This window comes from Corynebacterium hansenii (genome assembly GCF_030408795.1).
GTDB lineage: Bacteria > Actinomycetota > Actinomycetes > Mycobacteriales > Mycobacteriaceae > Corynebacterium > Corynebacterium hansenii.
This window is the reverse complement of sequence record NZ_CP047211.1, coordinates 1,837,131-1,952,473: the sequence shown is the minus strand read 5'-3', so window position 1 is coordinate 1,952,473 and position 115,343 is coordinate 1,837,131. Positions and strand designations below refer to the sequence as shown.

The 115,343-nt window shown below is 71.2% G+C and carries 97 protein-coding genes (2 of these 97 cut by a window edge); 69 read left to right on the top strand and 28 right to left on the bottom strand.

The genetic code is table 11. The features are described 5' to 3' along the window. Position 1 carries a 1-nt sliver of an anti-sigma factor gene (locus CHAN_RS08455; RefSeq protein WP_290288662.1) on the top strand. Its footprint begins 791 nt before the window's first position, so a 1-nt sliver of its 792-nt coding sequence is all that appears in the window; the start codon falls outside the window, past its left edge; only part of the stop codon is in view: it crosses the left edge, with 1 base visible at position 1. Positions 2-23: 22 nt separating this feature from the next. On the opposite strand, the gene CHAN_RS08450 is transcribed toward CHAN_RS08455, so the two are convergent. After that, positions 24-2,471, bottom strand: coding sequence for a Stk1 family PASTA domain-containing Ser/Thr kinase (locus CHAN_RS08450; protein ID WP_290288660.1), 2,448 nt, complete (start codon positions 2,469-2,471; stop codon positions 24-26). Positions 2,472-2,572: 101 nt separating this feature from the next. On the opposite strand from CHAN_RS08450, the gene CHAN_RS08445 reads away from it, so the two are divergent. Continuing rightward, positions 2,573-2,938, top strand: coding sequence for an Rv2175c family DNA-binding protein (locus tag CHAN_RS08445; protein ID WP_048744580.1), 366 nt, complete (start codon positions 2,573-2,575; stop codon positions 2,936-2,938). A gap of 115 nt (positions 2,939-3,053) precedes the next feature. Here the strand turns inward: CHAN_RS08445 and CHAN_RS08440 are convergent, their stop codons facing one another. The 4 genes from CHAN_RS08440 to CHAN_RS08425 form a co-directional block, all read right to left on the bottom strand. Further along, a complete protein-coding gene (locus tag CHAN_RS08440; RefSeq protein ID WP_290288651.1) occupies positions 3,054-4,184 on the bottom strand; it encodes an alpha/beta hydrolase in 1,131 nt (376 codons plus the stop codon). Positions 4,185-4,323: 139 nt separating this feature from the next. After that, on the bottom strand, positions 4,324-5,943 hold the full coding sequence (locus CHAN_RS08435; RefSeq protein ID WP_290288648.1) for an alpha-(1->6)-mannopyranosyltransferase A: 1,620 nt from the start codon (positions 5,941-5,943) through the stop codon (positions 4,324-4,326). Then, the gene (gene crtI / locus CHAN_RS08430) at positions 5,940-7,619 is read right to left on the bottom strand and encodes a phytoene desaturase family protein (RefSeq protein WP_290288645.1); all 1,680 of its coding nucleotides are present in this window, start codon (positions 7,617-7,619) and stop codon (positions 5,940-5,942) included. Before crtI ends, CHAN_RS08435 begins: the two co-directional genes overlap by 4 nt. A 46-nt stretch (positions 7,620-7,665) precedes the next feature. Next, positions 7,666-8,790 carry a polyprenyl synthetase family protein gene (locus tag CHAN_RS08425; RefSeq protein WP_377748446.1) on the bottom strand — a complete coding sequence of 375 codons (1,125 nt, stop codon included), beginning with the start codon at positions 8,788-8,790 and terminating at the stop codon, positions 7,666-7,668. A gap of 82 nt (positions 8,791-8,872) precedes the next feature. Between CHAN_RS08425 and CHAN_RS08420 the strand changes: the two genes are divergently transcribed. Then, complete coding sequence (locus CHAN_RS08420; RefSeq protein WP_048744577.1) at positions 8,873-9,859, top strand: methylenetetrahydrofolate reductase; 987 nt, start codon at positions 8,873-8,875, stop codon at positions 9,857-9,859. 95 nt (positions 9,860-9,954) lie between these two features. On the opposite strand, the gene CHAN_RS08415 is transcribed toward CHAN_RS08420, so the two are convergent. Together CHAN_RS08415 and CHAN_RS08410 are read right to left on the bottom strand one after the other, a co-directional pair. Beyond that, on the bottom strand, positions 9,955-10,599 hold the full coding sequence (locus CHAN_RS08415) for an LppM family (lipo)protein (RefSeq protein WP_048744575.1): 645 nt from the start codon (positions 10,597-10,599) through the stop codon (positions 9,955-9,957). Beyond that, the gene (locus tag CHAN_RS08410; RefSeq protein ID WP_065421591.1) at positions 10,596-11,243 is read right to left on the bottom strand and encodes a GNAT family N-acetyltransferase; all 648 of its coding nucleotides are present in this window, start codon (positions 11,241-11,243) and stop codon (positions 10,596-10,598) included. Before CHAN_RS08410 ends, CHAN_RS08415 begins: the two co-directional genes overlap by 4 nt. 297 nt (positions 11,244-11,540) lie before the next feature. On the opposite strand from CHAN_RS08410, the gene CHAN_RS08405 reads away from it, so the two are divergent. The 22 genes from CHAN_RS08405 to CHAN_RS08300 all read left to right on the top strand — a co-directional run bounded on the left by CHAN_RS08405 (position 11,541) and on the right by CHAN_RS08300 (position 39,695). Beyond that, complete coding sequence (locus tag CHAN_RS08405) at positions 11,541-11,960, top strand: SAV_6107 family HEPN domain-containing protein (RefSeq protein ID WP_290288632.1); 420 nt, start codon at positions 11,541-11,543, stop codon at positions 11,958-11,960. A 237-nt stretch (positions 11,961-12,197) separates the two neighbouring features. After that, the gene (locus CHAN_RS08400) at positions 12,198-12,614 is read left to right on the top strand and encodes a DUF3040 domain-containing protein (protein WP_048744571.1); all 417 of its coding nucleotides are present in this window, start codon (positions 12,198-12,200) and stop codon (positions 12,612-12,614) included. Between the two features lie 578 nt (positions 12,615-13,192). Continuing rightward, a complete protein-coding gene (gene mraZ, locus CHAN_RS08395) occupies positions 13,193-13,624 on the top strand; it encodes a division/cell wall cluster transcriptional repressor MraZ (RefSeq protein WP_048744569.1) in 432 nt (143 codons plus the stop codon). 190 nt (positions 13,625-13,814) lie between these two features. After that, a complete protein-coding gene (gene rsmH, locus CHAN_RS08390) occupies positions 13,815-14,927 on the top strand; it encodes a 16S rRNA (cytosine(1402)-N(4))-methyltransferase RsmH (RefSeq protein ID WP_377748478.1) in 1,113 nt (370 codons plus the stop codon). Positions 14,928-15,096: 169 nt separating this feature from the next. Further along, complete coding sequence (ftsL, locus tag CHAN_RS08385; protein WP_290288594.1) at positions 15,097-15,846, top strand: cell division protein FtsL; 750 nt, start codon at positions 15,097-15,099, stop codon at positions 15,844-15,846. A gap of 57 nt (positions 15,847-15,903) precedes the next feature. Then, on the top strand, positions 15,904-17,943 hold the full coding sequence (locus CHAN_RS08380) for a peptidoglycan D,D-transpeptidase FtsI family protein (RefSeq protein WP_377748445.1): 2,040 nt from the start codon (positions 15,904-15,906) through the stop codon (positions 17,941-17,943). A 148-nt stretch (positions 17,944-18,091) separates the two neighbouring features. Further along, positions 18,092-19,726: a UDP-N-acetylmuramoyl-L-alanyl-D-glutamate--2,6-diaminopimelate ligase gene (locus tag CHAN_RS08375; protein ID WP_290288591.1), complete on the top strand. Its 1,635-nt coding sequence runs from the start codon at positions 18,092-18,094 to the stop codon at positions 19,724-19,726. Continuing rightward, positions 19,727-21,226, top strand: coding sequence for a UDP-N-acetylmuramoyl-tripeptide--D-alanyl-D-alanine ligase (locus CHAN_RS08370; protein ID WP_290288588.1), 1,500 nt, complete (start codon positions 19,727-19,729; stop codon positions 21,224-21,226). It abuts the gene before it with no gap. Next, positions 21,223-22,329 carry a phospho-N-acetylmuramoyl-pentapeptide-transferase gene (mraY, locus tag CHAN_RS08365; protein WP_290288586.1) on the top strand — a complete coding sequence of 369 codons (1,107 nt, stop codon included), beginning with the start codon at positions 21,223-21,225 and terminating at the stop codon, positions 22,327-22,329. Before CHAN_RS08370 ends, mraY begins: the two co-directional genes overlap by 4 nt. Beyond that, positions 22,326-23,849 carry a UDP-N-acetylmuramoyl-L-alanine--D-glutamate ligase gene (murD, locus tag CHAN_RS08360; protein ID WP_290288584.1) on the top strand — a complete coding sequence of 508 codons (1,524 nt, stop codon included), beginning with the start codon at positions 22,326-22,328 and terminating at the stop codon, positions 23,847-23,849. Before mraY ends, murD begins: the two co-directional genes overlap by 4 nt. Continuing rightward, on the top strand, positions 23,846-25,474 hold the full coding sequence (gene ftsW / locus CHAN_RS08355) for a putative lipid II flippase FtsW (protein ID WP_290288581.1): 1,629 nt from the start codon (positions 23,846-23,848) through the stop codon (positions 25,472-25,474). The genes murD and ftsW overlap by 4 nt, the downstream gene beginning before the upstream one ends. Next, positions 25,471-26,625: a UDP-N-acetylglucosamine--N-acetylmuramyl-(pentapeptide) pyrophosphoryl-undecaprenol N-acetylglucosamine transferase gene (locus CHAN_RS08350; protein ID WP_290288578.1), complete on the top strand. Its 1,155-nt coding sequence runs from the start codon at positions 25,471-25,473 to the stop codon at positions 26,623-26,625. The genes ftsW and CHAN_RS08350 overlap by 4 nt, the downstream gene beginning before the upstream one ends. Before the next feature lie 171 nt (positions 26,626-26,796). Further along, positions 26,797-28,260, top strand: a complete 1,464-nt coding sequence (murC, locus tag CHAN_RS08345; RefSeq protein ID WP_290288576.1) for a UDP-N-acetylmuramate--L-alanine ligase — start codon at positions 26,797-26,799, stop codon at positions 28,258-28,260. Continuing rightward, positions 28,260-28,964: a cell division protein FtsQ/DivIB gene (locus CHAN_RS08340; RefSeq protein WP_290288573.1), complete on the top strand. Its 705-nt coding sequence runs from the start codon at positions 28,260-28,262 to the stop codon at positions 28,962-28,964. The genes murC and CHAN_RS08340 overlap by 1 nt, the downstream gene beginning before the upstream one ends. Before the next feature lie 268 nt (positions 28,965-29,232). Further along, positions 29,233-30,489, top strand: a complete 1,257-nt coding sequence (gene ftsZ / locus CHAN_RS08335; protein ID WP_048744552.1) for a cell division protein FtsZ — start codon at positions 29,233-29,235, stop codon at positions 30,487-30,489. A 10-nt stretch (positions 30,490-30,499) separates the two neighbouring features. After that, positions 30,500-31,240 carry a peptidoglycan editing factor PgeF gene (gene pgeF / locus CHAN_RS08330; protein ID WP_290288567.1) on the top strand — a complete coding sequence of 247 codons (741 nt, stop codon included), beginning with the start codon at positions 30,500-30,502 and terminating at the stop codon, positions 31,238-31,240. Between the two features lie 95 nt (positions 31,241-31,335). Beyond that, positions 31,336-31,887, top strand: a complete 552-nt coding sequence (gene sepF, locus CHAN_RS08325) for a cell division protein SepF (protein WP_065421595.1) — start codon at positions 31,336-31,338, stop codon at positions 31,885-31,887. A gap of 9 nt (positions 31,888-31,896) precedes the next feature. After that, a complete protein-coding gene (locus tag CHAN_RS08320; RefSeq protein WP_048744548.1) occupies positions 31,897-32,187 on the top strand; it encodes a YggT family protein in 291 nt (96 codons plus the stop codon). 446 nt (positions 32,188-32,633) lie between these two features. Continuing rightward, positions 32,634-33,629 carry a DivIVA domain-containing protein gene (locus tag CHAN_RS08315; RefSeq protein WP_048744546.1) on the top strand — a complete coding sequence of 332 codons (996 nt, stop codon included), beginning with the start codon at positions 32,634-32,636 and terminating at the stop codon, positions 33,627-33,629. Positions 33,630-34,018: 389 nt separating this feature from the next. After that, the gene (gene ileS / locus CHAN_RS08310; RefSeq protein WP_290288555.1) at positions 34,019-37,225 is read left to right on the top strand and encodes an isoleucine--tRNA ligase; all 3,207 of its coding nucleotides are present in this window, start codon (positions 34,019-34,021) and stop codon (positions 37,223-37,225) included. 137 nt (positions 37,226-37,362) lie between these two features. After that, positions 37,363-38,208, top strand: a complete 846-nt coding sequence (locus tag CHAN_RS08305) for a DUF8548 family protein (protein WP_290288552.1) — start codon at positions 37,363-37,365, stop codon at positions 38,206-38,208. A 29-nt stretch (positions 38,209-38,237) separates the two neighbouring features. Continuing rightward, a complete protein-coding gene (locus CHAN_RS08300) occupies positions 38,238-39,695 on the top strand; it encodes a DNA polymerase IV (protein WP_290288546.1) in 1,458 nt (485 codons plus the stop codon). 41 nt (positions 39,696-39,736) lie between these two features. Here the strand turns inward: CHAN_RS08300 and CHAN_RS08295 are convergent, their stop codons facing one another. Then, the gene (locus CHAN_RS08295) at positions 39,737-40,681 is read right to left on the bottom strand and encodes an asparaginase (RefSeq protein ID WP_290288543.1); all 945 of its coding nucleotides are present in this window, start codon (positions 40,679-40,681) and stop codon (positions 39,737-39,739) included. Positions 40,682-40,805: 124 nt separating this feature from the next. Here CHAN_RS08295 and CHAN_RS08290 point away from each other — a divergent pair, with 124 nt between their 5' ends. After that, complete coding sequence (locus CHAN_RS08290) at positions 40,806-41,492, top strand: WKL family lipoprotein (RefSeq protein WP_048744539.1); 687 nt, start codon at positions 40,806-40,808, stop codon at positions 41,490-41,492. 235 nt (positions 41,493-41,727) lie between these two features. On the opposite strand, the gene CHAN_RS08285 is transcribed toward CHAN_RS08290, so the two are convergent. Next, a complete protein-coding gene (locus CHAN_RS08285; RefSeq protein WP_290288537.1) occupies positions 41,728-42,630 on the bottom strand; it encodes a hypothetical protein in 903 nt (300 codons plus the stop codon). Between the two features lie 160 nt (positions 42,631-42,790). On the opposite strand from CHAN_RS08285, the gene lspA reads away from it, so the two are divergent. Genes lspA through rarD form a run of 4 tightly spaced genes read left to right on the top strand, consistent with a single transcriptional unit; the run spans position 42,791 to position 45,999 of the window. Then, the gene (gene lspA / locus CHAN_RS08280) at positions 42,791-43,267 is read left to right on the top strand and encodes a signal peptidase II (RefSeq protein WP_377748477.1); all 477 of its coding nucleotides are present in this window, start codon (positions 42,791-42,793) and stop codon (positions 43,265-43,267) included. Continuing rightward, positions 43,260-44,186 carry an RluA family pseudouridine synthase gene (locus CHAN_RS08275; protein ID WP_048744679.1) on the top strand — a complete coding sequence of 309 codons (927 nt, stop codon included), beginning with the start codon at positions 43,260-43,262 and terminating at the stop codon, positions 44,184-44,186. The genes lspA and CHAN_RS08275 overlap by 8 nt, the downstream gene beginning before the upstream one ends. After that, entirely contained in the window at positions 44,183-45,118 is a 936-nt protein-coding gene (locus tag CHAN_RS08270) for a hypothetical protein (RefSeq protein ID WP_290288530.1), read from the top strand. Before CHAN_RS08275 ends, CHAN_RS08270 begins: the two co-directional genes overlap by 4 nt. Further along, positions 45,115-45,999 (top strand): EamA family transporter RarD, encoded by an 885-nt coding sequence (gene rarD, locus CHAN_RS08265; protein ID WP_290288525.1) that lies wholly within the window; start codon positions 45,115-45,117, stop codon positions 45,997-45,999. Before CHAN_RS08270 ends, rarD begins: the two co-directional genes overlap by 4 nt. 24 nt (positions 46,000-46,023) lie before the next feature. On the opposite strand, the gene CHAN_RS08260 is transcribed toward rarD, so the two are convergent. The 3 genes from CHAN_RS08260 to CHAN_RS08250 all read right to left on the bottom strand — a co-directional run bounded on the left by CHAN_RS08260 (position 46,024) and on the right by CHAN_RS08250 (position 48,961). Then, positions 46,024-47,358: a D-arabinono-1,4-lactone oxidase gene (locus CHAN_RS08260; RefSeq protein ID WP_290288522.1), complete on the bottom strand. Its 1,335-nt coding sequence runs from the start codon at positions 47,356-47,358 to the stop codon at positions 46,024-46,026. After that, the gene (locus tag CHAN_RS08255) at positions 47,355-48,563 is read right to left on the bottom strand and encodes an alanine racemase (RefSeq protein ID WP_290288518.1); all 1,209 of its coding nucleotides are present in this window, start codon (positions 48,561-48,563) and stop codon (positions 47,355-47,357) included. The genes CHAN_RS08260 and CHAN_RS08255 overlap by 4 nt, the downstream gene beginning before the upstream one ends. Positions 48,564-48,796: 233 nt before the next feature. Beyond that, positions 48,797-48,961, bottom strand: coding sequence for a hypothetical protein (locus tag CHAN_RS08250; protein WP_193388866.1), 165 nt, complete (start codon positions 48,959-48,961; stop codon positions 48,797-48,799). A gap of 232 nt (positions 48,962-49,193) precedes the next feature. On the opposite strand from CHAN_RS08250, the gene dnaE reads away from it, so the two are divergent. Then, entirely contained in the window at positions 49,194-52,754 is a 3,561-nt protein-coding gene (dnaE, locus tag CHAN_RS08245) for a DNA polymerase III subunit alpha (protein ID WP_048744533.1), read from the top strand. Between the two features lie 305 nt (positions 52,755-53,059). Here the strand turns inward: dnaE and CHAN_RS08240 are convergent, their stop codons facing one another. Next, a complete protein-coding gene (locus tag CHAN_RS08240) occupies positions 53,060-53,737 on the bottom strand; it encodes a hypothetical protein (RefSeq protein ID WP_290288509.1) in 678 nt (225 codons plus the stop codon). A gap of 164 nt (positions 53,738-53,901) precedes the next feature. On the opposite strand from CHAN_RS08240, the gene ilvA reads away from it, so the two are divergent. The 4 genes from ilvA (at position 53,902) to CHAN_RS08220 (ending at position 61,290) form a co-directional block, all read left to right on the top strand. Further along, on the top strand, positions 53,902-55,197 hold the full coding sequence (gene ilvA / locus CHAN_RS08235; protein ID WP_048744529.1) for a threonine ammonia-lyase IlvA: 1,296 nt from the start codon (positions 53,902-53,904) through the stop codon (positions 55,195-55,197). A gap of 227 nt (positions 55,198-55,424) precedes the next feature. After that, positions 55,425-57,029, top strand: coding sequence for an MFS transporter (locus CHAN_RS08230; protein ID WP_290288505.1), 1,605 nt, complete (start codon positions 55,425-55,427; stop codon positions 57,027-57,029). A gap of 59 nt (positions 57,030-57,088) precedes the next feature. Then, the gene (locus tag CHAN_RS08225; protein WP_290288502.1) at positions 57,089-60,817 is read left to right on the top strand and encodes a hypothetical protein; all 3,729 of its coding nucleotides are present in this window, start codon (positions 57,089-57,091) and stop codon (positions 60,815-60,817) included. A gap of 104 nt (positions 60,818-60,921) precedes the next feature. Then, positions 60,922-61,290 carry an SdpI family protein gene (locus tag CHAN_RS08220; RefSeq protein WP_290288499.1) on the top strand — a complete coding sequence of 123 codons (369 nt, stop codon included), beginning with the start codon at positions 60,922-60,924 and terminating at the stop codon, positions 61,288-61,290. A 59-nt stretch (positions 61,291-61,349) separates the two neighbouring features. Here the strand turns inward: CHAN_RS08220 and treZ are convergent, their stop codons facing one another. Next, positions 61,350-63,197: a malto-oligosyltrehalose trehalohydrolase gene (gene treZ / locus CHAN_RS08215; protein WP_290288496.1), complete on the bottom strand. Its 1,848-nt coding sequence runs from the start codon at positions 63,195-63,197 to the stop codon at positions 61,350-61,352. Between the two features lie 78 nt (positions 63,198-63,275). Between treZ and CHAN_RS08210 the strand changes: the two genes are divergently transcribed. The 4 genes from CHAN_RS08210 (at position 63,276) to CHAN_RS08195 (ending at position 65,588) form a co-directional block, all read left to right on the top strand. Continuing rightward, positions 63,276-63,917: an IMPACT family protein gene (locus CHAN_RS08210; RefSeq protein WP_290288494.1), complete on the top strand. Its 642-nt coding sequence runs from the start codon at positions 63,276-63,278 to the stop codon at positions 63,915-63,917. Between the two features lie 86 nt (positions 63,918-64,003). Then, positions 64,004-64,807: a crotonase/enoyl-CoA hydratase family protein gene (locus CHAN_RS08205; RefSeq protein WP_290288491.1), complete on the top strand. Its 804-nt coding sequence runs from the start codon at positions 64,004-64,006 to the stop codon at positions 64,805-64,807. A gap of 19 nt (positions 64,808-64,826) precedes the next feature. Beyond that, positions 64,827-65,063, top strand: coding sequence for a hypothetical protein (locus CHAN_RS08200; RefSeq protein ID WP_048744516.1), 237 nt, complete (start codon positions 64,827-64,829; stop codon positions 65,061-65,063). Positions 65,064-65,204: 141 nt separating this feature from the next. Then, positions 65,205-65,588, top strand: a complete 384-nt coding sequence (locus CHAN_RS08195) for an RNA-binding S4 domain-containing protein (RefSeq protein ID WP_290288487.1) — start codon at positions 65,205-65,207, stop codon at positions 65,586-65,588. Between the two features lie 10 nt (positions 65,589-65,598). On the opposite strand, the gene CHAN_RS08190 is transcribed toward CHAN_RS08195, so the two are convergent. The 4 genes from CHAN_RS08190 to CHAN_RS08175 all read right to left on the bottom strand — a co-directional run bounded on the left by CHAN_RS08190 (position 65,599) and on the right by CHAN_RS08175 (position 71,446). Then, the gene (locus CHAN_RS08190; RefSeq protein WP_048744510.1) at positions 65,599-66,651 is read right to left on the bottom strand and encodes a GTP pyrophosphokinase; all 1,053 of its coding nucleotides are present in this window, start codon (positions 66,649-66,651) and stop codon (positions 65,599-65,601) included. Between the two features lie 7 nt (positions 66,652-66,658). Then, a complete protein-coding gene (treY, locus tag CHAN_RS08185) occupies positions 66,659-69,067 on the bottom strand; it encodes a malto-oligosyltrehalose synthase (RefSeq protein WP_290288483.1) in 2,409 nt (802 codons plus the stop codon). 91 nt (positions 69,068-69,158) lie between these two features. After that, a complete protein-coding gene (locus CHAN_RS08180) occupies positions 69,159-69,791 on the bottom strand; it encodes a hypothetical protein (protein WP_290288480.1) in 633 nt (210 codons plus the stop codon). Positions 69,792-69,907: 116 nt separating this feature from the next. Further along, entirely contained in the window at positions 69,908-71,446 is a 1,539-nt protein-coding gene (locus tag CHAN_RS08175) for a 3'-5' exonuclease (protein WP_290288479.1), read from the bottom strand. A gap of 268 nt (positions 71,447-71,714) precedes the next feature. Between CHAN_RS08175 and CHAN_RS08170 the strand changes: the two genes are divergently transcribed. Next, positions 71,715-71,948 (top strand): HigA family addiction module antitoxin, encoded by a 234-nt coding sequence (locus tag CHAN_RS08170; protein ID WP_290288477.1) that lies wholly within the window; start codon positions 71,715-71,717, stop codon positions 71,946-71,948. 355 nt (positions 71,949-72,303) lie between these two features. Here CHAN_RS08170 and glgX read toward each other — a convergent pair whose 3' ends face one another. Then, entirely contained in the window at positions 72,304-74,445 is a 2,142-nt protein-coding gene (gene glgX / locus CHAN_RS08165) for a glycogen debranching protein GlgX (protein WP_048744503.1), read from the bottom strand. A 158-nt stretch (positions 74,446-74,603) separates the two neighbouring features. Between glgX and CHAN_RS08160 the strand changes: the two genes are divergently transcribed. Beyond that, a complete protein-coding gene (locus tag CHAN_RS08160) occupies positions 74,604-75,323 on the top strand; it encodes a lipocalin family protein (protein WP_290288470.1) in 720 nt (239 codons plus the stop codon). 15 nt (positions 75,324-75,338) lie between these two features. Here the strand turns inward: CHAN_RS08160 and CHAN_RS08155 are convergent, their stop codons facing one another. Beyond that, a complete protein-coding gene (locus tag CHAN_RS08155) occupies positions 75,339-75,920 on the bottom strand; it encodes a TetR family transcriptional regulator (protein WP_290288467.1) in 582 nt (193 codons plus the stop codon). A gap of 168 nt (positions 75,921-76,088) precedes the next feature. Here CHAN_RS08155 and bioB point away from each other — a divergent pair, with 168 nt between their 5' ends. From bioB to CHAN_RS08140, 3 genes are all read left to right on the top strand, one after another. After that, positions 76,089-77,099: a biotin synthase BioB gene (gene bioB, locus CHAN_RS08150; RefSeq protein WP_048744501.1), complete on the top strand. Its 1,011-nt coding sequence runs from the start codon at positions 76,089-76,091 to the stop codon at positions 77,097-77,099. 3 nt (positions 77,100-77,102) lie between these two features. Beyond that, positions 77,103-77,441: a biotin synthase auxiliary protein BsaP gene (gene bsaP, locus CHAN_RS08145; protein ID WP_377748443.1), complete on the top strand. Its 339-nt coding sequence runs from the start codon at positions 77,103-77,105 to the stop codon at positions 77,439-77,441. A 250-nt stretch (positions 77,442-77,691) separates the two neighbouring features. Beyond that, entirely contained in the window at positions 77,692-77,991 is a 300-nt protein-coding gene (locus tag CHAN_RS08140; protein ID WP_048744499.1) for a hypothetical protein, read from the top strand. 30 nt (positions 77,992-78,021) lie between these two features. Here the strand turns inward: CHAN_RS08140 and CHAN_RS08135 are convergent, their stop codons facing one another. Further along, entirely contained in the window at positions 78,022-79,173 is a 1,152-nt protein-coding gene (locus tag CHAN_RS08135; RefSeq protein ID WP_290288457.1) for an 8-amino-7-oxononanoate synthase, read from the bottom strand. A gap of 94 nt (positions 79,174-79,267) precedes the next feature. On the opposite strand from CHAN_RS08135, the gene CHAN_RS08130 reads away from it, so the two are divergent. The 4 genes from CHAN_RS08130 (at position 79,268) to nadC (ending at position 83,673) form a co-directional block, all read left to right on the top strand. Next, positions 79,268-79,960, top strand: coding sequence for a hypothetical protein (locus tag CHAN_RS08130; protein ID WP_290288455.1), 693 nt, complete (start codon positions 79,268-79,270; stop codon positions 79,958-79,960). Positions 79,961-80,000: 40 nt separating this feature from the next. Continuing rightward, positions 80,001-81,089, top strand: a complete 1,089-nt coding sequence (gene nadA, locus CHAN_RS08125; protein WP_377748442.1) for a quinolinate synthase NadA — start codon at positions 80,001-80,003, stop codon at positions 81,087-81,089. 3 nt (positions 81,090-81,092) lie between these two features. Further along, entirely contained in the window at positions 81,093-82,673 is a 1,581-nt protein-coding gene (nadB, locus tag CHAN_RS08120) for an L-aspartate oxidase (RefSeq protein ID WP_290288452.1), read from the top strand. Between the two features lie 157 nt (positions 82,674-82,830). After that, positions 82,831-83,673, top strand: a complete 843-nt coding sequence (nadC, locus tag CHAN_RS08115; RefSeq protein WP_290288448.1) for a carboxylating nicotinate-nucleotide diphosphorylase — start codon at positions 82,831-82,833, stop codon at positions 83,671-83,673. Between the two features lie 21 nt (positions 83,674-83,694). Here nadC and CHAN_RS08110 read toward each other — a convergent pair whose 3' ends face one another. The 3 genes from CHAN_RS08110 to CHAN_RS08100 form a co-directional block, all read right to left on the bottom strand. Next, positions 83,695-84,270 carry a hypothetical protein gene (locus CHAN_RS08110; RefSeq protein ID WP_290288446.1) on the bottom strand — a complete coding sequence of 192 codons (576 nt, stop codon included), beginning with the start codon at positions 84,268-84,270 and terminating at the stop codon, positions 83,695-83,697. Between the two features lie 27 nt (positions 84,271-84,297). Next, positions 84,298-85,884, bottom strand: a complete 1,587-nt coding sequence (locus CHAN_RS08105; protein ID WP_290288443.1) for a hypothetical protein — start codon at positions 85,882-85,884, stop codon at positions 84,298-84,300. A gap of 78 nt (positions 85,885-85,962) precedes the next feature. Continuing rightward, positions 85,963-86,928, bottom strand: coding sequence for a hypothetical protein (locus CHAN_RS08100; RefSeq protein ID WP_290288439.1), 966 nt, complete (start codon positions 86,926-86,928; stop codon positions 85,963-85,965). 196 nt (positions 86,929-87,124) lie between these two features. Here CHAN_RS08100 and hisD point away from each other — a divergent pair, with 196 nt between their 5' ends. The 6 genes from hisD (at position 87,125) to CHAN_RS08070 (ending at position 93,122) form a co-directional block, all read left to right on the top strand. Continuing rightward, positions 87,125-88,453 (top strand): histidinol dehydrogenase, encoded by a 1,329-nt coding sequence (gene hisD, locus CHAN_RS08095; protein WP_290288437.1) that lies wholly within the window; start codon positions 87,125-87,127, stop codon positions 88,451-88,453. 50 nt (positions 88,454-88,503) lie between these two features. Next, entirely contained in the window at positions 88,504-89,688 is a 1,185-nt protein-coding gene (locus CHAN_RS08090; RefSeq protein ID WP_290293428.1) for a histidinol-phosphate transaminase, read from the top strand. Positions 89,689-89,692: 4 nt separating this feature from the next. Next, positions 89,693-90,316 carry an imidazoleglycerol-phosphate dehydratase HisB gene (hisB, locus tag CHAN_RS08085; protein WP_290288434.1) on the top strand — a complete coding sequence of 208 codons (624 nt, stop codon included), beginning with the start codon at positions 89,693-89,695 and terminating at the stop codon, positions 90,314-90,316. Beyond that, the gene (locus CHAN_RS08080; RefSeq protein WP_153251627.1) at positions 90,313-90,486 is read left to right on the top strand and encodes a hypothetical protein; all 174 of its coding nucleotides are present in this window, start codon (positions 90,313-90,315) and stop codon (positions 90,484-90,486) included. Before hisB ends, CHAN_RS08080 begins: the two co-directional genes overlap by 4 nt. A 97-nt stretch (positions 90,487-90,583) precedes the next feature. Further along, the gene (locus CHAN_RS08075; RefSeq protein ID WP_290293426.1) at positions 90,584-91,930 is read left to right on the top strand and encodes an MFS transporter; all 1,347 of its coding nucleotides are present in this window, start codon (positions 90,584-90,586) and stop codon (positions 91,928-91,930) included. 4 nt (positions 91,931-91,934) lie between these two features. Continuing rightward, positions 91,935-93,122, top strand: a complete 1,188-nt coding sequence (locus CHAN_RS08070; protein ID WP_290288422.1) for an MFS transporter — start codon at positions 91,935-91,937, stop codon at positions 93,120-93,122. Between the two features lie 97 nt (positions 93,123-93,219). Here the strand turns inward: CHAN_RS08070 and CHAN_RS08065 are convergent, their stop codons facing one another. Continuing rightward, the gene (locus CHAN_RS08065; RefSeq protein ID WP_048744477.1) at positions 93,220-93,858 is read right to left on the bottom strand and encodes an arsenate-mycothiol transferase ArsC; all 639 of its coding nucleotides are present in this window, start codon (positions 93,856-93,858) and stop codon (positions 93,220-93,222) included. Between the two features lie 297 nt (positions 93,859-94,155). Between CHAN_RS08065 and hisH the strand changes: the two genes are divergently transcribed. The 15 genes from hisH to CHAN_RS07990 all read left to right on the top strand — a co-directional run bounded on the left by hisH (position 94,156) and on the right by CHAN_RS07990 (position 111,848). Beyond that, positions 94,156-94,830, top strand: coding sequence for an imidazole glycerol phosphate synthase subunit HisH (hisH, locus tag CHAN_RS08060; protein ID WP_290288418.1), 675 nt, complete (start codon positions 94,156-94,158; stop codon positions 94,828-94,830). Positions 94,831-94,952: 122 nt separating this feature from the next. Next, positions 94,953-95,687: a bifunctional 1-(5-phosphoribosyl)-5-((5-phosphoribosylamino)methylideneamino)imidazole-4-carboxamide isomerase/phosphoribosylanthranilate isomerase PriA gene (gene priA, locus CHAN_RS08055; protein WP_048744473.1), complete on the top strand. Its 735-nt coding sequence runs from the start codon at positions 94,953-94,955 to the stop codon at positions 95,685-95,687. A gap of 61 nt (positions 95,688-95,748) precedes the next feature. Beyond that, positions 95,749-96,570, top strand: coding sequence for an inositol monophosphatase family protein (locus CHAN_RS08050; protein ID WP_048744470.1), 822 nt, complete (start codon positions 95,749-95,751; stop codon positions 96,568-96,570). Positions 96,571-96,666: 96 nt separating this feature from the next. After that, entirely contained in the window at positions 96,667-97,443 is a 777-nt protein-coding gene (hisF, locus tag CHAN_RS08045) for an imidazole glycerol phosphate synthase subunit HisF (RefSeq protein ID WP_048744468.1), read from the top strand. After that, complete coding sequence (hisI, locus tag CHAN_RS08040; RefSeq protein WP_290288409.1) at positions 97,440-97,844, top strand: phosphoribosyl-AMP cyclohydrolase; 405 nt, start codon at positions 97,440-97,442, stop codon at positions 97,842-97,844. Before hisF ends, hisI begins: the two co-directional genes overlap by 4 nt. An 85-nt stretch (positions 97,845-97,929) precedes the next feature. Then, positions 97,930-99,516 carry an anthranilate synthase component I gene (locus tag CHAN_RS08035; protein ID WP_048744464.1) on the top strand — a complete coding sequence of 529 codons (1,587 nt, stop codon included), beginning with the start codon at positions 97,930-97,932 and terminating at the stop codon, positions 99,514-99,516. Beyond that, positions 99,509-100,324, top strand: coding sequence for a TIGR02234 family membrane protein (locus CHAN_RS08030; RefSeq protein WP_290288406.1), 816 nt, complete (start codon positions 99,509-99,511; stop codon positions 100,322-100,324). The genes CHAN_RS08035 and CHAN_RS08030 overlap by 8 nt, the downstream gene beginning before the upstream one ends. A gap of 62 nt (positions 100,325-100,386) precedes the next feature. Further along, positions 100,387-101,190 (top strand): indole-3-glycerol phosphate synthase TrpC, encoded by an 804-nt coding sequence (gene trpC, locus CHAN_RS08025; RefSeq protein ID WP_048744462.1) that lies wholly within the window; start codon positions 100,387-100,389, stop codon positions 101,188-101,190. A 163-nt stretch (positions 101,191-101,353) separates the two neighbouring features. After that, complete coding sequence (gene trpB / locus CHAN_RS08020; RefSeq protein WP_048744663.1) at positions 101,354-102,739, top strand: tryptophan synthase subunit beta; 1,386 nt, start codon at positions 101,354-101,356, stop codon at positions 102,737-102,739. Further along, positions 102,736-103,530 (top strand): tryptophan synthase subunit alpha, encoded by a 795-nt coding sequence (gene trpA / locus CHAN_RS08015; RefSeq protein WP_290288398.1) that lies wholly within the window; start codon positions 102,736-102,738, stop codon positions 103,528-103,530. Before trpB ends, trpA begins: the two co-directional genes overlap by 4 nt. Beyond that, a complete protein-coding gene (gene lgt / locus CHAN_RS08010; RefSeq protein ID WP_290288394.1) occupies positions 103,527-104,426 on the top strand; it encodes a prolipoprotein diacylglyceryl transferase in 900 nt (299 codons plus the stop codon). Before trpA ends, lgt begins: the two co-directional genes overlap by 4 nt. A gap of 10 nt (positions 104,427-104,436) precedes the next feature. Next, on the top strand, positions 104,437-105,858 hold the full coding sequence (gene pyk / locus CHAN_RS08005) for a pyruvate kinase (RefSeq protein WP_048744662.1): 1,422 nt from the start codon (positions 104,437-104,439) through the stop codon (positions 105,856-105,858). A gap of 115 nt (positions 105,859-105,973) precedes the next feature. Continuing rightward, positions 105,974-108,634, top strand: coding sequence for an alpha-glucan family phosphorylase (gene glgP, locus CHAN_RS08000; protein ID WP_290288387.1), 2,661 nt, complete (start codon positions 105,974-105,976; stop codon positions 108,632-108,634). 186 nt (positions 108,635-108,820) lie between these two features. After that, positions 108,821-110,536: a BCCT family transporter gene (locus CHAN_RS07995; RefSeq protein WP_377748476.1), complete on the top strand. Its 1,716-nt coding sequence runs from the start codon at positions 108,821-108,823 to the stop codon at positions 110,534-110,536. Positions 110,537-110,687: 151 nt separating this feature from the next. Next, entirely contained in the window at positions 110,688-111,848 is a 1,161-nt protein-coding gene (locus CHAN_RS07990) for an alkene reductase (protein WP_290288385.1), read from the top strand. 42 nt (positions 111,849-111,890) lie between these two features. On the opposite strand, the gene CHAN_RS07985 is transcribed toward CHAN_RS07990, so the two are convergent. The 3 genes from CHAN_RS07985 to CHAN_RS07975 form a co-directional block, all read right to left on the bottom strand. Further along, complete coding sequence (locus CHAN_RS07985) at positions 111,891-112,892, bottom strand: TIGR03571 family LLM class oxidoreductase (protein WP_290288381.1); 1,002 nt, start codon at positions 112,890-112,892, stop codon at positions 111,891-111,893. A 27-nt stretch (positions 112,893-112,919) separates the two neighbouring features. Then, positions 112,920-114,206 carry an amidohydrolase gene (locus CHAN_RS07980; protein WP_048744453.1) on the bottom strand — a complete coding sequence of 429 codons (1,287 nt, stop codon included), beginning with the start codon at positions 114,204-114,206 and terminating at the stop codon, positions 112,920-112,922. 185 nt (positions 114,207-114,391) lie between these two features. After that, positions 114,392-115,343: the 3' portion of an HNH endonuclease signature motif containing protein gene (locus CHAN_RS07975; protein ID WP_290288373.1), read on the bottom strand. The gene runs 731 nt beyond the window's last position; 952 of the gene's 1,683 nt are visible here — the last part of the coding sequence; its start codon lies off the right edge, out of view — the gene reads right to left on this strand; the stop codon is at positions 114,392-114,394.

The following is a 115,343-nucleotide window of genomic DNA, read 5'->3' as shown; positions in this document are numbered from 1 at the left end:
ACCGGGAGCCGGCGCGGCGCCCGCTAGAACCCGCGGACGGTGACCACGTCGCCGCGCTTGGCGTCGCTGCCCGAGCGCGGCGACTGGCTGTAGATGCGGTCGTCGTCGGTGGCGTCGCCGCTGATCTTCAGTCGCAGGCCGGCTTCCCGGAGCGTCTTGCGGGCGTCGCCGATCTTCGAGCCGAGGACGTTGGGCACTTCCACGCGGTCGGAGACCACGATGTCCACCGCGGAGTCGGCGGGGTCGACGACGGTGCCGGCCTGCGGCGTCGTGGAGTCGACCTGGCCCGCCCTGCGCGGCGAGGATTCCGACTTGGTGACGTTGCGGACGACCAGCCCGGCCTCGGTGAGTTTTCTGCGGGCTTCGTCCAGCGGCAGCCCCTCGACGTCGGGCACCTCGATGCCGTTGTTCACGGCCAGGGTGACGTCGGAGCCGCGGGCCAGCCCGGTGCCGGGTTCGGGGGTGACCGACAGCACGGATTTCGGGTCGCGGGTCGCGGAGTATTCGTCCGTGACGTCGGAGACCTTCAGGCCGGCGTCCTCGATGACCTTGCGAGCGTCGTCCAGGGAGAGCCCGATGACGTCGGGGACCTTCACCGGGGCCTGCCCCTTCGACCTGTGCACGGTGACGGTCGAGCCGGTGGCGACGGTCTGTCCCGCGGCGGGGTGCGTCATGAGGATGTCGCCCTCGGGCACGGAGTCGGAGTACATCGGCTCGCCGGCTTCCTCGACGAGGGTGCGTTCGGCCAGCAGCGCCGAGTACCGCTTGGGGGAGCGGTCCGCGGGCAGGGCGGGCACGGTGGGGCGGCCCATGCTGACCAGGACGGCCACCGGGGCTCCTTTGACGGCCCGCGCCCCGGCGATGGGCTCGGTGCCGATGACCTGCGACTGGGGTACGGCGTCGTGGTACCGCTGCTGCGAAATCGGCTCGAACCCGGCTTCGCTGACGGCAGCCGACGCCTGCTGCTCGGTCATCCCCGAGATCGACGGCACCTCGCCGTAGCGCCCGGAGCCGAGCCACCATGCGCCCAGGCCCATGCCCAGCGTCGCGATGAGCGCGATGATCAGCCAGATGGCGCAGCCCGTGCGGGTGCGCTGGCGTCCTTCGCGGGCCTTTGCGTGACGACGTCCCGGCGCCCCGCCACGTCGGTCGTGCCCGTGGTCTCCGTCGTCGGGCGCCGCATGGCGCGGTGCGGGGGCGTTGCCGTGGTACGGCGTCTGGCCGGGCATTCCCGTGGGCATGCCCGGGACCGCGCCGGCGGCGGCACCGGATGCCGCGCCGGGCAGCACGGCCGTGCCGTCGGGCCGGCGCGCGAAGTCCTCGTCGCCGTAGGAGTCGTCGTAAGAGTCGCCGTACCGGTCGGCGTAACCGTCGCCGTACCGGTCGGCGTAACCGTCGCCGGAATCCGGCGACGCGAAGGTCCCCGGGGCCGGCAGGGGCGCGGCGGGAACGTCGTGGCGGGTTTCGTTCATCCCGTCGCGGCCATGGGGGCCGAACAGGCCGGGTGCCGGCGGGCCGTCGAAAAGCTCCGTTCCCCGCACGTCCTCCGGATCCGGGGCCGAAAGATCGTCGCGCGTCCGGGAGGCGCGGTGCGCCGCCGAATCGACCGGGGCCGGCACGCGGAACGGGGGCAGCCCCAGCTCGTCGACGATGTCGTCGAGCTCCGCGGCGAACTCCGCCGCCGACGCGAAACGATCCTCCGGGGCGCGGGCGCAGGCGCGGGCGACCAGGTCGTCGAACTCCGGCGGCACGCCGTCGATGGCCTCCGAGGGAGGGGGGACGTCCTTGTTCAGCCGCTGCAGCGCCACCGCCAGCGACGTGTCGCCCGTGAACGGCGTCGACCCCGTCAACAACTCGTAGAGCAGGATGCCCGTGGAATACACGTCCGACGCCGGGGTCATCTCCGCACCGGTGACCTGCTCGGGGGAGAGGTAGCCGACCGTGCCCACGATCACCGAATTGGACGTGACCTTCGAATCCGCCGCGGCGCGAACCAGACCGAAGTCGGCCAGCTTCACCTTGCCGGAATCGGAGATGAGCACGTTCTCCGGCTTGATGTCGCGGTGCACCATCGCCCGGTCGTGCGCCAGCGACAGCGCGCGGAGCACCGGGCCGAGCACCGCCGCCGCCGCGTGCGGGGGCATGGGGCCGCGCTCGCGCAGAAGCTCGCGCAGCGTGCCGCCGTCGACGAGCTCCATGATCAGGAACACGTGCCCGGCGTCGTCGTGGCCCTGGTCGTAGACGTTGACCAGGGATTCGTCCGCCATGCGCGCCACCGCGCGGGCCTCGCGCTCGAAGCGGACGCGGAAGGATTCGTCGTGGACGAAGCGGGGGTCCATCACCTTCGCCGCGACGTCGCGGCCCAACCGCAGGTCCGTCGCGCGATGGACGGAGCTCATGCCTCCGCGCGCGATGAGCGGACCGATGCGGTACCGGCCGTCGAGGATGTCGCCCTCGCTCACTTCAGCCATCAGCCTGTTCTCCCTCCGTTGCCGCCCACCAGTATGACCGACCGCTGGGCAGCGGTGCCAACGCGGTCGGGGGCGGGTGCGGATCGCGGTATGGTGACGGCGTGAGAAAGATCCCCACGTGCCCCGATGTTCTGCCCGCCGACGAAGAAACGCTGGTGGTCCCCGACGTCGCCGACCGCCTCGGCGTGCCGGTGACCCGCGTCCACGCGCTGCTGCAGGAGGGCAAGCTCGTCGCGGTCGATCGCCGCGGCGTGCCGCAGGTGCCGGCGCTGTTCCTCGACGACGACGGCGTGAACAAGTTCGTCTCCGGCGCCCTGGCGGTGCTCTCCGACGGCGGTTACCGGCCCGAGGAGGCGCTGACCTGGCTGTGGGCCGAGGATGACTCCCTGCCCGGCCGGCCCATCGACGGGCTGCACGGGCATCTGGCGCGCGAGGTCATCCGCCGCGCCCAGGCGATGGCGTTTTAACCGCGAGGTACCACCGCCTGAGGGAGCCCGCCGCCTGCGCGTCGCCGTTGCGTCGCCGTCGCGACGACGACGCGGGGCGCCGCCATGACGACGCCCGCGTTGCGCGGGCCCGGCGTCAGAGTCCCTTGCGCTCGGTGAGCTTGAGCTCCGGATCCGACGCGAGGCGGTAGCCGTCGCCCTCGAAGACGGCGGCGGGGTTCGGGGTGCCCGACTGCGAACCATTGCCCGTGACGTACTCGGCGAACGACAGGACCAGGGCGCCGATGGCGTTGTACTTCGGGTCGTCGAGGTAGGAACCGTGCGTGGTTCCGGCGACCACCGTCCACCACGCGGGGCCCGCATGGCGGTCGTAGGACCGCCGAGTCGCGGGCCAGGGGACGAGCGATTCGTGCTCCGCGACGACGAAAAGCGCGGGCACCGACGGAGGCGGCGACGTCGCGCCCCCGTCGGCGGGCCCGCCCATCAGATCGACGAAGCCCGCGGTGCGGAATCCGACGTCGCGGTAGCCGTTGATCGCCCCGTCCAGCAGCGACCCCATGCGCGCCACCGAACCGCCGCCGGCCGAATGGCCCGCGAGGATGGTGCGCGAGAAGTCGATCTTGCCGTGCAGCGGCGACCCCGGGGACAGCGACTGGTCCACGGCGCCCTTGGCGGCCAGCTCCACCTGGTAGCCGAACCAGTTGAGGAAGGAATAGCCCAGCGCCACCACGTACCCGTGGCCGGCGTAGAGCCGCGCCTGCCGGTCGAGCATCCCCGGGTTGGTGGCGATGCCGGGCGACAGCACGATCAGGGGAGCGGATTCCATCGTCCCCTCCGCCAAACCGGCCGGATAGTAGTACTCGACGCCCACGGGGCTGCGGCCGCCGGTCGGCACGACGTCGTAGCACGACGGCAGCTCCTTGACGTCGAACGCGTGGGTCAACAGGGTGTTGTACAGCGAATACACCAGGTCATCGCAGGATTGCACTTCGCGGGTCGCGGCGACTTCGTGGGGTCCGGGCACCGAAAAATCGGCGCGGATCGTGCCCTCGGGAGCCGGCATGACGGGTGACTGGACCTGGCCCAGCCCGATGCCTTCGGGGCCGAGGCCCACGTCGGAGGATCCCGTCGCGGGGGAGGAACCCGTGGCGGAAGGTTGCGCCGCCGCGCCACCGGCGAGCAGAGGCAGGGCCAGCAGCGCCGCCGCGGCGGCCCCCAGGCCGCGCCGGAAACCGGTGCGCGCCGCGGGGGATGGGGAAGGGATCATCGGGCACTCTCTTTCATGTGCGGCCGGCGACGGTCCGCCGCCGGAATGGGCGGGAAAAGACTGGAGCGGCAAAAGCCGGGAGCGGAAAAGCCCGTGGCGGCAAAAGCCCGGCACGGAACGGTCCGGCGCGGAAAAAGCCTCATGAGGGGGCGGACGAGGGGCCGTCGTCAAGCGTGCCCTTCCACCGCACGGGCCGGCGCACGTCGCCGTTGACCAGCCACCGCAACGCGAACCAGGCGGCGACGGTGACCACGAGCATCCAGGGCACGTCGTAGAAGCGGTTGTTGCCGCCGCCGGAGAAGGACATGCACAGGATCAGCGTCGCCACGACGGTGCCCTGCACCAGCCAGCGCGGCGGGCGGAAGGTGCCGATGGGCGTCAGCAGGCTGGCGTAGTACCAGGGCAGCGCCACGGCGTTGAACACCACGGCCACGCCATACGCGGCGAGCATGCCCGCCATGCTGCGGCGCGGATCCTGCCGGAACACGAACCAGCACACGACCAGGCCGACGACCATGATCACCGACGACACCGTGCGCGCCACCGCGACGATCGAGTTGAACACCACGGTGTCGTCGATCCACGCCATGATCGCAGCGATCACGCCCGCCACCGCCGACGGGGCGGCCAGCGGGTTGATCACCTTGGTGTTGCCGCTGATCTCCGTCAGCCATCCCCACGTCGAGCCGGTCGCCCAGGTCACGGCCGTCAACGCGCCGAGCATCAGCGCGGACATGCCGAGCCCGTAGCCCAACAGCGACGGCAGGCGCCGGAACACGTCGCCCCAGCGCGGCAGCTCGCCGCCGCGGGTCACCGCGATCCACACCAGGAACGGCAGGGCGATGACGGCCGTCGCCTTCAGCGAGACCGCCACCCCCACGAGCAACGACGCGACGATCGCGCCGCGCAGCCGCGGCATGGACAGCCCCGCCACCAGCGCCAGCGACACCAGCCCGACCATGATCGACTCGTTGTGCAACCCCGCCACCAGGTGCAGCAGCACCAGCGGATTGAGCACGCCCAGCCACTGCGCCAGTGCCGGATCGCCCCCGAGCTTCAGCGCGATCCGCGGCACCGACCACGCGATGGCCAGGAAGCCGAGGATGCACAGGATGCGGAACAGCACCACGCCGACGGAGATGCCGTCGCCGACGATGCGGGTGATCACCTCGTTGATGCCCAGGTGCAGCGGGCCATACGGCGTGGTGGTGTTGCGCCAGTCGGCGGAGACCTCCAGCAGCATGGGGCCCGGGTTGACCGCGGCGCCCTCCGTGTACGGGTCGAAGCCGTCGCGCATCATCGCGCCCTGCATCAGGTACGAGTAAATGTCGCGCGAGAAGATCGGGGCGGACACCGACAGCGGGACCAGCCACCACAGCAGCGAACGGTTCAGGTCGCGCAACCGGTCCAGCGCGGGGCGGCGGTCCTCCCAGATGAGGCGGCGCCCGGCCAGCAGCCACGCCCCGAGCACGCCGAGAATGCCGACCCAGATGAAGATCTCGAACAGCGCGAAACCGTGGCCGTAGGTGATCCAGCCCAGGCCCAGCGCCTCGACGACGCCGCCGCGGTAGCGGGTCGCCCCCGCGCCGTAGGACCCGAGGGCCAGCAGCAGCGCCGCCGCCAAGCCGAGTTTCGCGGGGTCGGTCCACCAGCGGCCGCGGCGGGTGCCGGCGTCCCCGGGCTTTTCGACGGCCGTGGCGTCCGCCGGGGCGCCGGTTGCGGCGTTGGCCGTGGTGCCGGCCGTGGCGTCGGCGCTCACCGGACCGCACCTCCCGTGAACCGGTCGGCGGCCAGCGCGCCGGAAAGCATGACCGTGGGCACCCCGACGCCGGGCACGGTCGTCGATCCCGCGAGCACGAGGTTGGACGGCAGGCGCGGGGACAGGTTCCGCGGCCGGAACGGGCCGGTCTGGCGGAACAGGTGCGCCAGCCCGAACGGGCTGCCGTCGATCATCCCCTGCTCGGCCCAGGTGGCGGGGGTGTCGAGTGCGCCGAGGACCCACTGCTCCGCGATTCCCGGCAATCCGCGGCGATCCAGCAGCGCGGTGACTTCGGCGAGGTGGGCGGGGCCGACGAGATCCCAGGCGACGTCGGCGGAGACGAGGTTCGGGCAGGGGGCGAGAATGCTGACCGGCTCCCACTCGCGGCCGTCGGAGTCGGCGACGATGCGGTCGGGGGCGGTCACGGCGGGGCGGGTGACCAGCAGCGACGGATCGGACATGAGCGATCCCGCGCGGGGCGAGGAAATCTCGCGGAACGTCTCGTCCCAGGCCTCGCCGAAGGAGATCAGGTGGTGGCGGTCCGGCCAATTGCGCGTGACGTCGACCGGCGCGGCGCCGTGGGCGACCATCGCCGACGGCGAGGTCCTGGTGGGCACCAGCCGCTTCTTCGCGGGCGCGCCGGCGGCGTCGAGCCAGCCTTCCACGATCGGCAGGTCGACGGTGGCCACGATGCCGTCGCAGGGGATCGGGCCGTCGGGGCCGAGCACCGCCGTCACGCCCTTTCCGGCGGCGTCGACGGACAGGCCGGACACGGGCGTCGACAAGCGCAGTTCGCCGCCGGCGCCGACGAACGCGTCGGCCATGATGCCCGCGATCGCGCCCATCCCGGACCCGGTGCGCGACGCCGTCGGGTAGTACACGCCCATCGTCGTGTCCATGTGCGCGATGCAGCCGTACACCGCCCGCGCATCCTTCGGGGCGACGCCGGCGTACAGCGACTGGAAGCTGAACACGCGCGCCAGCAGATCGTCGCCGAGCAGATCCTCGACCCTGCGGCCCAGCGAGCCGAACGCGCCGAGCTGCACCAGGTGGCCCAGGTCCCCGGCCGCACCGGAATCGCCGACCAGATCCAGGGGGGAATCGAAGCTCGCGGCCATGAAGTGCGGGTAGGCGGATCCGAACATCTGCGCCAGCCACTCGCGCATGCGCAGGTAGCCGTCGACGCGCGGGGCCGGGTCGTCGCCGCCGGCCTCCGCGAAACGGGTGATCTCCGCGGCCATGCGGGAAGCGTCGCCGTAGACGTCGATGGAGCGGCCGTCGTGGAACGTCGCGTGGTAGGCGGGGGCCATGCGCCGGACCCGGAAATCCGGGTCGACGTCGTCGACGCGCTTTCCGACGGCCGACAGCGCGGAGTCCACCAACTGGGGCATCGTCCACACCGTGGCGCCCGTGTCGGCCCGGACGGTGACGCCGGCGCCGGGCACGGCGACGTCTTCGGTGGCGCAGCGCCCGCCGACGTGATCGGCGGATTCCACGACCGTGACGCGGTGGCCCGCGCCGGTCAGGTGCAGCGCCGCGGTCAGGCCGGACAGGCCCGCGCCGATGACGACGATGTTCCGGGCCTTCCCGTCGGCTGCGGCGGGGACGCGGCGCCGGGGCACCGGCACCGGCGACAGCGGCAGGAACTTCATGATGGCGGAAGCGGGGTTCTGCAAGGCGGTTCGTCCTCGTCTGTTTTTCGCGGGTGGTCCGGCGGCGCGGTCACCAGGTGCGGGCGGTGGCGCGCCGGCCCATGTCGGCCAGGCGCTCGCGCTGTTCCTCGACGATCGGGGCGGATTCCAGGGACGCCAACCCGAGGCGGGTCAGCCGGTCGATTTCGATTTCGAGCAGTTCGTCGGCGCCGGAGGCGCGGATGAGATCGCGCAGTTCGGCGATGTCGTCGGGGCCCTCCACGCGGCCGAGTTTCTCGTCGAGGTAGTGCGCCCCGTCGGGGTCGGTGGCGCGCAGCCGCTCCAGCGCGGTCGCGACGAGCACGGTGCGCTTGCCTTCGCGCAGGTCGTCGCCGGCGGGCTTGCCGGTGACCTCCGGATCGCCGAAGACGCCGAGCTGGTCGTCGCGCAGCTGGAAGGCGATGCCGATGTCCCGGCCGAACTCGCGGTAGGCCGCGATGACGTCCTCGCCGGCCCCGGCGATGGCCGCGCCGATGTGCAGGGGGCGTTCGATGGTGTAGGCGGCGGTCTTGAATCGGTTGACCTTCTCGGCGACGCCGACGCGCGAGTCCCCGGAGGATTCCGCGGTGATGTCGAGCAGCTGGCCGCCGAGCACCTCGGTGCGCATGTGCCACCAGGGTTCGCGGGCGCGGTTGCGGGCGGCGTCGGACAGCCCCGACCCGTGGAACATGTCGTCGGCCCACGCCAACGCGACGTCGCCCGCGAGAATCGCCACGGAGCGCCCGTAGTGCGCGGAGTCGCCGCGCCAGCCGTTGTCGCGATGCCGGGCCTCGAAGACCTTGTGCACGGTGGGCTTGCCCCGGCGGGTGTCGGAGGCGTCGATGATGTCGTCGTGGATCAGCGCGCAGGCCTGGATGAACTCCAGCGCGCACACGCTGCGGAACACCGCATCCGCGTCTTCGGGGGTGGAGTTCGGGCCGCGGTCACCCCCGGCGCCGAGCCATCCCGCCCAGGCGAAGGCGGGGCGGACGCGCTTGCCGCCCTGCAGGGTGAAATCGGCCAATGCGCCGATGACGTGGGAAAATTCCTCGTCGATGTCCGCGACCATCGCCGACCGCGCGTCGAAGAAGTCCGTCAATGCCCCGGTCACGGCGGCGGGGACGTCCCGGGGGGACATCCCGGGTTCGATCGCCGGGTACTTCGCCGAGTCGGCCATTGCGCCACCTTTCGGGTGTATTCGACTCCAAACGGGGGCCGGGTCGGCGCGCCGTTTCGTCCTGCCAATAAGATAACCGTTCATGTCCGACTTCCCGCCACCCGCGGTGGGCCGCCAGGTTCCGATCCGCCAAGCGCTGACGTTGCCCAGCCCCGGTCCGCTCCCGTTCTCCGTCGAGTTCATGCCGCCCCGGGATGACGCCGCGGAAGAGCGGCTGCTCCGCGCGGCGGAGGCCTTCCATGACCTCGGGGCGTCCTTCGCCTCGGTGACGTACGGCGCGGGCGGGTCGTCGCGCGACCGCACCCTGCGCATCGCCGAGCGCGTGACCCGGGAGCCGTTGACCACGCTGGTGCATCTGACGCTCGTCGGTCACACGGTGCCGGAGTTGCGCGATATCCTGCGCGCCTACCTGGACCGGGGCCTGACCAATCTGCTGGTCCTGCGCGGCGATCCGCCGGGGGATCCGCTGGGCGAGTGGGAGCCGTTGGAGGGCGGCCTGCGGTACGCGTCGGAGCTCATCGAGCTGATCCGCGCCGAAGAGGAGTTCGCCGACTTCGAGATCGGCATCGCCTCCTTCCCCGAGGGGCACTTCCGCGCCCCCGATCTGGAGTCCGACACGCGCCACACGCTGGCGAAGCTCCGGGCGGGCGCGGAGTACTCGATCACCCAGATGTTCTTCGACGTCGACCATTACCTGCGGCTGCGCGATCGCCTGGTCGCCGCGGACCCGGAGCACGGCGCGAAGCCGATCATCCCGGGCCTGATGCCCATCACGTCGATGCGTTCGGTGCGCCGCCAGCTGGAGCTGTCCGGTTCGGTGCTGCCGCCCGCGCTCGACGAGCGTTTGACGCGCGCGGCCGCCGGCGACGAGGTGGCCAACCGCGATGCGATCCGGGAGGTGGGCATCGAGGTGACCACGGAGATGGCGGAGCGCCTCATCTCCGAGGGCGTGCCCGGCATCCACTTCATGACCCTCAACTTCGCCCGCGCCACCCAGGAGGTCCTGCACAACCTCGGCATGGCGCCCGCGTGGGGCACGGGACAGGACATGCTGCGGGGCGGTTTCTAGCACGTGGCTTTGCGACGGCCGGCGCACGCGTGCGGGCCGTCGCCCCTTTTTGCGGCGCCCGCGCGTGTTCGCGGCGGATCGGTATCCGTGGGGGCTCAGTCGAGCATGTCGTGGTCCCGCCGGGCCCACAGGACGACGAGCAGCGCCGCGAGCACTCCCGCGGCGGTGACCAGGCCGGTCCACAGCAGGAGCCGGTCGCGGTCGGTGCTGCCCGCGGGGGACGTGGCCCAGAAGGTGGAGTCGGTGCCGCCCTCGAGGGTCCAGCGCACGGTGTCCCCGCCGTCGACCGTGCCGTTGGTGCCGGTCACGGGGGCGGGGAACGCGATGGCGAGGGTGACCCTGGAGCCGGGGAACCGGGTCAGCGAGGCCTTGCCCGACAGCGACACCTGGTTGCCGCCGACGCGCTCGAGTTCGAGGTCGATGGCGTCGGACGAGGCGGCGTCGAGAAACTCGCGGACCTCGTCGAAGGTCAGGTCGCGGACGCGGTAGGTGCCCGTGTGGTCCTGCCCGGATTCGCCGCGTTCGACGGTGACCTTCCCGCGGAAGGCCTCCGGGACCTCCCAGAGCGAGTCCCGGGCCGACGCGGCCTTCGGCGCGGCCACGTGAACGGTGCCGTTGACCCGGTCGGTGCCCGAGATGGTCATCGCGGCGTCGGCGGTGAAGCAGCCGGTCAGCGCCAGAACGGGCAGGAGCATCGCGGCGAGCGCGATGAATCGGGCGCGGAGACGTGCAACCGTCATCGCGGTGGCTCCTTCCGGGAGGTGCGGTCGGTTTCGGGCCCGTCGGCGTCGTCAAGCGAGTCCGTGCCGCGCAGCGGGATCGGGGCGCCGAGCACCGCGAACGGGCGCGAATCGCCCGCGAAATGGAAATGGCGCAGGACGTCGTCGAACCCCAGGCGGCGGTAGAGGCGCCAGGCGCGGTTGCCCTCGTCGGCGACTTCCGGCGTGGACAGCAGCACGCGGCGTTCGGGGCGGCCGCGCATCAACTCGAGGAGCAGGCGTTCGCCGATGCGGCCGCCCTGGTGGCGGGGATCGACGTGGATTTCGGACAGCTCGACGTAGTCGCCGAGGACGTCGGACACGATGTGAAGGGGCGTGCGGCGCTCGGCCATTCCCGCGCGGACCTGGACGTGCCACCACTGCGTCGACGTGCCGTGCTGGCAGTAGGCGATGCCGGCCAACGGGAAAGAGGTGTCGGCCAGGGCGTCTTCCGGCGCAACGTCCTCGGGATGCGCGACGGCTGCGACGGCCGCCCAACCGGGCTCGTGCCGCGCCAGCGCCCACGCCCGCACCCGCGCGTCGACGATCGACGGGTCGTAGCCCATCGCCCCGACGTAAAGGGAGACGGCCTCGTGGAGCCGGAGCCGGAAAACCGATTCCGGCATGGGGAGGACGCTGTATCGCACCCGTTCAGCTTAACCGGGGCGGGGGCGGGGGAGTCGAACGGCGGCGGCCCGGGTTCGGGCGGCGGCGCGTCGACCGGGGTTGAGCGGCGAAAAGGGCATTGCGTGCGAATGGGCGTTCGAATATGATGGAAGGTGAATCCGGGAAGGTCCCTAGTGTTCGGGTTGTCGCGGAGGCGATGGCGGGCCGGTGGTGCGGAACCCATCGAACGGACGGTTGAAGTTCGGTCGGCGTCGGCGGCGGCGCGGCCGAGGGAACGGAAAGAAAGGAGAAGACGGATGGCACGCATCGGAAACGGGAGGAACGCGGTGGTCGCGCCGGCGGGCCTGTCTTCTCAGGCCGTGACCTTCCTGGGGCGGGCGGCGTCGCTGTTGGCGCAGGCGAAAACGGCGTCTCCCGCCGACAGGCTGGACCTGTCGTATCAGGCCGCGCTGCGGGTGGCGGGCGCCCTGATCGCGGAGAATCCGGGCCGGCGCCGCAAGGCCGACCAGAGCGCGTGGGCCAGGGTGCGCAGGCACGCGCCCGAATACGCCCCATGGGCCGCGAGGTTCGAGGCGCTGTCGCGGCAGTGGGAGGACGTGCGCCTGGGGTTGGCCCGCGGCGTCGACGAGCTGGAGGCCCGCCGGGTGCAGTCTCTGGCGGCGGATTTTCTGGCGGAGGTCGAGGCGGATTTCGGGATGCTCTCCGGAGTGGCCTGATCGTGTGGGATGGTGGTGGTTCACCGAAGGGGGCGTGCGTACACTGGCCGGTACGGGCCACGCTCTTCCGCTTCAGTTTCAGTGCGTGATCGGCCATGCGGACCGCAGGGCCGATTCGGGAACAAAGAGGGCGCTTCGGCCGTTGAACTTTATGAGCGGTCGCTGCGGCCGCCGGCATTCGCCGCAGCGATGATGTCAAGGACGATCGGCCCTACCGCGAGTCAGGGGAGGAAACCCATGGGACTTTCCGAGCAGGAACAGAGGATGCTTGCCGAGATCGAATCGGCGCTGTACGCCGAGGATCCGAAGTTCGGCTCAGCCATGTCCGGAAAGGCGATGGGCCTCGACTCCGGCGGAGCGCCCCGCGGTTTCTCGCCCCGGGTCATCGCCATCATCGGCGTCGGCCTTCTCCTGCTGATCGGCGGCATGGCGCTGGCGACTACGAGCCTGTGGTTCCTGGCCCTGAGCATCGTCGGATTCCTGGCCATGTTCGGCGCCGGCGTGTGGGCGCTGACCGGTTCCTCCGGAAGCTCGAACCTGGTGTCCGTCGGCGCCGACGGTTCCCGCGGCCCCAGGCCGAGGAAGCCCCGTCGCCCGAGCTCTCCGGGCGGCGGCATGGAAGATCGCTTCCGCGGTCGATTCCAGGGGCGCTGACCCGCCGCCTCTCCTTCGAAGCTTCACCGAACCCCGTTCCGGCTTTCGCCGGGGCGGGGTTTTCGCATGCTCGCGCACCCGCCGCCTCGGGCCGCCCCACTCGGCCCCACCGCGATCTCCCACTCGGCCCCACCAGGATCTCCCACTTTGCCCCACCATCGACCCATCGTGGCAATCACAGGGCGCTCCCTTGGTCGTCTGCCTGCGGTCTCTCAGCGGCGCGTCCGCGTGATTTTTGCATTACCCCAGGTTGTGGCACTTGGTCGTTTTCGACGGGTGTGATGTGCGACACGCCCGGAGAATCGGGTACTTGACGCGCATCGTCGTGAAGCGGGCCCGGTGACGGACGGCACGGGCGGGCGCCCCACCTGCGAATATGCAGGTTAAAAGGTTTTGCATGTTGAAAAACGCCAGGAAACTGGGGCAGGGCAGTGTTGCTTGTGGGGCAAAGTGGGGTAGTGTGGGCCGTGATGTTGGAGAGGTCGACCGGCATCGCAGGAAAAAGACGAATACCGATGAGATGACGAGAAGCGGCGCCACCGCGTCGTCCGGACGAGGGGAGAGGAGCCGGAAGCGACATGTTCCTCGGCACCTATACCCCGAAGCTGGACGACAAAGGTCGTCTGACGCTCCCGGCGAAGTTCCGCGAGGAACTGGCCGGCGGGTTGATGGTGACCAAGGGGCAGGACCACTCTCTGGCCGTCTACCCCAAAGACGAGTTCGTCAAGCTCGCGCAGCGTGCGACGAAGGCGTCGCGGACCAACACCCGCGCCCGCGCCTTCATCCGCAACCTGGCGGCGAGCACCGACGAGCAGAGGCCGGACGGGTCGGGCCGCATCACGTTGTCGGCGGATCACCGCAACTACGCGGGCCTCACCAAGGAATGCGTGGTCATCGGATCCATCGATTTCCTGGAGATCTGGGACAAGCAGTCCTGGGAGGCCTACCAGGCGGAGCATGAAGAGGACTTCTCCGACGGCGAAGACGATTCGCTGTTCGGGGTGCTGTAGCCCTCACCGCGACGCCCGGGACGGGAGCGTCCGCAAGGACTCTGTCCGAACCGACCCTGGTGTACTTCCCCGATACCAGGTTCGGGTCGGGCAGGGCCCTGTGCACGCGCCCCGCGGACGAAGCCGAGCGCGGTGAAATCAACCGATTGCGATGAATCCGGAGGGAGTGCCGATGACCGATGTCAACGATGTGACTGGAGTGGTTGACGGTACTGAAGGTGCGCCGGAGAAGCGCCCCGCAGCCGGAGACCGCAAGTCCGGCGAGCACGGCCACGTGCCCGTCCTCCTCGACCGCGTCACCGCGCTCCTCGAACCCGGCATCACCGGCGTCGGTTCCGCCGACGGTTCCGGGGCCGTCGTCGTCGACGGCACCCTCGGGGCCGGCGGCCACGCCGAGCATCTGCTCGAGACCTTCCCCGGGCTCCACCTCATCGGCCTCGACCGCGATGCCGCGGCCCTGGCGTCGGCCCGCGCCCGGCTCGCCCGATTCGGAGACCGGTTCACGGGCGTCCAGACGAGGTTCGACGGCCTGGCCGACGTCATCGGAATCGGCGGCGCCGTCGCCGTCCCGGGCTTCGACCCGGACGACGCCGGGAATCTCGATCCCGAGGCACCGGCCATCGCCCTGGCCCGCGAGGCCGGGCTCGCCGGGGCGCTGTTCGACCTCGGCGTGTCGTCCATGCAGCTCGACCAGGTGGACCGCGGTTTCGCGTACCGCGTCGACGCACCCCTCGACATGCGCATGGATCCGACCACCGGCCCGACCGCGGCGGACGTGCTCAACGGCTACTCCCACGGCGACCTGGCCAGGATCCTGTCGACTTACGGCGACGAGCGTTTCGCGGGCCGCATCGCCACGGCGGTCGTGCGCGAGCGCGAGAAGGAGCCCTTCGCCAATTCGGGGCGCCTCGTGGAGTTGCTTTACGACGCCATCCCGGCGGCCTCGAGGCGAACCGGCGGCCACCCCGCCAAGCGCACGTTCCAGGCGCTGCGCGTGGAGGTCAACCGGGAGCTCGAGGCGCTGGAAAACGTCCTGCCGATGACCTGCGAAGGACTCGCGGTCGGCGGCCGGGCGGTGTTCATGAGCTACCAGAGCCTCGAGGACCGGCTGGTCAAGCGCGACTTCGCGGAGCGCGTGAAGTCGACGACCCCCGCCGGCCTGCCCATGGAACTGCCGGGCCACGAACCCAAGTTCCGGTTGGTCACGCGCGGCGCCGAAAAGGCCGATGCCCGGGAGATCGAGGACAACCCCCGAGCAGCGCCGGTGCGGGTGAGATGCATCGAACGCATCCGGGCGGGATGACCGCAACCGAGCGTCCGAACCCCGCATAACACCGAAGGCGCACCGACCAACGATCGCCGAACCCCAGATCAACAAACCCCAGACCAACAAAACCCCAGACCACCCAACCCCGGACCACCGAACCCAGACCACCGATCCGCCGCTCGCGGCGACGACCAAGGGAGAAGTCATGGCAGCCACCATCACGGACGACGCCCCCGCCCGCCCGATCCGGCGCGGCCGCCTCGAATCGCCCTCGGCCCCCGCACCGACCCGCCGGGGCAGGGGACGCCGGTCGGCGTACCGCGGGCGCACCGGGTCCCGGCAAGTCGTGTCCCTGCGGGGACGGAGGCTGACCAACACCACGGCGGACCGTTCGGCGGTCCGCTTCGCCATCGGATCGATCGTCGTGGTCGTCCTGGGCATCATGCTGGCCATGATCCTGTCCGGCCTGTCCACCTCCCAGTCCTTCCAGCTCAACGAGGCGCGCCAGCAGGAGCAGCGCCTGCGCGACGGCATCTCGGTGCTCGAGCGCGACGTCGAGTTCCAGCGTTCCACCGCGGAAATCGCCCGCCGGGCCGCGGAGATGGGCATGGTCAACGTCGAAAAGCCGGCCATCCTCGTCGTCGGCGAGGACGGCGCCGTCCACGAAGTCCGGCCGGGCGATCCGGCGCACCAGCGGATCATCGACATCAACGGCGCCGCCGTGCGCCCGGACGCCCCGACCTCGAACCCCGCCGAGACCGACCGCGTCCCGGGCATGCAGGCCTCGGCCGTCCAGGAGGCCAATCCGGCCGCGCCGCGGCTGCCCGCCCAGGCGCCGTACGCGCCCAACGCGGCGCGCCCGCCGGCGCCCGCCCCCGCTCCCGCGCCCGCCCCGGCCCCGGCTCCCGCAGAGGGCGCCAATCCCGTGGCGCCCCCGGCCCCGGCTGTAGACTGACGCCCGCATGCGACCGCGGCACGCCGCCGTGGTCCGTCCACCGAGAAGGCACCAGGCATGATCCGTTCCACTGACGACCACGGCGATTCCGGACAGTTCCGGGATCGCCGGGATCGTCGGATCCCCGTCGAGTCGGGGAACCGACCCGCGCCGCGCCGCAACAGGGCGATGGCGCCGTCGGAACGGGTCGACTCCTCCGGGAGCGAGTTCCAGCGACGGCGCAAGATCCTGCAGGTCATTGGTGCAGTCGTCGTCGCGGTGCTCATCGTCCGACTCGGCTGGGTCCAGCTCGTGGCCGGGCCGGATCTCGCGGCGCGGGCCCAGAACCAGCGCACCATCGAGGTCGTCGACGCCGCCCGCCGCGGCACCATCACGGATCGGGAAGGCGCGTCGCTCGCGTTCACCCTCGAGGCGCGCAGCATCACCGCGCATCCCGCGAGCCTGCGCGCGCACCTGGAGAAGGCCCACGAGCTGTGGCCGGACGACTATCCCGAGTACGAGCAGCGTTTGCGCGACATCGCCGATGCGCTGCCGGAGATGATCGGCGTGCCCGACCTGGACGCCAAAAAGTCCCGGGAGAGCCGGCGTCGCCACGCAGCCGAGGAACCGGCAGAGCAGGGCATCCGGGACACCCCCGGCGGGATCAGCTCCAAGGAGATCCTGGACAAGCTCCGCGACGAGAAGAGCACCTACGAGGTGCTGGTGCGCAACGTCGACCCGGACAAGGCCGCCGCGGTCGTCGCGCGGTTCCCGGAGCTCGTCTCCGAGCGCCAGGACATCCGCCAGTACCCCAACGGCGCCGTCGGCGCGAACGTGATCGGCAAGATCGGCATGGACGGCGTCGGCCAGTTCGGCTTCGAAGCTTCCCGCGACGCGACGCTGCAGGGCGTCAACGGCGGCCGCACCGTCGACATCGCCGCCAACGGCATCGCCATCCCGGGCTCCACGCGGGACCAGCATCCGCCGATCGACGGCACCGGCTACCAGCTGACCATCGACGCGGACATGCAGTACTTCGTCCAGCAGCAGGTCCAGCAGGCCAAGAACAACTCCGGGGCGAAGGAAGCGTCGGCGGTGGTCCTCGACGCCAAGTCGGGCGAGATCCTGGCCATGGCGCAGTCCGACACCGCCAACCCCAACCGCGACATCGGCCGCGAGGTGGAGGAGGGCCGCAACATCGGCAACACGCCGGTGTCCACCCCGTTCGAGCCGGGCTCGGTGGCGAAGATCATCACCGCCGCCGGCGCGATCGAGGACGGGGTCACCACCCCGGATGAGGTGCTCACCGTCCCGGGTTCCATTCACATGTCCGGCGTCACCGTCAACGACGCCTGGCAGCACGGCCCGGAGCAGTTCACCACGACGGGCATCTTCGGCAAGTCGTCGAACGTCGGCACGCTGATGCTCGCCGACCGGCTCGGCCCCGACAGGTTCGCCGAGCTGCTGCACGACTTCGGCCTGGGCCAGTCCACCGGCGTGGAACTGCCCGGCGAGTCCGCGGGCCTGGTGCCCCAGCGGCCGCAGTGGTCGGGCGGCACCTTCGCCAACCTGCCCATCGGCCAGGGCATGGCCATGTCGCTGCTGCAGATGACGGGCGTCTACCAGGCCATCGCCAACGACGGCGTGCGCATCCCGCCGCGCATCATCAAGTCGACCACCGCCCCCGACGGCACCGTCGTCCCGGCCGAGCGCCCCGAACCGGTGGAGGTCGTCAGCCCGGAGGCCGCGCGCACCGTCCGCGACATGTTCCAGTCCGTCCTCCAGTCCGACCCGACCGGCCGGCAGTCCGGCACCGCGGCGGGCGAGGGGATCGAGGGCTACCAGCTCACCGGCAAGACCGGCACCGCCCAGAAGGTGGACCCGGCCACCGGCCGGTACTCGAACTCGAAGTACCACATCACCTTCGCCGGCGTGGCGCCCGCCAACGACCCCCGCTTCGTCATCGGCATCATGCTCGACGAGCCGGTCCGCGGCGTCCACGGCCAGGGCGGCCAGTCCGCCGCGCCGCTGTTCGGGGACATCGCCGCGTGGGCGCTCAACCGCTACAACGTGGCTCCCGCCCCACGCGAGGAGGGGACGCTGTTGCTGCAGCCCTGACCGCCGACCACGTCGTCGGCCATGCTCCGGTCGACCACCGGGACGCGGCCGTCGCAAAGCAAGGCACGATCGATTCGCCCCCCGCGCGCACCGCGCACCCGTCGAACACCTCCGACGCCACACAGACACCGAAACACTAGGAGCGCACATGACCGTCACCCTCGGACACCTCGCCGAATTGATCGGCGGCACCGTGCTGCCGCCCGGAGCCGGCGAGGCACCGGACGGCGGCGCCGGCACCCGGATCTCCGGCGTGGAACTCAACGCCGCGGAGACCCCCGAGGGCGGGCTGTTCGCGGCCCTGCCCGGCACCCGCGTCCATGGCGCCTCCTACGCGGATCAGTCGCCCGCGGCGGCGATCCTCACCGACGAGGCGGGCCTGGAGATCCTCAAAGGGGCCGGCGGCCCCGACCGCCCGGTGCTGCTCGTCGACGACGTCCGCGCGGTGCTCGGCGCGGTGTCCGCGGAGATCCACGGCCACCCGTCCGAGAAGCTGACCGTCATCGGCGTCACCGGCACCTCCGGCAAGACCACCACCACCTACCTGCTCGAGGGCGCGCTGCTGGCCTCGGGCAAGCGCACGGGGCTGATCGGCACCACCGGCACCCGCATCAACGGGCGCCCCGTGCCCAGCCACCTGACCACGCCGGAGGCCCCGGCGCTGCAGCGGCTGTTCGCGCAGATGCTTGCCGACGGCGTGACCCACGTGGTCATGGAGGTTTCGTCGCACGCGCTGTCGCTCGGCCGCGTCGACGGGGTCTCGTTCGACGTCACCTGCTTCCTGAACCTGTCGCAGGACCACCTCGACTTCCACGACGGCCTCGAGGACTACTTCGACGCGAAGGCGCGGCTGTTCCGCCCCGAATCGCCGGTGCACGCCCCGCGGGTGGTCGCGTGCGTGGACGACTCCTGGGGCCACCGGATGGCGGAGATCGCCGCCGCGCCCGGGGTCACCGTCGACACCGTCGGCACCCCCCACACGGAGGACGCGGAGACCGCCGACGACGGGTCGCGCATCGCGCCGCGGGCGACGTGGCGCGCCGGAAACGTCACGGTCGCCGACAACGGAGTCCAGCACGTGACCTTGACCGGCCCCGGCGGGGCGGTCGAGCTCGACGTCCCGCTGCCGGGCGCGTTCAACATCGCCAACGCTTCCGTCGCCTGGGCGGCGCTGGCCGCGCTCGGCGTCGACGGCCCCGACGCCGCCGCGGGCATCTCCCGCGTCGCCGTCCCCGGACGCATGGAGCGCATCGACGAGGGCCAGGACTTCCTCGCCGTCGTCGACTACGCACACAAGCCGGCCGCCGTCGGCGAGGTGCTGCGCACGCTGCGCGCCCAGACCGTCGGGAGGGTCATCGCCGTCGTCGGCGCCGGCGGCGACCGAGACTCGTCGAAGCGCCCGCTCATGGGCGCCGAGGCCGCCCGCGTCGCCGACGTCGTCATCGTCACCGACGACAACCCGCGCACCGAGGACCCCGCCGCCATCCGCGAGGCCGTCACCGCCGGTGCCGTGGAAGCCGCCGAGAAGCGCGCCGCGGCCATCGGCATCGACGCAATCCGCGTGGAGAACATCGGCGACCGGGCCGAGGCCATCGACCTGGCCATCCGCCTCGCCGAGGGCGGCGATTCCGTCGTCGTCGCGGGCAAGGGCCACGAGACCGGCCAGGAGATCAACGGCGTCATGCACCACTTCGACGACCGCGAGCAGGTCCGCGAGGCGCTGCTGCGCCGCGCGGGCCGCGAGGGCGACGCCGGCCGAGCCGACGAGGAGGGCGAGAACTAGATGATCGAACGCACTGCGGGCGACATCGCCGACATCGTCGGCGGAGAGCTCCACGACGCGGACCCGGCGGCCCCGGTCGCCGGGCCGGTCGAATTCGATTCCCGGCGCATCGTGCCCGGCTCCGTGTTCCTGGCACTGCCGGGAGCGCGGGCCGACGGGCACGACTTCGCCGAGGGCGCCGCGGCCGCCGGTGCCGCGCTCACCTTGGCCGCCCGGCCCGTCGGCGTCCCGGCGGTCGTGGTGGAGCCGCTGGGCGCCCAGGACTCCAACGCCGACGCGTTCGCGCACGACCCCGACGGGTCCGGCGCGGCCGTGCTGGAGGCCGTGGGCAAGCTCGCCCGCCGCGACGTCGACGAACTCGCCGCCGACGGCCTGGTCGTCGTCGGGGTCACCGGCTCGGCCGGCAAGACCTCGGTCAAGGACATGATGGCCACGATCCTGCGCACCGACGGCGAGACGGTGGCGCCGAAGGGGTCGTTCAACAACGAGATCGGCCACCCGTACACCGTTCTGCGCTGCACGCGGGACACCCGCTACCTGGTCGCGGAGATGAGCGCCCGCGGGGTCGGCCACGTCGCCCACCTCGCGCGCATCGCCCCGCCGCGGATCGGCGCCGTGCTCAACGTGGGCACCGCGCACCTCGGCGAGTTCGGCTCCCGCGAGGCCATCGCGCAGGCGAAGGGCGAGCTGGTCGAGGCGCTGCCGGCGGCCACGGACGGGGGAGTCGCGGTGCTCAACGCCGACGATCCCCTGGTCGCGGGGATGGCGCCGCGCACGCGCGCGAAGGTGGTCACCTTCGGCGTCGATTCGGCCGCCGCCGATTACCGGGCCACCGACGTCACCGTCGACGGCCTCGCCCGCGCGTCGTTCACCCTGCGCTGCCCCGACGGCTCGGCGCATGCGGTGTCGCTGAAGGTCCACGGCGCCCACCAGGTGCCCAACGCGTTGGCCGCCGCGGCCGTCGGCGTGGAGGCCGGTCTGGCCCCCGCCGCCGTCGCCGAGGCGCTCTGCGCCCACGTCGCCGCCTCCGAGCGGCGCATGGAGATGCGGCAGCGCGACGACGGCACGACGGTCATCAACGATTCGTACAACGCCAACCCCGATTCCATGCGCGCCGGCGTCGATGCCCTCGTGCTGGCCGCGGGCGCGCGCGAGGGCGCGGCCTCCTGGGCGGTGCTGGGGCAGATGGGCGAACTCGGTGACTCCGCCGTCGATGAACATGCCGCATTGGCGGGGTATCTCGCCGAAAACGGCGTTGACCGTCTGGTCGCCGTCGGGGAGGGGGCGAATGCGCGTGCCCTCGCGGACGGGGCCGAGTCGATGGGGTTAAATACTCTGCGGGCGTCGGATCCCGACGCGGCCGCGGAAGCGGTTGCGGCGGAGCTCCAACCCGGTGATGTTGTCCTGGTCAAGGCGTCCTACGCCGACGGCCTGTGGCGCGTCGCCGACGCACTGGCGCCGGTGACGCAGCGAAATTCGACCGAGAGGCGAGGTAAGTGACTCAACTCATCTACAGCGGGGCCCTCGCGTTCATCGCGTCGGTCTTCCTGACCCCGGTGCTCATCCGCCGTTTTTCCGCGGAGGGCATTGGCCAGGAGATCCGCGAGGAAGGGCCGAAGAGCCACTTCCGCAAGCGCGGCACCCCGACGATGGGCGGCATCGCCATCATCGTCGGCATCCTCGTCGGCTACTTCGGTTCGCACGCCATCGGTCTCTTCCAGACCGGCTCCGGGCCGTCGGCTTCGGGCCTGCTGGTGCTCTTCCTCACGCTGTCGATGGGCGGCCTCGGTTTCGCGGATGACTTCATCAAGCTGTACAAGGCCCGCAACCTGGGCCTGAACAAGACGGCGAAGCTGGTCGGCCAGCTGGCCGCGGCGCTGATCTTCGGCGTCCTGCTGCTGCAGTTCCCGGATGCGGCGGGCATCACCCCGGGTTCGACGAACCTTTCCTTCGCCCGCGACATCACCACGTGGAACCTCGCCCCGGGCCCGGTGTGGCTGGGCATGATCGTCTTCCTGGTGTTCGTGTTCATCGTCATCGCGGCGTGGACCAACGCGGTCAACCTCACCGACGGCCTCGACGGCCTCGCGGCCGGCACGGTGACGCTGCTGCTGGGCACGTACACGGCCATCACGTTCTGGCAGTTCCGCAATTCCTGCGAGGTCGCCGTCGGCGCCGGCTGCTACGACGTCCGGGACCCGCTGGACGTGGGCATCCTGGCCACCGCCGGTTTGGGCGCGTGCCTGGGCTTCCTGTGGTGGAACGCCGCCCCGGCGAAGATCTTCATGGGCGACACCGGTTCGCTGGCGCTGGGCGGCCTCATCGCGGGCCTGTCCTTCGTCACCAAGACCGAGTTGCTGATGGTCATCATCGGCTTCATCTTCGTGCTGGAGGTCGCGTCGGTGGCCATCCAGATCGCGGCGTTCCAGACGGTGGGCAAGCGCCCGTTCCGCATGGCGCCGATCCACCATCACTTCGAGGCGAAGGGCTGGGCCGAGACGGCCGTGGTCATCCGCTTCTGGCTGTTGGCCGGCATCTTCAACATGCTCGGCTCCGCAATCTTCTATTCCGACTGGCTCGTGCAATCGGGGGTCATGCGATGACGTTCACGGACACGTCCACCGATCTCGTGGCGCTGGTGCGTTCCGGCCCGGTGCTGGTCACCGGGGCGGGCGTGTCCGGGGAGGGCGCGATCAAGATCCTCCGGGACCTCGGCTGCCCCGAGATCCACCTCGTCGACGATTCCGCCGAGCGCGGCCGGCCCCTGGCCGATTCGCACGGGGTCGATTGGTGCACCGCCGATGCGGCGCGGGGACTGCTTTCCGACGCCGCCGCCGTGGTGACCTCCCCGGGGTGGCGCCCGGATACGCCGCTGCTCGTCGACGCCGCGGACGCCGGAGTGCCGGTCGTGGGCGACGTGGCCGTGGCCTTCGCCGGCGATCGCGCCGGCACGTGGGGCGACCCGCGCACGTGGCTGGTGGTCACGGGCACCAACGGCAAGACCACGACCACCGCGATGCTCGCCGCCATGCTCGGCGACCGCGGGGCGGCCGTCGGCAACATCGGCGTGGCGCTGCACGACGCGCTCACCGCCGCCGACCGCGTCGACGTCCTGGCCGCGGAGCTGTCGAGCTTCCAGCTGCATTGGGCGCCGGAGCTGCGCCCCGATGCGGGGGCGCTGCTCAACCTCGCCGAGGACCACATCGACTGGCACGGCTCCTACGACGCCTACGGCGCCGACAAGGCGATCGCCCTGACCGGCGGCGTGGCGGTGTTCGGGGCGGACGACGCAGACGTCGTCAAGCAAGTCGAAGCCCTCGCCGCGGACGGGCGCCTGGCGCCCGCGGCCGTCGGCTTCACCATCGGGGAGCCGGAGCCGGGGCAGATCGGCGTGCGCGACGGCCGGATCATCGACCGCGCGTTCGGCGACCGCAGCACCGACGAGCCCCACGAGGACACCGCGGTCGGGGGAGTGGACGTCGCGCCCATCGAGGGCATTTCGCCCCCGGGGCCGGCAGGCGTGCTCGACGCGCTGGCGGCGACGGCGCTCGCCCGTTCCGTCGGCGTCCGCGCCGCCGACATCGCGGAGGCGCTGGCGGGCTTCACCGTCCGCGCGCACCGGGGGCAGGTCGTGCACTCGGCCGGCGGCGTCGACTGGATCGACGATTCCAAGGCCACCAACCCGCACGCCGCGGACGCCGCGCTGCGCGGCCACGATTCGGTCGTGTGGGTCGCCGGTGGCCAACTCAAGGGCGCCGACGTGTCGGGGCTCGTCGCCGACCACGCGCACCGCATGCGCGCGGCGGTGGTCCTCGGCGTGGACGGGCCCGTCATCGCCGAGGCCCTCGCGTCCGCCGTGCCCGGGCTGCCCGTGACGGTGATCGGGGAGACCGACCCCGCCGCGGCGATGGGCCAGGCGTGCTCCGCGGCCGCGGGCGCGGCCCGCCCCGGCGACGTGGTGCTGCTCGCGCCCGCCGCCGCGAGCCTGGACATGTTCACCGGCATGGCGCAGCGCGGGGACTTCTTCGCCGACGCCGCCCGCGAGGCCACGGCGCCCGGCACGGAGCCGGGCACCGATGAATCGATCGGCCCTTCCGGCCCCCTCGAGGGTGACCCGCGATGACCGGCCCCGCCCGCCCCGCACGGCCCGCGCGGCCGGACCGCCCCGCGCGGCCGGACCGCCCCGCCCGCAAGGAGGGCCGCGGCTCCGAGGCCCGCGCGATGATGCGCGACTGGATGTCCCGGCCCCTGTTCGACTACCACGTCCTGCTCGCGATCACGGCCCTGCTCACCGGCATCGGGCTGGTCATGGTGCTGTCGTCGTCGATGGCGTCGTCCGGCACCGAAGGCAACGTCTGGGGGGTGTTCATCCGCCAGGCGGCGATGGTGGGCGCCGGTCTGGTGATGTTCTGGCTGGTCACCCGCGTCCGCGTGGAGACCATCCGGAAGCTCGCGCCGCTCGGCCTGGTCGTCGCATTCGCGCTGCTGGTGCTGGTGCTGATACCGGGCATCGGCGTCGGCCTCGAGGAGACCGGCGCGCAGTCGTGGATCTACGTCGGCGGCGTGTCGCTGCAGCCGTCGGAGGTCGCGAAGGTGGCGCTGGCGGTGTGGGGCGCGAAGTTCCTGTCGGAGCGGCTGCGCACGGCGACGGCGGTCAAGGACATCTTCGTCCCCTTCGGCGTGGTCTCCGTGCTGGTGCTGGCCCTGGTGTTCTTCCAGCGCGACCTCGGCATGGTCGCGTCGATGGGCTTCGTGGTGCTGGGGCTGCTGTATTTCGCGGGCCTGCCGCGCTTCATCATCGGCGGCATCGTGGGCGTGGGCCTCGCGGTGATGGCCATCGCCACGCTGACCACGGGTTTCCGCTCCGCGCGCATTTCGGTCTACTTCAACACCCTCTTCGGCAGGTTCGAGGAGACCCAGGGTCCGGCGTACCAGTCTTACCAGGGCATCCTTTCGCTTGCCGACGGATCGATGACCGGCGTGGGATTGGGCCAGTCGCGGGCGAAGTGGTTCTACCTTCCCGAGGCCAAGAACGACTTCATCTTCGCCATCATCGGCGAGGAGCTGGGCTTCCTCGGCGCCGGCATCGTGGTGCTGCTCTACGCCGCCCTCGGCTGGATCGGCCTGCGGGTCGCCCAGCGCCAGGCGGACCCGTTCCTGCGCCTGCTGGCCGGCACCATCACCATGGCGACGGTCGTGCAGGCGTTCATCAACATCGGCTACGTCGTCGGCGTGCTGCCGGTGACGGGCCTGCAGCTGCCGCTGATTTCGGCGGGCGGCACGTCGGCGATCGTGACGCTGCTGTCGATGGGCCTGCTGGCCACGTGCGCGCGCCATGAACCGGAATCGGTGTCGGCGATGCAGACGTCGGGGCGCCCGGCGATCGACCGGATCCTCGGCATCCCGGAGCCGCTGCCCTACGATCCGTCGCGCCGCGATGACCGCCCGTCCCGCGGACACCGCGACACCCGCCGATTCGGCCCTCCGGTCACCGGTTCCGACGATGTCGTGGGAGACCGTTTCGAGCGCCGCCAGCGCCGCCGCGACGCGGAGCCCGTCGTCCGGCCCACCCGCACCACCGCCCGGGGCACCGCCGAACCGCGCCCCGGCGCCGGTGGCGGGGGAGGGCGCGCCGGCGGTTCCTCCCGGGGGGTCGCGGAACGGTACCGTGAATCCGAGCGAGGGGATCGCCGACCCCGTGGCCGGGGCACCCGCCGGCCGGGCGGCCCCGACAGGAGGATCAGGTGACCGAAGCGACTCCGCAGGGCCGGCCGTTCGAGTGGCCCGACGGACGCCCGTTGTCCATCGTCGTCGCCGGCGGCGGCACCGCCGGGCACATCGAGCCCGCGTTAGCCGTCGCCGACGCGATCCGCGAGATCGCGCCGGATACGCGCGTGACGGCGCTGGGCACCAACCGCGGCCTGGAGACCACGCTGGTCCCGGCGCGCGGCTACGACCTCCGCCTGATCCCGCCCGTGCCGGTGCCCCGCAAGCCGAGCGGTGACCTGCTCAAGCTTCCCTTCCGCGTGGCCCGCGCCGTGTCGGAGACCCGTGCGGTCCTCGAGGACGTCGCGGCGGACGCGGTGATCGGCTTCGGCGGTTACGTCTCCGCCCCCGCCTACCTGGCGTGCCGGCGCGGCCGCCGCATCCCGTTCCTGGTCCACGAGGCCAACGCGCGCGCGGGCATGGCAAACAAGCTGGGCGTGAAGCTCGGCGGCGAGGGCCTGGCCGCGGTGTCGGGGTCGGGGATGGCGGGCGACGTCGTCGGCATTCCCGTCCGCAAGGCGCTGTCGAGCCTGGACCGGGCGGCGATGCGCGCGGAGGCCCGCGCGTTCTTCGGCCTGCCGGCCGATGGCCCCGTGCTGTTCGTCACCGGCGGTTCGCAGGGCGCGCGCAGCATCAACGAGGCCGCCTCGGGTGCCGCGGACGCCTTCGCCCGGGCGGGCATCGCGGTCCTCCACGCGCACGGCAAGAAGAACACCGTGTCCCTGCCGGAGGGCCGGGGCGCCGACGCCGAGCCCCCGTACGTCGCCGTGCCCTACGTCGACCGCATGGACCTGGCGTACTCGGCGGCCGACATGATCCTGTGCCGCTCGGGCGCGATGAGCGTCGCCGAGATTTCGGCGGTGGGCCTGCCGGCCGTCTACGTCCCCCTGCCGCACGGCAACGGGGAGCAGGCCCTCAACGCCACGGACATCGTCGAGGCCGGCGGCGGCCTGCTGGTCGCCGACGCTTCGCTGACCCCGGCCACGATCCGCGACACCGTGATCCCGTTGCTTTCCGACGCCGGCCGGCTCGCCGAGATGGCGCGCGCCACCGCGGAATCGGGCCATCGCGATGCCGCGGACACGATCGCCCGCAGGGTGCTCTCCGCCGCAATGCGCGGGGCGCGCGGGTAGTTTTCCGGGCATGGGCCGGCCATCCGGTGACGCGGGAGTCGTGCGGGGCCGAACCCGTGCCCGCGACGGCGCCCGCGTGCGCGGTGCGCCACCTGCTTGCCCCGCTTTTCCCGATTGCCCCGACACTGATTTCCAGTCCCGTCCCATCTTCTTCCCCGAGGTGACCAACAGATGAGCGATTCCCCCTCCACCGGATCCGCCCGCGAGCAGGGGACCCTGCCCGCCAGCGTGCACATGATCGGCATCGGCGGCGCCGGAATGTCGGGCGTCGCCCGCCTGCTGCTGGCCCGGGGCGTCTCCGTGTCCGGCTCCGACATGAAGGACTCCCGCGCCGTCGTCGGCCTGCGCGCCATGGGCGCCACGGTGTCCATCGGCCACGATGCGGCGAACCTCGACGCGTCGGGAAGCCTCCCGGACGCCGTCGTGGTGTCCTTCGCCGCCATCCCCGACACCAACCCGGAGCTCGCCCGCGCCCGCGAACTGGGCATCCCGGTGCTCAAGCGCTCCGACGTGCTCGGCATGCTGCTCGAGGGCAACCGGGCGGTGCTCATCGCCGGCACCCACGGCAAGACCTCCACCACCTCCATGAGCGTCGCCGCGCTGCAGGCCGCGGGCCTCGACCCGTCCTTCGCGGTCGGCGGCCTGATGTCGAAGGCCGGCGTCAACGCCCACCAGGGCACCGGCGACGTCTTCGTGGCCGAGGCCGACGAGTCCGATGCCTCGCTGCTGACGTACTCGCCGCAGGTCGCCGTGGTGACGAACATCGAGCCCGACCACCTGGATTTCTTCGGCACCGCCGAGAAGTACTACGCCGTGTTCGACGCGTTCGCCGGCCGCATCGTCGACGGCGGTGCGCTGGTGGTCTGCGCGGAGGACGACAACGCGGCGGCGCTCGGGGAGAGGGCCTCGGCCGCGGGGATCCGCGTGTACGGCTACGGCGGGCCCGAGGCACTGGAAGCCCACCCGGCCCTCGAGCCGGGCGGCATCCTCCACGGCTGGACCGCCCACGGCGGCGGCGCGCGCGTCGAGGCCACGGTGCTCGGCGAGCGCGTGACCTTCGAGCTGCGCCAGCCGGGCCGCCACATGTTGCTCAACGCGCTGGCCGCCCTGGTCGCCGGTTGCCTGGTCGGCGCCGACGCCGCGCGGATGGCCCGCGGCCTCAGCGAGTTCACCGGCGTCCGCCGGCGCTTCGACTACCACGGCCGCATCGACGGCGGCGACTTCGACGGCGCCCGCGTCTACGACGACTACGCCCATCACCCCACCGAGGTGCGCGCCGTGCTGGGCGCGGCCCGCGAACTCGTCGACGAGGCGGGCCGCGGCAACGTGGTCGCCGTGTTCCAGCCGCACCTGTACTCGCGGACCAAGGCCTTCCACGCCGAATTCGCCGAGGCGCTGTCGCTGGCCGACCGAGTGATCGTGCTCGACGTCTTCGGCGCCCGCGAGGAGCCGATGGCCGGCGTCGACGGCGACCTCATCGCCCGGGACGTCACCGCCCCGGCCGTGTTCGAGCCGCACTTCACCAGCGCGCCCGCCCGCGTCCGCGAAGTCGCCGGCCCCGGCGACATCATCCTGACCATCGGCGCCGGCAGCGTCACCATGCTCGCCGACGAGATCCTGGGCGAGCTCGGCTGATGCGGGGCGCGGGAGGCGCCAAGCGCGCCGGGATCATCGCTCTGGTGCTGGTCGGCGTCGCCGCACTCGTCTGGGCGGTCCTGTGGTTCACGCCGGTGGCCACGGTCAAGGAGATCCGCGTGGAAGGCGTCGTCAACGGCGACGCCGCCGCGATTTCCGAGTCCACCGGCATCCCCATCGGGGAGCAGCTCATCCGCGTGGACACGGACGCCGCCGCCCGTGCCGCCGCGGCGCAGCCGTGGGTGGAGAAGGTGACCGTCGGCCGTTCGTGGCCGTCGGCCATCACGGTCCGGGTCGTGGAGCACACCGCGGTGATCCACATACGCGCCACCGACGGCGAGCACCTGTTCAACGCGGAGGGCACGGAATTCCTCACCGCCCCGCCGCCGCCCGGGAGCGTGGAAGTCGTCCGGGTGCCGCGGGTGGACGCCCCCGAGCCGGGCAAGCTCGACCCGGACCCGCGCACCGTGCGGACGGTGCTGGACATTCTCGCGGCACTGCCCGAGGGCGTGCGCGCCGAGGTGGCGCGCATCGACGCGCCCGGCCAGACCGAGGTGGCGCTGATCCTGCACGACGGCAGGGAGATCTTCTTCGGTTCCTCCGACCGGGTGCGGGAGAAGGGTCGCGCTGCGGAGATCGTCATGGGCCGCGAAGGCCAGCGCTGGAACGTGTCCAACCCGGTCGAGCCGACGCTGCGCAACTGACGCTGCGCAACTGACGTTCCGGGACGGGCGGTGCGGACCGGGTGGCGCGCACCCGCCCTTGCGGAATCGGCGCCGCGCAACCGATGCGGCGCCGCTGTGGCCGCGTCGCCGCACGTGGAGCGGGTTCGCGGCCCAACCTAGCCCTCAACCTCTACTTGAGGGTGCCGACACGCCGGGCGCTCGGTGGCGGATCCGCGCCATTCCATGAACGATGATGGGGCGGACAACAAAGCCGGGAACGCAACAAAGGAAGGGCGAGCTGAACCACATGACCTCCCCGAATAACTACCTCGCCGTGATCAAGGTCGTCGGAGTCGGCGGCGGCGGCGTCAACGCCGTCAACCGCATGATCGAGGAGGGTCTGAAGGGCGTCGAGTTCATCGCCGTCAACACGGACTCGCAGGCCCTGATGTTCACCGACGCCGACGTCAAGCTCGACATCGGGCGCGAGGCCACCCGCGGCCTCGGCGCCGGCGCCAATCCCGAGGTCGGCCGCACTTCCGCGGAGGACCACAAGGACGAGATCGAGGAGACGCTCAAGGGCGCCGACATGGTCTTCGTCACCGCCGGCGAGGGCGGCGGCACCGGCACGGGCGCCGCGCCGGTCGTCGCGTCGATCGCCAAGAAGGCCGGCGCGCTGACCGTGGGCGTCGTCACCAAGCCGTTCTCCTTCGAGGGCAAGCGCCGCACCAAGCAGGCGATGGAGGGCATCGAGCAGCTCAAGGAAGCCTGCGACACGCTCATCGTCATCCCGAATGACCGGCTGCTGCAGATCGGCGAAGAGAACATCGGCATGATGGAGGCCTTCCGCGCCGCCGACGAGGTCCTCTTCAACGGGGTCCAGGGCATCACCGACCTGATCACCACCCCGGGCATGATCAACGTGGACTTCGCCGACGTGCGTTCCGTCATGGCTTCGGCCGGTTCCGCGCTGATGGGCATCGGCTCGGCGCGCGGCGAGAACCGCGCGCAGAAGGCCGCGGAGATGGCCATCAACTCCCCGCTGCTGGAGACCACGATGGAGGGCGCGACCGGCGTGCTGCTGTCCTTCGCGGGCGGCTCCGACATCGGGCTGATGGAGGTCAACCAGGCCGCCTCGCTGGTGGAGGAGCAGGCCGACGACGACGCCAACATCATCTTCGGCACCATCATCGACGACAACCTGGGCGACGAGGTCCGCGTGACCGTCATCGCCACCGGCTTCGAGGACCGCGCCCGCAAGGCCACGGTCACCCCGTCGCAGCCGAAGCCCGATGCGGAGGATCCGTCGGCGAGCCTGCCGGGCGGCGACAACCTGGGCGCCGCCGACCGCGACCGCGAGCCGGTCGTGCGCGACGAGGTCCGGGAGGAGCGCCGCGATGCGGGCTTCACCCCGCGCACCCGCGTGTCCGGCGGCCTGTTCACCGACGGTTCCCGCCGCGACGAGGACTACCGCGGGGAGCACCGCCGCGGCGGCCGCCGCGAGGAGCGCCGCGAGGAGCGCGCCCCCAAGGATGACGGCCTCGATCTGCCGGGTTGGGCGTAGGCCCCGGCGCATGAACCCGACCTCCCCGCAGGGGAGCGGTGCCCGTCGCGTGCGGAAGGTGCTCACCACCCGCCGCGGCGGGTTTTCCGCGCCCCCGTACGACTCCTTCAATCTGGGCGATCATGTCGGCGACGACCCCGCGGCCGTAGCCAAGAATCGCCTCCGCCTGGCGGAGGGGATGGGCCTCGACCCGTCCCGCTTCGTGTGGATGGAGCAGATCCACTCCAACACGGTCACCGTCGTCGACGGCCCGCGCGACGAGCCCGTCCCCGCCACGGACGCCATCGTCACCACCGTGCCCGGCCTCGCGTTGGCGGTCCTGGTCGCCGACTGCGTCCCGGTCCTGCTTTCCGACGACGACGCCGGCGTCGTAGCCGCGGTCCACGCCGGGCGCATCGGCGCGCGAAACGGGATCGTGGCGCGGACGGTGGAGACCATGGTCGGGCTCGGCGCGTCCCCCTCATCCATCCATGCGCTGCTGGGCGCCGCCGCGTGCGGCGAATCCTACGAGGTGCCCGAGTCGATGGCGGCGGACGTCGAAAAGCACCTGCCGGGGTCGCGGACCGTCACGGACCGGGGCACCCCGGGCCTCGACGTGCGCGCGGGCCTGATGCGGCAGCTGCATGGCCTGGGCGTGACGAACATCAACGCCGAACCGCGCTGCACGATCTCCGAACCGGACTATTTCTCGTACCGGCGGGAGGGCAAAACCGGTCGTCAGGCGGGCATCGTCGTCCTCCTGGAGGAGTAGGCGGGGCCCGGGCGTGTCGGCCCGGCGGAGAACCTTCATCCGGGTACCTTTGTGATCAGCACCGCACCATCACCCACGACATGCAAAGGATGATCATGTCCAACATCTCCAGGAAGGTTTCCGACTTCTTCGGGCTGACGCCCGCGCGGGACGACGCGGATTTCCGCGACCGTTACGAGCGCGACGCCTACGAGGACGACTACCGCCCGGCCGGCCGCTACGCCGACGACTACGAGGACGACTACCGCGATTCCGGCCGCGGCTACTCGCGCGGCTCCGCCGTGCGCGACTACGACCGCGACGAGCGCGCCGACCGCGACCTGGACCGCGACGACTCCTACGGCCGCCCGCACCTGCGCCCGCTGGACCGCCCCGTCGCGCCGTCCGTGCACCACATCACCCCGAAGACGGAATTCCTGGACAAGTACTCCGAGGCGAAGGTCATCGGCGAGAGCTTCCGCGACGGCGACATCGTCGTCTTCGATCTGGTCGACCTCGAGCCGGCCGAGCGCAAGCGCTACCTGGACTTCGTCGCCGGCCTGGCGTTCGCCCTGCGCGGCCGCATCGAGGCCGACGGCACCCGGTTCACGCTGCTGCCGGAGGGCGTCGAGCTGTCCGATGCCGAGCGTGATCGCCTGTCCGTCTAAGCTCTAGGCGTGCAGACTTTCCTCGGCATCCTCCTCATCCTCGTCCAGCTGTTCACGTACCTTCTGCTGGCGCGGATCGTCATCGAGATGATCCAGTCGTTTTCGCGGGCGTGGCAGCCGGGCCGGGCGTTTTCCATCGTCGGAGAGGTGATCTTCACCATCACCGACCCGCCGGTGAAGGCGCTCCGGAAGGTCATCCCGCCCATGCCCATGGGCGGGGTGCAGCTGGACATGTCGGTGCTCGTGCTCTTTTTCATCCTCATGATCCTCCGCATGGTGCTGCAGGGCCTCGCTTTCTGATGCCCCGCGAACCGGCGGGCCGCCCCACGGCGGCCCGCCGGTTCGTTCTTTTCGTGCGTTTTCGGCGACCGGCGACGGCGGCGGGGGACGTCGCAAAGGGGTCGGGACGGTGAAATTTCGTTGATTCGCCCACATCGGAGGCGGACTTTCGGCTAATCGGGTGAATCCGGCAAAGTCCCAGGTTGAGCGGGAGGTTTAGGGTTTGTGGTGCGTGTGAACGAACCTTACTCCGGTGCATCCTGGGGTTTTCGGGATGCACTGGACGTGTGTTGCAGGTGTGATGTCGGTACTATGGGCCGGGAAGAAACAAGTATCGTCGTTCGAGGATCGCGTTCTTCCGCCCGCAACGGCGGTAGCCCGGTCCCCGACGCGCGGGTTCCCGGCCATCACCGGCGGGGAGCGTCCCGTGACAATACCGGTCCACAAATTTTGAAGGGGAACTCTCCATGCCGCTGACTCCAGCTGATGTGCACAACGTCGCGTTCAGCAAGCCGCCGATTGGCAAGCGCGGCTACAACGAGGACGAGGTCGACCAGTTCCTCGACCTCGTCGAGGACGCGCTGGGCGAGCTCCAGGACGAAAACGCCGACCTGCGTCTGCGCGTCGAGGACCTGGAGCGCGACCTGGAGGACGCCCGTTCCGGCGCCTCCGCTCCCGTGTCCGTCCCCTCCGGCGTCGACGAGGACTCGCTGCGCGCGTCCATCGAGGCCGAGCTCCGGGCCGAGTACGACCGCCGCCTGGACGAGCAGGCCTCCCGCCTGCGCGCCGAGGCCGAGGACCGGGTCCGCGAGGCCGAGGACCGCGCCGCCGCCGCCGAGTCCCGCGCCCAGGCCGGCGGTCAGCAGCAGGGCTTCGCCGGCATGCCGGACGCCGACTCCGCCACCGCCGACACCCACATGCAGGCCGCCCGCGTCCTGGGCCTGGCCCAGGAGATGGCCGACCGCCTCACCGCGGACGCCAAGCGCGAGTCCGACGAGATGCTGTCGCTGGCCCGCAACAACGCGGAGAGCACCGTCGCCGACGCCGACGCCCGCTCGCAGGAGACCCTGACCAAGGCCCGCCGCGAGGCCGACGAGACCCTCACCGACGCCCGCCGCCGTTCCGAGCAGATGATCGCCGACGCCAAGTCGGAGTCCGAGAAGACCCTCACCGACGCCCGCCAGCGCAGCGAGCAGATGATCGCCGACGCCGACGCCCGCTCCACCGCGACCATCACCACCGCCCGCGACAAGGCGGCGGAGCTGCAGGCCGACGCCGAGCGCAAGCACACCGAGATCATGACCACGGTGAAGCAGCAGCAGCAGGCGCTGGAAGCCCGCATCGAGGAGCTGCACATCTTCGAGCGCGAGTACCGCACCCGCCTCAAGACCTTCCTGGAATCCCAGCTGGAGGAGCTCAACTCCCGCGAGACCGCCGCTCCGGCGGACGGCTACAACAACTAGCGGCCGCACCCGGCGGGCCCGCGGCTCAACCGCCGCGCCGCCCGTCGCAAAGCCGGCCGGACCGGGAGCGCCCGCCCCGGCCCCGCACCACGCGGGGCCGGGGACGGGCGCTTCGCCGATGCGCGGCGCCCGGTCTATACTGATCCAGAACATGCGCAGTGATCCGGCAATCACCGGGGAGCGTTCCGGAAGAACGGCGCCCGCCGCCCATGCGGCGGACGCCCAGTAGAACCGGACGGGTCGGGCCCGCACAGCCCGGATGATGAGCGGGCCGCGCGCCTTTCCTTCGGAAGGGACGCGGTCAAGCGGGGTGGTACCGCGCCGACAGGCGTCCCCGTGGCACTTTCCCCGGTTCCGGCCGGGGGCCAGTCGACCCACGGAGGACCCACGTGAACAAGCCCACCCCCGCAGGCGGCGCCTACCCGCGCACCGACCAGTTCGGCGACGTCTCGGGCAGCCCCAGCTTCCCGGCCCTGGAAGATCGAGTCCTCGACTTCTGGGCCGCCGACCAGACTTTCCAGGCGTCGATCGACGAGCGCGACGGCGACGAGGAGTACGTATTCTACGACGGCCCGCCGTTCGCCAACGGCCTGCCGCACTACGGTCACCTGCTGACCGGCTACGTCAAGGACATCGTCCCGCGCTACCAGACCATGCGCGGCAAGCAGGTCAACCGCGTCTTCGGCTGGGACTGCCACGGCCTGCCCGCGGAGCTGGAGGCAGAAAAGCAGCTGGGCATCACCGACAAGGGCCAGATCGAGGACATGGGCTTGGCCAAGTTCAACGAGTACTGCGCCACGTCGGTGCTCGAGTACACCAACGAGTGGCAGGACTACGTCACCCGCCAGGCCCGCTGGGTCGACTTCGACAACGGCTACAAGACCATGGACCCCGGCTTCATGGAGTCCGTCATGTGGGCGTTCAAGGAGCTCTACGACAAGGGGCTGATCTACCAGGGCTTCCGCGTCCTGCCGTACTCGTGGGCCGAGCACACGTCGCTGTCCAACCACGAGACCCGCCTGGACGACTCGTACAAGATGCGCCAGGACCCGACCCTGACGGTCACTTTCCCGGTCACCGGCGCCGTCGCCGGCTCCGCCGCCGAGGCGACGCTGGCGGAGCATCCCGAGCTTTCCGACTCCGCCGCCCTTGCCTGGACGACCACCCCGTGGACCCTGCCGTCGAACCTGGCGCTGGCGGTGCACCCCGAGGTCGAGTACTCGCTGGTCCGCGTGGGGGAGAAGGGCCTGGCGGAGTTCGCCGGGCGCACCTTCCTGCTGGCATCGAACCTGGTCGCGTCGTTCGCCAAGGAGCTGGGCAAGGACCGCGAGGTCGTGGCGACCTACACCGGCGCGCAGCTGGAGGGCCTGACGTACCGGCCGATCTTCGACTTCTTCGCCGATCAGCCCAATGCGTTCCAGGTGCTCGTGGCCGATTACGTCACCACCGAGGACGGCACCGGCATCGTCCACCAGGCCCCCGCCTTTGGCGAGGACGACATGAACACCTGCAGCCGCTACGGCATCGAGCTGGTCATCCCTGTCGACATGGACGGCAAGTTCACGTCCTTGACGCCGCCGTACGAGGGCCAGCTGGTCTTCGATGCCAACAAGGACATCATCCGCGACCTCAAGGGCGCGGGCCGCGTGGTGCGCCACCAGACCATCGAGCACTCCTACCCGCACTCGTGGCGCTCCGGCGAGCCGCTGATCTACATGGCGCTGCCGTCGTGGTTCGTCGCCGTGACCAAGTTCCGCGACCGCATGGTCGAGCTCAACCGCGAGCAGATCGAGTGGATGCCGGAGCACATGCGCGACGGGCAGTTCGGCAAGTGGCTCGAGGGCGCGCGCGACTGGAACATCTCGCGCTCGCGCTACTGGGGCTCGCCCATCCCGGTGTGGGTGTCGGACAACGAGGAGTACCCGCGCGTCGACGTCTACGGCTCCCTGGAGGAGCTGGAGCGCGACTTCGGCGAGCGCCCCAAGTCGCTGCACCGCCCCGACATCGACGAGCTGGTCCGCCCGAACCCGGATGACCCGACCGGCAAGTCGATGATGCGCCGCGTGCCGGAGGTCCTGGACTGCTGGTTCGAGTCCGGCTCCATGCCCTTCGCGCAGAAGCACTACCCGTTCGAGAACAAGGAATGGTTCGACGCCCACTCGCCGGCGGACTTCATCGTCGAGTACTCGGGCCAGACCCGCGGCTGGTTCTACACCCTCCACGTGCTGTCGACGGCGCTGTTCGACCGCCCGGCGTTCAAGAAGGTCGTCGCCCACGGCATCGTGCTGGGCAACGACGGCCTGAAGATGTCCAAGTCCAAGGGCAACTACCCGAACGTCAACGAGGTCTTCAAGCGCGACGGCTCCGACGCCATGCGCTGGTTCCTCATGTCCTCGCCGATCCTGCGCGGCGGCAACCTGGTGGTCACCGAGCAGGGCATCCGCGACGGCGTGCGCCAGGCGCTGCTTCCGATGTGGAACGCGTACTCGTTCCTGCAGCTCTACGCCTCCAAGCCGGCCGAGCACGCGACGGATTCGGACAACGTGCTGGACCGCTACATCCTGGCGAAGCTCGCGGCGACGGTGAAGGCGACGACCGCCAAGCTGGACGACACCGACATCGCCGGCGCCACCGACGAGATCCGCTGGTTCTGCGACGCGCTGACCAACTGGTACGTCCGCCGTTCCCGCGATCGCTTCTGGGCGGGCGACGAGGAGCACCCCGAGGCCTTCAACACCCTGTACACGGTGCTGGAGACCCTCACCCGCCTGGCCGCGCCGATGCTGCCGATGGCGACCGAGGTGATCTGGAAGTCGCTGACCGGCGGCCGTTCGGTGCACCTGGCCCCGTGGCCGTCCGCGGACGAGCTTTCCGACGACGACGCGCTCGTCGCGGCAATGGACGACGTCCGTGCGGTGTGCTCGGCGTCGTCTCGCGTGCGCAAGGCCCACCAGCTGCGCAACCGCCTGCCGCTGCCGAAGCTGACCGTGGCCATCCCGGACGCGGACGCGCTGGAGCCGTTCAAGGACATCATCCGCGACGAGGTCAACGTCGACGACGTGGAGCTGACCGAGGACGTCGCGTCCGTCGGCCGCTTCGAGGTCGCCGTCAACGCCCGCGCCGCGGGCCCGCGCCTGGGCAAGGACGTGCAGAAGGTCATCAAGGCCGTGAAGTCCGGCGACTACGAGGTCGTCGACGGCACGGTCGTCGCCGGCGGCATCGCCCTGGAGGAGGGCGAGTACACCCGCCGACTGGTGGCGGAGAACGCCGAGTCCACCGCCGAGGTCGACGGCGTGGACGGCCTGGTCGTGCTGGACATGACCGTCACCGAGGAGCTGGAGGCCCGCGGTTGGGCCGCCGACCGGATCCGCGGCCTGCAGGACGCCCGCAAGGCATCCGGCCTGGAGATCACCGACCGGATCTCGGTGACCATGGCCGTTCCCGCCGAGCGCGCCGAGTGGGCGGAGCGCCACAGGGACCTCATCGCCGGCGAGGTGCTGGCGACGTCCTTCGAGGTGACCGTCGACGGCGGCGCCCTGGCCCATGATCTGGGCGACGGCTGCACCGCCGACGTCGCCAAGGCTTCAGCGGAGTAGTCCACGGCACCCGATCGATCCACAATCGCCCCACGGCCACCGCCTCCCGCGCAGCATGCGGGAGGCGGTGGCCGTAGCGTTCGGGTCATCGGGCGCCGGACGGGCCGGCCCCGCGGATCATGAGGGGGAATCGGGGGATGGAGGACGCTCCGAAGCTGGAGGAGGTCGAGTACCTGGGCACCGTCGACGCGGTGGCGAGGTTGCTCGGGGAGGAGTTCGGGCCGGGGAAGAACTGGCCCTGGACGTGGGCGCGGCGGGCGGACATCGCCGAATGCGTCATCGACGCGGTGTTTTCGGTCCGCGCCCGCAGCGTCGACGTCGACCGCGTCGTCGATCGGTGGCGGCATTGGCAGGTGGAGGAGGGCATCGCCGCGGTCACGGCGTGGGATCTGGCCGTGGCGCTGCGCAATCTGCCCGGGCTGACCGGGGCGGGGCCGGTCCGCGTCGTGGAGGGCGAACCCGGGGCGCGCCGGCCCGTGTTCCCCCGCAACCGCATCGCGGGCAGGTTGAAGACCATCATCGCGGAGGAGGCCGCCACGGTCCTCGACGACGCCGGCATCGTCGGCCTGGAGAGCTTCCGCCGGCGCCTGCGCATCAGCCCGATCGCGTTGCGCAACGAGTGGTTGGGGGTCCACGGGCTGGGGGAGACCTCGTTCTGCCATCTGCGCCTGCTCGCGGGCTCCGACGTGCTGGACCCGGGGGCGCGCGTGCTGCGTTTCCTGGGTTTGGGCAGGGCGGTGCCGGCGTCGTGGGCCAAGGACGTGATCCTGGGCGTGGCCGATGCCATGGACGTGCCGCCGGTGGCCGTCGAGTACGCGCTGTCGCTGCTGGCCGCGCGGTCGCATGTGCGGCCGAAGAGGAAAGGCGCGGCGGCGGACGGAGAGGCGGCCGGCTCGACTGGTGAGGTGGCTACCGTGGATCGGGTGACCGACGCCGCAGGCGGTGAGGTGGCCGCCGCAGGCGGGGAGGCCGACGCCGCCTGAGCGGTGGCCGCCCCCTATGCTGGGCAGTCATGCATCGCTGGGTCCTGCACATCGACATGGACGCGTTCTACGCGTCCGTCGAACAGTTGACCCGGCCGACGCTGCGGGGCAGGCCGGTCCTGGTCGGGGGCGTTTCCGGCCGCGGGGTGGTCGCGGGGTGCTCCTATGAGGCGCGCGCCCACGGCGCCCATTCGGCCATGCCGATGATGCAGGCCCGCCGACTCATGCCGCCGGGCGCCGTGGTCGTCGGCCCGCGGAAGGGCATCTACGGCCCGGTGTCCCGGCGGGTGTTTTCCGTCATCCGCGAGCGCGTGCCCGTGGTGGAGCAGCTCAGCGTCGACGAGGCGTTCATGGAGCCCGCCGAGCTGGCCGGCGCCGACGCCGCGACGGTGGAGGAGTGGGCCCAGCGGCTGCGCGCCGACATCCGCGCCGAGACGGGTCTGCCCTCGTCCATCGGCGCGGGTCCTGGCAAGCAGTTCGCCAAGATCGGCTCCGGGCTGGCGAAACCCGATGGCGTGTACATCATCGAAAAATCGCGGCAGCATGAATTGCTCGACCCGCTGCCCGTCGGAAAGCTCTGGGGCGTCGGCCCGGTGACCGAAGCCAAGCTGAAGGCGCAGGGCGTGGAAACCATCGCGGATTTCGCCGCGCTGGAACCCCGCGACGTCGAGATCACCCTGGGCCGCACCGTCGGGCCGGCGCTGCAGCTGCTGGCGCGCGGGATCGACGATCGGCCGGTGAAGGAACGGGACATCGCGAAGTCCATCTCGGCCGAGTACACGTACCCGCGCGACCTGGAATCGACGGCGCAGATGCATTCGGCCATCGAGCGCGCCGGGCGGAAATCGCACGGCCGGCTGCTTTCCGACGGCCGCGGCGCGCGCACGATCACCGTCAAGGTCCGGCTCGCCGATCTGAGCCTGCACACGCGGTCCGAGACGTTGCCCTACGCCACCCAGGACGCGGAGACGCTGCTGTCGGTGGCCCACCGGCTGGCGTTCGACCCCGCGTCGATCGGCCCCGTGCGGCTGGTCGGCGTGGGGCTGTCCGGGCTCGACGCGACGATGCAGGAGGTGCTGTTCCCCGAGCTGGATCGCGGCCAGATCGTGGAGGACGCCGTGCCGGGGTTGGCGGACATGCCCGCCGGCCTGGTCGAGCTGACCGGCGACGGCACGTTGCCGACGTTCCGCGCCTCGGATTCGAAGTGGGCGCCGACCTCCGACGTCCACCACCCCGAGTACGGCCACGGGTGGGTGCAGGGGTCGGGCCACGGCGTGGTGTCGGTGCGGTTCGAATCGCGGTCGACGGGGCCGGGGCGCGGCATCAGCCTCGATGAAAACGATCCGGACCTGCGGGAATGCTCGCCGCTGTGCAGCCTCGACTGGGAGGATTGGTTCTCGGAGCACGACGACGCCGCCGAATGGGCGGACCAGCCGCCGAAGTCGGACCCGCCGGGTGCGCCGCGCCCGCCGGGGCCCGACGCCTAGACGGGCCCGAAGCCTGGAACGGAGTCCGGGGGTGCACGCGCCTAGAACAACGTCTGGGGGTGCACGCCGGCGGCGATGGCGGCGGCGAGGATGATGCGCGCCTGCGGGGCGTGGACGCAGCCCGCGCCGACGACGCCGCGCGCCGCCAGGGTCGCGCCGCCCCCGACGCCGCCGTAGGTGCCGTGGACGTCGCCGCGGGGCACGCGGGTGCACATGACGACGGGGATGTCGGCCTCGATCGCCCGGCCGATCGCCGCGGCCATCGCGGTGCCGACGTTGCCGGCGCCCATGCCCTCCACGACCAGACCCCGAGCCCCGGCGTCGATCGCGGCGTCGACGAACGCGCCGTCGGCACCCGCGTGGGCGGGGACGATGTCGACGCGGACGTCGGCCAGCTCCTTCAGGGGCAGGGCGGCCGGGCGCACCGGGTCCTCCGGGGCGTTGGTGGCGAATCCGAGCTCGTCGGTGGTGTGCCACTTCACGGCGCCGCGCACGGGCAGCACCGCGTGGCCGAAGACGATGAGCGCGCCGATGCCGCGGGCCGAGGCGTCCATGGCCACGACCATCGCCTCGAAGAGGTTGTTCGGCCCGTCGGCCTCCGGGTGATCGGCGGGCTTCTGGGCGCCGGTGAACACCACCGGGCGCTGGTCGTCGAGGAAGACGTCCACGGCCATCGCGGTCTCCTCCATCGAGTCGGTGCCGTGGGTGACCACGATCCCGTCGACGCCGGGGTCTGCGAGGATCTCGTGGATGACGGCGTTGAGCTCGTCGACCTCCGCCAGGGTCATGGAGGCGGAGTCGATGTGGGCGATCTCGCGGACCTCGACGTCGACGGAACCGGAGGGGAATCGGTCGGCGATCGGCCGGACGAGGGATTCCCCGTCCAGGGTGGGCAGCAGATGGCCCTGTCGGTCGCTGGTGCAGGCGATCGTTCCGCCGGTGGTCAGGACGACGAGGCGGGCGGGTGCGGCATCGGTGTCGGACATGCGCACCACTCTACGGAGGTGCGGTCGGGTGTAGAATCGCCGGGCGTACCGATCAACCGGCAACCACCGCCAAAGGACCCCGGGGCCGGCTCACCGCCGCAGCCCGGGCCCGATGAGGAGTGAAATGAAGTTCCACCGCAGTCTGACCGCGACCCTGGTCGCGGGCGCCACCGCACTGACGCTTGCGGCGTGCGGCGATGATGGCAAGGGCACCGAAGAGTCCAGCACGACCCCCACGACGTCGGCTTCCGAAGTCGCGGCGTTCCCCACGGCCATGGAGCTCAACGACATCCTGGCCCGCGCGACCGACCCGAACCTGCCCGTCGAGGAGAAGGCGCAGACGGTCGAGAACGGCGAGGAGGCCGCGGAGCTTTTCGACGTGATGACCCGCTCCAAGCAGGAGTCGGGGGCCACCCTCGAGGTCGTCGAGCCGGTTCTGCCGGGCTACACGCCCGATTCCGTGCTGGCCGGCGTCAACTTCATCCTGCCGGAGCAGCCGCCGCAGCTGATCGAGAGCGTGGAGTTCCGCAACGTCGACGGCAAGTGGAAGCTGTCGCGGACGTGGGCGTGTGAGCTGGTGAAGAACGTCGCCCCGGACCAGGTGCCGCCGATGTGCCTGCCGCAGGGCGTCCAGCCCCCGCCGCCGCCGGCCGAGGGTGCTCCGGCCGCGCCGGACGCCCCGCCCGCCGAGCCCGCGCCGCCGGCCCCCGAAGCCCCGCCGGCGCCCCCGGCTCCTCCGGCCCCGCCGGCCGACGCCCCGGCCCCCGAGGCCCCGCCGGCGCCCCCGGCTCCGGAGGGCCAGCCGGGCTGACCGGCTCCGCGGCGCCGTCGGGTTCCGGCCGGAAGGGCTGGACCGCGGGCGTCGCAAAGCAAGGCGGACGCAAAGGAAGGCAGACGCGGAGTCCTGCGCACGCGAAAGCACCGCGAATGGGAGAGGGCCCCGCATCCCCGATGGGATGCGGGGCCCTCCCGCGCGTTCGGCCGGTCTCTGCTTGCGTCGGCTCGTCCGGCCCGGCTTCGTCCCACTCGTGCGGCGCCCGGGACGCCTACTTGCCGAACTGCACGGCGCGGTGCGTCTGCTGGACGATGCGGGTGCCGGAATCGGCGTCCTCGCCGTCGCCGTAGGTCACCGTGGTGACGTAGTCGATGAGGCCGGCCGTCGGCAGCGGCGAATCGAGGTCGATGGTCAGGTTCCCGGACCGCGTCTCCGTGCTGGATTCGACCACGCGCAGGGTCACGCCCTCGCCGGAATCGAGCTCCGTGACGGTGGGGGTCTGGTCGACGACGACGCCGAGCTCGACGCGGTCGCCCTCGCGGGACCGCAGCGTGTAGGTCAGCGTCTGGGTGAGGGAGGAATCGCCGCCGAGGTGGGCGTCGACCTTCCACACCGCGCCCGCCGCGATCGGCTCGGCCGGGAAGACGATGGGCAGGCGCGCCCACTGCAGCAGCGCCGCCTCGGTGCCCGCGCGGGCGGTGTCGGTCGCGTCTTCCGGGGCGCCGACCTCCAGATCCGCCATGCGGCCGGTGGCGTCGGCCTTCCACTTGGCCACGAAGCCCTCGGCGGTGGCGATGTCGTCGTTGAGCGCGGCGTTGGAGCCGAAGGGGACGCCCACCTTCGCCTCCGCGGCGCGGTCCGCGCCGGAGCCCGAGGTGGACACCGTCACCGGCATTTCCAGGCGGGTGTCCGGCGTGGTCGTGTCCGCGGAGCCGTCCGCCCGCGGGCCCTCGGCCTTCTGGGTGAAGCCCTGGGTGACGATGATCGACGTCTTCTGCTCCTTGCCGCCGTCCGACCACGCGACGACGTCGGACGTGCCCTGGCCCGCATCGACCAGGGTCACCTTCGCGGGCTCGAGGGGAACCGGGGCGGTCTCGGGGGCGGGATCGGAGCCGCAGCCCGACAGGACCAGGCCGGCGGCGAGCAACATGGGGGCAAGGCGACGCATCTTCACCTGGCCCAGGCTACCGTCGCAGGGCCGTTGGCCCCGAACGGGGGACATGGGAGATGATGGGCGCGTGACCAATTCCCCCTCCACAGGATCAGAGACGAATTCCCCGCCCGACCGCGCCCCCGCCCGGCGGTGGGCCACCCTGCGCCCCAAGCGCGGGCTGCTGGCGGCGACCGTCCTGCTCGTGGCCGTGATCGACCAGGTCAGCAAGGTCGTCGCCGTCGACGCGCTGGAGGGGCAACCGCCGGTGAACATCCTCGGCGACTGGTTCCAGCTGACCCTGCTGCGCAACCCGGGCGCCGCGTTTTCCATGGGCACCGGGTCGACGTGGCTGTTCACGACCATCCAGATCGGATTCATCGTCGCGGTGGCCGCCGGATCCAAGTGGCTGCGCACCCCGTGGCCCGTGGTCTCGGCGGGGCTCATCGCGGGCGGTGCGGCCGGCAACCTCATCGACCGGCTGTTCCGCGATCCGTCGTTCTACTTCGGGCACGTCGTCGACTTCCTGTCGGTGCGCGGCTTCGCCGTGTTCAACCTCGCCGATGCGGCGATCACCGTCGGCGTGATCATGTTGGCGGGGTGGATCATGTTCTCCTCCGACGTCGACGAGATGACGGGGGAGCGTGACCGCGATGCGTGAGACGAGGCAGATGCCCGTGCCGCCGGGGCTGGCCGGCATGCGCGTCGACGCGGGGCTGGCCAAGCTTCTGGGGCTGTCGCGCACGGCGGCGGCCGAGCTGGCCGAGGCCGGCGACGTGCAGGTCGACGGCGTGACCGTGGGCAAGTCCGACCGCCTGCACGAGGACGCCTGGCTGTCGGTGCTGTTGCCCGAGGTGCAGGCGCCCCTGATGCCCAAGGAAGAGCTCGTCGAGGGCATGGACGTGCTCTACCACGACAGCGATCTGGTGGCCGTGCACAAGCCGGTCGGCGTCGCCGCGCACCCGTCCGTCGGCTGGACCGGTCCGACGGTCATCGGCGGGCTGGCGGCGGCCGGGTTCCGCATTTCGACGTCCGGCCCGCCCGAGCGCCAGGGCATCGTGCAGAGGCTCGACGTGGGCACCTCCGGCGTGATGGTGGTGGCCTGCTCGGAGCGCGGGTACTCGGTGCTCAAGCGGGCGTTCAAGAACCGCGAGGTGACCAAGACGTACCACGCGCTGGTGCAGGGGCACCCCGACCCGTCGTCGGGCACCATCGACGCCGCGATCGGCCGGCACCCGTCGGCCGGGTGGCGGTTCGCGGTGCGCCGCGACGGCAAGCACGCGGTGACGCACTACAAGACGCTGGAGGCCTTCGCCCCGGCGACGCTGCTGGAGGTGGGCCTGGAGACCGGCCGCACCCACCAGATCCGCGTGCATTTTTCCGCGCTCAACCACCCGTGCTGCGGCGACCCGATGTACGGCGCCGACGAGGCGCTGTCGAAGAAGCTCGGCCTGACCCGCCAGTGGCTGCACGCCGTGTCGGTGGGATTCCGGCACCCGGCCGATGGCCGGTGGATGCAGATCGACTGCCCGTACCCGGATGACCTGCAGCACGCCCTCGACGTGTTGAGGGCCCAATGAGCCGCCACCGCGCCCCCGAGCCCGAGAAGAAGCGCGGCGAGGTCAGCCCCGTCGCGGCGATCGTCGCGATCGTCTGCACTCTCGGACTGGCGCTCACGCTGATCCTGATGGCGGGGTCGAACCGGGTGCACGGGCCCATGAACGTCAACGGCGACATGGTCGGCGCCGAATCCGGCGAACCCATCGCCGAATACGCCGCGCGCGCGGCGAAGACGCTGCTCACTCCGCCGCCGTTGGCCGATGGCTCGGCGTCCGCCGCGTCCGACCTGCACTGGGCGCTCGTGTCCTTCGACCCGCCCGCCGACGCCGCGACCGCGGCCGCGGCGGTAGCCGGGCTCGACGGCCTGCGCGTGGGGACGATGTACGTGGGGCAGATCGTCTCGCGCAGCCTGCCCGAGCCGGTGGCCGGAGAGACGCGCGCCACGATCATCGAACGGGAATTGGCCCTGCTCGGGCGCTCCGCCGGCCCCGCTGCCCGGGGCACCGGAGGGACGGGCGTGACTGGCTTGCTGGTTCGGGGCACGCTCGGGGCGCTCCGCTCGATCGAGGGGCGCCCGGGCGTCGCCGCGGTGGAGGCGTTGGCCGCCGACGCGGTCATCGGCCGCTTCGGCGTGCGCCCGCTGCCGCTGCCCGATCCCGGGCCCGCGCCGGTTCCGGAACCGGACGGTGCGCCCGCGCCGCCGCCCGAGCCGGGCGGCGCCCCCGCTCCGGCTCCGGCGCCGGGCCGAGGTGATGCCCCCGCACCGGCTCCGGCCCCCGCACCGGTCGGCGCACCGGTTGGCGCCCCCGCACCGGTCGGTGCCCCTGCTCCGGCTCCCGCCCGGGTGGGCGCTCCCGCCCCCGCGCAGCCGCGGCCTCCGGCTCCCGCCGCGGGCGCCGCACCCGCTCCCGCGCCGGCACCCGCCCCCGCCCCCGGAACGAGGGCGCCGTGATCGAGGCATTTCTCGCTTATCTGCTGTGGGGCGCGTTCCCGCTGTACTTCCCGCTGCTGCAGCCCGCGGGCCCGGTGGAGATCCTCGCCCACCGGTTCGTGTGGACCCTCGCGGTCATGGCCGTGATCCTGCTCGCGCTGCGCAAGTGGCGCGAACTTCGCGGGGCGTCCCCGCGCACATGGGGCATCGTCGCCGCCGCGGCGGCCTTCATCGCCGTCAACTGGGGCGTCTACGTTTACGCGGTCAACTCGGGCCACATCGCCGAGGCCGCGCTGGGCTACTTCATCAACCCGCTGGTCTCGGTGCTGCTGGGCGTCATCTTCCTCAAGGAGCGCCTGACGTTCCTGCAGAAGTGGTCCGTCGGCATCGCGGCGGTCGCGGTGATCGTCCTGACCATCGGCGTCGGCCGGCCCCCGGTGCTCGCCCTGCTGTTGGCGTTCAGCTTCGGTTTCTACGGGCTGCTGAAGAAGCGCGTCAGCCTCTCGGCGACGGCGTCGCTGACGGCGGAGTCGCTGATCATGGCGCCGCTGGCCATCGCGTACCTCGTCGACCTGGGTGAGCGCGGTACCGGCACCTTCACGGCGGAGGGAACCGGGCACGCCCTGCTGCTGGCGTCCTCCGGCCTTGCGACGGCCCTGCCGCTGCTCCTCTTCGGCGTCGGAGCCAAGAAGATCCCGTTGTCCACCATCGGCCTGATGCAGTACATCACGCCGATGATGCAGATGAGCATCGCCATCTTCATCGCCGGCGAGCAGCTCGAACCCGCCCGCTGGCTGGGTTACGTCATCATCTGGGTGGCTGTGGCGGTGTTCGTCACCGACCTCCTGCTGCGCCACCGGCGCAACCGCCGGCGCCGGCGCGCCGAGCGGTTGGAGGGTTGACCGCACCGCACGGCGCGCGGCCGGTCAGGCCCCGAAGAGCTCCCGCAGGTGCTCGTTGAGGAACACGCCTTCCGGGTCGACCCGGCGGCGCAGCGCGGCGACGTCGTCGAAAAGCGGGTAGCGCTCGCGCAACTGCTCGGCGCCCAGGGTGTGCAGCTTGCCCCAGTGCGGGCGGCCGCCCGCGGCCAGGAAGATCGGCTCGAGCAGATCGAAGTACTGGCGGTGATCCTCGCGGTGGTAGCGGTGCGCCGCGATGTACGCGCTGTCGCGCCCGTAGGCGGTGGACAGGGCGACGTCATCGCCCTTGGCGGCGCGGATCTCCAGGGGGAACGACACCCACGCGTGGTGGCGGTCGATGATGCGGCGCACCTCGTCGAGGACCTCGGGCAGCGACTCCAGCGGGATCGCGTACTCCATCTCGGCGAAGCGCACGCGGCGCGGCGAGACGAAGACCTTGTGGGCCTCGTCGACGTACCGGCGGGTGGACACCGTCTTCGACGCGAAGTCGTTCAGCTTCCGCGTCAGCGTCGGCGCGGTCCTGGCGATCTCGCAGAGGGCCAGCAGGCCGGCGTTGTTGATGACCTCGTCGGCGATGAACTCGCCCGCCCGGCCCAGCAGCCCCGGGGCGTTGGCGGAGGCCATGTCCTCGATGCCCGGCAGGCGCGTGTTCTCCTTCACCAGCGCCCGGTCGGTGCCGGGGAACCAGTAGAACTCCATGTGGTCGACGGCGGCGACGCGCTCCGGGAAGGTGCGGCGGACCTCGTCGAAGTCCTCGGCGTGCTCGTCGGCGGACAGTCGGAAGGCAGGCACCGCGTCGAGCGTCAGCTCGGTGATCACGCCGAAGGCGCCCAGGCCCAGCCGGGCCAGGCGGAACAGCTCGCCCGCCACGCCGGGGGCGCCCTCGTATGCGTGGACCTCTTCGCCGTCGGCGCCCACGACGCGGAAACCCCGGACCATCCCGGCGAACCCCGTGAAGCCCAGGCCGGTGCCGTGGGTGCCGGTGGACACCGCGCCGGCCAGCGCCTGCGGGTCGACGTCGCCCTGGTTGGCCAGCGCCAGGCCGCGCGGCCGCAGGATGCCGGGGACGTCGCGCAGGCGGGTGCCGGCGCGCAGCGTCACCGTGCCCGCGTCGGGATCGGCCCCGACGAATCCGCGCATCTTGTCCAGCTGCACCCGGTGGCCGTCGGTGACGGCGACCGGGGTGAAGGAATGCCCGGCGCCCAGCGGACGCACGGTGCCGCCCGACGCCGCCGCCTCCCGCACGATGCGGCCGACTTCGGCCGCATCCGCCGGCTGATGCACGGCACCCGGGACGCATGTCTGGGTGCCGGCCCAATTGCTCCACCTGTTGTCGTTCACGAGTAGATCAGTCCCTTTCCTCGGTAGGTGGCCCAGCGGCCGACGATGTCGCCGCCGGAGACGACGACCGCTTCATTCGCGTGCTCGGCGGTTTCGCCGGCTTTCGCGTGGCGGAACCACACGGCGTCGCCGATGCGAAGCGTGTGCGCGGCGTCGCCGGTCAGCGGCGTCTGCACTTCGCCCGGCCCTTCGTCGGCCGCGTAGGTCAGCCCGGCGGGGTGCACGGGGCTGGGCAGGCGGTCCCCGCCGGCCGGTCCGGATGCGATGCGGCCGCCGCCGGCGACGGTGACCGTGTCCTTCTTCGGGCGCCTGACGACGGGCAGGACGAACCAGCTGGCCGGCCGCAGTGTGAATGCGCGGTAGCCGTCGAAAAGAGTCGGCGCGACGAATCCGGAACCGGCCGCCGCCTCGGTGACGGCGCGTTCGGCGCACGTCGATTCCAGCGAACCGGTGCCGCCGCCGTTGACCAGCTCCAGCGGGCCCACCGCCCGCTCGACCGCGGCGACGACCCTGGCGCGGCGCTTGGCCAGCTCGCGGCGCGACAGCTTCTGCATGATCCGGATGGCGGTGGCGCGCGGGCCGGCGCCGGCGTCGCCGACTCCGGCGATGTGGCCCTCGTACATCATCACGCCGACCACGCGCAGCCCCGGCGTGGAATCCACGGCGCGCGCCAGGTCCGCCGCCTGGCGCGGGGAATGGGTGGGGGAGCGCAGCGTGCCGATGTGCACGCCCGGCGCGGGCGCCCACGAGGCGTCGATGTCGAGGCAGATCCGCAGCGGGGCATCCTCCGAGGCGTGGCGGGCGAGGGCGGGCAGCTGTTCCGCGGAGTCGACCATGATCGCGATGGCGGCGCGCGCCCCCGCGTCGGCGGCGAGTTCGGCCAGCGCGGCGTCATCCGCGGTGGGGTAGGCGACGAGGATGTCGTCGCTGATGCCCTCCGAAAACAGCATCAGCGCTTCGGCCAACGTGTACGCCAGCACGCCCTGGAAACCGGGCTTGGCCAGCACGTGGGAGATCAGCTCCGGGATGCGCAGCGACTTCGACGCCACCCGGATCGGCGTGCCGCCGGCGCGGCGGAGCAGATCGTCGGCGTTGGCGTCGACGGCGTCGAGATCGACGACGAGGGCGGGCAGCCGCTCGTCGGCCACCGCGTCCCGGATCGACCGGGGGACGGGCTCGGAAACGGGGAGGGCCGGTGCGTTCATGCGGGAAAGGTTACGCGCAGGCGAGGGCGGGCGCGGACGATTCGGGCAAGCTCGCGGCCGTCTCCGGAGCGCGGGTGGTCAACGCCGTCAGCTCCGTGCCGGCGACATGCGTCGGGTGCGGTGGATGAGGTGCCCGGGGGCGTCGCAAAGCAAAAAACCGCACCACCGGAAGGTGATGCGGGTGCGCGCCCGGAAGCCGGGGCCGCTCGCGGGCCCGGACCGGTCAGCTGTGCTTAGACCAGCCAGCTGTAGCGCGTGGCGTCGGTCTCCGAGGAGATGACGTCGCCGTCGACCAGGTAGCCGGCCGCGACCGGGCGGCGGTCCATCGAGGCGATGGCGTTGTTCAGGGCCTGGGCGGGGAAGAGGGTGTAGACGCCATCGGGCAGGGGAGTGAACATCGCGTGTCCTTTCCTTGGAGGTTGTCCGGCCGGAGCTTTCCGGCGGATACGTTCCTGAGGTGAAACGTGAGGGTGCGCTCAAGTATGGGGAAGGGTCGGCGGATTGTAAAGTTTTGGTAACGTGACCTTGCACACGTCTATCGACATGCATATATGCAGGTAGGACTTATTTTTGGTTCTAACTTCGCGCGCATTGGCCCGCCATCCGGGCCACCGCCTACAATCCGGAGCCATGGCCAATTCCAGCTTCGTGCATCTCCACAACCACACCGAGTACTCGATGCTGGACGGGATGGCGAAGATCGACTTGCTGGCCGACGAGGTCTCCCGGCAGGGCATGCCGGCGGTCGGAGTCACCGACCACGGCAACATGTTCGGCTCCAACGCCTTCTACCGGCAGATGAAGGCCAAGGGGATCAAGCCGATCATCGGCATCGAGGCGTACATGGCGCCGGAGAGCCGCTTCAACAAGAACCGCATCACCTGGGGCGACCCCCACCAGAAGGGCGACGACGTCTCCGGCCGCGGCTCCTACCTGCACCAGACGATGCTCGCCGAAAACGTGCAGGGCCTGCACAACCTCTTCTACCTGTCGTCGATGGCGTCGTACGAGGGGCAGATGGGCAAGTACCCGCGCATGGACGCCGAAATCATCGCCGAGCGGGCCGAGGGCATCATCGCCACCACCGGCTGCCCCTCCGGCGACGTGCAGACCCGCCTGCGCCTCGGGCAGTTCGACGAGGCGCTGGCCGCGGCCGGCATGTGGCAGGACATCTACGGCAAGGACAACTACTTCCTCGAGCTCATGGACCACGGGCTCGACATCGAAACGCGGGTGCGTGCCGAGCTGCTGGAAATCGGCCGCAAGCTCAACCTGCCGCCCGTCGTCACCAACGACTGCCACTACGTCACCCGCGACCAGGCGAAGGCGCACGAGGCGATGCTGTGCGTGCAGACCGGCAAGACCCTGCACGACCCCGACCGCTTCAAATTCGACGGCGACGGCTACTACATCAAGACCGCCGCGGAAATGCGCGAAACCTGGGACCACCTGGTGCCCGACGCCTGCGACAACACGCTGCTCATCGCCGAGCGCGTCGGCGACTACGACGAAGTCTGGGAAGAGCACCCGCACGACCGCATGCCCAAGGCCGACGTCCCCGAGGGCGAGACGCCGACGACGTGGCTGCGGCACCAGGTGATGGAGGGGCTGAAAAAGCGTTTCGACGGCGCCGAGGTGCCGGAGGAGTACATCCGCCGCGCCGAATACGAAATCGACGTCATCGACGGCAAGGGCTACCCGTCCTACTTCCTCATCGTCGCCGACATCATCGCCCACGCCCGCGACATCGGCATCAAGGTCGGGCCGGGCCGAGGGTCGGCCGCCGGCTCGCTGGTCGCCTACGCCACGTGGATCACCAACATCGACCCGATCGAGCACGGCCTGCTGTTCGAGCGATTCCTCAACCCCGAGCGCCCGTCCGCGCCCGACATCGACATCGACTTCGACGACCGCCGCCGAGACGAGATGATCCGCTACGCCGCCGACAAGTGGGGCGAGGACAAGGTCGCGCAGGTGGTCACCTTCGGCACGGTCAAGACGAAGCAGGCCATCAAGGACTCCGCGCGCGTGCAGTTCGGCCAGCCGGGCTACCAGATCGCCGATCGCATCACCAAGGCCCTGCCGCCGCCGATCATGGCGAAGGACATCCCGCTCGGCGGCATCGTCGACCCGTCGCACGAGCGCTACGGCGAGGCCGCGGAGGTTCGCCAGCTCATCGAGACCGACGCCGACGTCGCCCGCATCTACGAGACCGCCCGCGGCCTGGAGGGCGTGGTCCGCCAGACCGGCGTCCACGCCTGCGCGGTGATCATGGCGTCGGTGCCGCTGCTCGATCACATCCCCATGTGGAAGCGCGCCGCCGACGGGGCGATCATCACCGGCTGGGACTACCCGGCGTGCGAGGCCATCGGCCTGCTGAAGATGGACTTCCTGGGCCTGCGCAACCTGACGGTCATCGGCGACTGCCTGGAAAACGTCAAGTCCAACCGCGGCGAGCACATCGACCTGGACACCCTCGACGTCGTCGACGGCCCGACGTACGAGCTGCTGGCCCGCGGCGACACGCTCGGCGTCTTCCAGCTCGACGGCGGCGGCATGCGCGAACTGCTCAAGCGCATGCGCCCGACGGAGTTCAACGACATCGTGGCCGCCCTGGCGCTGTACCGCCCGGGCCCGATGGGCGTCAACGCCCACTGGGAGTACGCGGACCGCAAGAACGGCGTCAAGCCGATCGTGCCCATCCATCCGGAGCTCGAGGAGCCGCTGCAGGAGATTCTCTCCGAAACCTACGGCCTGATCGTCTACCAGGAGCAGATCATGAGGATCTCGCAGAAGGTGGCGAATTACACGGCCGGCCAGGCCGATGGCTTCCGCAAGGCCATGGGCAAGAAGAAGCCCGAGGTGCTGGAGAAGGAGTTCATCAACTTCGAGGGCGGCATGAAGGCCAACGGCTACTCGGACGCGGCGATCAAGACGCTGTGGGACACGATCCTGCCGTTCGCCGGGTACGCGTTCAACAAGTCGCATGCCGCCGGTTACGGCCTGGTGTCCTTCTGGACCGCCTACCTGAAGGCGAATTACACCGCCGAGTACATGGCCGCGCTGCTGACGTCGGTGTCGGACAACAAGGACAAGTCCGCGATCTACCTGTCGGACTGCCGCCACCTGGGCATCCGGGTGCTGTCGCCGGACGTGAACGAGTCGGCGATGAACTTCCAGTCGGTGGGCGAGGACATCCGCTTCGGCCTCGGCGCGATCCGCAACGTCGGCCGCGACGTCGTCGATTCGATCGTGGCGACCCGCGAGGAAAAGGGCGCGTTCAAGGACTTCTCCGATTACCTGGACAAGATCGACACGCTGCCGTGCTCGAAGCGCGTGACGGAGTCGCTGATCAAGGGCGGCGCGTTCGACTCGATGGGCCACCCCCGCAAGGGTCTGGCGCTGATCCACGAGGATGCGGTCGACGCCGCGCTGCCGACGAAGAAGGCCGCCGACAAGGGCCAATTCGACCTGTTCGCCGACTTCGGCGGAGGGGACGAGGCCGGCGACGAGGCGGAGAACGTCTTCCAGGTGAAGATCCCGGAGGAGAACTGGGAGCGCAAGCACGAGCTGGCCCTCGAGCGCGAGATGCTCGGCCTGTACGTGTCGGGCCACCCGCTCGACGGGTTCGAGGAGTCCCTGGCGCAGCAGACCGACACCGCCATCACGACGATTGTCGGCGGCGAAGTGCCGCACGGCACCGAGGTGGTCATCGGCGGCATCATTTCCAGCGTCGACCGCCGCGTGAACAAGGACGGCCTGCCGTGGGCGATCATCGGCCTGGAAGACCACAACGGCGCGACGGTGGAGATCCTCGCCTTCCCACGCACGTACGCCATGGTGTCCACGATGGTGGCGGAGGATGCGATCGTGCTGGCGCGCGCCCGCGTCCAGTACCGCGATGACCGCCTGTCCATTGTCTGCGATGACCTGAAGGTCCCTGACCTGGGGCTGAACGGCTCGGGCAGCCCGATTCGCCTGACCATGCGCACGGATCAGTGCACGCCGGAGAACATCCTGAAGCTCAAGAGCGTGCTGGTGAACAACAAGGGCGATTCGGACGTGTACCTGAATCTGGTGGAGGGCAACAATTCGACGCTGATGGTCCTCGGCGAGCACCTGCGGGTGACCAAGTCCGCCAGCCTCTACGGGGACCTCAAGGCGACGATGGGCACGGGGATCCTGGGGTAGTTGTTCCGGGCGTCAGCCACCCGTCGGCCGGCACCGGCGCTCCGCAGGCCGGGAACCGGTGCTCCGCCGCAACCGCGGGTGGATTCCGCCTCCCAGTCGGGCCAGCGCCGACCTTTCCGGCCCTCCGCCCCAGATGCGCCAGCTCCGTGCAGATGCGCCCGTTGCAACGGGCGCATCTGCACGGAGCTGGCGCATCTGCGGGAGGGGGCGGGAGCAGGGCGGGGGGGGAGAGGAGCAGGGCGGGGTGACGGAACGGGGCGGAGTGGCGGAGCGGGGTGATGCGGCGGGGCGTGGAGCGGCTGCCGCTACTTTTCCCACCCGTAATCGTCGACGGACACCCACCCCGACGCGGTCTTGCCCGAATCGCCGAGCGGCACGGTGAACGTGAGGCGCTCGCGGCCGGTCAGGTCGATCATCGCGTCGCCCAGGCGGTAGCGGCTGCCGGACCGCACTCCCTGGATCTCCCACGAGGTGACGGGCGCATTGGCCTGGAGGGCCTTGACGTCGCGCTTCCCCTCGCCCGCGGCCCCGCCCGCCCGGTCTTCGGCGTAGGTGAACAGCAGCACCGACGCGGGGGAGTCGCCTTCGGTCGCCGGCCACGCCGCGTTGGCCTGGCAGCCGAATACGGTGTCCTCGCCGCCGTCGTCGGCGTCGGACCAGCACAGCATCTGCGTCCCGCCGAGGCTGAATTGGATGGCGTCGGCGTCGACGGTCACCGGCTTGGCGGGGGTTTCGCCGGTGGTCGGGTTGCCGTCGTCGTCGACGCTTGGCGACGGCCCGGCGCCGTCCTTGCCGGATGCATCCCCGCCGGCTCCGTCTCCGCGTTCGGCGGGTGCGCCGGTCGTGCCATCGGTTGCGGTGGGGGCGCCCGGATTCGCGGCACCCGACGCGCCGCCATCGCCCGTCGAACACGCCGCGGCCGCCATGAGGGGCACGAGGAGCAGTGCGGCGGCGGGGCGTCGTAAAGCTCTGTGCAAATTCATGCGCCCACGGTACCCATTCGGGCGATCGATTTCATTGGGAAATGTACTTTTCGTGCATATCGCCGTGCCCTCCGTGCAACCTACCCTGTCGCCTTCCTAGCCGATCCCACTCCTTGAACCCCGCGTTCCACTTTCGGTTGCGGGGGCGAGTATCGTCTACGGCCATGAACGCTTCTTCCGCGCCGTCCACCGACACCGCCCGCCGCCTCGTCCATGCGGCGGACATCCAGGCCGCCCAGGCCAGGATTTCGTCGGTCATCGCCGCGACGCCGCTGCAGTTCTGCCCGCGGCTGAGCGAGGAAACGGGGGCGAAGGTATTCCTCAAGCGCGAGGACCTGCAGGACGTGCGGTCGTACAAGATCCGCGGCGCCTACAACGCGATGGTGCAGCTCACCGAGGAGGAACGCGCCGCCGGCGTCGTCGCCGCATCCGCCGGCAACCACGCGCAGGGCGTCGCTTACGCCTGCCGCACCCTCGGCGTGAAGGGCCGCATCTACGTGCCCAACCAGACGCCGAAGCAGAAGCGCGACCGCATCGCGTACCACGGCCGCGATGCGGTGGAGATCATCGTCACCGGCGACAGCTTCGACGAGGCGTCGTCCGCCGCCCGCGCCGACGCGCAGACCTCCGGCGCGGCGATCATCGAGCCGTTCGACTCGTTCAACACCATCGTGGGCCAGGGCACCGTCGCCGCGGAGATCGTCGCGCAGCTGTCCGGCCAGGGCCTGACCCCGGACACCGTGTGCGTGCCCGTCGGCGGCGGCGGCCTGCTCGCCGGCGTGACCAGCTACTTCGCGGACATGTCGCCGCGCACCGCGATGGTCGCCGTCGAGCCCGCCGGCGCCGCCTGCCTCACCGCGGCGATGGCCGCCGACGAGCCCGTCGAGCTGCCCTCCGTCGACCCCTTCGTCGACGGCGCGGCGGTGAAGAAGCTCGGCGAACTGCCGTACTCCATCGTCGACCGCAACCGCTCGCGCATCCACACGGTCATCGCGCCCGAGGGCGCGGTGTGCGTGGCGCAGCTCGACCTGTACCAGAACGAGGGCATCATCGCCGAGCCCGCGGGCGCGCTGTCCGTCGCCGCGCTCGACCAGATCAACCCCCGCCCGGGCGAGGTCATCGTCTGCATCATCTCCGGCGGCAACAACGACGTCCTGCGCTACGCCGAGATCATGGAGCGCTCGCTGGTCTACCGCGGGCTGAAGCATTACTTCCTGGTCAATTTCCCGCAGAAGCCCGGCCAACTGCGCATGTTCCTCAACGAGATCCTCGGCCCGGACGACGACATCGCCCTGTTCGAGTACCTCAAGCGCAACAACCGCGAGACCGGTGCGGCGCTGGTCGGCATCGAGTTGCGCAACGCCGGCGACCTCGACGCGCTGGTCGCCCGGATGGACGCCTCGCCGCTGGATTGCCGGCGCCTGATGCCGGGCACCCCGGAGTACGATTTCCTGACCTGATCGGGGTCTGGCGGCGCCCCGAATCGCCTGTTACGCTGGCGCTTGCACTTGAGACGACTGGCCCCGCGGTGACCACGCCACGGGGCCGGCCTGACGAAGACCCCTGCTTTCCAGGCGGGAGGACGGTGACCCCGCCGACGCGACGGGTGAATGCCGGGGAGGACCCCGGCTGCCGTGCCCCCGGCAGGTGATGGTCCGCCAGCGCCACGGAGAGAAAGGGGTCTTTCGTGCGCGCAAAAACCATTCCCGAAAAGCTTGACGACGCCACCGTGACCTCGTATCCGCTGCGCTGGTGGGGCGTGGCCGTGCTGGCTCTGGCGATCGTGATCCTCGCCATCGACATGACGGTGCTGAACTTCGCGCTGCCCGCCATCTCGCGCGACCTCGACCCTTCGGGCACGCAGCTGCTGTGGATCGTCGACGTCTACGCGTTCGTCATCGCGACGCTGCTGATCACCATGGGCACCCTCGGCGACCGCATCGGCCGCCGCCGGCTGCTGATGTGGGGCATCGCCGGGTTCGGCGCGGCGTCGCTGCTGGCGGCGTACTCGGTGAGCCCGATGATGCTCATCGTCGCCCGCGCCCTGCAGGGCATCGCCGGGGCCACGCTGATGCCGTCGACGCTGTCGCTGATCAAGGCGATGTTCCCCGACAAGAACGAGTTGCCGCGCGCGATCGCGGTGTGGATCTCGTGCTACTCGCTCGGCGCGATCATCGGGCCGGTGCTCGGCGGGTGGCTGCTGGAGCACTTCCACTGGGGTTCGGTGTTCATCATCAACGTGCCCGTTGCCGCGGCGGTGATCGTCGGCGGCCTGCTGGTGCTGCCGGAGTCGAAGGCGAAGGCGCCGGGCCGTTTCGACATCGCCGGGGCGGTGCTGTCGATGGTGGCCCTGTTCGGCGTGGTCGGCGCGCTGAAGGCGGCCACGGCCGGCCTGCACTGGGTGGTTCCGGCGCTGCTGGGCACCATCGCGTTGCTCGCCGCGGGCGCGCTGATCTCGCACCTGAACTACGCGCCCCATCCGCTGGTCGACGTCCGGCTGCTGCGCGACCGGGCGTACGCGATGGCGGTGGCCATCAACGCGATGTCGTCGTTCCTGCTGGTCGGCGCGATGTTCTACCTGACACAGTACCTGCAGGTGGTGCTCGGCATCAGCCCGGTCCACGCGGGACTGCTGCTCATGCCGGGCATGGTCGCGTCGATGGTGGCGACGATGCTCACCGGCGAGCTGGTGCGCAGGTTCTCCGCCCGGCCGCTGTTGATCATCGCCATTTCGCTGGCGGCCGTCGGGCTGTTCATGCACGTGGTCGAGGCCTCCGGCGTGTGGCCGGCGGTGTCCGCGGGTTCCGGGGCGCAGGCGTGGTTCGCGGCGTCGTTCATCCTGCTGGGCATCGGCTCGGGGATGATCGACCCGGTCACCAACACGATCATCCTGGGCTCGGCGCCGCCCGAGCAGTCCGGTGCGGCGTCGGCGCTGTCGGAGGTCGGCTACGAGCTCGGCGGCGCGTTCGGCGCGGCGCTGCTCGGTTCGGTGCTGGTGGGCGCCTACGCGCGCGAGCTGTCGACGGTCGACCTGCCCCTCGACGCGGCCCAGGCCTCGGCGCTTTCCGACAACGTCAATTCCGCCCACAAGCTCGCCGAATCCCTTCCGGAGAACGTGGGCGCGATGGTCGTCGACGTGGCGGACAAGGCGTTCACCACCGGCATGAGCTGGGCGGCGGCGGTGGCGGTGGCGTGCTGCATCGCGACGGCCGTCGCCGTGCGCATGCTGTTGCCGAACGTGCGGGCCGGAGGTGACGACGCCCATGAGGTCGCGATCCCCGAGCGTCGTTAGAATGAAGCCCGATGCGCGGGCCCGGAAATGCCCGCACAACGGGACCCCAAGAGGAGAGTGTGAACCCAGTCATGGCCGAAGCGCCGCATGATCCGAATCCACTTCGCGCCTGGCTCGCCGCCGCGGACGTCGACCTGCGGGAACGGTTGGCCGCCCTGGCCGCCGGAGCCGCGGGGGAGGACGGCGCGGAGGCGCTGGTCGCATGGTGCGGCATCCGAATGGATGAGGTGGAGCGGATCGACGGGTTCCTCGGCCCGCTGCTGAAGACCCTCGGCGCCGAGGGGGCGCGCGGAGTCGCCGACTCCTTCCCGGCGGTGCTCCTGGCGTCGCTGGTGGGCCGCGCGGCCCGCGTCGCCTCGACGGCGGACCTGTGGGCCGACTGGACGGCGGGCCTGCAGCTGGACCCGAGCGCCGGAGGCGTCGATGCCTTCGTCGAGCACGTGGTGGAGCGGGTCCCGGAGATTCTCGCCGAGCTGGGGTTGCCGGACGTCGCGCTTCTCGACGGCGCCCCGGCCGAGCCCGGCAGCCGCGAGGATTCGGCGCGGCTGATGATGCTCCACGCCGGCGTCCAGCAGTCCGTCATGCCCCTGCTCATCGAGCGCATCGAAGCCGAGGCCGGCATCGGCGGCGATGAGGCCGGGGCCGGGTCCGGGCAGGCGTCGTCAAGCGATCTGGTGCAGAAGCTGCAGACCGTCCGCGACGGCATCGACGCCCTGGTGTCGGGCTTCGCGGCCGACGTGGGCTCCGACGTGCCGCGCGCGCTGCGCGTGCTGTCGCAGTCGGCGCCGGCGCGCGCCCGCGGGCTGGTGCAGGCGACGCTCGGCTACGTCATGGCCACCGCCGCCGACCCCGCCAACTGGGAGTCCCGCGAGGATCTGGGCCCCGCCGAGGTCGGCCTGCCGCCCATCCTGCTCGACGCGGCCCGCGAGGAACTGCGCGCCCGCCCCGCCGGCACCCCGTCGCGGCGCACGGCCGTCGGCGTGGTGGCCACCACCGGCCGCCCCCAGCTGTTCTTCGACGAGCTGGAAAACCGCGTCTGCGTGCAGCTGCCCACCCCGTCCGCGCCCGCCGGCCGGTCGTGGCTGGTGACCTACGGCGGCACCGTCGTCGTCGAGCCCGCCCCCGCGCTGGGCGAGGCGACGCCGCGGCCCATCGTGCCCATCACCGAACCGGTGCGCGAGGTCCTCGTCGAACTCGGCGACGGCCCGCACTGGCGCGTGCCCGCCATCGACACCGCCGACCCCGTGCTCATCTTCGGCGACGACGGCCAGTCGGTCACCGACAAGGTGTCGCTGCACTCGACGTCCGTGCACGTCGTCTACCCGAACGACGCCCGCCTGATCGACCCCGTCACCGGCGAGGACGTGCCGCTGCTGTCTGAGCCGGCGCCCGCCGAATGGGAGCTGTGGCAGGTGGCGCAGGCCGATCTGCGCGACGTCCACGCCATGCAGGTCGTGCGCCCCGGCGTCGTCGGCGAGGTCCGCTCGGCGTCGCCGATGCGCCGCCCGAAGCTGACCATCCCGCACGCCCGGCTCGACGGTGCGTCGACCGTCCACGGCACCCCGGTCCACGCAGGCGGGCCCGTCGCGGTGTTTCCGCCGACGCTGTCCGGCCGCGACGAATCGTGGCGCGTGCAGGTCGCCGACTTCCCCGGGTACGGCCGGTTCGCCGAGGACATGGTGATGATCTACGACCTCGACGTTCCCGCCGCCGGCGGCGAGGTCGACGTGCTCACCGACGACGACTACCCGTGGCTCGGCGAGTTCGTGGTCCGCCTGACCAACCCGCGCGGCCGCAGCTTCCAGGCGCACGTCGCCGTCGCGGAGCAGGCCGACCTGGACATTTCCTACCGCGGCGGCGGCGACGGCTTCCGCATCCCGGAGGAATCGGGCCTGAGCCCCGCCGAGGTCCGCGTGACCTCCGGCGAGAAGCCCCTCGAGGTCGAGCCCGCCGTGCTGCGGCTCGGCCCCGCGGAGTCGTCCGGCACCGTCGAGCTGTCCACGGAAGAGGGCGCCTACCTGGAGCTCCGGGTCAAGCCGGGCCGCCTGCGCTTCGAGATCCCGCTTTCCGACGAAACCCCCGCCCGCCGTTCCCGCACGCTGCGCACCCGACCGGGCCGCGTCGACGCCCACGGCACCTTCCGCGTGTCCGCGCCCGGTGAGCTGCGGCACGCCCACCTGGCCGTGAAGTCGGGGGAGCGCGACATCTGCCGGGTGCCGCTGACCCGCCGCGGCGACGACGCCTTCGCCGATCTGGGCACCTACGCCGACCGCGTGGCCATGCTGGGCGATCTGACCATCAGCCTCGACTGGACCCGCGTGACCGGCCGTCGGCGCCTGTCGGTGCCGCTGGTCGATGCGCCCGCGAAGGACCCCGTGCGCTCCGTCACCCGCGAGGGCGCGGAGCTGGTCGTCTCCGTCGATCCGGCCGTCGCCGAGCAGCCTCTGACCGCATGGGTGTGGTGCCCGGCCCGGCCGTGGTGCCCGCCGATGGCCCTGCCCGTCGTCGACGGGCGCTGCGCGCTTCCCGACGACGCCGCCGAGATGGCCACGTTGATCGTGCAGGTCGTCTTCGGCCGCGAGACCGACCGTCGGCCGCTGTGGCCGGCGCCCGAAGCCGCGGTCGTGGTGGATGAGGAGCTCGCCGAAGATGGGGCCGGCGCGGGTGGTTCGGGTGAGAGCGGTTCGGGCGAAGGCTCCGGTGCCGCGGCGGCTGGGGAGCTCGCGGAAACACCCGGCATCCGCGAGCTGACCGGCGTGTGGTCCCTGTTCGAGACCCTCCGCGCCGGCCGCGCGACGATCATGCCGCAGGTCTCGGAGTCGCTGGCTCCCGACGCCCTGCGCCGTCTGCTCACCGCCGACCCGCGTGCCGGCCTGGCGTCGCTCAACGGTTCCGCGATCCGCCTCGACGATCAGCCGGGCATGGTCGTCTCCTCCGGGCTGGTGCTGGGCGACTTCACCGAGAAGACCCCGACGCCGGGTCGCCGCCGTGTCCCGTGGCTCGGAGCCCTCGCGGCGATGGCCGATCTCGCCGACCCGGCGTCGGACGTCGCAAAGCAGAAGGACCAGATCGCCCACCTGCGGCGCGCCGGCGGTGAAGCGCTGATCCGGGCGCTGGCCACGGGGCAGGACACGACGCTGGAATCGGCGTGCATCGACAAGACGTCCGTGCAGATCACCGCGCTGCCCGAACCGCAGGCCAATGCGATTCTGGCGCAGGTCTTCGACGGCTACCGCATGGTGCCCGGGCCGCTGACCGAGGACGATGCGCGGTTCACCGCCATCCACGAGGTCGTGTCCAACCGCGCCGAGATCGTCGAGGCCGGGATCATGCCCGGGCTGGCGGCCGCGTCGCGGGCGCTGTTCCAGGCGGTGTCGCGGACGTCGCCGAAGCTGCGCAAGGCGGTCAACGTGCGGTTCCACAAGCTCGACGGCATCGACGCCGATGACCCGTCGCTGCACTGGACGCTGGTGCCGGGGACGTCGCTGCTCATCGCCGTGGCCGCGCGTGCGTTGGCGCGACAGAAGGCCGCGAACCCCGACGTCGACGACACCGTCGTGCGGAAGTTGATCCCGCTGTGGGCGCAGCTCGCCGACATGGTGCCGACGCTGGTGATGGGCGACCTGCTCATCGCCGACGCCCTGGTCACCCATGCGATCCACGGAGACCTGACGGATCCGAAGGAGCCGGAGTCGGAGGTTGCGGCCGCCGTTGCGGAGGCCACCGACCTGGGCGACTCCGAGGGATCGGTCACCGAGGATGACCTGCCGGACCTGATTTCGGACTAGTCGGGCGAAGGCGACAGTAAGCCAGAACCGGACGGAATCCGCGGCGTGGCCGGCTCCGAGGAGCGGGGCCGGTGCCTCCGCGAAAGTGAAAAGAGGAGAGTGCGTTGAGCGAATACGACATCGTCAGCCTGGTGATGTTCGCCGTCATGGCGGGTGCGGGCCTGTCGTTGATGTGGATTGCGCGGTCCGCGGCGTCTGGGAAGCTGAAACGCAACACCGTGGCGGGCATCCGCACGCGCAAGACGATGGCCAGCGAAGAAGCGTGGCGCGCGGCCCACGTTCGCGCCAAGACGCCGACGCTGGTCGCCGGGATCGTGTCGCTGCTCGGTGGCGTGGCGGCGCTGCTGCCGATCGGCGTCGGGGCGATGATGACCGCCGTCATGGTGGCCACCGGCATCACCTTCGTGCTGGTGATCTACGGCGCGGTCGTCGGTGGCCGCGCGGCCGATGAGGTGAACGGCTCCGCCGACTGACCGCCGGCAGCCCCGCCGGCAGATTAACCGCCGACCCGCCGCGGCCCAGCCGACCCCGCCTACGCCAGCACCGCGTAGCCCCAGGCGGGGAGCGTCACCACGCCCTTGCCCACGGCGGCCGGCGCGTCGACGTGGGTGTGCACGAGGTCCGAGTGCCGCGCCTCGACGGCGACCTCGGCGGGCTCATCCGAAAAGTTCGCGGCCAGGTGCACGACGTCGCCGTCGGCGCGGCGGGTGAGCAGCAGCGTCCGTCCCTCGACCTTCGTCTCCACCGAGCCCGCCCACGGCGCCCGCAGCGCGGGGCGCGTCCGGCGCAGGCCGAACAGCGCCCGGTACGTGTCCAGGAGGGTGGCGTGGGGCTCGTCGCCGAGCTCGTCCCACTTCAACTTCGACCTCTCGAACGTCTTCGGGTCGGCGGGGTCGGCGATCTCCTCGGGATCCCAACCGGCGCGGGCGAATTCGCGGACGCGGCCTTCGCGGGTCAGCCGCAGCAGCAGGTCCGATTCGTGGGAGCAGAAGAACGCGAACGGCGTCGACGCGCCCCACTCCTCGCCCTGGAACAGCATCGGCGTGAACGGCGAGCACGCGATGACCGCGGCCTTCAGCGCCTGCTGCGCGGGCGCCAGGTTCATCGACGGCCGGTCGCCGGCCGCGCGGTTGCCGGTCTGGTCGTGGGTGGTCGTGTACGTCACGAACGCGCTGAGCGGCTGCACCGACAAATCCAGCGGCCGGCCGTGTACGCGGCCGCGGAACGTCGACATCGTGCCGGCGTGGTGGAACGCGTTGCGCAGCGTCTCCGCCAGCGTCTCCACGGTGCCGAAGTCCGCGTAGTAGGCGTGGTCCTCCCCGGACACGACGGTGTGCAGCGCGTGGTGGACGTCGTCGAGCCACTGGGCCGCCAAACCGAAGCCGCCGGCGGCGCGGGGTTTGACCAGCTTCGGGTCGTTCTGGTCGGACTCGGCGATGAGGGTGCGGGGCACGCCGGTCTGGGCGGCGACGGTGTCGGCGACGACCTGCATCTGCTCGAGGATGTGGAATGCGCCCTCGTCGTGCAGCGCGTGGACGGCATCCAGCCGCAGGCCGTCGATGCGGTAGTCGGCCAGCCACATGCGCACGGCGTCGAGGATGTACGCGCGGACCTCGTCGGAGTCGTGCCCGATGAGGTTGACCACCTCGCCCCACCCGGTGTCGCCGCCGGAGGTGTACGGGCCGAAGAATCCCACGTAGTTGCCGTCGGGGCCGAAGTGGTTGAACACCACGTCCAGGATGACGGCCAGACCGCGTTCGTGGCAGGCGTCGACAAGCTCCTGCAGTCCCTCCGGCCCGCCGTAGCCTTCGTGGACGGCGTGCCAGCTCACGCCGTCGTAGCCCCAGTTGCGGTCGCCGCCGAAGGGCTGGACGGGCATGATCTCCACGTGCGTCACGCCGAGGTCCACCAGGTGATCCAGCCGCTTGGCGACGCCCGCGAAATCACCTGAATCGGCGTACGTGCCCACGTGCATCTCGTAGATCAGTCCGCCGGGGAGAATGCGGCCGGTCCAGTCCGTCGCCCGCCAGTCGCGGGCGGCCAGGTCGACGACCTGGGAGAATCCGTGGGGGCCGTCGGGCTGACGGCGCGAGCGGGGGTCGGGCAGCGGGATGGTCCAGTCGCCGGCGCCGGTGCCGATGTCGGATCCGTCCGCGTCGGAGTTCGGGCCCGCGGCCTCTTCGTCGTCGGCGTCGGGCGCGCCGTGCCCGTCGGTGGCGCGCATCCGGAAGGCGTAGCGCTCGCCGACGGCCATCTTCCGGTCGGCCTCGAACCAACCGCCGTCGCGGCCGGTCATGGGGTGGTGCTCGGGTGCCGACGGGTCACCCGTCAACAGTTCCACTTCGGCGGCGTACGGGGCCCAGACGCGGTAATTGTCCATGGCACCGATGGTAGGGGTTTGCCGCGTTCACGGCAGCGGGCGGGAGGCCGCGGGGATGCGGAATGCGACAATGCACCCATGTCCTCCCTCATCGTGCCAGCCCGCGGTTCCCTCACCACCGGGGAACTGGAGATCAAGCGGTCGCGCTTCATCACGTGGATCGGCCGCACCGATGACGGCGCGGAGGCCCGCGAGCTCATCGCGCTGGCCCGGGCGGAGTACCCCGATGCCCGCCACCACTGCTCCGCGTACATCCACGAAGTCCCCGGCGCCAACCGGGTCGAACGTTCCTCCGACGACGGAGAGCCCTCCGGCACCGCCGGGCGGCCCATGCTCGACGTGCTCACCGGATCGGGGCTCACGGACGTCACCGCCGTGGTCATCCGGTATTTCGGTGGCGTGAAGCTCGGCACCGGCGGGCTGGTGCGGGCGTATTCGGACGCGGTGTCCGAGTGCCTCGCCGACGTGCCGCGCGCCCGCCGGGTCCGCCGCGAAATCCGGTCCGTCGCCGTCGACGCCGCCGACGCCGGCCGGGTCGAGGCCGAACTGCGCGCACGCGGCTTCGCGATCTCCGACACCGAATGGGGGACCGTCGTGAAGCATCTCGTGGAAGTCGAGCCCGGCGGGGCCGAGCGGCTCGACGGCGTGCTGCAGGCGATCACGCACGGTGCGCTGACGTCCGATGAGGCGGGGGAGACGTGGACGGAAGCGGCTCTGTGAATCGTCTGTAACCTGGATCACGGCAAGGGCCGGTCGGGGCCGCGACGAATGCGGGGCCGATCACCGTGGACGAACGTGGAGGAACAATGAGCCGGGATGTGCTGCTCGTCGAACGCGACGGGCACGTGGAGACGTGGACCATCAATCTGCCGGAGATCCGCAACCCGATTTCGTCGCCCGACGTCATCGACGCGATCGTGGACAACGTCGACCGCGTCAACGGCGATCTGGAAGTGCGGGCGGTGATCCTCACCGGCGCGGGCGCGGCGTTCTCCGCCGGCGGCAACGTCAAGGACATGGTCGACCGCGCCGGCATGTTCGGCGGCGCCCCGCATCAGATCCGCCAGTCCTACCGCTCGGGCATCCAGCGCATCCCGCTGTCGCTGTACAACTGCGAGGTGCCCGTCATCGCCGCGGTCAACGGCCCGGCGGTCGGCGCCGGCTGCGACGTCACGCTCATGTGCGACATGCGGGTGGCGTCGACGAAGGCGTGGTTCTCCGAGAGCTTCGTCGGCCTGGGCATCATCCCCGGCGACGGCGGCGCCTGGTTGCTGACCAGGACGCTCGGCCCCGCGCGCGCCGCCGAAATGGCGCTGACCGGCGACCGCGTCACCGCCGAGAAGGCGCTCGAGTGGGGGATGGTCAACGAGGTCGTCGAGCCGGATGAGCTTCTCGACGCCGCCCGCGCCCTGGCCGGCCGCGTCGCCAAGAATCCGCCGAACGCCGTGCGCATGGCCAAAAGGCTGCTGCGCGAGTCCCAGCACCAGTCGCTTGCGGGCGTTCTCGAGCTGTCCTCGGCCATGCAGGCGCTGGCGCATCACTCCCGCGACCACCGCGAAGCACTCGACGCGTTCATGGAGAAGCGCCCCGGCACCTACACCGGCGAGTGATCGGCCTAAGATATCCACCATGAGCAGCCTTCAGCCGTACCAATCCAACCCGATCGCGCAGCGCAAGGAAGCGGTGCGCCGGTACAGCCGCAACGCCGTCGTCTGGACCGGCGGCGGCCTCGCAGCCGGCGTGGCCCTCGGCCTGCTCGCGTCGTCGATGTCCCTTTTCATCATCCTGACGGTCATCGGCGTCGTCGGCGGGTTCATCAACTGGCAGAAGGTCCAGAGGATCGTCAACCACCGCGACAACCAGTGACGGACAACCAATGACGGACAGCCGGTGACGGCCGCGGGAACCGACAAGAGCCCCGGCAACCGGTAACCACCGGCGACGCAAAAGCCCCACCGGCGACGCGGGCACCGCGCCCGCCGCCCAACCCGAACACAGGACCCGACCATGAACCACGTCGACGATTCGAAGCCCGTGCGCGTCGACGCATGGTTGTGGGCGGTGCGGCTGCTCAAAACCCGTTCGCAGGCCGCCGACGCATGCCGCGGCGGCCACGTGAAAATCAACGGCACCGCGGTCAAGCCCGCCCAGCAGGTCGTGCCGGGCGACGAGATTCGGGTGTGGGCGAACCACCGCGAAACGATCGTCCAAGTCACGCGCACCATCGCCAAGCGAGTCGGCGCGCCGGTGGCCAGGACGTGCTACGTGGACAAGACACCGGCCCCGCCGCCGCGCGAGATGTACGCGGCGCTGCCGGTGCGCGACAGGGGAGCGGGCCGGCCGACCAAGCGCGAGCGGCGGCAGATCGACAAGCTGCGCGGCCGCGACTGACCGACCGCCGTTAACCCACCACCCCGGCCTTGCGCATCTGGCCCAGTCGCGACCGCAGCCTGGCGGGCCGCTGCGCCGGGTGCGCGCCGGACTTCCCCGTGCGCGCCACGTGGTCCGCTCCGAATGCCGCGAGCAGCAGGTCGTCGATGATGCGCACGTGGCCCGGCTGGAACCGGTACTTCAGCGCTTCCTCCACGGCGGCCACCCGCTCCGGCGCCACCAGTTCGCGGAGGTCGCCGACGGTGGTCACGCCGTTGGCGTCCAGGAGCTCCTCCAGCCACGCGTAATGCTCCGACTTCGATCGCGGCACCGTGGGCAGCAGCAGCGTCAGCAGCCCCGGCAGCGTCTCCGCGCCGAGCTCCACCGCGTTCGCCGCGGCCTCGTCGTCGTCCGCGTCCCGGCCGCCGTTGCCGTCGTCGCCGCGTTCTTCGTCAAGGATCGCCGCGACCTGGTCGAACTGCTGGTCCGCCAGCTCGATCAACCCGGCCGCCAGCGCGAACGCGCGGTCGATGCGCGGGTCGATGGCGCCATCGGGCGACTTGTACCGGATGTCGTGCTCGAACTCGGCCCACGCATGCTGCAGCACGGTGCGCACCTGCACCTCGAACTGCTGGCCGCGGTACGGCGCCAGGCCCGGGGGCGCGCCGTCGCCGACGCGGCACACCAAATGGTGCGAGCCGTAGCCGAACTGCCCCGAAATCCGCGTCTCGGCGGTTTTGTCCGTCGTCCGCAGCACCTCCAGCGAATCGCCGAGCACCGCCAGCACGTCGGGGATCTCGTTGGAGTGGTACGTGGTCACGCGCACGCCGACGATGTCGTGGATGTCGTGCCACGGGTCGGGGTAGTGGAACTCGCCGCCGTCGGTGCGGCGCATCGCCTTGATGCGGAGGGAGCGCCACGTCTTCACCCTCGCGGTCACGCTGTCGAACGCCAGGCCGGCGTCGGAAAGCAATTCCCCGATGGCTCCCGCGAAGTCGTCCTTCGCCCGCGGGTGCGCCGCGGTCCACTCGTCGTAGCGCGCATGCAGCTCCCGCAGGCGGGCGCTTCCCCTCGACTTGGCCATCCGGTTCCTATTCCTCGGGATCGGCGACGAGCAGCGCCACCGGGTACGTGCCGAACACCGACGCCACCGTCACCGTGCCCGACCACGCGTTGCCGGTGAAGCGGTCCGTCCAGATGCCCTCCGGCAGCGTGATGGTCGTGTCGCCCCAGCCGCCGTCGCGCTCCAAGCCGATGAGGCGGCGGGTGACCAGGGTGATCACGTCCTGGTCGCCTCCGACCGGGCCGCGCGCGTTGCCCACCAGGTACCGCTCGCCCGAGCCCTCGGCGAACACCGGCTGGTAGGTGCCGCCGACGAAGGACTCCGGGCGCTCGTTGCGCAGGGTGAGGGCGTGGTGGGTGACCATGAGCTTGACGACGTCGCCGTCCGCCGGATCCACCTCGCCACGGCGCACGCGCTCCAGCGCCCGGGCCCGCGCGTCGTAGTCGACGAAGCGCCGGTTGTCCGGGTCGACCAGCGAATCCTCCAGGAACTCGGTGCCCTGGTACGTGTCGGGGATGCCCGGCGACGTCAGCTGCAGGAGCTTGCGGCCCCAGCTGGTGACGTTCGCCGCGGGGGAGATGGTCCGCACGAACTCGGTGATCCGGTCGCGCAGGGGGCCGTCGAGAAGCGCGTCGATCCAGCGCATGACCCGCAGCTCGAAGTCCTCGTCGCGCTCCGTCCACGTGGTGTGGACGCTGGCCTCGCGGACCGCCTTTTCGGCGTAGGCGTGCAGACGCCCGCGGAACTCCTCGGTGATCTCGCCGTCCTCCGGCCACACGCCCACGATGTTCTGCAGCAGGAAGTAGCCCGTCGCGCCATCCGGCGCCGGGGTGACGGCCGACCAGTCGCGGACCTTCTCCGCCCAATCGCCGGCGATGTCGGAGATCTGGATGATGCGCGCGCGGACGTCCTCGCCGCGCTTGGCGTCGTGCGTGGACAGCGCCGTCATGGTGCGGGGCCACAGGCGGGCGCGCTCGGACTGCAGCAGGTGGTACTCGGCGGCCGACATGCCGTAGCGGCCCGGGTCGCCGCCGACCTCGTTGAGGCTGACCAGGCGGCAGGCGCGGTAGAACGTCGTGTCCTCCACGCCCTTGGCCATCACCGCGCCGCAGACCTGCGCGAAGCGGGTGGCGGCCTCGCCCTGCGCGATGAGCCCCGCCGAGATCAGGTCCAGCGCGAACACGCGGGAGGGGAAGCGGGCCACCATCTGCTGGATCACCGACGACGTCACGCGCGACAGCGAGACGTAGTCCGCGCGGTACACCGGCATCGCGGCGACGAGCTCGCAAATGGTGTCGATGAGCTCTTCCTCGGTGACGTTGTGGCCGCCCGTCGACCAGTTGTCGCGGCGCAGGGCGCGCGCCAGGCGGCGGACCTCGGCCGCCAGCTCATGGGCGGCGACGTCGCGCTTCAGGGCGCGCTCGGTGGCCTGGACCGCCAGCTTGTCCCACGTCGACCCGGATTCCTGCAGGGCGAGCATGCTCATCGCGTCGCGGGACTCGCGGTTCATGAACACGTTGTCGAACTCGCGCAGCGCGTCGTAGCCGGTGGTGCCGTCGATCTGCAGGCGCGGGTCCAGCGGTTCGTTGGGGCCGAGGATCTTCTCTATGACCAGCCACTTGTCGTCGCCGAGCAGTCGGCGCAGCTCCGAGAGGTAACCGAAGGGGTCGGACAGGCCGTCGGGGTGGTCGATGCGCACGCCGTCGATGATGTCGGCGGCGATGAGCTCGCGGACGATGCGGTGCGTGTGCTCGAAGACCACGGGGTTTTCCTGGCGGATCCCGGCCAGGCCGTTGACGGAGAAGAACCGGCGGTAGCCGATGACGCCGTCGCGCCAGTACATCAGGCGGTAGGCCTGGCGGTCGTGGATCTCCTGCGGGGTGCCCTCGTCGGTGCCGGGCCGCACCGGATAGACGTTGTCGTAGTAGCGCAGCAGCGGCTCGTCGCCGGAGCGGTCGATCTCCAGCTTCTCCAGGTCCTCCGGCGACCCCAGCACGGGCAGGCCCATCTTGCCGCCGGCGCCGTTGTCCTCGTGCCAGTCGATGTCGAAGTAGGGCTCGAACTGGGAGTCGCGCCCGTAGGTCAGGACGTCCCACCACCACTCGTTGAGCTGCGGGTCCTCGACGCCCAGGTGGTTGGGCACCAGGTCGATGATGATGCCCATGCCCGCCTTGTGCGCGGCCTCGGCCAGCTCCTGCAGCCCGGCCATGCCGCCGAGTTCGGGGTTGACCACGGTGGGGTCGATGACGTCGTAGCCGTGGTTCGATTCCGGCACGGCGGCGAGGATCGGCGACAGGTACAGGTGCGAGATGCCCAGATCGGCGAGGTAGGGGACCTGCTCGGCGGCGTCTGCGAACGTGAACGCCCGGCCTCCCTCATCCGCCCTGGGGCCTCGCAGCTGGAGTCGGTAGGTGGAGGTGATGGGGAGTCGGTTCATGGAACCTGTTCACGCGCCTTTCTATGTCGGATGTCCGCGCCGCACCCGGCCGCGGTGCACCCGATCACCCGAACTCCGCCGGCTCGTGCGCTCAGCGTGCGGGGACCCGGGACCGGTCGGATCGGTCGCCCGCACCATGGTAGTTGGAATCCGGCCGCCGCTGCCCGGCCGCGAGCAGCACCGCCGCGCGGTGGGTCGGGTGGTCGGCGCGGCCTTCCTCGGGGGCGTGCACCGTCAGGCGGTCTTCGCCGAGCGCCAGCGCCAGCGGGGTGACGGGGTTGGCCGCCGCCCGCCAGGTGCGCGCGGCCCACAGGTAGGCGCGGGTGAGGTCGGAGTCGCCGGGCAGTGCGAGCAGGTGCTCGACGGAGGCGGGGAAGTACACCGGTCGCTCGCCGAAGAGCTTGCGCAGGTGGCCGTCGATCTCCAGCAGGGGGCTGAGCGCCGCCAACCAGCCGGTCGGGGAGGTGGCGGGCGAGCCGATCTGGATGCCCCGCCGCAGGTCCGCGTCTTCCGCGCCGGTCACCGCCGCGGCGGAGCGTGCCGTCAGATGCAAAGTGCCGCTGGCTATGTGCCGTTCCATGAGCACCCGTGCGGCGGATTCGACGCCGTATCCGGGTAACGAGACGACGCCGACCAGCCCGCCTCCCGCGTCGCGCCAATCGACGTCTGCGGGTGCGGTGGTCAGCCAGGTCGCGGGGCGTAATTCTGGAACGGGCCGTTGCACGTGAGGACCTCCTGCATGGGGAACGATGTCACGTGTATGGACGCGCCGCAGGGCAAATCGGTTCGCTTTATTTTCATCGGGGGTGATGGCGGGGGTAGTCGCCGCTCCCGTGCAGGTCAGAAGGGCGGTTCCTCTTCCAATCCGAGGACGGCGAAAAGCTGCTTCTCATTCCAAATGTCGATGTCCTGGCCCTTCTCCTTGTACTCGCGGGCCTTCTTCTCCTTCGACGTCATCGAATCCCACGGGCCGGCCACGAGGATCGTCGTCTTCTTGGTTACCCCCTTGTTGATGTCCGCGCCCGCCTGCGCGATCAGCTCCCACAGCCGTCCCTTGTCGTAGGGCGCGAAGTCGCCCGTCAGCGTCACCCGCTGGCCGTAGAGCAGTCCGTCGGGGTCGGCGTCCTCGTTCTTCTCGGGGATGACCTCGGGTGCCTTGACCGCATCCCACTTGGCGCGCCGGTCCTGCGCGCCGCCGGGCCGTCGCCGGCTCCCTGCTTTGCGACGGCCCGCGCCACCGGAACCGACCTGCGACTGGCCCGTGGTCCGCATGGGCACCAGGCGTGTTCCGAAGAGCATCCCCATTTCCATGCCCAGATTCTCCGTGTACTTCACGGGGTTGAGCGTTGGTTCGTCGCCGGGGTGCTCGCGCATCAGCCACAGCGCGACTTCGGCGCAGGCGACGGCGTCGTCCGAGGCGTCGTGGTGGCTGAAGTCGGCGGCCCCGGCCTCCCTCGCCAGCGTCGGCAGACGGTAGTTCTCCACTTGGAGACCCACGCGCCGGGCCCATTCGTAGGTGCAGGCCCAGGCGACGTCGGGCACGTCGATGCCGGCCGCCTTGCAGCCGCGCTTCAGCGCCGTGAAGTCGAACTTGGCGTTGTGGGCGACGACCGGGGTGCCGTCGACCAGGCGCCCGAATTCCTCGGCCCGCTGCGCGAACGACGGCGCGTCGACGACGTCGGTGGGCGTGATGCCGTGGATGGCGACGTTGTCCTCGTCGAACTGCTCGAGCCCGGCCGGGGGACGGCAGAGCCACGAGTACGTGTCGGTGACCGCGCCGTCGCGGACCGCCGCGATGCCGAACTGGATGACCGAGCCCTCGTCCGCGTTGGCGGTCTCGACGTCGAATGCGAAGAAATCGGGATCGGGGATGTCCCCGCCGAGCTTCGGCGCAGGGGCCGGAGCGCCGTCCCCGCCGGAAGCGGCGCCTCCTGCGCCGGCCCCCGTTCCCGTGCCCGCGCCGGTGGCGGAAGCGCCGGCGCCGTTGCCCGTCGCCTCGAAGGACTCATCGGCGTCGACGATGGTGACGCCGGCGACCGGATTGTCCGGGGCTTCGGCCAACGCCCGGGAAACCGCGTCCGCGGCCGCCCCGTCATCTGCCGCGCCGGCTTCCAGCAGCGCCAGGAGGGCCTCCGCTGCGGGGAGCGTCGAGGGAGTCACTCGGGCGGCGGGCAGGTCGCCGCCGAACTCGATCCGGCCGGGGAGGAGCACGCCGGGCACGGTCAGCGACGCCGAATCCGAAGCGTCGGAAAGCAAAGCCGTGGCGCCGGAGACGTCCGTGCTGCGCGTCCGGGCGATGCGATGCACCGTGACGGACGCCGGGGGACCCGGGGTGACGCGGACGATCGCGCCGGACAGTCGGAAATCGAGAACCTGCATGCCCACGAGCCTAGCGGCCCGCCCGGATCGCCCCGGACGCCGCCGGAGGTGTGACGGGGGTAACGCCGTTGCGGGGCTGTGATTCGTGCCTCATTATTGTTTGGCGAGGAAAGGTTCACACATTTTCCGACTGCAGTTTGCCCGTTCGCGTGGGCGGGGTTCCGGGGCTAACCTGATCACCGCCGCGACGGCCGGGCATCCATCCGACCATCGCAGCCCCCTGAGAAATCCGACTGAAAACCAGCCACGATCGACGAGGAGCGCACGCATGACCAACGCAGTCTCCACCCACCCCGGCACCGTCCTCCAGGAGCGGTTCCTCGAGCCCCGCGGGCTGAGCATCTACCGGCTGGCCGTCGCCATCGACGTCCCCAGCTCGACCCTCGAGCGCTTCCGCAGCGGCCGCACCCGCCTCACCACCGACCTCGCCCGCCGTCTGGGCGACTACTTCGGCACCGGAGCCGACTACTGGCACGAACAGGCGGCCCGACCGGCCGCGTGACCGCATGCCGGCCATCCGGCCCGGCGAATCGGCGCAAACCGAGATAATCCACAAACGAAGAGAACCCGGTGCACGAAGCCCGGAAATACCCGGGAGAACTCAGCCCGGAAAGCAAGGTCCGAAAAGGCAGGGCCCGGAAAACACCGAGCGGCGCATCCCCATGTGGGGACGCGCCGCTTTCGCGTGTTCGCGAGGAGGCGGGCCAGGCCGCGCCGTATCCGGAGCTCGGCCCGACCGAGTCCCAGTGCAGTTCGATGAGCCCAGTACCGTTCGATGAGCCCAGTACCGTTCGATGGGCACAGTGCCGTTCGATGGGCACAGTGCCGTTAGATGAGCCCAGTGCCGTTAGATGAGGCTAGTGCCGTTCGATGAGCACGATCGTCGACCGCGCCGGCACCCGCAGCTCGCCCTCGGGCTCGACCAGCCGTTCGCGGGTCGGCCGGCCGGTGAGCTCCGTGGTGTCGATGAGCACCTCCCACTCGGAGGCGTACTCCGTGCCCGGGATCTGGAACGTCAGGTCCTCGTGGTGCGCGTTGAAGCACAGCATGAAGCTGTCGTCGATGATCCGGTGGCCGCGGGCGTCGGGCTCCGTGATGGCCTCGCCGTTGAGCCAGACCATCAGCGACTTGCCGAAATCGAAGTCCCAGTCGTCCTGGGACATGACGCGGCCCTCGTGGGTGAGCCACGCGATGTCGCGGTCGTCGGTTTCGGCGCCCAGCGGGCCGCCCTTGAGGAAGCGGCGGCGGCGGAACACCGGGTGCTCGGCGCGCAGCTCCACCAGGAAGCGGGTGAAGTCCACCAGCTCGGAGTTGGTGCGAACCTGGTTCCAGTCCATCCACGCCAGCTGGTTGTCCTGGCAGTAGACGTTGTTGTTGCCCTTCTGGCTGCGGCCCATCTCGTCGCCGTGGCTGATCATCGGTGTGCCCAGCGACAGCAGCAGGGTGGTCAGGAAGTTGCGGCGCTGCTGCGCGCGCAGCCGCAGGATCGTCTCGTCGTCGGTGTAGCCCTCGACGCCGCAGTTCCACGACCGGTTGTGGCTCTCGCCGTCGCGGTTGTCCTCGCCGTTGGCCATGTTGTGCTTGTGGTTGTAGCTGACCAGGTCGTTGAGCGTGAATCCGTCGTGGGCGGTGACGAAGTTGATCGACGCGGTGGGGCGGCGGTCGTTGTTGGCGTACAGGTCCGACGAGCCGGTGATTCGGGACGCGAATTCACCCAGCGTCGACGGCTCGCCGCGCCAGTAGTCGCGGATGGTGTCGCGGTACTTTCCGTTCCACTCCGTCCACTGCGGCGGGAAGTTGCCCACCTGGTAGCCGCCCTCGCCGACGTCCCACGGCTCGGCGATGAGCTTGACCTGCGACACGATCGGGTCCTGCTGGACCAGGTCGAAGAAAGCCGACAGGCGGTCGACGTCGTGGAACTCGCGGGCGAGGGTGGACGCGAGGTCGAAGCGGAAGCCGTCGACGTGCATCTCGGACACCCAGTAGCGCAGCGAGTCCATGATCAGCTGCAGCGAGTGCGGGTGGCGGACGTTGAGGCTGTTGCCCGTGCCCGTGTAGTCCATGTAATGCCGCTTGTCGTCTTCGACCAGGCGGTAGTACGCGGAGTTGTCGATGCCGCGGAAGCAGATGGTCGGGCCCATGTGGTTGCCCTCGGCCGTGTGGTTGTAGACCACGTCGAGGATGACCTCGATGTCGGCGTCGTGGAACGCGCGGACCATGCCCTTGAACTCGGACACCGCGCCGCCGGGCTTGGTCGACGCCGCGTAATCCTGGTGCGGGGCGAGGAAACCGAAGGTGTTGTAGCCCCAGTAGTTGCGCAGGCCCAGATCGCGCAGGCGGTCATCCTGCAGGAACTGGTGGACCGGCATCAATTCGATGGCGGTGACGCCGAGATCCTTGAGGTAGTTGATGATCGCCGGGTGCGCCAGGCCGGCGTAGGTGCCGCGCAGGGACTCCGGCACGTCCGGGTGCGTCATGGTCATGCCCTTGACGTGGGCCTCGTAGATGACGGTCTCGGAGTAGGGGTGCTTCGGCTGGCGGTCGGTGGCCCAGTCGAAGAACGGGTTGATGACCACCGAGGTCATGGTGTGGCCCAGGCTGTCGTCGGTGTTGCGCCGGCCCGGATCGTCGAGGTCGTAGCTGAACAGGGACTTGTCGCCGTCGAACTCGCCGTCGAACGCCTTGGCGTATGGGTCGACCAGGAGTTTGCTGGGGTCGCAGCGGTGGCCGTTGGCGGGGTCGTACGGGCCGTGGACGCGGTAGGCGTAGCGCTGGCCGGGCATGATGCCGGGCAAGTAGCAGTGCCAGATGTGCGCGTCGACTTCTTCCAGGGGGATGCGCGTTTCCTCGCCCTCCGCGCTGATGAGGCACAGCTCGACCTTTTCCGCGATATCCGAGAACAGGGCGAAGTTGGTGCCGGCGCCGTCGTACGTGGATCCCAGGGGGTAGGGGTCTCCGGGCCAGACCTGGAATTCGCCGTCGATGTTCGCGTTTGTCATGTCGATAACCATACCGGGCGCCGCGGCGGCCACCCGGTTGGCGCGGATCAGGGGTGTGCGCGCCGGTTGGGAACCCGGTAGCATTTTCATTTGATGGCGTTAAGCAAATGCTGAGTCGGCGCCGTGCCGACGCTCCGATGCCGAAAGGGACCATCACCATGACCATCTTCAGCTTCCGCTCATCCCGCCGCCGCGCCGCGGCCCTGTTGATCTCCGCCGCGACCGGGGCGACCCTGCTCGGCGCCGGCACCGCCAACGCACAGGAATCCTCCGACGCCCTCCGGCCCATCGCCGACGCGGTCATCGATGCGTCGGGTTCGCTCGCCTCGATCGGCGACGCCGTTTCCTCCGGCAGCTCCTTCGGGCCGGAATTGCCCCAGGTCGACAGGGTCGACCCGACGAAATTCGCCGGAACCTGGTACCAGATCGCCGTGCTTCCGCAGCCGACGAGCCTTCAGTGCATCGACAACACCAAGGCGGAGTACGGCGTCATCGACGAGTCCACGCTGTCGGTGCGCAACTCCTGCGACGATGTCTTCGGGGGCAATTCCGCCGTGGTGGGCAAGGCGTTCGTCAAGGACGCCAAGACCAACGCCTCGTTGCGCGTGGCCTTCGACGGCATTCCCGGCCAGAACCCCGACGGCCCGGTCAACTACAGGGTCACGTACCTCGCGGAGGATTACTCCCTGGCGATCGTGGGCGATCCGGCCCGCCGCTCCGGTTTCGTGCTCAGCCGCACCCCGGGCATTTCCGATGCCGACTGGGCGAAGGTCGCGGAGATCCTCGCCGACCGCGGGTACCAGCCGTGCACCTTCATCACCAGCCCCCAGGCCGAGGGTCGGCGCGACTTCACCCCGGTGTGCGCCATCTCCGGCTAAAACACCGATCCCGCGTCAGGCGCCGCCCGCGGCGATGCCCGCGATGATCAACTCCACCCCGTGGCGGATGCGGCGGTCGTGGGCGGCCGCATCGCCGGCGCGGGAAGGGCGTGGGCCGTCGGCGCCGGCGTCGGCGACCTTCGCCAGCTCCGCCGCCGTCTGCTCGTCGACGGTCGCGCCCAGGACGAAATAGACGAGCGTCGCCGCCGCGTCCGCGGCCAATTCCCCGGGGATTGGGGCGTCGTCAAGCAGCGGGGCCAGCAGCGACGCCGGCCGCACCGCCACCGTGTCGGTGGCCAGCCCGGCGGACACGACTTCGGCGCCGTCGCGGTGCGAGGTCAGGCACGCGTGCAGGGATTCCGCGAAGGCGGTGGCGTCGGCGCGCCAGTCGCCGGTGGCCGCGAACTCGGACAATGGCGCCAGCAGACGGTCGGCGACCGCACCCAACAACGCCTGCTTCGAGGGGAAGTGCCAGTACATGGCTCCCGCGGCCGCGTCGAGGTGGCGGGCCAGCCGGCGGATGGTCAGATCCTGGAGACCGTATTCATCGAGGATCCCCACCGCCGCGTCCATGATGATGTCCTTGGTGAGCTGCACGGGACCCACGTTATCGGAAAGCAGGGGGTGGGAGGCCCGGCGAGCCGTGTTGAACGCCGTTCGTGGCGCAAGGTACATTCGTTGCCGAACATCGTTCAATACGGTGTTCGAGTTTTCTTTTCGGCGGTGCCAGGCACGGCCGAACCAGTCGACCAGCCAGGAGAACCCATGACCGCCGTTTCGCCCGCCGACGTCCTCGATATCGCCCGCGAGAAGGTGCTCGGCCGAGGGGAAGGCCTCGATCACGCCGAGACCCTGGCCGTGCTCCAGCTCGACGACGACAAGATCGACGAGCTGCTCGCCCTCGCGCACGAGGTGCGGCTGAAGTGGTGCGGCGAAGAGGTCGAGGTCGAGGGCATCATCTCGCTGAAGACCGGCGGCTGCCCCGAGGACTGCCACTTCTGCTCGCAGTCCGGCCTGTTCCAGTCCCCGGTGCGCAACGCCTGGCTGGACATCCCGGCCCTGGTCGACGCCGCCAAGCAGACCCAGAAGACCGGCGCCACCGAGTTCTGCATCGTCGCCGCCGTCAAGGGCCCGGACGAGAACCTCCTGTCCCAGCTGGAGCAGGCCGTCCAGGCCATCCAGGAAGAGGTCGACATCAACGTCGCCGCCTCGGTGGGCATTCTCACCCAGGATCAGGTCGACCGCCTGGCCAAGGCCGGCGTGCACCGTTACAACCACAACCTGGAGACCGCCCGGTCGCACTTCCCGAACGTCGTGACCACCCACTCCTGGGAGGACCGCGCCGAGACCCTCCGCATGGTCGCCGAGGCCGGCATGGAGGTCTGCTGCGGCGGCATCCTGGGCATGGGCGAGACGCTGGAGCAGCGCGCCGAGTTCGCGCAGGACCTCGCCGCGCTCAACCCGACCGAGGTGCCCATGAACTTCCTGGACCCCCGTCCCGGCACCCCGTTCGAGGGCCGCGAGCCGCTGCCCGCCAAGGACGCCCTGCGCGCCATCGGCGCCTTCCGCCTGGCGCTGCCGAAGACCATCCTGCGTTTCGCCGGCGGCCGCGAGCTGACCCTCGGCGACCTGGGCGCCGAGCAGGGCCTGCTCGGCGGCATCAACGCCGTCATCGTGGGCAACTACCTGACCACCCTGGGCCGCCCGGCCGAGCAGGACCTGGACATGCTGGGCAAGATCCGCCTGCCCATCAAGGCCCTCAACGCGACGGTCTAGCGCATGGCGACCATCCGGGAACAGGCCGCCGAACGCGGCGGCAAGCGCTCGCCGTGGGGCCGCCGCCCCACCGTGCGGGCCACCAAGCCGGGGGAGGGGCAGGGCACGCTGCTGCGCGCCATCCTGCTCGGCGACGACCCGGTCTACGACCCGTTCACCGGCGCGAACCTCGCCGAGGGGGAGTTCCGCGAGCGGTCCGTGTCCGCTCGCGCCGGACTCGAGGCGCCGCGCTACTGCCAGATCTGCGGCAGGCGCATGGTGGTCCAGGTCCGCCCCGACGGGTGGGACGCCACGTGCTCCCGCCACGGGGACGTCGACTCGGCGATGCTCGAGCGCCGCTGACCGGCGATGCTCGAGCGCCGCTGACGGGCGATGCTCGAGCGCCACTGACCGGCGCGGCACGCACGTCTGCCGCCGGGTCGTTGCCCGCACTTCGGACCGCGCCCTCTCCGGCCCGCGCCGTTTCGCGGCTCGCCCGCCGTTCGGGGGAACGGCGTACCCTGGAAGTGCATGGCCCGGTTGTTCGTGGAGTGCAGCCGGGCCGTTCCTCCGGGTCGTCCCGGCCCGGGGACGGACAACGGGAAGGCGAGCGATGACCACCGAGAAGCACGTCCACGAAAATCACGATCACGAACACGGCGAAGGCTGCGGCCACGTCTCGTTCAAGCACGGCGACCACGTCGATTACGCCCACGACGGCCACATCCACCGGAAGGTCGACGGCCAGTGGGTCGAGTGCGAGCCGGAAGGCCACGTCCGGGCGGAGGACCACGGCGACCACGTCCACGGACCCGATTGCGGGCACGTCGCCGTGCCCCACGGCGATCACGTCGACTACATCCATGACGGCCACCGTCATGCCGCCCACGGGGACCATTACGACGAGCACTGATCGACTGCGGGCCCGCCGCGCGGGTATCCGCTAGGGGGTGGGCGGCGGCACGTCGCCGTCGCGGGGTGCGGCGCGCCCCAATTCCGCCGCGGTGAGGTTCGCGCGCGCCGTGATGCGCAGGCGCGAACCTCCCGGCGGCACGCTCGGCGGGCGGAACACCCCGACGAGCACGCCGCGTGCGCGCAGATTGTCGCGCGCCGCGACGGCTCGGCCGGGATCCCCGAGAATCACCGGCACGACCGCGGATGGGGGAGCGTCCACGCCCCACGCCCCGGCGATGAGTCGTGCATTGCGCAGGACGGCGTCGGGAAGCGACGGGTCGTCGCGAAGCAACCGCAGCGCCGCCAGCGCGCCGGCCGCAGCCGGCGGCGCGAGGGCGGTGTCGAAGATGATGGGGCGCGCGGAATCGATGAGGTGATCGCGCAGCTCCGGCGGGCCGAGGATCGCGCCGCCCTGGGCGCCCAGCGACTTCGACAGAGTCACCGTGACCACCAGGTCCGGTGCGCCCGCCAATCCCGCCGCCGCCACCGCGCCGCGGCCGCCGGGGCCCACGACGCCCAACCCGTGCGCCTCGTCGACGAGCAGCGCGGCGCCGTGTTCGCGACAGACGTCGTGGAGCGCGCGGACGTCCGCGATGTCGCCGGAGGTGGAGTACACGGCGTCGGAGATCACCAGCGCGCGCTTTTCCGTCCGCGTCGCCAGGGCCTCCTCGATCGCGGCGACGTCGCCGAGCGGGGTGACCGCGACGCGCGCCCGCGACAGCCGGCACGCATCGATCAGCGAGGCGTGGGAGCCGCCGTCGGAGACGACCAGGTCGCCGCGCCCCGCCAGCGCGGTCACCGCCGCGAGGTTGGCCATGTACCCCGACGACGCCGTCAGCGCGCACCCGAATCCCATGAAATCGGCGAGTGCGTCCTCGAGTTCGTCGTGCACCTGCGTCGCTCCGGTGACCAGGCGAGATCCCGTGGACCCCAGCCCGTAATCGCGCAGTGCCGCCGACGCGGCGGCGATGACCTCCGGGTGGTCGTGCATGCCCAGGTAGTCGTTCGAGGCGAGATCCAGGAGTTCCGGTGGCCCGGGCGGGCGCGGCGCGAGCGTGCGGTGCAGTCCCGCTTCGATGCGCCCGCGCGTGAGTTCCGCAAGGTCCGCCAGGTGGGACCGGCTGGTGCGTTCATCCGTCATGGGCCCACGATAATCCACGATTTGAACGCCGTTCGGGAGGGGGCGCCGCCACGCCGCCCCGAGCCGATCCGCGGCGGCGGGTAGATTCGCCCACATGGATTCCAACTCCCCGGCGGCGGCAGTGCCGCACACGCGCCGCCCGCCCCGTTTCATCGGCGACGCGTCCGCGGTGCTGCTGGCGGGTCTGGCCGGCGGCGTCCTCGGCGGCATCACGTGGGCCATGGCCCGCCCGATGCAGAAGGTGACGTTCCTGGACGACGGCCGGCTCGTCGTGGCGCAGGACGGCGTCGACGCCACGTTCTCGGCTCTGCTGTGGTTCGTGGGCATCGCGCTGGTGCTCGGCCTGGCCCTGGGCTCGTTCGCGCACCGCCGCTTTCCGACGGCCCGCGGGCTCGCCATGGAGGCGTGGTCCGGGGTGGCGGCGCTGGCCATGTCCGCCGTGCAGCTGGTCGCGGGGAACATGATCGCCGGCGTGCGCCAACCCGACCTCGACGGGGTCGCGCCCGGGACGTCGCTGGACGTCCTGCCGGCCTTCGACGTGCCGGTGGCGCTGCTGGTCGCGCCGTTCGCGGCGATGCTGGCCTATTGGTGCCTCCTCTTCCTTGCGCCGGGCGCGGAACCGAGCGACGGGCCGGCCGAGCAGCCGGAGCCCGGTGGGACGGAGCCCGGCGAGGCGACGCCAGGCGAGCAGGCTGCCGGGCAGTCGGCCGAGCGGCGGACCGGGCAGCCGGGGCCCGGCGAGAGCGGCCCCGACGGCGATGCGGGGACGGTCCGGGCCACGGGCTAATATCGGCTGCAAGAAGATCCTCCCCAGCCAAGGAGCCCATGTGACCACCCCCGCGCCGGCGCAGGACAGCGCCACTCTCCAGCCCCTCGAGTCCGCGTTGGCGGCGTCCGTCGCAGACGGGGAGGACGGCTACCACGGCGTCGAGGCCACGCCGGAATGGGCCGACGAGGTCCGCCGCCTGGCCAAGGCGCGCAACGCCGTGATCCTGGCGCACAACTACCAGCTGCCCGAAATCCAGGACATCGCCGATTACGTCGGCGATTCGCTCGGCCTGTCGCGCGTGGCCGCCGAAACCGAGGCGGACGTCATCGTGTTCTGCGGCGTCCACTTCATGGCGGAGACCGCGAAGATCCTCAGCCCCGAAAAGACCGTGCTCATCCCGGACGAGCGCGCAGGCTGCTCCCTCGCCGATTCCATCACCGCGGAGGAGCTGCGCGAGTGGAAGGCCGAGCACCCGGGTGCCCTGGTGGTCAGCTACGTCAACACCACCGCGGACGTCAAGGGCGAGACGGACGTGTGCTGCACGTCGTCCAACGCCGTCGACGTCATCCGCTCGCTGCCGGAGGACAAGGAGATCCTGTTCAACCCGGATCAGTTCCTCGGCGCCCACGTCAAGCGCGAGACCGGCCGCGACAACATCCGCATCTGGGCCGGCGAGTGCCACGTCCACGCCAACATCAACGGCGAGGAGCTGGCGCGCCGCGCGGAGGAGAACCCGGACGCCGAGCTGTACATCCACCCGGAGTGCGGGTGCGCGAACTCGGCGATCTACCTCGCCGGCGAGGGCGCCATCGAGCCCGAGCGCGTGCACATGTTCTCCACCGGCGAGATGCTGGCCGCCGCCCAGCGCGAGGGCCAGCGGGCGGAGAGCCGCACGGACCGCAAGGTCCTCGTCGCCACCGAGGTCGGCATGCTGCACCAGCTGCGCAAGGCCGCCCCGGACGTGGAGTTCGAGGCCATCAACGACCGCGCCTCCTGCGCGTACATGAAGATGATCACCCCGGCGGCCCTGCTGCGCTGCCTCGCCGAGGGCGCCGACGAGGTCACCGTGCCCGACGACGTCGCCGAGCAGGCGCGCGCCTCGGTCGAGCGCATGATCGCCATCGGCAACCCGGGCGGCGGCGAGTAGGTCGTGGCCGGGGGCTCCGCGCCGGGACATGATCCGGCGGCCGGTTTCGACTGGTCCGCCCATTGCGATCTGCTGGTGATCGGCGGCGGCGTCGCCGGTTTGGCGGCGGTCCGCCGCGGTCGCGAGCTGGGTCTCGACGTTCTGCTGGTGGACAAGGGCCACTGGTCGGAGGGGGCGCGCCGCAGGCTCCGGTTCGACGGTGCCGCGACGAACCTGGCCCAGGGCGGCCTGGCCGTCGTCGGCCTGGCCGATGCGCCGGAAGGGCCGGAGGGGCCCGGTGGCGAGGGCGGCCCCGACGGGCCCGATTCGGTGGAGGCGCACGTCGCCGACACCCTCGACGCGGGGGCGGGGCACTGCGACGAAGACGCCGTGCGCGCCATCATCGGCGCCGGAGCGGAGGCCGTCGAATGGCTCATCTCCCTCGGCGCCGAGTTCGACCCCAAGACCAATGCCCGCGATGTGGGCCGCCTTGCGCGCACCCGCGAGGGCGGCCACGGCCACCGGCGCATCATCCACGCCGGCGGCGATGCGACGGGCGCGGAGATCCAGCGGGCTCTGGAGGAATCGGCGGCCGGCGTGCGCGTGCTCCAGAACGCCGTGGCGGAGGAGATCATCGTCGACGGCGGTCGCGCCCACGGCGCCCTCATCCGCGATCCCCGGGGCCTGGGTGCGGTGACGGCGGCGGCGACGCTCATCGCCACCGGGGGCGTCGGTCACCTGTACCGCGCGACGACTGCCCCCGACGGCGCCCACGGCCAGGGCCAGTGCCTGGCGCTCGACGCGGGTGCGGAGCTGGCGGACATGGAGTTCATCCAGTTCCACCCGACCGTCCTGTTCGACCGCGAGCGCCGCGGCCGCCGCCCCCTGATCTCCGAGGCGGTGCGCGGCGAAGGCGCCCGCCTGGTCGATTCCCGCGGCGAGTCCGTCACGGCCGGCGTCGACCCGCGCGGCGATCTGGCCCCGCGGGACATCGTCTCCCGCGCCATCGCCACCCGCCTGTGCGAACTCGGCGAGGAGTGCGTCTTCCTCGACGCCCGGCACATCGACGGCGTGCGCGAGCGCTTTCCGACGGTCACCGCGGGCGTGGCCACCGCGGGATTGGATCCGGCGAAGGATCTTCTGCCGGTGGCGCCGGCGGTGCACTATTCCTGCGGCGGCATCGTCACCGACGTCGCCGGCCGCACGCGGGTGCCGGGGCTTTACGCGGCCGGGGAATGCGCGCGCACCGGGCTGCACGGCGCCAACCGGCTGGCGTCGAATTCGCTGTTGGAGGGTCTCGTCGTGGGCCGCGCCGTCGCGGAGAACGCCCGGGCCGCCATCGATTCGGGCGAGCTGGGCGCACGCCCCGCCGACATCCGCCGCCGCGTCAATCGGCCGCGCCCGTGGCCCCGCGATCTGGATCGGCTGCAGCGGGCGATGACCGACGGCGCCGGGGTGACCCGCACCGCCGAATCCCTGGCGCGGGCCGCCGAGACACTGGCTGCGCTGCCCGAATCCGCCGAAGTGGCCGTGGCACGTGCCATCGTCGCGGCCGCCGCCGCCCGTCCCGCGACGTTGGGCTGCCACACGCGGCTGGACGAATGACGCCGGCGACGTCGCAAAGCCGAGGCCGCCCAGCCGCGCCGGCCCGGGCCGGAACACCGATGACCCAACACCGATGACCCCGACCACCGACTGACCACCCACAACCCGCCCGCCCCCAACAGACATCGACGACCGACCTTCCCGAGGAGCGCCACCCATGCTGGACGAACAGATCACCCGCGGTCTCATCCGCACCGCCCTGCAGGAGGACCTGCGCTACGGGCCCGACGTGACTTCGCTGGCCACCGTCGGTCCGGCGCAGCGGTCACGGGCGACGGTGGCGTCGCGCGCGGAGGGCGTCATCGCCGCCGGCGACGCGATCAGGTGGACGCTCGAGGAGGTCATCGCCGACGAATTCGAGGTCGAGATCCTCGTGGAGGACGGCGGCCGCGTGTCGCCCGGCACCGTCGTGGCGGAAATCGAGGCGCCGACGCGCGGGTTGCTCACGGCCGAGCGGACGCTGCTGAACATCGTCACCCACGCCTCGGGCATCGCCAGCCACACGCGCCGCTGGGTCGACGCCGTCGAGGGCACCGGCACGCGCATCCGTGATTCCCGCAAGACCATCCCCGGCCTGCGCAACCTGCAGAAGTACGCCGTGACCTGCGGCGGTGGTGTCAATCACCGCAATGGTCTGGGCGACGAGGCGCTGATCAAGGACAACCACGTCGCCGCCGCCGGCGGTGTCGTGCCCGCCCTGGAGCGTGTGCGCCGCGCCTACCCGGAGCTGAAATGCGAGATCGAGGTCGACGACCTCACCCAGCTCGACCAGGTGCTGGAGATGAAGCCCGAGCTGGTCATGCTGGACAACTTCGAGGTGTGGCAGACGCAGATCGCCGTGCAGCGGCGCGCGCAGGTGTCGCCGGCCACGCAGCTGGAGTCCTCCGGCGGGCTGACGCTCGACGTCGCCCGCGAGTACGCCTCCTGCGGCGTCGACTTCCTCGCCGTCGGCGCGCTGACGCACTCGTCCGGCGTCCTGGACCTGGGCCTGGACTTCTAGGGGGACCGGCTGGGCCCGCCCCTAACGGAGGCGGCGGCCGATTTCGGCGGCGACGTCGTCGAGAAGCGGCCCGAACTTGCCCGCCGCCTCCGGATCGCGCGCGCGGGCGGCCAACGCGCGGTTCAGTGCGTCCTCGGCCCGCGGCAGATCGTCGCAGTCCAGCTGGCACATCGCAATCTGGGCGAGCAGCGGGATCTCCTGGGCGACCATGCCGTCGGAGCCGAACAAGCCCGCCGCCAACTCGAGGTGGTCGACGGCGCGGCCCGGGTGGCCGCGGCGGATCTCCGCCTGCCCGCCCAGCGCATGCCACTGGGCCCACCGCATGTGGCGCGGGGGAGTGGCCGCCGCGACCTCGGCGGCGATGGCGTCGGGGTCGTCGGCCTCGATGTTGTCCAGCAGATCCAGGTAATCGGCGGCGCGGTCCATCAGCTTCGGCGAGGACCCGCGGATCGGGCGGCCCAGCGAATCGACGTCGGGGGCGTCGGCGGCGTCGCCGAGTTCCGCGAATCCGGCCATGAGCGAATCCGCGGCGGCCCACAGGCGGCCGTCGGCGGCGAGGGCGGACGCGGCTTCGAGGAGTTCGGAGGGGGTGCGCATGGCCCCGGATCCTACCGGCACGCCGGTTCAGTCCAGCAGTGCGGCCAGCGCCTCGAGGACCGGGTGGCCGGCCCACGAGACCGTCGGCAGTAGATCGTCGATGCGCGCCGCGTATCGCCGGGCACCGGGCAGGTCGTCGCGGTCGAGGCAACAGCGCACGCCGGTGAGCAGCGCGCGGGCGGCCTCCTCGCCGTCGCCGGCTTCGAGGTACCCGGCCGCGGCGGTGTCCACGTGCCCGAGCGCCAGGTCCTCGCGCGACGACGCCCAGTAGACGTAGGCGAGGTCGTCGTGCCAGTCGGCGATGGCCCAGCCGTCGGAGATCAGGTCGCGCGCGTCGACCATGAGGTCCTCCGCGCGCTGCGGATCGTCGTGGACCGCGCTGCGGGCGGCCTGGCGCAGGGCCCGCGACGCGCCTTCCCGGTCGCCCAGGCGGTGCAGGTGCTCGGCGTGCTCGATGAGCAGGTCCGCCGCCCGCCCCGCATCGCCGGAACGACCGGCGGCTGTGGCGGCGATGGAAAACGCGGCGTCGGTGCGTTCTTCGTCGCTGGTCAGGGACGACCACTGGGCGACCGGCACGGCGTGCGCCAGGGCGGCCTCGTCGTCGCCGGAGTCGAGCAGCGAGCGCGCCAGAATCAGCCGCAGGTCCATGACCAGCGCGTTGACCGGCATGCCGGTGGCCGCGTCGAGGGCGGCGGCCGCCAGTTCGGCCGCCCGCGCGAATTCCCCGTCGGAGTTGAGCAGCGCCGAGAGCAGGCGCGCGGACCGCAGCGTCCCCACGACCATGTCGTACTCGAGCCCGACCTCCACCACGGGCGCCAGCTGGCGCATGGCCTCGGCCGGATCCTCGGCTTCGAGGGACAGGTGCGACAGCATCTGCCGCGCCTCGATGGTGCTGGTCACCGGTTCGGAGGCGGGCGCGTCGGCGACGGCGGCGCACATCTTCGCCGACTCCACCAGATCACCGCGCCCGTGGGCGACCTGCGCCTCCAGCAGGCGGCGGTCGTCCTCGCCCGTGCGCGGCGGGGCGAACTCCGCCGACCACCGGGACAGTGCCCCGGCCAGGTCGGGGCGCCGGGCCAGCGACGCCGACGCCCCCGCCACCGCCGCCGACAGCGCGAACTGGTACGCCTCGGGGCCGCTGGGCCGCAGGTCGAGGATGTCCCGGGTCAGCGACGTCAGCTCCGGCACGTCGGCGTCGGCCGGGCGGCCGCCGGCGGGGTGGGCGTCGATGAACCTCTCGGCTTCGGCGAACGCCCCGAACGAACGGGCATGGAACGCCGCCGCCGGCCGGTCGGAGCGGATCGCCCAATCGAGCCACTCGCGGCGGGCCTCCTCCGCTTCGTCGGCAAGCTCGAGTTGGTCGGCCGCGGCATGCCGCAGGGCGTGGTACTCGCCGATCAGCTCCTCCGGCACTCCGTCGGCGCCGTCGAGCCAATGGTCGCGGGCGTAGGCGGTCACCGCCCGCCAGCTGGACACGTGGTCCAGGCTGCGGGCCGATTCCCGCGAGAACGCCACCAGGTCCGGCAATTCGGTCGGCACGGCGGGCGGATCGGCCACGGGTCGCCGGGCCGGAATCGGGGCCGACGCGTCTACGGATTCATCCCACCAGGTCATCCGGCCATTGTGGGGCGGGCGCGGGCGGGAATGCAAAGCGGCTGCTTTGCGACGCCCGCGTCCCCGCGGCCCACCCGGCTACTTCGCGGCGGCGGAAACCTCGTCCAGCGCCGGCGAGGACGGGAACCCGGCGGCGCCGGCCAGCGCGTCCCGGGCCATGGCGCGCCGTTCCCGCATGCGGCCCAGTCGCTCGAGGACCGGCATGGCCAGATGGGCGGCGGCGAGATGGTCGAGCGCCAGCCCCGCCGCCTTGGCCTCTGCGGCGACGAGCTCGAGCATGCGGGCGGCGGTTTCGTCCTGGCCCGCCTCCATGGAGTAGATGGCCAACTCGCGCCGGAAGTCGATCGCGGCGGTGACGGGTTCGCCCACCGGGTTCTCGGCGGCGGAGGCGCACAGGCGGGCGGCGGCGGGGAGGTCGCCGACGGCGTGGAGGTGGCGCGCGTCGATGAGCGTGACGGCATCGGCGAGGTTCTCCGCGCCCGGGGCCTCGGACTGGTCGCGCAGCCAATTCGCCAGCGGATCGGCGATGTCGGGGCGGCGCACCAGCGTCGCCGCGGCCTCCGCCTGCAGCATCGCATCGACGAGGATCGGGTCGGCCGGTTCCTTGGCGGGGCTGGGGGTGCCCTCGCGGCCCGGGAGACCGCGCACCACTTGGGCGAGGAGGGGAACGTCCGTCACTTCCGCGCCGCCGGAACCGTCGTCGACGAAACGCAGCCAGCGGTTGGCTTCGTCGACCGCCAGGCGGGCGCGGGCGCGCAGTTCGTGGGCCGCGTTGTCCACCGAGATCGCCCACCCGGTCCAGTCCATCGCCGCGGCGTGGGCGGCGGCGTCCATGCCGAGCGCTTCCGCCACCGACCTGCGCAGCCCGTGGTAGGCGCCGTGCAGCTCCTCGTCGAGGTCCGGCGGCGGCGTCGCGCGGTCCGCGTAACCCGATGCGGCGAACTCCGCCGCGGCGAGGCGCGCCGCGCGCGCGTCGCCATCCCAGGCGGCGGTCAACGATCGGCGCGCCAAGTCTGCGAGGTGTCGACTATCGGTGCTGGACATGACCCCAATTGTCCCGGATGGCCCCGGTGGCCCGCAACGGTTGGCGGAAGAAGAGGGGTAGGGGGCAGGGCCCGCGGCCCGCTCCCGGCGGGCGAAAGCGGGCGAACTAAGATGAATCGCGTCCCAAGACCCGTACTCCGGATCATGGCCCCGGGCCGTGGGCCGGAGCACCTCCCGAAAGGCGGCGCCTGCCCCGATGCTGTCCACGATTGACCTGCGCGGTCGCGTCCCCTCCACCTCCGAACTGCGCCGCGCGCTGCCCCGCGGATCCGCCGACGTCGACTCCATGCTGCCGACCGTCCGGCCGGTCGTCGAGGACGTCGCGGAGAACGGCGCCGAGGCGGCGATGCGCTACTCGGAGAAATTCGACCGGGTCCGCCCCGATTCCCTCGTCGTGCCCGCCGAGGTCATCGCCGCGGCCCTGGAACGGCTCGATCCGGAAGTGCGCGCGGCCCTGGAGGACTCCATCGCCCGCATCCGGACGTTCCACGAGGCCCAGAAGCCCGCCGACATTTCCGTCGACGTCGTGCCGGGCGGCGTGGTGCGGGAGAAGTGGATCCCCGTGCGCCGCGTCGGCCTGTACGTGCCGGGCGGCAACGCCGTCTACCCGTCGAGCGTGCTCATGAACGTCATCCCGGCGCTGGCCGCGGGCGTCGAGTCGCTGGTGGTGGCCTCGCCGCCGCAGGCGGACTTCGGCGGCTGGCCGCACCCGACCATCCTGGCGGCGTGCGCGCTGCTCGGCGTGACCGAGGTGTGGGCCGTCGGCGGCGGCCAGGCCGTGGCGCTGATGGCCTACGGCGACGACTCCGAGGGGCTCGAGCCGGTCGACATGGTCACCGGCCCGGGCAACATCTTCGTCACCGCCGCCAAGCGCCTGTGCCGCGCCGTCGTGGGCATCGACTCCGAGGCCGGTCCGACGGAGATCGCCGTCCTCGCCGACGCCACCGCCGATCCCGTGGCCGTCGCCTATGACCTCATCTCTCAGGCCGAGCACGATGTCATGGCCGCGTCGGTGCTCATCACCGATTCCGCCGAGCTGGCGGAGGCCGTCGACCGCGAGGTGGAGGCCCGCTACGGCGTGACCCTGAACTCGGAGCGCGTCAAGGAGGCCCTCGAAGGGCCGCAGTCGGGCATCGTCCTGGTCGACGACATGGAGGTCGGCCTCAAAGTCGCCGACGCCTACGCCGCCGAGCACCTCGAGGTCCACACCGCCGACGCCGCCGCGATGGCCGACCGCGTGACCAACGCCGGCGCGATCTTCGTGGGCAACTACTCCCCGGTGCCGCTGGGCGACTACTCGGCCGGCTCCAACCACGTGCTGCCGACCTCGGGCACCGCGCGGCATTCGTCGGGCCTGTCGACGCACACGTTCCTCAAGTCCGTCCACGTCGTCGAGTACGACGAAGCCGCCCTGAAGGGGGTTGCGGATACGGTGGTGGCGTTGGCCGACGCCGAGCGCCTGCCCGCCCACGGAGAGGCGATCCGCGCGCGGTTCGAGGATCCGTCGGCGCCCGAGGAGAAGTGATGGCCGACGCACGATCGAACGGAAAGGAAGACATGCCCGGAGGCGATGCGATGAAGGACGCCGGGATCACCCTGGCCGATCTGCCGCTGCGCGACGAACTGCGCGGCGAGGAGGCCTACGGCGCCCCTCAGCTCGACGTCGACGTCCGGCTGAACACCAACGAGAACCCGTTCCCGCCCTCGGATGCGCTCATCGACGAGCTCGTCGGCGAGATCGGCAAGGTGGCCTCCGGCCTCAACCGCTACCCGGAGCGAGACGCGCTGGTGCTGCGCCGGGCGCTGGCGGAGTACGTCACCGGGCGCACCGGCGTCCGGGTGGGGGAGGAGAACCTGTGGGCGGCCAACGGGTCCAACGAAATCCTGCAGCAGTTGCTGCAGGCCTTCGGCGGCCCGGGTCGCTCGGCCATGGGCTTCACCCCCAGCTACTCCATGCACCCGATCCTGGCCGCGGGCACGCAGACCGAGTTCCTGGCCGTTCCGCGCGACCCGGTGACCTTCGGCATCGACATGGCGACGGCGCTGGCGGCGATCCGGGAGCACCGCCCAGACGTCATCTTCGTCACCTCGCCGAACAACCCCACCGGCAATCTCACGCCGACCGCGGACCTGCGGGCCATTCTCGACGCCGCGCCGGGCATCGTCATCGTCGACGAGGCGTACGCGGAGTTCACCGATGAGCCGTCCGCGGTGGAGCTGATCTCGGAGTATCCGGCGAAGATCGTCGTCAGCCGCACGATGAGCAAGGCGTTCGACTTCGCCGGCGGCCGCCTGGGCTACTTCGTGGCGGACCCCGCGTTCGTCGACGCCGTGATGCTCGTGCGCCTGCCGTACCACCTGTCCACGCTGACGCAGGCCGCGGCCACCGTGGCGCTGCGCCATGCCGGGGAGACGCTCGGGACCGTCGACGAGCTCGCCCGCGAGCGCGACCGGGTCGTCGCCCGCCTCGGGGAATTGGGGTACGACGTCATCGACTCGCACGCCAATTTCGTGTTCTTCGGGCTTTTCGACGACGCGGCCGCGGCGTGGAGGGAGTTCCTCGACCGAGGGGTGCTGATCCGCGACGTGGGGGTGCCCGGCCGCCTGCGTGCGACGATCGGCCTGCCCACGGAAAACGATGCCCTGCTCGAGGCCGCCGCAGGAGTCATCGCCTCGGGCGCCACCACCGGGGAGACCCCCAACGCGCATGCGGCCGACGCGGCCGGCGCGGCCGCAGACGAATCTGGAGAAGTGAAGTAGAGCCATGTCCGATCCCACCCACCGCGAGAACCCCCGCGTCGGCACCATCGAGCGCGCCACGCGCGAGTCGTCCATCGTCTGCACCGTCGACCTCGACGGCACGGGGCAGGCCGACATCGACACGGGCCTGCCGTTCTTCGACCACATGCTCACGGCGCTGACGGCGCACGGCAGCTTCGACATCAAGCTCCACGCCAACGGCGACACCGACGTCGACGCCCACCACACGGTCGAGGACACCGGCATCGTCCTGGGCCAGGCGTTCGCCGAGGCCCTCGGCGACAAGTCCGGCATCCGCCGCTTCGCCGACGCGTACATCCCCATGGACGAGACCCTGGCCCAGGCCATCGTCGACGTGTCGGGCCGCCCGTACTTCGTCATCTCCGGGGAGCCGGACCAGATCCTCACCTCGGTCATCGGCGGGCACTACCCGACGGTGATCAACGAGCACTTCTTCGAGTCCTTCGCCCTCAACGCCCGGATTGCCCTCCACGTGCGCTGCCTGTACGGTCGCGATCCGCACCACATCACCGAGGCCGAGTTCAAGGCCGTGGCCCGCGCCCTGCGCGCGGCGTGCGAGCCGGATCCCCGCGTCAAGGGCGTCCCGTCCACGAAGGGGACCCTGTGAGCGCGGCCGATCTGCCCACCATTTTCCTGTTCATCCTCGCCGGCCTGCTGGTCGGCGGCGCCTGGTCCGCGTACCAGGCCGGCTCGAGGGCGGGCACGATCATCATGGGCCTGCTCGCCGTCCTGGCCACGGCCGGGGCCATCCTGTGGCTCGTGGGAGAGATGAATTGACGCAACCGAACCGATGATCCGGCGGTGACGCCGGTGGCCGTCCGCGGCGCGTGCCGGGATGGGGAAAGGAGCTGACGTGACCGATCGCGTGGATTCCATGTGGAAGGCGCCGGGGCTCATCCCCACCCTGGTGGCGGTGCTGGCGGCCTTCGGCGGTTGGTCGCTGCTGCTGCCGGTGATCCCGCAGGCCATCCTCGACGATGGCCGCGGGGCGGGCCTGGCCGGCGCCTACACGGGCGTGTTCATGGCGGCGACGGTGCTGACGCAGACGCAGACGCCCCGGATGCTGCGCCGGTACGGGTACCGGGCGACGATGTTCGTCTCCGGCCTCCTGCTGGGCCTGCCCACGTTCCTCCATCTCTTCGGCACCGATGCCGCCCTGGTCCTGGGCATCGCGGTGATCCGGGGGATGGGCTTCGGTTCGCTGACCGTGGCGGAATCCGCGCTCATCGCCGAGCTGGTGCCCATGAAGTTCCTGGGCAAGGCGTCGGGTGCGCTCGGCGTGGCCGTCGGCGTCGCCCAGCTCGCCTGTCTGCCGCTGGGCCTGGCCATCGCGCATTGGGCGGGCTCTTACCAGTGGGTGTACCTGCTGGGCGGCATCGTGTCGCTGGTGGGCTCGGCGATGGCGCTGCTCATCCCGAAGCTCAAGGCGGCGGAGAAGCACGGGCGCGGTGGCGGCTCATCGGTCGGCGACGCAGCCGGCGACGGCGCGGGCGGCGAGCTGCCTTCCCGCGATCCCGGCCCCGCGGCGCAGGTGCCCACCTGGAAGCTCGTGGCGGTGCCGGCGCTGGCGATCGGCGCGACGGCGATGGGCTTCGGCGGCATCTCGGCGTTCCTGGCCCCCGCGGCCCGGGAGATCGACCTCGTCTCCGGCGCGATCGTCGCGGGCGCGGCGCTGTCGGTGATGGGCGGCGCCCAGATGGTTTTCCGCTATGTCGCCGGCACGTGGGCCGATCGGAAGGGCAAGGCGGGCACGCTGCTGGTCGGGGCGCTGGCCGCGGGCGTGATCGGCCTGGCGTTCATGGCGGTGGTGGTAGTGGCGGGCTGGTCCGCGTGGTGGCTGCTGGGCGCCGCGGCGTTCTACGGCGCCGGCTTCGGCATGGTCCAGAACGAGGCCCTGCTGCTCATGTTCGCCCGTCTGCCGCGCGAGCGCACCGCGGAGGCCAGCGCCTACTGGAACATGGCGTTCGACTCCGGCACCGGTTCGGGCTCGTTCCTCCTGGGCATCGTCGCGGGCGCGGCGCTGCAGCCCTACCCGGCGGTGTTCGCCGTGGCGGCGGGGCTGATGTCCATCGGTCTGGTCGCCGCGATCCTCGACCGGGTCATCGGCGCCCACCGCGTCGCCGAGCACCACAACACGCGGGCGACGCTGCGCAGGCTGGGCGGCGCCGTCGTCAAGCCCAAGCGCCGCGCCGAACCGGAACGGACCGGCGAGGATGCCTGAGCCGATGCGAAAGGGTTTCCTGGGCACCTCCCTGATGTTCGCGTCCAACGGCGCGATCTTCGCGTCGCTGTTGCCGTGGTATCCGACGCTGGTCAAGGAGTGGGGCCTGACGGACCTGCAGTTCGGGTTCATCGTCGCCGCCATGCCGCTGGGGTCGCTGGTGTCCTCGGCGCTGCCGGCGCGGGTCGTGTCCCGGCGGGGCCCGCTGTTCGCGGCGGTCGGCGGGACGCTGGTGATGGCCATCCTGATGATCCTGATCGGCCGGATTTCCGGCGGCATCGCGCTGGCGGCGCTGCTGTTCGGCTTCGGCATCTGCGACGCCACCGCCGACGTCGGCCAGAACGTGGCGGGCACGCGCGTCCAGGGCCGCTCGGGGCGGTCGATCATCTCCCGCCTGCACGCCTTCTGGAGCCTGGGCGCGGCGTCGGGAGGCGCCATCGCCACCTGGTCCGCGGTCGCCGGCAACGATTTCGGCCTGCACCTCGCGGTCGCCTCGGCGGTGTGCCTGGCCATGGTGTCGCTCGGCGCGTGGCTCGTGGGGGATGGCGCCGCGCCCCTTCCGGAAGAGAAGCTTGACGACGCTCACGGGGACCATGGGACGGCCCCGAAGTGGACGGCGCTGCGCTCCGCGTTTCTGGCGGTGCTGCCGCTGGCGGCGGTGGCGACGGCCGGCACCGCCGTGGAGGACCTTGGCCAGAACTGGGGTGGCCTGGCGGCCCACGAGCTCACCGGACTGGCGACGGCGTCGGCCGGCATCGCCTACGCGATCTTCCTGTCGTCGCAGACGCTCGGGCGTTTCCTCGGCGACGCGTTCATCGACCGGTTCGGACGCGCGCGGGTCGCCGGCGCGGGCAGCGGCCTCATCGCCGTCGGCGGCGTGCTGGTGCTGCTCGGCGGGGCGATGTCGGCGCCCACGGTGCTCATCGGCGGTTTCGCCCTCGCCGGATTCGGCTGCGCGACGCTGGTGCCCTCCGCCTTCGCCGCGGCCGCCCGGGTGCCGGGGGTGTCCGACGGTGCGGGCGTGACACTCGTCGGCTGGCTCATGCGGATGGGGTTCCTGGTCACCAGCCCCGCCATCGGCGTCGCCGCCACCGGCCTCGGCCTGCAGGTGGCGCTGGGGCTGCTGGTGGTCCTGGGCCTGGTGGCGGCGGCGTGCTCGCCGGCGCTGAAGGTCGGTTCCCGCCGGGCATGACGAAAACCGGCCCCGGTGATCGGGGCCGGTTGGGTCGCATTGCCGGAACCGGCGGAGCGGTGGGTGAGGAGCCTCCGTGTTGCGCGGGGGAATCCGCCTACGCGGACTTGGCCTCGTCCAGGCCCATGTCCGCGAGCAGGGCGCGCACGTGGCGCTCGACGTCGTCGGCGATGGCGCGGACCTCCTCGATGGAGGCGCCCTCCGGGTCGGCGATGTCCCACTCGACGTAGCGGTCGCCGGGGATGTCCGGCCGCTGTTCGACGCCCATGAGCACCACCACGTCGGACCGGTGGACGGTGCGGGCGACGATTTCCTTCTGGTACAGGTGCCCGGTCGGGATGCCGCGTTCGGCGAGGACCTCCAGCACGGTCGGGTTGATGCCGCCGACGGGGTTGAGCCCCACGGAGCGGACGAAGAGGCGGTCGCCGGCCAGCCACGCGGTGATCGCGGAGGCCAGCTGGGAACGACCGGCGTTGCGCTCGCAGACGTAGAGGACCTCCCGGCGCGCGGCGGCGTCGGTGGCGCCGGCGGCCAGGGCCTGCTCCTCCAGGGTTTCGGAGACGATGCGCTCCACGATCACCGGCAGGAAGGTCTCGACCTTGGCCTCGGCCGTGCGCTCGGCGATGGTGTCGTCCATCACCGCGTCGATGTGATCGGCGGAGTGCAGGGCGCCGTAGCGGCGGTGCATGTCCTCGCGGACGATTTCGAACTGGCGGTTGAGCAGCGGGTTGGTCATCGTCGTGCCTTTCTCGGGCGGGTTCCGCGTCCCTCTGCGTGGCGACGGGCCGTCGCAAAGCGATTCGGCGACCCGCCCACCAGCAGTGGTTGACATTAAGTTCAATGGAAGTTAACCTGCCGTTAACCTTAGCACTCCTGCGGTTCGATTTCACCGGTGAACATTCCCGGCGTGTCGCGGGCCATGTGGGGGCCATCCGGGGTCATGCGGAGGCCATGTGGAGCCCGTCGGGAGGCCGTCGGGAGGCCATGCGGGGCGATGCGGGGACGCGGCGAAACGACCATTTATGATTCCCCCATGACCACCGTCGCAATCCTCGACTACGGCTCCGGCAACCTGCGCTCCGCCGAGCGCGCCGTGGCCTCCACCGGCGTGGACGTCGTCGTCACCGCCGACCCGGACACCGTGATGAACGCCGACGGGCTGCTCGTCCCGGGCGTCGGCGCCTACGCGGCGTGCATGGAGGGCCTCCACCGCGTGCAGGGCCCCCGTCTGATCGGATCGCGCTTGGCCGGCGGCCGCCCCGTGTTCGGCATCTGCGTGGGCATGCAGGTGCTCTTCGACCGCGGCGTCGAGTTCGCCGAGGGCATCCACGCCGGCGAGGTCGACTCCTCGGCCCGGGCCGTGGGCACCCCCGGCTGCGGCGAATGGCCCGGCACCGTCGAGCGCCTCGACGCCGAGATCCTGCCGCACATGGGCTGGAACACCGTCGACGTGCCCGAGGGCTCCGAGATGTTCCGCGGGATCGACGGCGAACGCTTCTACTTCGTGCACTCCTACGCCGCCCGGCGCTGGGATCTCGACTCCGACTCGCGCATCGCGGCGCCGCTGGTGACGTGGACGTCGCACGAGAACGACCGCTTCGTCTCCGCCGTGGAAAACGGCCCCCTGTGGGCCACCCAGTTCCACCCGGAGAAGTCCGGCGACGCGGGCCTGGCCCTGCTGCGCAACTGGACCGCCACGCTGCGCTGACGCCCACCCGGCCCGCCCCGTCGCGGCGTCCGGGCGCTGGCCTATACTCCACATCGGAACTGCACGGCGGCCGACGCCGGCCGCCGCCGACAATCACTGACCCCGGGGAGCGATACACCGCCATGACCTTGACCCTCCTGCCCGCCGTTGACGTCGCCGATGGACAGGCCGTCCGCCTGGTCCAGGGCGCCGCGGGTTCCGAGACCCATTACGGTGCGCCGCTCGACGCCGCGATGAACTGGCAGAACGCCGGTGCGGAGTGGATCCACCTCGTCGACCTCGACGCCGCCTTCGGCCGCGGCTCGAACTACGAGCTGCTCAAGGACGTCGTGGGCAAGCTGGACGTCGACGTCGAGCTGTCCGGCGGCATCCGCGACACCGAGTCGCTGGAGGCCGCGCTGGCCACCGGCTGCCGCCGCGTCAACATCGGCACGGCCGCGCTGGAGAACCCGGAGTGGTGCAAGGGGATCATCGCCGAATACGGCGACCGCGTGGCCATCGGCCTGGACGTCCGCCAGATCGAGGGCGAGTGGCGCCTGCGCGGCCGCGGCTGGGTCTCCGACGGCGGCGACCTGTGGGAGGTGCTGGAGCGCCTCGACTCCGAGGGCTGCTCGCGCTTCGTGGTCACCGACGTGTCCAAGGACGGCACCCTGGCCGGCCCGAACCTGGACCTGCTGCGCGACGTCGCGGCGGCCACCGACGCCCCGATCGTCGCGTCGGGCGGCGTGAGCTCGCTCGCCGACGTCGAGGCCATCAAGACCCTGGTGCCCGAGGGCGTCGACTCGGCGATCATCGGCAAGGCGCTCTACGCCGGCCGGTTCACGCTCGAGGAGGCCCTGGAGGTCGCGCGCTCCTAGCGCCCGGCCGCGGCAACGGCGCGGACGACGCGCGGATACGACGCGGAAAGGTCGTGAGACCATGGCGGACCTGGAACCCCGGGCCCTGCTGGCGATGGCGGAGGCGGCGGTCGACGAGGTCGAGGACCTCTTCACCGTCAACCTCGGCGCCGACCCGCTGGTGACCAAGGCGCGCGGCGACTTCGCCACGGAAATCGACCTGGCCATCGAACGCCGACTGCGCGAACTGCTGCAGCATTTCACCGGCTTCCCCGTGCACGGCGAGGAATACGGCGCCGGGGGCGACCGCGAGGCCGAGCCCGACACCGTGTGGGTCGTCGACCCCATCGACGGCACCACGAACTACGCCGCCGGGTACCCCATGTGCGCCATCCTGGTGTCGCTGCTGCACAAGGGCGAACCCATCGTGGCGCTGGCGTCGATGCCGCTGCTGGGCCGCCGGGTCACCGCCACCCTCGGCGGCGGCACCCGCGTCAACGGCCGCGAGGTGCACATGGACCCGAAATCCGGCCGCCCGGTCTCCATCGCCTTCGGCTCCGTCATAGCGCGCCGCGACGGCACCTTCCCCCGCGAGTGGCGGCAACTGCTGCTGTCGGCGGTGGGGGACCGCTACCCGACGATCCGAATTTCCGGTTCAGTCGGAGTGGACCTCGCGGCCACGGCGTCCGGGGCGTTCGGCGGGACGGTCACGTTCTCCCCGCACGTGTGGGACAACGCGGCGGGCGTGCTGCTGATCCGCGAAGCCGGCGGCGTGGTCACGGACCTGACCGGCGAACCCTGGCGGGACGGTTCGGTGGGCGTGCTCGCCGGGACCGAGGAAGTCCATGCCGGGCTGCTCCACATCATCCGGGGCCTGCAACCGCCCACCGATTTCCGGGCGTGAGGCGCGCCCGACGCTCTTCGCCGACCCCACCCCACTCACCCCACCCACCCCACACCGATCACCCCGCACCGAACACCCGACCCTTTTAGGAGAACCATGTCCGTCGCGATCCGCGTCATCCCCTGCCTGGACGTCAATGACGGCCGCGTGGTCAAGGGAGTCAACTTCGAGAACCTCCGCGACGCCGGCGACCCCGTCGAGCTGGCGCACCGCTACAACGAGGAAGGCGCCGACGAGCTGACCTTCCTCGACGTCACCGCCTCCAAGCACGGCCGCGGCACAATGCTCGACGTGGTGCGCCGCACCGCCGAGCAGGTCTTCATCCCGCTGACCGTCGGCGGCGGCGTCCGCAGCGTCGACGACGTCGACCAGCTGCTCCGCGCCGGCGCGGACAAGGTCAGCGTCAACACCTCCGCCATCGCGCGCCCGGAGCTGCTGCGCGAGCTGTCGCAGCGTTTCGGCGCGCAGTGCATCGTCCTGTCCGTCGACGCCCGCCGCGTCCCCGAGGGAGGGCAGCCGCAGCCGTCCGGCTTCGAGGTCACCACCCACGGCGGCTCGAAGTCCGCCGGCATCGACGCGGTGGAGTGGGCGCGCCGCGGCGAGGAACTCGGCGTCGGCGAGATCCTGCTCAACTCGATGGACGGCGACGGCACCAAGGACGGTTTCGACCTGGAGCTGCTGCGCAAGGTCCGCGAGGCCGTCGACGTGCCGGTCATCGCCTCCGGCGGCGCGGGCGCGGCGGAGCATTTCCCGCCCGCGGTGGAAGCCGGCGCGGACGCGGTGCTCGCCGCATCGATCTTCCACTTCGGCGAGGTCTCCATCGGCGAAGTCAAGGACGCGATGGCCGCCGCCGGTATCGAGGTGCGCCGATGATCGGCAACGGCGAAGCGGGGGAGCGGCTGGTCGTCGGCAAGCGGGACCCCGACGACCCCGCGACGTGGGAGCTGGCCCCCGAGCTGGCCGGCCGCCTCAAGCGCAACGATGCCGGCCTGGTGCCCGCGATCGTGCAGGAGATCGGCACCGGTGACGTGCTCATGCTCGCGTGGATGGACGATCACGCGCTGGCCTACACGATCGGCACCCGCCGCGGCACCTACTGGTCGCGGTCGCGCGGCGAATACTGGATCAAGGGCATGACCTCGGGGCACTTCCAGAAGGTCCACCACGTCGCCCTGGACTGCGACCACGACACCGTCCTGGTCACCGTCGAGCAGACCGGCGCCGCCTGTCACACGGGCGCGCATTCCTGCTTCGACGTCGATCCGCTGGTGTAGGCGCGGCCCCGGCGAGCCCAGGCAGGCCCGCTCGGCCCCGGCCCTCGTCCGGTTGGGCGCGCGGGCGTTTGGCATGATGTTCCCCATGACGCGAACCTCGACGCGAACCTCGATGACGTCCCGCGAACGCTTCCGCGACCTCGCGCGGAATCATCGCGTGGTGCCGGTGATCAGGCGGGTGCTGGCGGACGGCGAAACCGCGCTGTCGGCGTACCGCAAGCTCGCCGCCGACCGCCCGGGCACGTTCCTGCTGGAGTCGGCGGACGTGGGGCAGTCGTGGTCGCGATGGTCGATGATCGGCTGCGGTTCGCGCACCGCCCTGACCGTCGTCGACGGCGAGGCCCGCTGGATCGGCACCGCCCCCGAGGGCGCCCCGGAGGGCGGCGATCCGCTGGTCGCGCTGCGCGAGACCCTGCGGCTGCTGCACAGCGAACTCCCGCTCGACGACGCCGCCGTCGCCGCCGGTTCGGTGCCCCCGTTCACGTCCGGCCTGGTCGGCTACTTCGGGCACGACGTCATCCGATTCATCGAGCGGAAGCTGCCCGACACCTGCGTCGACGACCTCGGCGTGCCGGAGATGGTGCAGCTGCTGGTCGAGGACCTGGCGGTGGTCGACCACCACGAGGGCGTGATCTGGCTGGTGGCCAACCAGATCAACTGGGACGGCTCCGACGAGCGGGTCGACGAGGCCTACGACGACGCCGTGTCGCGCATCGACCGGATGCTGGGCAAGCTCGCCGCGCCGCTGTCGACGCCGCCGGTGGAGGTCGAGTTGCCGGAACCGGAGGTGCGCCGCCAGCGCACCGCGGAGGAGCACAAGCGCCGAATCGGCGTGTGCAAGGAGCACATCCGCGCGGGTGACGCCTTCCAGATCGTGCTGTCCCAGCGCTTCGAGATGGACACCGACGCGACGGCGCTGGAGGTCTACCGCATGCTGCGGATGACCAACCCCAGCCCCTACATGTTCCTGGTCAACGTGCCCGATGAGTCGATGACGGCGACGGCGTTCCAGATCGTCGGGTCGTCGCCGGAGTCGCTGGTGCAGGTGCAGGGCCGGCGCGTGATCACGAACCCCATCGCCGGCACCCGCCCGCGCGGCACCGGAGTCGAGGAGGACGTGCTGCTGGAGAAGGAGCTGCTGGCCGACGAGAAGGAGAACAGCGAGCACCTCATGCTCGTGGACCTGGGCCGCAACGACCTCGGCCGCGTGTGCGAGCCGGGCACGGTGAAGGTGCACGACTTCCGGCACATCGAGCGGTACTCGCACGTCATGCACCTGGTGTCCACCGTGACCGGCACGCTCGCCGAGGACGCGACCGCCGTCGACGCCTTCGCCGCCACCTTCCCGGCGGGCACCCTGTCGGGCGCGCCGAAGCCGAGCGCCCTGGCCATCATCGACGAGCTGGAGGACACCCGGCGCGGCATCTACGGCGGCACGGTCGGCTATTTCGATTTCCGCGGCAACACCGACCAGGCGATCACCATCCGCAGCGGCCTGATCAAGGGCGGCACCGTGTACGTGCAGGCCGGCGGCGGCATCGTCGCCGACTCCGATCCGGAGGACGAGGACGCCGAAACCCGCAACAAGGCCGCGGCCGTGCTGCGCGCGGTCGCCGCCGCCGAAACCATCCGCGAGGCCCGCGGGGACGCCGAAGGGGGAGCAGATGACTGAGCCGCAGGGGAAGCGGGAGCCGGAGCAGATGTCCGGGCAGCGGGGTGAGCAGGTGCCGGAGCAGGACGGCGGGGCGAAGAAGACCGATCGCCGCCCTGGCGCCGCCCTGGCGCTGATCCTCGCGTCGGCGATCGGCCTGTGGCTCGCCGGCCGGGCGGCGTGGCTGACCGTCACGACCTTCGACGACAAATCGGGCGAGGCGGTCAACGACCTCGTCGGCGCGACGTGGGCGCCGGAGACCACGGCGCTGGCGCTGGCGCTGGCCGCGGCCGTGGCGGCGACGCTGATCATGGGCGGCCTCGGGCGGCGCGTCGTCGGCGGCCTCGCCGCGGTCATCGCCGCGGCCGCCGCGTGGTCGCCGCTGCAGCTGCTCACCGCCGGCGCGGACCCCAAGCGCGCGCTGGACCTGCTCTCCTCCGGTGCGGCGACCCAGCGGGCGAACGCACCGGTCACCGTCTCCGACTGGGCGCAGATCCAGAACCTCGAGACCCACTCGCTGGGGCCGGTGGTGTCCGTCATCGTCGCGGCTTTGGGCGTGCTCGGGGGAGTGCTGCTGCTCGTGCGCCCGGGCGGGACCGTCGCAAAGCGGCGCTCCGGCGCGTACGAGACGCCGGAGGTGCGCCGCGAGCGCGTGCGCGACGACCTGTCGCGCGAACCCGCGTCGGGCCGCGTCATGTGGGACGCCCTCGACGCGGGCGTGGACCCGACCGACACCGATCCCGCGGATTCCGACCCCGCGCCAGGATCGACCGACACCGGCGCCGCGGATTCCGACCCCGCGCCCGGCGGCGGCCGCACCGACCGATAACATTCAGCCCGAAACGGATTTCATCGACATGCGGGCCCGAGCCCGCGACGAGGGGATTGACCATGGCAACGGTTCTCGACGACATCATCGCCGGCGTCCGCGAGGATTTGGCCGCCCGCGAGGCGAAGATTCCCTTCGAGGAGATCAAGGCCCGCTCGCTCGATGCCCCGCCCGCCCTCGACGCGCTGGCCGCGCTGTCCGGCCCGGGCGTGCAGGTCATCGCCGAGGTCAAGCGCGCCTCGCCGTCCAAGGGCGACCTGGCGGACATCCCCGAGCCCGCCGTACTGGCCGGGCAGTACGCCGACAACGGCGCGGCCGTCATCTCCTGCCTCACCGAGGAGCGCCGCTTCCGGGGATCCCTCGCCGACCTCGACGCCGTGCGCGCGGCGGTGGACATCCCGGTGCTGCGCAAGGACTTCATCGTCACCCCGTACCAGGTCCACGAGGCCCGCGCCCACGGCGCCGACCTGGTGCTGCTGATGGTTTCGGCGCTGGATCAGCCCGCCCTGGAGGCGCTGCTCGACCGCACCGAGTCGCTGGGCATGCACGCCCTCGTCGAGGCGCACACCGCCGAGGAGGTCGACCGGGCCATCGCCGCCGGCGCGAAGATCCTGGGCATCAACGCCCGCAACCTGAAGACCCTCGAGGTCGACATGGGCGTCTACGGCAAGCTCGCCCCGATGCTTCCCGACGACGTGGTCAAGGTCGCCGAGTCGGGGGTCAAGGGCCCGGAGGATCTGCGCGCCTACGCCGACCAGGGCGCGGATTGCGTGCTGGTGGGCGAGGGGCTGGTCACCGCCGGCGATCCGGGCGACGCCTGCCGCCGCCTTGTCGCCGCCGGGCAGCACCCCGCGTCCCGCGGCTGACCGGACGCGCACGCGTCACGGCGACGCCCGACGGGATGCGCACGCGCCACCGCGGCGCCCGACCGGACGCGCACGCGCCACGGCGGCGCCCGACGCGACCATCCCGACTTGATCCGACCCCGTCGCTGCCCATCCGACCCCGGTGGGCGCGCCGCGCGGCGCGATGGGTCACAATGGTCGGGTGAACGATCAGGAATTCAAGAGCAAGGACGCCGCCGGCGACCGCCTGCCCACGGTGGGCGAGGTCATTTCGCGAACCACCGGCCACGAGCCCGATGAGCTGGGCCACTGGGGGCCGTGGGGCGGCACCTACATCCCCGAGGCCCTGATGTCCGTCATCGGCGAGGTCACCGAGGGCTACGCCAAGGCCCGAACCGACGAGGCCTTCCTCGCGGAGCTCGACCGCCTGCAGCGCGATTACACGGGCCGCCCGTCGCCGCTCTACCCGGCGGCGAAGTTCGGCGAGATGATCGGCGCCGAGGTCTGGCTCAAGCGCGAGGACCTCAACCACACCGGCAGCCACAAGATCAACAACGTGCTCGGCCAGGTGCTGCTGGCCAAGAACATGGGCAAGACGAAGATCATCGCAGAGACCGGCGCCGGCCAGCACGGCGTGGCCACCGCCACCGCCTGCGCGCTGCTGGGCCTGGAATGCCGCATCTACATGGGCGCCGTCGACGCCGAGCGCCAGGCCCTCAACATCGCCCGCATGCGCCTGCTCGGCGCGGAGGTCATCGAGGTCCAGATCGGCTCCCGCACCCTCAAGGACGCCATCAACGAGGCCATGCGCTTCTGGGTCGCCAACGCCGACGACACCTACTACTGCTTCGGCACCGCCGCCGGCCCGCACCCGTTCCCGGCGATGGTGCGCGATTTCCAGCGCATCATCGGCGCCGAGGCCCGCCAGCAGATCCTCGCCGCCAGGGGTTCCCTCCCGGACGCCGCGATCGCGTGCGTCGGCGGCGGCTCCAACGCCATCGGCCTGTTCCACCCCTTCATCGACGATGAGTCGGTCCGGCTCATCGGCGCCGAGGCCGCGGGCGACGGCGTCGAGACCGGCCGCCACGCCGCCCCGATTTCCGCCGGCGGCAACCCGGGCGTCTTCCAGGGCTCCTTCGCCGCGCTGATGCAGGACGAGGACGGCCAGATCATCGAGTCCCACTCCATCTCCGCCGGCCTGGATTACCCGGGCGTCGGCCCGGAGCACTCCAAGCTCGCCGATTCCGGCCGCGCCCACTACGTCCCCGTGACGGACGACATGGCCATGGACGCCTTCCGCGACCTGTCCCGCACGGAGGGAATCATCCCGGCCATCGAGTCCGCGCACGCGGTCGCGGCGGCGCGGGTCGTCGCAAAGCAGCTTCGCGACGAGCTCGGCCGGGAGCCGGTTCTGATCGTCAACGTCTCGGGCCGCGGCGACAAGGACGTCGACACGGCGGCGCGGTGGTTCGATCTGCACCCCGAGAGCATCCGCACGCCCGCGGAGACCACCGGCCCGGAGACGGCCGAACAAGAGCTGAGCGACCAGCGGAAGGAGCAGGGCAAGTGAGCCTCTCAGACGTTTTCGCCACGGTCCGCGCCGAAAACCGCGCGGCCTTCATCGCGTACCTGCCCGCCGGCTACCCGACGGTCGAGGGATCGATCGACAACATCAACGCCGTCGTCGCCGCGGGCGCCGACATCGTGGAGGTCGGCCTGCCGTACTCCGACCCGATGATGGACGGCCCGACCATCCAGGAGGCCGCGGACATCGCCCTCGACGCGGGATTCCGCATCAGGGACCTGTTCCACGTCATCCGCGAGGTCACCGCCGCCGGCGCCAACTGCGTGACCATGACCTACTGGAACCCGATCCTGCAGTACGGCCCGGAGAAGTTCGCCGAGGACTTCGCCGCCGCCGGCGGCATGGGCGCCATCATCCCGGACCTGATCCCGGAGGAGGCCGACCGGTGGCTCGCCGCCGCCGAGAAGCACGGCCTGGACACCATTTTCCTGGTCGCGCCGTCGTCGTCGAACGAGCGCATCGCGCTGACCACCGCTGCCTCCGGCGGATTCGTCTACGCGACCAGCCACATGGGCGTCACCGGCGCGCAGAAGGCCGTCGACTCCGCCGCCGGCATCCTGGTGTCCCGCACCCGCGAGTTCACCGAACTGCCGGTGTGCGTGGGCCTGGGCGTGTCCGACGGCGAGCAGGCCAAGGAGATCGCGGGCTTCGCCGACGGCGTCATCGTCGGCTCCGCCCTGATCAAGGCCGCCGCGAAGGGCCGCGATGAACTCGTCGCGCTGGCCGAGGAGCTGGCGGCGGGCGTGCGCGCGGGCGAGGCCGGGGAGCGGGCGTGACCGTCGAGCTGCTGGCGAACATCCCCTCGCCGCCGCAGGGCGTGTGGCACCTGGGGCCCATCCCGCTGCGCGGATACGCGCTGTCCATCCTGGCCGGCATCATCATCGCCGTGCTGTGGGCCAAGCGCCGCTACGCCGACCGCGGCGGCGACCCCGAGGTCGTCCTCGACGTCGCCATCTTCGCCATCCCGGCGGGCATCATCGGCGGCCGGCTCTACCACGTGCTCACCGACTGGCCGAAGTACTTCGGCGAGGGCGGCGACCCCTGGCGGGCGCTCAACATCACCGCCGGCGGACTGGGCATCTGGGGCGCCGTCGCGCTGGGCACCCTGGCCGGCCTGCTGGTCCTGAAATACCGGAAGGTGCCCGTCGCGCCGATGCTCGACGCGGTCGCGCCGACGATCATCCTCGCCCAGGGCATCGGCCGCCTGGGCAACTGGTTCAACCAGGAACTCCACGGCGGCCCGACCGACCTGCCGTGGGGGCTCGAGATTTACCGGCGGGTCGACGAAGCCGGCAACGCCGCGCCCGTATCCGGCGTCTCCACCGGCGAGGTGCTCGCCGTGGTGCACCCGACGTTCCTGTACGAACTGCTGTGGAACGTCGCCATCTGCATCCTGCTCGTGTGGCTCGACCGGCGGCTGCGGCTCGGCGGCGGCATCGTCTTCGCCCTCTACGTCGCCGGCTACACGCTGGGCCGGTTCTTCATCGAGCTGATCCGCACCGACGCCGCGACCGAGGTCTTCGGCGGCCTGCGCATCAACACCGTCACGTCCGCCGTGGTTTTCCTGATCGCCTGCGGGTTCGTGTTCGCGCTGCGCAAGAGACGTCGCGAAGCTCCCGGGGACGTCCGCGGCGGGGCGGGGGCCGACGCGGCCGCGCCGGTTCGGGACTAGGGTGGTGGACGTGCAAAGACGAACGAAGATCGTATGTACCCTTGGCCCCGCCGTCGCCTCCCTCGAGGGAATCACCTCGCTTGTCGACGCCGGCATGGACGTCGCCCGCCTGAACTTCTCGCACGGCGAGCATGAGGACCACGCGCAGAACTACCGCTGGGTCCGCGAAGCCTCCGACGCGACCGGTCACGCGGTGGGCATCCTCGCCGATCTGCAGGGCCCCAAGATCCGCCTCGGCCGCTTCGCCGAAGGCTCGACGTACTGGGCCGACGGCGAGACCGTCCGCATCACCGTCGATGACGTCGAGGGCACGCACGACCGCGTGTCCACCACCTACAAGAACCTCGCCCAGGACGCCAAGCCGGGCGACCGCCTGCTCGTCGACGACGGCAAGGTCGGCCTGAAGTGCATCGGCGTCGAGGGCAACGACGTGATCTGCGAGGTCACCGAGGGCGGCCCCGTCTCCAACAACAAGGGCGTCTCGCTGCCGGGCATGGACATCTCCGTGCCGGCGCTGAGCGAGAAGGACATCCGTGACCTGCGCTTCGCCCTGAACCTGGGCGTCGACTTCATCGCGCTGTCCTTCGTCCGCTCGCCGTCCGACGTCGAGCTCGTCCACGCGATCATGGACGAGGAGGGCCGCCGCGTCCCGGTCATCGCGAAGCTGGAGAAGCCGGAGGCCGTCGACGCGCTCGAGGCCATCATCCTGGCCTTCGACGCCGTCATGGTCGCCCGCGGCGACCTCGGCGTCGAGGTGCCGCTGGAGGACGTGCCGCTGGTGCAGAAGCGCGCCGTGCAGATCGCACGCGAGAACGCGAAGCCGGTCATCGTCGCCACGCAGATGCTCGACTCGATGATCGTCAACTCCCGCCCGACGCGCGCCGAGGCCTCCGACGTCGCCAACGCCGTCCTCGACGGCGCCGACGCGGTCATGCTCTCCGGCGAAACGTCGGTGGGCAAGTACCCCGAGACCACCGTGCGCACCATGGCGCGCATCGTCGCCGCCGCCGAGCGCGACGGCGAGGTGCCGTCGCTGACGCACATGCCGCGCACCAAGCGCGGCGTGATCTCCTACGCCGCCCGCGACATCGGCGAGCGCCTCAACGCGCGCGCCCTGGTGGCCTTCACGTCCTCCGGCGACACCGCCCGCCGCGTGGCGCGCCTGCACTCGCGCCTGCCGCTGCTGGTGTTCACCCCGCACCAGTCGGTCCGCTCGCAGCTGGCGCTGACGTGGGGCGCGGAGACGTTCCTCACCCGCGAGGTCCGCACCACCGACGACATGATGACCACCGTCGACGAGGCCCTGCTGGCCATGGACGAGTACCGCCGCGGCGACATGATGGTCGTCGTCGCCGGCACGCCCCCGGGCAACGAGGGCAACACCAACCTGGTCCACGTCCACATGCTGGGCGAGGACATCCACGGGGACTGACCTCCCCGCGGCGCCCGCCCCGGATCCGATCCGGCGGGCCCATCCGCGCGACCCCGCCGCGGCAGCCGTTTGCGCTGCTGTGGCGGGGTCGCCCGCTTGGGGTTAGGTTCAGTCCATGAAGGCAACAGGCATTGTCGAGGTTTCCTACAACATCCCGTCCGCCCTTCAGCCGCTGGTCCGGCTGGCCATGAACATGCGCTGGTCGTGGCACCGTCCGACGCGCGAACTGTTCGAGAGCATCGACCCGGACCTCTGGTCGCGCGTCAACGGCCCCATGGCCCTGCTGCACGCCAGCCCCCGCTCCTCGCTCGAGGCGCTCGCCGCCGACGGGGAATTCCTCGCCCGCATGCGCGCCGCCGCCGCGGAACTCGACGCCCACCTGCAGGATTCCCTGTGGTTCGAGCGCAGCCACGACGAACACGACCGCGCCGACGCCGAGACCACCGGAGTCACCAACCGCACGGCGACCGACCCGATCGCCGCGTACTTCTCCATGGAATTCGGCATCGACCCGTCGCTGCCGATCTACTCCGGCGGCCTCGGGGTGCTGGCCGGCGATCACCTGAAATCCGCGTCGGACCTGGGCGTGCCGCTGATCGGCGTCGGCCTGCTGTACACGCACGGCTACTTCACGCAGTCGCTGTCGGCCGACGGTTGGCAGGAGGAAGCCTACGTCGCCCACGCGCCGGCGTCGCTGCCGGTGCAGAAGGTCCGCGACGGCGCCGGCGACCACATCCATGTCGAGGTTGATTTCCCCGGCCACCGCACCGTCTCCGTCGCCCTGTGGGTCGCCCAGGTCGGCCGCGTCCCGCTGATCCTGCTCGACACCGACATCGACGCCAACCCGACCGAGCTGCGCGGCATCACCGACCGCCTTTACGGCGGCGACGACGAGCACCGCGTGCGCCAGGAGATCATCCTGGGCATCGGCGGCGTCCGCGCGGTCAACGCGTTCTGCGACGCCCGCGGCCTGATGCGCCCCCGCGTGGCGCACCTCAACGAGGGGCACGCCGGGTTCCTGGGCCTCGAGCGCATCCGGGAGCGGATGGACGAGGGCGCCACGTTCGACGAGGCGCTGGCCATCACCAGGGCGGGCAACGTCTTCACCACCCACACCCCGGTGCCCTCCGGCATCGACCGGTTCGACAAGGAGATGGTCCGCCGCCACATCGAGGCCGGCGGGGACGGCACGTCGCTGCTCTGCCCGGGCGTGCCCGTCGACCGCATCCTCGAACTCGGCGCCGAAGACGACCCGAACCGGTTCAACATGGCCAATCTGGCGCTGCGCCTCTCGCAGCGGGCCAACGGCGTCGCAAAGCTCCATGGCGCCATCTCGCGCGAGAGCTTCCGCGGCCTGTACCCCGGCTACGAACCCGATGAGGTGCCCATCGGTTCGGTGACCAACGGCGTCCACCTGCCCACGTGGGCGCACCCCGCGATGGAACCGGTGATCGCCGCGGCCTGCGGCGGGGCGGACCCGGCTGTCGCCGAAGCTTGGGAGCACGCGGACGCCATCGGCGACGAGGAGCTGTGGGCGGCCCGCAACACCATGCGCGCCGACCTGGTCGACGTCGCCCGCGCCGCCCTCCATGACTCGTGGCGGCATCGCGGCCTCGACGAGGCCCAGCTGGGCTGGACCCGCCGGGTGCTCGACCCGGATGCGCTCACCGTCGGCTTCGCCCGGCGGGTGTCCACCTACAAACGGCTGACGCTGATGCTCAAGGCCCCCGACCGCCTGCGCGAGATCCTGCTCGACCCCGACCGGCCCGTGCAGTTCGTCGTCGCGGGCAAGGCGCACCCGCGCGACATGGGCGGCAAACAGCTGATGCAGGAGCTGATCCGCTTCGCCGACGACGCCGGCGTCCGCGACCGTTTCCTCTTCCTGCCGGACTACGACATGCAGTTGGCGTCCCACCTGGTCTCCGGCTCCGACGTGTGGCTGAACAACCCGATCCGCCCGCAGGAGGCGTCGGGCACCTCCGGCATGAAGGCGGTCATGAACGGCGGCCTGACGCTGTCGATCTCCGACGGCTGGTGGGACGAGATGCCGCAGGAGGGCAACGGCTGGACCATCCCGTCCGTGGAAACGCACGACCAGGGCTACCGCGACCAGCTGGAATCGCAGGCGCTGTACGACCTGCTGGAGCAGGAGATCGTGCCGTCGTATTACGACCGCGACGACGACGGCATCCCGCGCGCCTGGCTCGACCGCATCCGCGCGTCGCTGACGACGCTGTCGCCGAAGGTCACCGCCACCCGCATGCTCCGCGAGTACGTCGACGGCTACTACCGCCCGGCCGACCACGCCAACCGGCTGATGGCCGCCGACGGCGATGCCGCGCGGCAGTTCGTCAACTGGACCCGCCACGTGGCGCAGGGCTGGCCGAACATCACGCTGTCGCGCGCGCTGTGCGACGGCGCCCCCATCGGCGACGGCACCCGGGTGCTGGCCGGCGAGGAATTCCAGATCTGCGTCGACGTCGAGCTGGGCACCCTCGCCCACGAGGACGTCCGCGTCGAGGCCATCGTCGGGGACGTCGACGGCTGCGGTGGACGCGGCGGCGGCGAGGGGCACGGCGGCGAGGGACACGGCGGCGGCGAGATGGGCGGAATGCGCGACAACGACATCCACGCCATGGAGCACCGGGGCCGCGGGCGGTACTCCACGACGATCCGCACCGACCGCCCCGGCACCTTCGGGTACGCCGTCCGCGTCGTGCCGCGCCACCAGCTGCTCGCGCATCCGGCGGAGACGGGGCTGGTCAAGTACCTGTAGTTCGGCGGAGCAAGTGCCCGCAGCGGACGGGCTCGGCCGATCCGTTTGTATCCGGAGGTGAATGATGGTCAAGTGGAAGGTGCAATCGACCGACCAATTCACCTGAGGTGATTCCCCGTGTCCCAACCCGATTCGACGAAAGCGGAACCGGGGGACATAACCCGCGGCAGAAAATTCACCTTCAACATCGACGGGCCGGTGTTCTGGCCGTCGGTCGCGTTGATCCTCGCGTTCGTCGTCTGGACGCTGGCGTCCACCGGTTCCGTCACCGCGACGTTCTCCACCGCGGCGGATTGGCTGAAGGAGAACCTCGGCTGGTTCTACATCCTCGGCGTGACGGTGTTCCTGGTCTTCCTGGTCTGGATCGCCGTCTCCAGGTTCGGGCGGATCCGGCTCGGCGGCGACGACGAGCGCCCCGAGCATTCGACGGCGACGTGGTTCGGCATGCTGTTCGCCGCGGGCATCGGCACGATCCTGATGTTCTGGGGCGTCGCCGAGCCGCTCAACCATTTCGCCAACCCGCCGATGGCGGACGTGGAAGCCCAATCCACCGAGGCCGCCCGCGAGGCGCTGGCCTTCACCTTCTATCACTTCGGCCTGCACACGTGGACGATCTTCGCGCTGCCGGGCCTGGCCTTCGCGTACTTCATCTACAAGCGCAAGCTGCCGGCGCGCCTGTCGTCGATCCTCGCGCCGTTGATCGGGACCCGCATCTACGGTCCGATCGGCCGTCTGGTCGACGTCATCGCCGTCGTCGGCACGGTCTTCGGCGTCGCGGTGTCCATCGGGCTGGGCACAATGCAGATCAGCGCCGGCCTGAACCGGCTGTACGGCATCGAAGAATCGGTGTCGGTCCAGGTGCTGCTGATCATCATCGTGTCGCTCATCGCGTGCGTGTCCGTGGCCCTGGGCCTGGACAAGGGCATCAAGCGCCTGTCGAACCTCAACATCGGCGCCGCGATCGCGCTGCTCGTTTTCGTGTTGCTCGCGGGGCCGACGCTGTATCTGCTGCGCGGCACCATCGAGGCCATCGGCGTGTACCTCTCCGAGCTGCCGCGCCTGGCGCTGTGGAACGACTCGTTCGAGGAGAACCCCGGCTGGCAGGGCGGGTGGACCGTCTTCTACTGGGCGTGGACGATCACGTGGGCGCCGTTCGTGGGCATCTTCGTCGCGCGCATCTCCCGCGGCCGCACCATCCGCGAGTTCGTCGGCGGCGTGCTCGTGCTGCCGGTGGCGTTTTCGCTGATCTGGTTCGGCATCTTCGGCATGGCGTCGTTCCGCGTCGAGCAGGAGCACGGCGGGCTCGTCGACGTCGTCGTCGACCAAGGCGATGTGCCGGGTGCGCTGTTCGAATTCCTGTCGAACTTCCCGTTGGCGCCCGTGATGTCCTTGTTCTCGGTCATCATCGTCGTGATTTTCTTCACGACGTCCATGGATTCCTCGTCGATGGTTCTGGACATGATGGCGATCGGCGACGAGCGCAAATCCAATTCGGTGCAGCGCGTCGTCTGGGCCGTGCTGACTGGCCTGGTCGCCGCCATCCTGCTCATCGGCGGTGGCGAGGAGGGGCTGACGGCGCTGCAGGACACCATCACCGTCGTCGGGCTGCCGTTCTTCGTGCTCGGGTTCGTCATGATGTTCTCGCTGGTCAAGGGCATCCGCGACGACGCCGCCGCCCGCCCCGAACCGCGCACCCGCCAGTGGCGCCCGGCCTTCACCCCGGACGCGCTGGAAACCCAGGAGTCGACGCCGGCGCCGGGTTACGACGAAAGCGGCGAACCCCTGCCGGCGCCGGTCATCGACGACGACGGCAACCTGCACATCCCGGGCGGCGCGGTCATCGACGGCGACGTCACCGTCTGCGGCGAGCTGCAGGAGGAACCGGGGGAGAGCAGGGGCTGACCGGCTCCGCGCCGCCGCAAGCCCGGGGCGGCGACTCAACGGAGCCGCGATTGAACCGGGTTCCGCGGGCGGTGTTAAGGTCACCGCAAATGTCCCCGTCCGGTGACCGCCCGCGCCCGCCCGCGGCGGCAGTTCCCGAAAAGGCCCGTCGTTGACTCTGTTCGATTCATTCCGCATCGGCGAATTGTCACTGCCCAACCGCGTCGTCATGGCGCCGATGACCCGCGTGCGGTCGCAGTCCCAGGTGGCCGATGAAATGGTCGCCGAATATTACGCCCAGCGGGCGACGGCGGGGCTGATCGTCTCGGAGGGGACCTTCATTTCCCCGGAGGCGCGCGGTTTCGCCGCGGTGCCGGGGATCTGGAAGCCGAAGCAGGTCGAGGGCTGGGCGCAGGTCGTCGACCGGGTCCATGCCGCCGGTGGCCGCATCGTCGCCCAGCTGTGGCATTGCGGCCGGGTGTCGCATACGGCGCTGCAGCCGTCGGGGTCGGCGCCGGAGAGCCCGACGTCGACGCCCGCGGAGGGCGCCAAGTGCTACATCTTCGATTCCCGCGGCGAGGCCCGCTTCACGGGCGCTTCCGATCCGGTCGGGCTCGACGACGACGGCATCGCCCGCACCATCGCCGACTACGCCCGCGCGGCCGCCAATGCCGTCGAGGCGGGTTTCGACGGCATCGAGATCCATGCCGCGAACGGCTATCTGATCCAGCAGTTCATCAATCCGCTGGTCAACGATCGCAGCGACGGGTGGGGCGCGCAGACCGTCGACGAGCGCCTGCGGTTCCCGCTGGCCGTGGTCGACGCGGTCAACGACGCGGTGCGCGACGCGCTCCGGGAGGCGCGGACGAAGGATGGCGCCGGGTCCGGGGAGGGCCGCCCGTTCATCATCGGCATGCGCATTTCGCCGTACGGGACGGTCAACGGCATCCCGCTGTACGACGGCGTCGAGAACACCTACGTCACCCTCGCCCGCGAGCTGGGGGAGCGCGGCGTCGATTTCATCCACGTCGCCGACCAGTCGTCGACCACCGGCGACCGCGTCACCCCCGCGGTGCCGCGCCAGCTGCTCGAGCACATGCGCGAGCAGTACCGCGGCGCGGTGATCTTCACGGGCGGCCAGGACGCGGCGTCGGCGCGGGAATGGCTGGACACCGGCCTGGTGGATCTCGTCGGTTTCGGGCGGCCGTACATCGCCAACCCCGACCTGGTGCGCCGCATGCGCGAGGACCTGCCGCTGGCCGCCGTCGACCCGGAGACCATCTACTCCCAGGGCCCCGAGGGCTACATCGACTACCCCGAGTTCGCGGGCTGATCCACCGCCGGCATTGGGGAGTTCACCGCGACGGCCCGCTGGTCACCGCGGGTATTCGGGGAACACGTGCTCGCCGAGTTCGTCGAGGACGTCGGGCACGGGCCGTCGTGAAGCACGCAGCCCCACCATGACGTGGTCGACGCCGACACTCGCCAGCCGTTCCAGGTACCGCAGCAAGAACGTCCGGCCCGCGCGGAAGCCGTAGCGCAGGGGCTTCGGTTCGGCGTCGGGGTCGGGCAGCAGGTCCAGGGTCAGGGTGGTGATGTAGGGCTTGACGACGCCCGCCCCGCCGCTGCCAAGGCCTCCTCCATCCGACGCTGCGCCATTCGACCCTGCGCCATCCCCGCAGACCCGGGCGACGTTCTCCCGCCACCCGCGCACGAGCTTCGCGGTGGTGTCCGGGTCCTGCCCGTAGTACATCCAGCCGTCGCCGTGTTCGGCAATCCATTCGGGGGTCTGGCCGCAGTGGCCGGTGACGTACAGGGGGATGGGGGAGCCGCCGACGGGTTTGGGCAGCATCTCGATGCCCATGTCGACGCCGCCCCACCGGTTCGCGCGGGTGCGCGGCGTGCCCGGGCGCCACAGGGCGCGGACGTAGTCGACGGCGTGGCGGAAGTCCTCGGCGCGGTCGGCGCGGCGGCGCTTGAACGCCGGGAACTCCTCGGGCCGGTCTCCGGTGGCCACGCCCAGCGCCACGCGGCCGCCGGAGAGCTGGTCGACGCTGGCCGCTTGCTTGGCAACGTGGATGGGGTGGCGCAGGGTCAGCACCGTCGACGCGGTGGCCAGGCCGATGTCGGAGGTGTGCGCCGCCAGGTACGCCATGTGCGTGAACGGGTCGAGGATTTGCCCGGCGTCGCGGAATTCGTCGACGAGCAGCGGGACGTCGCGGAACCAGAGGGCGGTCGCGCCGGCGTCTTCGGCATGCTTTGCGACGCTCGCCGTATCCCTCAGCAGCGCCTCCAGATCGGGCACCGGGCCCCGCCCGCCGGCGAGTGGTTCGGCCAGGCCGATGGTCATCCGGTCGGTGGGCAGGTGCAGGGGCATGTCGCCGGTCTTCCTCCGTGGCCCGCGTTACCGCCGCAGGCAGGCGAGCACGGCCGCCGCGGCGGCGCGGGTGGTGGCGTCGACGGTGGGTTCGTAGTCCGGCAGGAACGTGGACATGTGGTTGGACGGCACGTCTTCGAGCACCCGGTCGTCGGCGACGGCCCGGTCCCACAGTTCGCGCGGGGTGACGCCGACGGTCCAGTAGACGTAGGGGCAGCCGAAGGCGTTGGGGATGTCGGAGAAGTCCTCCGATGCGGTCCAGCGTTCGGCGGTGACGGATTCGGCGCCGAAGACCCCGTCGAATGCCGCGCGGACGTCGGCGAAGACCTCGGGGTCGTTGTCGGTGACGTCGCCGTGGTCGGAGTAGGTGAATCGGGGCTCGATGTCGGCGCCGGAGGCCACGCATTCGGCGCGGGCGACGCGCTCGATGGCGCCGATGAGGATGTCGCGGACCTCGTCGGAGTAATAGCGGATGTTCAGCACGATGCGCGCGTGGCCGGGGATGGTGTTGTTCGAGTTGCCCGACGACAGCGTGCCCACCGAGATCACCGCGAATTCGTGGGGCGACACCTCGCGGCCGACGATGCCCTGCAGCCGCATGACGATCGCCGCCGCGATGTACGTCGGGTCGACGCCGTTGTGCGGCATCGATCCATGGGCGGAGCGGCCGGTGATGTCGATGGTGATGGTGTCGCAGCCGGTGAGGACGGGGCCGGCGGCGGACATGACGCGGCCGGCGGGGCCGGGGACGACGTGCTGGCCCAGGCACACGTCGGGGCGGGGGATCTTGGTGGCCAGGCCGTCGTCGACCATGCCCTGGGCGCCGCAGGCGGTTTCCTCGGCGGGCTGGAACAGGGCGATGAAGGTGCCGGACCAGTCCTCGCGGTTGGCGTCGAGGATGGCGCAGGCCCCGAGGAGGGCGGTCATGTGGTGGTCGTGGCCGCAGGCGTGCATGACCTTGGAGGCGATGCCTTCGCGGGAGACGCCGTCGGCGACGGACGCGTAGTCGACTCCGGTGGCCTCTTCGACGGGCAGGGCGTCGATGTCGGCGCGGAACAGCACCGTCGGGCCTTCGCCGTTGCGGAAGACGCCGACCAGCCCGTGGCCGCCGATGCCGGTGGTCAGGGAGCAGTCGAACTCGGACAGTCGTTCGGCGAGGTAGGCGGCGGTGCGTTCCTCGACGGCCGACAGTTCCGGGTTGGCGTGCAGGTGCCTGTACACCGACTTCTGCCACGACAGGTCGGCGCCGTGATCCGCGATGATTTCGGGAATCGTGCGGTACGGGCGGGCGTCGGAGTGCTGGGTGGCGGACATCGAGTCGGTGTTCCTCTTTTCCGTGTCGTGGTTTCCGTGTCGTGCGCTCTCGGGTCGCGTTTTGCGGCCGTGTTGTGCGGCGATTTGCCGTGGTCGCGGGCCCTGAGCTTCGCTCATGCCAGTGTACCGATCGGTGCATTTTCGGCCGGGCGCCCGAAAACGTCACAGCGGAGTGCCCTGAACCATCACGGGAGCGGAGGCTCGTCGTCCTCCGATCCCGCCGCCTTCCTCCGGCCGAAGAATCGCCGCATCCGCCGACCCGGCGCGAGCCAACCGAGCGGATGGTGATTTTCGCGGGGCGCCCGCTCCGGATCCACCGACTTCGGCGGAATCCAGCGCACCTTCGGGTTCTCCGGCTCGGCCGCCGGCGGGCCGGAGCTTGACGACGGACCCGCCTTCGTCGTCCACCACCGATTCTCGTCGGCTCTGTCGTCGTCGATCGTGCCGTGCATGACGAAGTCCGCAAGGGTCAGCCCGTCGATGTCGGTCAGGCCGCCGGTTTCCCACCGGTCGATGTGGTGGATGTCGCAGTAGGCCGGCGGCGAGGATGATCCGGGTGCGGTGCTCATGCCCTCCTCGGCGCACAGCGCGAGGTACTGGGCGAGCGACCCGCAGCGCCGCGAACGGCCGAACCACAGGGTCTGCCCCCGGAGGTCCATCACCGACAGGTGGAAATCGCGTGCGTCGGCGTTGCGGACGGCCTCGGATATGGACATCGTCGTGCCCACGTCCGTCAGGGCGGTGCCGGTCATGCGCGCCAACTCGGACACGTGCATGGTGGCCACGATCGACGTCGTGCCGCGTTTGGGGCGCAGGCGTTTGGCCGGGCGGAGGTTCGGCCTGACCGGAGCGCCGCCGGATGCTTCGCCGGGTGCTCCACTGGACGGTCCGCCGGGTGCTCCACTGGACGGTCCGCCTGGTGCTCCACCGGGCGATGATCCGGGTGAGCCATCCGGGGCGGCCGGTGGGGTGCATCCGTCAGATTCACCATCATCCGAGCCTGGCGCCCCGTACCCGGCGGCGATGGCGGCTTCCACGGCGTCGTGCCGGCGCTGGTCGGCGGTGCGGTCGTCGTCGGCGCCGTCGGGAAGCAAATTCCCGGGGCCTGCGTAATCCGCGAACAGCCGCCTCAGGATC

What these genes read in the sequence shown, in the direction of transcription:
- CHAN_RS08450 (WP_290288660.1), bottom strand. Translation starts at nt 2,471, where the DNA reads ATGGCTGAAGTGAGCGAGGGCGACATCCTCGACGGCCGGTACCGCATC.
- CHAN_RS08440 (WP_290288651.1), bottom strand. Translation starts at nt 4,184, where the DNA reads ATGATCCCTTCCCCATCCCCCGCGGCGCGCACCGGTTTCCGGCGCGGC.
- CHAN_RS08425 (WP_377748446.1), bottom strand. Translation starts at nt 8,790, where the DNA reads ATGGCCGACTCGGCGAAGTACCCGGCGATCGAACCCGGGATGTCCCCC.
- CHAN_RS08420 (WP_048744577.1), top strand. Translation starts at nt 8,873, where the DNA reads ATGTCCGACTTCCCGCCACCCGCGGTGGGCCGCCAGGTTCCGATCCGC.
- CHAN_RS08415 (WP_048744575.1), bottom strand. Translation starts at nt 10,599, where the DNA reads ATGACGGTTGCACGTCTCCGCGCCCGATTCATCGCGCTCGCCGCGATG.
- CHAN_RS08410 (WP_065421591.1), bottom strand. Translation starts at nt 11,243, where the DNA reads ATGCCGGAATCGGTTTTCCGGCTCCGGCTCCACGAGGCCGTCTCCCTT.
- CHAN_RS08405 (WP_290288632.1), top strand. Translation starts at nt 11,541, where the DNA reads ATGGCACGCATCGGAAACGGGAGGAACGCGGTGGTCGCGCCGGCGGGC.
- CHAN_RS08400 (WP_048744571.1), top strand. Translation starts at nt 12,198, where the DNA reads ATGGGACTTTCCGAGCAGGAACAGAGGATGCTTGCCGAGATCGAATCG.
- mraZ (WP_048744569.1), top strand. Translation starts at nt 13,193, where the DNA reads ATGTTCCTCGGCACCTATACCCCGAAGCTGGACGACAAAGGTCGTCTG.
- ftsL (WP_290288594.1), top strand. Translation starts at nt 15,097, where the DNA reads ATGGCAGCCACCATCACGGACGACGCCCCCGCCCGCCCGATCCGGCGC.
- CHAN_RS08380 (WP_377748445.1), top strand. Translation starts at nt 15,904, where the DNA reads ATGATCCGTTCCACTGACGACCACGGCGATTCCGGACAGTTCCGGGAT.
- CHAN_RS08375 (WP_290288591.1), top strand. Translation starts at nt 18,092, where the DNA reads ATGACCGTCACCCTCGGACACCTCGCCGAATTGATCGGCGGCACCGTG.
- CHAN_RS08370 (WP_290288588.1), top strand. Translation starts at nt 19,727, where the DNA reads ATGATCGAACGCACTGCGGGCGACATCGCCGACATCGTCGGCGGAGAG.
- murD (WP_290288584.1), top strand. Translation starts at nt 22,326, where the DNA reads ATGACGTTCACGGACACGTCCACCGATCTCGTGGCGCTGGTGCGTTCC.
- ftsW (WP_290288581.1), top strand. Translation starts at nt 23,846, where the DNA reads ATGACCGGCCCCGCCCGCCCCGCACGGCCCGCGCGGCCGGACCGCCCC.
- murC (WP_290288576.1), top strand. Translation starts at nt 26,797, where the DNA reads ATGAGCGATTCCCCCTCCACCGGATCCGCCCGCGAGCAGGGGACCCTG.
- CHAN_RS08340 (WP_290288573.1), top strand. Translation starts at nt 28,260, where the DNA reads ATGCGGGGCGCGGGAGGCGCCAAGCGCGCCGGGATCATCGCTCTGGTG.
- ftsZ (WP_048744552.1), top strand. Translation starts at nt 29,233, where the DNA reads ATGACCTCCCCGAATAACTACCTCGCCGTGATCAAGGTCGTCGGAGTC.
- pgeF (WP_290288567.1), top strand. Translation starts at nt 30,500, where the DNA reads ATGAACCCGACCTCCCCGCAGGGGAGCGGTGCCCGTCGCGTGCGGAAG.
- sepF (WP_065421595.1), top strand. Translation starts at nt 31,336, where the DNA reads ATGTCCAACATCTCCAGGAAGGTTTCCGACTTCTTCGGGCTGACGCCC.
- CHAN_RS08315 (WP_048744546.1), top strand. Translation starts at nt 32,634, where the DNA reads ATGCCGCTGACTCCAGCTGATGTGCACAACGTCGCGTTCAGCAAGCCG.
- CHAN_RS08305 (WP_290288552.1), top strand. Translation starts at nt 37,363, where the DNA reads ATGGAGGACGCTCCGAAGCTGGAGGAGGTCGAGTACCTGGGCACCGTC.
- CHAN_RS08300 (WP_290288546.1), top strand. Translation starts at nt 38,238, where the DNA reads ATGCATCGCTGGGTCCTGCACATCGACATGGACGCGTTCTACGCGTCC.
- CHAN_RS08295 (WP_290288543.1), bottom strand. Translation starts at nt 40,681, where the DNA reads ATGTCCGACACCGATGCCGCACCCGCCCGCCTCGTCGTCCTGACCACC.
- CHAN_RS08290 (WP_048744539.1), top strand. Translation starts at nt 40,806, where the DNA reads ATGAAGTTCCACCGCAGTCTGACCGCGACCCTGGTCGCGGGCGCCACC.
- CHAN_RS08275 (WP_048744679.1), top strand. Translation starts at nt 43,260, where the DNA reads ATGCGTGAGACGAGGCAGATGCCCGTGCCGCCGGGGCTGGCCGGCATG.
- CHAN_RS08270 (WP_290288530.1), top strand. Translation starts at nt 44,183, where the DNA reads ATGAGCCGCCACCGCGCCCCCGAGCCCGAGAAGAAGCGCGGCGAGGTC.
- CHAN_RS08255 (WP_290288518.1), bottom strand. Translation starts at nt 48,563, where the DNA reads ATGAACGCACCGGCCCTCCCCGTTTCCGAGCCCGTCCCCCGGTCGATC.
- CHAN_RS08250 (WP_193388866.1), bottom strand. Translation starts at nt 48,961, where the DNA reads ATGTTCACTCCCCTGCCCGATGGCGTCTACACCCTCTTCCCCGCCCAG.
- dnaE (WP_048744533.1), top strand. Translation starts at nt 49,194, where the DNA reads ATGGCCAATTCCAGCTTCGTGCATCTCCACAACCACACCGAGTACTCG.
- CHAN_RS08240 (WP_290288509.1), bottom strand. Translation starts at nt 53,737, where the DNA reads ATGAATTTGCACAGAGCTTTACGACGCCCCGCCGCCGCACTGCTCCTC.
- ilvA (WP_048744529.1), top strand. Translation starts at nt 53,902, where the DNA reads ATGAACGCTTCTTCCGCGCCGTCCACCGACACCGCCCGCCGCCTCGTC.
- treZ (WP_290288496.1), bottom strand. Translation starts at nt 63,197, where the DNA reads ATGGACAATTACCGCGTCTGGGCCCCGTACGCCGCCGAAGTGGAACTG.
- CHAN_RS08210 (WP_290288494.1), top strand. Translation starts at nt 63,276, where the DNA reads ATGTCCTCCCTCATCGTGCCAGCCCGCGGTTCCCTCACCACCGGGGAA.
- CHAN_RS08205 (WP_290288491.1), top strand. Translation starts at nt 64,004, where the DNA reads ATGAGCCGGGATGTGCTGCTCGTCGAACGCGACGGGCACGTGGAGACG.
- CHAN_RS08200 (WP_048744516.1), top strand. Translation starts at nt 64,827, where the DNA reads ATGAGCAGCCTTCAGCCGTACCAATCCAACCCGATCGCGCAGCGCAAG.
- CHAN_RS08195 (WP_290288487.1), top strand. Translation starts at nt 65,205, where the DNA reads ATGAACCACGTCGACGATTCGAAGCCCGTGCGCGTCGACGCATGGTTG.
- CHAN_RS08190 (WP_048744510.1), bottom strand. Translation starts at nt 66,651, where the DNA reads ATGGCCAAGTCGAGGGGAAGCGCCCGCCTGCGGGAGCTGCATGCGCGC.
- treY (WP_290288483.1), bottom strand. Translation starts at nt 69,067, where the DNA reads ATGAACCGACTCCCCATCACCTCCACCTACCGACTCCAGCTGCGAGGC.
- CHAN_RS08175 (WP_290288479.1), bottom strand. Translation starts at nt 71,446, where the DNA reads ATGCAGGTTCTCGATTTCCGACTGTCCGGCGCGATCGTCCGCGTCACC.
- CHAN_RS08170 (WP_290288477.1), top strand. Translation starts at nt 71,715, where the DNA reads ATGACCAACGCAGTCTCCACCCACCCCGGCACCGTCCTCCAGGAGCGG.
- glgX (WP_048744503.1), bottom strand. Translation starts at nt 74,445, where the DNA reads ATGACAAACGCGAACATCGACGGCGAATTCCAGGTCTGGCCCGGAGAC.
- CHAN_RS08160 (WP_290288470.1), top strand. Translation starts at nt 74,604, where the DNA reads ATGACCATCTTCAGCTTCCGCTCATCCCGCCGCCGCGCCGCGGCCCTG.
- bioB (WP_048744501.1), top strand. Translation starts at nt 76,089, where the DNA reads ATGACCGCCGTTTCGCCCGCCGACGTCCTCGATATCGCCCGCGAGAAG.
- bsaP (WP_377748443.1), top strand. Translation starts at nt 77,103, where the DNA reads ATGGCGACCATCCGGGAACAGGCCGCCGAACGCGGCGGCAAGCGCTCG.
- CHAN_RS08140 (WP_048744499.1), top strand. Translation starts at nt 77,692, where the DNA reads ATGACCACCGAGAAGCACGTCCACGAAAATCACGATCACGAACACGGC.
- CHAN_RS08135 (WP_290288457.1), bottom strand. Translation starts at nt 79,173, where the DNA reads ATGACGGATGAACGCACCAGCCGGTCCCACCTGGCGGACCTTGCGGAA.
- CHAN_RS08130 (WP_290288455.1), top strand. Translation starts at nt 79,268, where the DNA reads ATGGATTCCAACTCCCCGGCGGCGGCAGTGCCGCACACGCGCCGCCCG.
- nadC (WP_290288448.1), top strand. Translation starts at nt 82,831, where the DNA reads ATGCTGGACGAACAGATCACCCGCGGTCTCATCCGCACCGCCCTGCAG.
- CHAN_RS08110 (WP_290288446.1), bottom strand. Translation starts at nt 84,270, where the DNA reads ATGCGCACCCCCTCCGAACTCCTCGAAGCCGCGTCCGCCCTCGCCGCC.
- CHAN_RS08105 (WP_290288443.1), bottom strand. Translation starts at nt 85,884, where the DNA reads ATGACCTGGTGGGATGAATCCGTAGACGCGTCGGCCCCGATTCCGGCC.
- CHAN_RS08100 (WP_290288439.1), bottom strand. Translation starts at nt 86,928, where the DNA reads ATGTCCAGCACCGATAGTCGACACCTCGCAGACTTGGCGCGCCGATCG.
- hisD (WP_290288437.1), top strand. Translation starts at nt 87,125, where the DNA reads ATGCTGTCCACGATTGACCTGCGCGGTCGCGTCCCCTCCACCTCCGAA.
- CHAN_RS08090 (WP_290293428.1), top strand. Translation starts at nt 88,504, where the DNA reads ATGAAGGACGCCGGGATCACCCTGGCCGATCTGCCGCTGCGCGACGAA.
- hisB (WP_290288434.1), top strand. Translation starts at nt 89,693, where the DNA reads ATGTCCGATCCCACCCACCGCGAGAACCCCCGCGTCGGCACCATCGAG.
- CHAN_RS08075 (WP_290293426.1), top strand. Translation starts at nt 90,584, where the DNA reads ATGTGGAAGGCGCCGGGGCTCATCCCCACCCTGGTGGCGGTGCTGGCG.
- CHAN_RS08070 (WP_290288422.1), top strand. Translation starts at nt 91,935, where the DNA reads ATGCGAAAGGGTTTCCTGGGCACCTCCCTGATGTTCGCGTCCAACGGC.
- CHAN_RS08065 (WP_048744477.1), bottom strand. Translation starts at nt 93,858, where the DNA reads ATGACCAACCCGCTGCTCAACCGCCAGTTCGAAATCGTCCGCGAGGAC.
- hisH (WP_290288418.1), top strand. Translation starts at nt 94,156, where the DNA reads ATGACCACCGTCGCAATCCTCGACTACGGCTCCGGCAACCTGCGCTCC.
- priA (WP_048744473.1), top strand. Translation starts at nt 94,953, where the DNA reads ATGACCTTGACCCTCCTGCCCGCCGTTGACGTCGCCGATGGACAGGCC.
- CHAN_RS08050 (WP_048744470.1), top strand. Translation starts at nt 95,749, where the DNA reads ATGGCGGACCTGGAACCCCGGGCCCTGCTGGCGATGGCGGAGGCGGCG.
- hisF (WP_048744468.1), top strand. Translation starts at nt 96,667, where the DNA reads ATGTCCGTCGCGATCCGCGTCATCCCCTGCCTGGACGTCAATGACGGC.
- hisI (WP_290288409.1), top strand. Translation starts at nt 97,440, where the DNA reads ATGATCGGCAACGGCGAAGCGGGGGAGCGGCTGGTCGTCGGCAAGCGG.
- CHAN_RS08035 (WP_048744464.1), top strand. Translation starts at nt 97,930, where the DNA reads ATGACGCGAACCTCGACGCGAACCTCGATGACGTCCCGCGAACGCTTC.
- CHAN_RS08030 (WP_290288406.1), top strand. Translation starts at nt 99,509, where the DNA reads ATGACTGAGCCGCAGGGGAAGCGGGAGCCGGAGCAGATGTCCGGGCAG.
- trpC (WP_048744462.1), top strand. Translation starts at nt 100,387, where the DNA reads ATGGCAACGGTTCTCGACGACATCATCGCCGGCGTCCGCGAGGATTTG.
- trpB (WP_048744663.1), top strand. Translation starts at nt 101,354, where the DNA reads ATGGGTCACAATGGTCGGGTGAACGATCAGGAATTCAAGAGCAAGGAC.
- glgP (WP_290288387.1), top strand. Translation starts at nt 105,974, where the DNA reads ATGAAGGCAACAGGCATTGTCGAGGTTTCCTACAACATCCCGTCCGCC.
- CHAN_RS07985 (WP_290288381.1), bottom strand. Translation starts at nt 112,892, where the DNA reads ATGCCCCTGCACCTGCCCACCGACCGGATGACCATCGGCCTGGCCGAA.
- CHAN_RS07980 (WP_048744453.1), bottom strand. Translation starts at nt 114,206, where the DNA reads ATGTCCGCCACCCAGCACTCCGACGCCCGCCCGTACCGCACGATTCCC.